General features: G+C 40.4%; 88 protein-coding genes (2 of these 88 running past the window's edge). 37 read left to right on the top strand and 51 right to left on the bottom strand.

Going from position 1 to position 115,343, the window contains the following annotated elements; translation table 11 throughout:
- The 3 genes from BVC89_RS15280 to BVC89_RS15270 form a co-directional block, all read right to left on the bottom strand.
- Positions 1-171: the start of a phospholipase A gene (locus tag BVC89_RS15280; protein ID WP_216824985.1), read on the bottom strand. 939 nt of this gene lie to the left of the window's left edge; 171 of the gene's 1,110 nt are visible here — the first part of the coding sequence; it begins with the start codon at positions 169-171; its stop codon lies off the left edge, out of view.
- Positions 172-318: 147 nt separating this feature from the next.
- Positions 319-780: a MarR family winged helix-turn-helix transcriptional regulator gene (locus tag BVC89_RS15275; RefSeq protein ID WP_086932025.1), complete on the bottom strand. Its 462-nt coding sequence runs from the start codon at positions 778-780 to the stop codon at positions 319-321.
- A 241-nt stretch (positions 781-1,021) separates the two neighbouring features.
- Positions 1,022-1,984: an MBL fold metallo-hydrolase gene (locus BVC89_RS15270; RefSeq protein ID WP_086932024.1), complete on the bottom strand. Its 963-nt coding sequence runs from the start codon at positions 1,982-1,984 to the stop codon at positions 1,022-1,024.
- A 207-nt stretch (positions 1,985-2,191) separates the two neighbouring features.
- On the opposite strand from BVC89_RS15270, the gene BVC89_RS15265 reads away from it, so the two are divergent.
- Genes BVC89_RS15265 through fahA form a run of 4 tightly spaced genes read left to right on the top strand, consistent with a single transcriptional unit; the run spans position 2,192 to position 6,776 of the window.
- On the top strand, positions 2,192-3,889 hold the full coding sequence (locus BVC89_RS15265) for an FAD-dependent oxidoreductase (RefSeq protein ID WP_086932023.1): 1,698 nt from the start codon (positions 2,192-2,194) through the stop codon (positions 3,887-3,889).
- Positions 3,886-4,077 carry a DUF2783 domain-containing protein gene (locus BVC89_RS15260; protein WP_086932022.1) on the top strand — a complete coding sequence of 64 codons (192 nt, stop codon included), beginning with the start codon at positions 3,886-3,888 and terminating at the stop codon, positions 4,075-4,077. Before BVC89_RS15265 ends, BVC89_RS15260 begins: the two co-directional genes overlap by 4 nt.
- A 39-nt stretch (positions 4,078-4,116) precedes the next feature.
- The gene (gene hmgA, locus BVC89_RS15255) at positions 4,117-5,415 is read left to right on the top strand and encodes a homogentisate 1,2-dioxygenase (RefSeq protein ID WP_086932021.1); all 1,299 of its coding nucleotides are present in this window, start codon (positions 4,117-4,119) and stop codon (positions 5,413-5,415) included.
- Positions 5,416-5,444: 29 nt separating this feature from the next.
- Complete coding sequence (fahA, locus tag BVC89_RS15250) at positions 5,445-6,776, top strand: fumarylacetoacetase (RefSeq protein WP_086932020.1); 1,332 nt, start codon at positions 5,445-5,447, stop codon at positions 6,774-6,776.
- A gap of 8 nt (positions 6,777-6,784) precedes the next feature.
- On the opposite strand, the gene BVC89_RS15245 is transcribed toward fahA, so the two are convergent.
- Genes BVC89_RS15245 through BVC89_RS15230 form a run of 4 tightly spaced genes read right to left on the bottom strand, consistent with a single transcriptional unit; the run spans position 6,785 to position 10,340 of the window.
- Positions 6,785-7,036, bottom strand: coding sequence for an HP1242/YdcH family protein (locus BVC89_RS15245; RefSeq protein ID WP_086932019.1), 252 nt, complete (start codon positions 7,034-7,036; stop codon positions 6,785-6,787).
- Between the two features lie 47 nt (positions 7,037-7,083).
- On the bottom strand, positions 7,084-8,937 hold the full coding sequence (locus tag BVC89_RS15240; RefSeq protein ID WP_086932018.1) for a monovalent cation:proton antiporter-2 (CPA2) family protein: 1,854 nt from the start codon (positions 8,935-8,937) through the stop codon (positions 7,084-7,086).
- Position 8,938: 1 nt separating this feature from the next.
- Entirely contained in the window at positions 8,939-9,547 is a 609-nt protein-coding gene (locus BVC89_RS15235; protein WP_086932017.1) for an NAD(P)H-dependent oxidoreductase, read from the bottom strand.
- Positions 9,548-9,560: 13 nt separating this feature from the next.
- Positions 9,561-10,340, bottom strand: a complete 780-nt coding sequence (locus tag BVC89_RS15230) for a CmcJ/NvfI family oxidoreductase (RefSeq protein WP_086932016.1) — start codon at positions 10,338-10,340, stop codon at positions 9,561-9,563.
- A gap of 154 nt (positions 10,341-10,494) precedes the next feature.
- Here BVC89_RS15230 and BVC89_RS15225 point away from each other — a divergent pair, with 154 nt between their 5' ends.
- Positions 10,495-11,394 carry a LysR substrate-binding domain-containing protein gene (locus BVC89_RS15225; RefSeq protein ID WP_086932015.1) on the top strand — a complete coding sequence of 300 codons (900 nt, stop codon included), beginning with the start codon at positions 10,495-10,497 and terminating at the stop codon, positions 11,392-11,394.
- A gap of 79 nt (positions 11,395-11,473) precedes the next feature.
- On the opposite strand, the gene BVC89_RS15220 is transcribed toward BVC89_RS15225, so the two are convergent.
- The 5 genes from BVC89_RS15220 to BVC89_RS15200 all read right to left on the bottom strand — a co-directional run bounded on the left by BVC89_RS15220 (position 11,474) and on the right by BVC89_RS15200 (position 22,760).
- Positions 11,474-12,466: an AraC-like ligand-binding domain-containing protein gene (locus BVC89_RS15220; protein WP_086932014.1), complete on the bottom strand. Its 993-nt coding sequence runs from the start codon at positions 12,464-12,466 to the stop codon at positions 11,474-11,476.
- 53 nt (positions 12,467-12,519) lie between these two features.
- Positions 12,520-13,530, bottom strand: a complete 1,011-nt coding sequence (locus BVC89_RS15215) for a phenylacetaldoxime dehydratase family protein (RefSeq protein WP_086932013.1) — start codon at positions 13,528-13,530, stop codon at positions 12,520-12,522.
- A 31-nt stretch (positions 13,531-13,561) separates the two neighbouring features.
- On the bottom strand, positions 13,562-14,563 hold the full coding sequence (locus tag BVC89_RS15210) for a carbon-nitrogen hydrolase family protein (RefSeq protein WP_086932012.1): 1,002 nt from the start codon (positions 14,561-14,563) through the stop codon (positions 13,562-13,564).
- 91 nt (positions 14,564-14,654) lie between these two features.
- Complete coding sequence (locus BVC89_RS15205) at positions 14,655-17,069, bottom strand: TonB-dependent receptor (RefSeq protein ID WP_086932011.1); 2,415 nt, start codon at positions 17,067-17,069, stop codon at positions 14,655-14,657.
- Between the two features lie 321 nt (positions 17,070-17,390).
- Positions 17,391-22,760 (bottom strand): hypothetical protein, encoded by a 5,370-nt coding sequence (locus BVC89_RS15200; RefSeq protein WP_086932010.1) that lies wholly within the window; start codon positions 22,758-22,760, stop codon positions 17,391-17,393.
- Between the two features lie 487 nt (positions 22,761-23,247).
- Between BVC89_RS15200 and BVC89_RS15195 the strand changes: the two genes are divergently transcribed.
- A complete protein-coding gene (locus BVC89_RS15195) occupies positions 23,248-25,137 on the top strand; it encodes a hypothetical protein (RefSeq protein WP_086932009.1) in 1,890 nt (629 codons plus the stop codon).
- Between the two features lie 522 nt (positions 25,138-25,659).
- On the opposite strand, the gene BVC89_RS15190 is transcribed toward BVC89_RS15195, so the two are convergent.
- The 8 genes from BVC89_RS15190 to BVC89_RS15155 all read right to left on the bottom strand — a co-directional run bounded on the left by BVC89_RS15190 (position 25,660) and on the right by BVC89_RS15155 (position 34,693).
- Positions 25,660-26,151 carry a 3'-5' exonuclease family protein gene (locus tag BVC89_RS15190; protein ID WP_245929093.1) on the bottom strand — a complete coding sequence of 164 codons (492 nt, stop codon included), beginning with the start codon at positions 26,149-26,151 and terminating at the stop codon, positions 25,660-25,662.
- A 36-nt stretch (positions 26,152-26,187) separates the two neighbouring features.
- Positions 26,188-26,505, bottom strand: coding sequence for a hypothetical protein (locus BVC89_RS15185; protein WP_086932008.1), 318 nt, complete (start codon positions 26,503-26,505; stop codon positions 26,188-26,190).
- Between the two features lie 84 nt (positions 26,506-26,589).
- On the bottom strand, positions 26,590-27,132 hold the full coding sequence (locus tag BVC89_RS15180) for an imm11 family protein (RefSeq protein ID WP_086932007.1): 543 nt from the start codon (positions 27,130-27,132) through the stop codon (positions 26,590-26,592).
- Entirely contained in the window at positions 27,132-27,770 is a 639-nt protein-coding gene (locus BVC89_RS15175; protein WP_086932006.1) for an AHH domain-containing protein, read from the bottom strand. Before BVC89_RS15175 ends, BVC89_RS15180 begins: the two co-directional genes overlap by 1 nt.
- A 55-nt stretch (positions 27,771-27,825) precedes the next feature.
- Positions 27,826-29,367, bottom strand: coding sequence for a restriction endonuclease subunit S (locus BVC89_RS15170; RefSeq protein WP_086932005.1), 1,542 nt, complete (start codon positions 29,365-29,367; stop codon positions 27,826-27,828).
- Positions 29,364-30,914, bottom strand: coding sequence for a class I SAM-dependent DNA methyltransferase (locus tag BVC89_RS15165; protein ID WP_086932004.1), 1,551 nt, complete (start codon positions 30,912-30,914; stop codon positions 29,364-29,366). Before BVC89_RS15165 ends, BVC89_RS15170 begins: the two co-directional genes overlap by 4 nt.
- Positions 30,915-30,982: 68 nt before the next feature.
- Positions 30,983-34,408: a type I restriction-modification system endonuclease gene (gene hsdR, locus BVC89_RS15160; protein ID WP_216824984.1), complete on the bottom strand. Its 3,426-nt coding sequence runs from the start codon at positions 34,406-34,408 to the stop codon at positions 30,983-30,985.
- Between the two features lie 78 nt (positions 34,409-34,486).
- Positions 34,487-34,693, bottom strand: a complete 207-nt coding sequence (locus tag BVC89_RS15155; RefSeq protein ID WP_086932002.1) for a helix-turn-helix domain-containing protein — start codon at positions 34,691-34,693, stop codon at positions 34,487-34,489.
- A 253-nt stretch (positions 34,694-34,946) separates the two neighbouring features.
- On the opposite strand from BVC89_RS15155, the gene BVC89_RS15150 reads away from it, so the two are divergent.
- The 5 genes from BVC89_RS15150 to BVC89_RS15130 all read left to right on the top strand — a co-directional run bounded on the left by BVC89_RS15150 (position 34,947) and on the right by BVC89_RS15130 (position 46,613).
- Positions 34,947-35,258, top strand: coding sequence for a hypothetical protein (locus BVC89_RS15150; protein ID WP_158657967.1), 312 nt, complete (start codon positions 34,947-34,949; stop codon positions 35,256-35,258).
- A 22-nt stretch (positions 35,259-35,280) separates the two neighbouring features.
- Positions 35,281-37,557, top strand: coding sequence for a hypothetical protein (locus BVC89_RS15145; protein ID WP_086932000.1), 2,277 nt, complete (start codon positions 35,281-35,283; stop codon positions 37,555-37,557).
- 476 nt (positions 37,558-38,033) lie between these two features.
- Positions 38,034-41,918 (top strand): hypothetical protein, encoded by a 3,885-nt coding sequence (locus BVC89_RS15140; RefSeq protein WP_086931999.1) that lies wholly within the window; start codon positions 38,034-38,036, stop codon positions 41,916-41,918.
- 577 nt (positions 41,919-42,495) lie between these two features.
- Positions 42,496-44,052, top strand: coding sequence for a sigma 54-interacting transcriptional regulator (locus BVC89_RS15135; RefSeq protein WP_086931998.1), 1,557 nt, complete (start codon positions 42,496-42,498; stop codon positions 44,050-44,052).
- 20 nt (positions 44,053-44,072) lie between these two features.
- Positions 44,073-46,613, top strand: a complete 2,541-nt coding sequence (locus BVC89_RS15130; protein ID WP_086931997.1) for a serine/threonine-protein kinase — start codon at positions 44,073-44,075, stop codon at positions 46,611-46,613.
- An 83-nt stretch (positions 46,614-46,696) separates the two neighbouring features.
- On the opposite strand, the gene BVC89_RS15125 is transcribed toward BVC89_RS15130, so the two are convergent.
- The 4 genes from BVC89_RS15125 to BVC89_RS15110 all read right to left on the bottom strand — a co-directional run bounded on the left by BVC89_RS15125 (position 46,697) and on the right by BVC89_RS15110 (position 52,545).
- Complete coding sequence (locus BVC89_RS15125; protein ID WP_086931996.1) at positions 46,697-47,272, bottom strand: hypothetical protein; 576 nt, start codon at positions 47,270-47,272, stop codon at positions 46,697-46,699.
- A gap of 23 nt (positions 47,273-47,295) precedes the next feature.
- A complete protein-coding gene (locus BVC89_RS15120; protein WP_086931995.1) occupies positions 47,296-47,985 on the bottom strand; it encodes a hypothetical protein in 690 nt (229 codons plus the stop codon).
- Positions 47,986-48,032: 47 nt separating this feature from the next.
- Positions 48,033-48,515 carry a hypothetical protein gene (locus BVC89_RS15115; protein WP_086931994.1) on the bottom strand — a complete coding sequence of 161 codons (483 nt, stop codon included), beginning with the start codon at positions 48,513-48,515 and terminating at the stop codon, positions 48,033-48,035.
- Positions 48,516-49,260: 745 nt separating this feature from the next.
- Positions 49,261-52,545 carry a WD40/YVTN/BNR-like repeat-containing protein gene (locus tag BVC89_RS15110; RefSeq protein ID WP_086931993.1) on the bottom strand — a complete coding sequence of 1,095 codons (3,285 nt, stop codon included), beginning with the start codon at positions 52,543-52,545 and terminating at the stop codon, positions 49,261-49,263.
- Positions 52,546-52,920: 375 nt separating this feature from the next.
- On the opposite strand from BVC89_RS15110, the gene BVC89_RS15105 reads away from it, so the two are divergent.
- Genes BVC89_RS15105 through BVC89_RS15095 form a run of 3 tightly spaced genes read left to right on the top strand, consistent with a single transcriptional unit; the run spans position 52,921 to position 54,624 of the window.
- The gene (locus tag BVC89_RS15105; protein ID WP_086931992.1) at positions 52,921-53,391 is read left to right on the top strand and encodes an arsenate reductase ArsC; all 471 of its coding nucleotides are present in this window, start codon (positions 52,921-52,923) and stop codon (positions 53,389-53,391) included.
- Between the two features lie 51 nt (positions 53,392-53,442).
- Entirely contained in the window at positions 53,443-53,628 is a 186-nt protein-coding gene (locus BVC89_RS15100; RefSeq protein ID WP_086931991.1) for a hypothetical protein, read from the top strand.
- 36 nt (positions 53,629-53,664) lie between these two features.
- Positions 53,665-54,624 (top strand): site-specific integrase, encoded by a 960-nt coding sequence (locus tag BVC89_RS15095; protein ID WP_103654271.1) that lies wholly within the window; start codon positions 53,665-53,667, stop codon positions 54,622-54,624.
- A 221-nt stretch (positions 54,625-54,845) separates the two neighbouring features.
- On the opposite strand, the gene BVC89_RS15090 is transcribed toward BVC89_RS15095, so the two are convergent.
- On the bottom strand, positions 54,846-55,859 hold the full coding sequence (locus BVC89_RS15090; protein WP_086931989.1) for a zinc-binding alcohol dehydrogenase family protein: 1,014 nt from the start codon (positions 55,857-55,859) through the stop codon (positions 54,846-54,848).
- Between the two features lie 152 nt (positions 55,860-56,011).
- Between BVC89_RS15090 and BVC89_RS15085 the strand changes: the two genes are divergently transcribed.
- Positions 56,012-56,917 (top strand): LysR family transcriptional regulator, encoded by a 906-nt coding sequence (locus BVC89_RS15085; protein ID WP_086931988.1) that lies wholly within the window; start codon positions 56,012-56,014, stop codon positions 56,915-56,917.
- Positions 56,918-56,923: 6 nt separating this feature from the next.
- On the opposite strand, the gene BVC89_RS15080 is transcribed toward BVC89_RS15085, so the two are convergent.
- The 3 genes from BVC89_RS15080 to BVC89_RS15070 all read right to left on the bottom strand — a co-directional run bounded on the left by BVC89_RS15080 (position 56,924) and on the right by BVC89_RS15070 (position 60,074).
- Positions 56,924-57,871 carry a bifunctional helix-turn-helix transcriptional regulator/GNAT family N-acetyltransferase gene (locus tag BVC89_RS15080; RefSeq protein ID WP_086934630.1) on the bottom strand — a complete coding sequence of 316 codons (948 nt, stop codon included), beginning with the start codon at positions 57,869-57,871 and terminating at the stop codon, positions 56,924-56,926.
- Between the two features lie 971 nt (positions 57,872-58,842).
- Positions 58,843-59,535, bottom strand: a complete 693-nt coding sequence (locus BVC89_RS15075) for a cytochrome b/b6 domain-containing protein (RefSeq protein WP_158657966.1) — start codon at positions 59,533-59,535, stop codon at positions 58,843-58,845.
- 50 nt (positions 59,536-59,585) lie between these two features.
- The gene (locus tag BVC89_RS15070) at positions 59,586-60,074 is read right to left on the bottom strand and encodes a c-type cytochrome (RefSeq protein ID WP_086931986.1); all 489 of its coding nucleotides are present in this window, start codon (positions 60,072-60,074) and stop codon (positions 59,586-59,588) included.
- Positions 60,075-60,599: 525 nt separating this feature from the next.
- Between BVC89_RS15070 and BVC89_RS15065 the strand changes: the two genes are divergently transcribed.
- The 3 genes from BVC89_RS15065 to BVC89_RS15055 all read left to right on the top strand — a co-directional run bounded on the left by BVC89_RS15065 (position 60,600) and on the right by BVC89_RS15055 (position 64,772).
- A complete protein-coding gene (locus tag BVC89_RS15065; protein ID WP_086931985.1) occupies positions 60,600-61,469 on the top strand; it encodes a hypothetical protein in 870 nt (289 codons plus the stop codon).
- A 566-nt stretch (positions 61,470-62,035) separates the two neighbouring features.
- Complete coding sequence (locus BVC89_RS15060) at positions 62,036-62,848, top strand: formate/nitrite transporter family protein (RefSeq protein ID WP_086931984.1); 813 nt, start codon at positions 62,036-62,038, stop codon at positions 62,846-62,848.
- Between the two features lie 991 nt (positions 62,849-63,839).
- The gene (locus BVC89_RS15055; RefSeq protein ID WP_086931983.1) at positions 63,840-64,772 is read left to right on the top strand and encodes a LysR family transcriptional regulator; all 933 of its coding nucleotides are present in this window, start codon (positions 63,840-63,842) and stop codon (positions 64,770-64,772) included.
- Here the strand turns inward: BVC89_RS15055 and BVC89_RS15050 are convergent.
- From BVC89_RS15050 to BVC89_RS15000, 11 genes are all read right to left on the bottom strand, one after another.
- Entirely contained in the window at positions 64,760-65,893 is a 1,134-nt protein-coding gene (locus BVC89_RS15050) for an NAD(P)/FAD-dependent oxidoreductase (protein ID WP_086931982.1), read from the bottom strand. The genes BVC89_RS15055 and BVC89_RS15050 overlap by 13 nt on opposite strands.
- Positions 65,893-66,372, bottom strand: coding sequence for a flavodoxin domain-containing protein (locus BVC89_RS15045; protein WP_086931981.1), 480 nt, complete (start codon positions 66,370-66,372; stop codon positions 65,893-65,895). The genes BVC89_RS15050 and BVC89_RS15045 overlap by 1 nt, the downstream gene beginning before the upstream one ends.
- A 17-nt stretch (positions 66,373-66,389) precedes the next feature.
- Positions 66,390-67,424: a sigma 54-interacting transcriptional regulator gene (locus BVC89_RS15040; RefSeq protein ID WP_086931980.1), complete on the bottom strand. Its 1,035-nt coding sequence runs from the start codon at positions 67,422-67,424 to the stop codon at positions 66,390-66,392.
- 159 nt (positions 67,425-67,583) lie between these two features.
- Entirely contained in the window at positions 67,584-68,042 is a 459-nt protein-coding gene (locus tag BVC89_RS15035; RefSeq protein WP_086931979.1) for a carboxymuconolactone decarboxylase family protein, read from the bottom strand.
- 446 nt (positions 68,043-68,488) lie between these two features.
- Entirely contained in the window at positions 68,489-69,658 is a 1,170-nt protein-coding gene (locus BVC89_RS15030; protein ID WP_086931978.1) for an iron-containing redox enzyme family protein, read from the bottom strand.
- Between the two features lie 26 nt (positions 69,659-69,684).
- Positions 69,685-71,328, bottom strand: coding sequence for an NAD(P)/FAD-dependent oxidoreductase (locus tag BVC89_RS15025; protein ID WP_086931977.1), 1,644 nt, complete (start codon positions 71,326-71,328; stop codon positions 69,685-69,687).
- On the bottom strand, positions 71,325-74,846 hold the full coding sequence (locus tag BVC89_RS15020) for an AMP-binding protein (protein WP_086931976.1): 3,522 nt from the start codon (positions 74,844-74,846) through the stop codon (positions 71,325-71,327). Before BVC89_RS15020 ends, BVC89_RS15025 begins: the two co-directional genes overlap by 4 nt.
- A 3-nt stretch (positions 74,847-74,849) precedes the next feature.
- Positions 74,850-75,425 carry a nitroreductase family protein gene (locus BVC89_RS15015; protein WP_158657965.1) on the bottom strand — a complete coding sequence of 192 codons (576 nt, stop codon included), beginning with the start codon at positions 75,423-75,425 and terminating at the stop codon, positions 74,850-74,852.
- A 4-nt stretch (positions 75,426-75,429) separates the two neighbouring features.
- Complete coding sequence (locus tag BVC89_RS15010) at positions 75,430-75,978, bottom strand: nitroreductase family protein (RefSeq protein ID WP_086931974.1); 549 nt, start codon at positions 75,976-75,978, stop codon at positions 75,430-75,432.
- A 2-nt stretch (positions 75,979-75,980) separates the two neighbouring features.
- A complete protein-coding gene (locus tag BVC89_RS15005) occupies positions 75,981-76,430 on the bottom strand; it encodes a GNAT family N-acetyltransferase (protein ID WP_086931973.1) in 450 nt (149 codons plus the stop codon).
- Complete coding sequence (locus BVC89_RS15000) at positions 76,430-77,272, bottom strand: SGNH/GDSL hydrolase family protein (protein ID WP_086931972.1); 843 nt, start codon at positions 77,270-77,272, stop codon at positions 76,430-76,432. The genes BVC89_RS15005 and BVC89_RS15000 overlap by 1 nt, the downstream gene beginning before the upstream one ends.
- A gap of 454 nt (positions 77,273-77,726) precedes the next feature.
- Between BVC89_RS15000 and BVC89_RS14995 the strand changes: the two genes are divergently transcribed.
- The 6 genes from BVC89_RS14995 (at position 77,727) to BVC89_RS14970 (ending at position 86,062) form a co-directional block, all read left to right on the top strand.
- Entirely contained in the window at positions 77,727-78,182 is a 456-nt protein-coding gene (locus BVC89_RS14995; protein WP_086931971.1) for a carboxymuconolactone decarboxylase family protein, read from the top strand.
- A 3-nt stretch (positions 78,183-78,185) separates the two neighbouring features.
- Positions 78,186-79,568: an aspartate kinase gene (locus BVC89_RS14990; protein ID WP_086931970.1), complete on the top strand. Its 1,383-nt coding sequence runs from the start codon at positions 78,186-78,188 to the stop codon at positions 79,566-79,568.
- 455 nt (positions 79,569-80,023) lie between these two features.
- Positions 80,024-81,313 carry a 3-dehydroquinate synthase II domain-containing protein gene (locus BVC89_RS14985; RefSeq protein ID WP_086931969.1) on the top strand — a complete coding sequence of 430 codons (1,290 nt, stop codon included), beginning with the start codon at positions 80,024-80,026 and terminating at the stop codon, positions 81,311-81,313.
- A 26-nt stretch (positions 81,314-81,339) separates the two neighbouring features.
- Positions 81,340-82,212, top strand: a complete 873-nt coding sequence (locus tag BVC89_RS14980) for a class I fructose-bisphosphate aldolase (RefSeq protein ID WP_158657964.1) — start codon at positions 81,340-81,342, stop codon at positions 82,210-82,212.
- Entirely contained in the window at positions 82,209-83,864 is a 1,656-nt protein-coding gene (locus tag BVC89_RS14975) for a class I adenylate-forming enzyme family protein (RefSeq protein WP_086931967.1), read from the top strand. Before BVC89_RS14980 ends, BVC89_RS14975 begins: the two co-directional genes overlap by 4 nt.
- Positions 83,865-84,655: 791 nt before the next feature.
- Positions 84,656-86,062 carry a carbohydrate-binding protein gene (locus BVC89_RS14970; protein WP_086931966.1) on the top strand — a complete coding sequence of 469 codons (1,407 nt, stop codon included), beginning with the start codon at positions 84,656-84,658 and terminating at the stop codon, positions 86,060-86,062.
- Positions 86,063-86,128: 66 nt separating this feature from the next.
- Here the strand turns inward: BVC89_RS14970 and BVC89_RS14965 are convergent, their stop codons facing one another.
- The 3 genes from BVC89_RS14965 to sodC all read right to left on the bottom strand — a co-directional run bounded on the left by BVC89_RS14965 (position 86,129) and on the right by sodC (position 88,510).
- The gene (locus tag BVC89_RS14965; RefSeq protein WP_086931965.1) at positions 86,129-86,338 is read right to left on the bottom strand and encodes a hypothetical protein; all 210 of its coding nucleotides are present in this window, start codon (positions 86,336-86,338) and stop codon (positions 86,129-86,131) included.
- A gap of 21 nt (positions 86,339-86,359) precedes the next feature.
- On the bottom strand, positions 86,360-87,757 hold the full coding sequence (gene asnS, locus BVC89_RS14960) for an asparagine--tRNA ligase (RefSeq protein WP_086931964.1): 1,398 nt from the start codon (positions 87,755-87,757) through the stop codon (positions 86,360-86,362).
- Between the two features lie 237 nt (positions 87,758-87,994).
- Positions 87,995-88,510, bottom strand: a complete 516-nt coding sequence (gene sodC, locus BVC89_RS14955; RefSeq protein WP_086931963.1) for a superoxide dismutase family protein — start codon at positions 88,508-88,510, stop codon at positions 87,995-87,997.
- Positions 88,511-89,004: 494 nt separating this feature from the next.
- On the opposite strand from sodC, the gene BVC89_RS14950 reads away from it, so the two are divergent.
- From BVC89_RS14950 to BVC89_RS14940, 3 genes are read left to right on the top strand one after another with little or no spacing between them, the layout of a single operon-like run.
- Complete coding sequence (locus BVC89_RS14950; protein ID WP_086931962.1) at positions 89,005-90,027, top strand: Fe(3+) ABC transporter substrate-binding protein; 1,023 nt, start codon at positions 89,005-89,007, stop codon at positions 90,025-90,027.
- A complete protein-coding gene (locus BVC89_RS14945) occupies positions 90,018-91,694 on the top strand; it encodes an ABC transporter permease (RefSeq protein ID WP_216824983.1) in 1,677 nt (558 codons plus the stop codon). Before BVC89_RS14950 ends, BVC89_RS14945 begins: the two co-directional genes overlap by 10 nt.
- Positions 91,691-92,785, top strand: coding sequence for an ABC transporter ATP-binding protein (locus tag BVC89_RS14940; RefSeq protein ID WP_086931961.1), 1,095 nt, complete (start codon positions 91,691-91,693; stop codon positions 92,783-92,785). The genes BVC89_RS14945 and BVC89_RS14940 overlap by 4 nt, the downstream gene beginning before the upstream one ends.
- Positions 92,786-92,809: 24 nt before the next feature.
- On the opposite strand, the gene BVC89_RS14935 is transcribed toward BVC89_RS14940, so the two are convergent.
- Complete coding sequence (locus tag BVC89_RS14935; protein WP_103654270.1) at positions 92,810-93,460, bottom strand: hypothetical protein; 651 nt, start codon at positions 93,458-93,460, stop codon at positions 92,810-92,812.
- A gap of 1,122 nt (positions 93,461-94,582) precedes the next feature.
- On the opposite strand from BVC89_RS14935, the gene BVC89_RS14930 reads away from it, so the two are divergent.
- A complete protein-coding gene (locus BVC89_RS14930; RefSeq protein ID WP_086931959.1) occupies positions 94,583-95,089 on the top strand; it encodes a hypothetical protein in 507 nt (168 codons plus the stop codon).
- Between the two features lie 723 nt (positions 95,090-95,812).
- Complete coding sequence (locus BVC89_RS14925) at positions 95,813-96,424, top strand: hypothetical protein (protein WP_086931958.1); 612 nt, start codon at positions 95,813-95,815, stop codon at positions 96,422-96,424.
- 42 nt (positions 96,425-96,466) lie between these two features.
- Here the strand turns inward: BVC89_RS14925 and BVC89_RS14920 are convergent, their stop codons facing one another.
- The gene (locus BVC89_RS14920) at positions 96,467-96,976 is read right to left on the bottom strand and encodes a Spy/CpxP family protein refolding chaperone (protein WP_158657963.1); all 510 of its coding nucleotides are present in this window, start codon (positions 96,974-96,976) and stop codon (positions 96,467-96,469) included.
- 341 nt (positions 96,977-97,317) lie between these two features.
- Between BVC89_RS14920 and BVC89_RS14915 the strand changes: the two genes are divergently transcribed.
- From BVC89_RS14915 to BVC89_RS14895, 5 genes are all read left to right on the top strand, one after another.
- A complete protein-coding gene (locus BVC89_RS14915) occupies positions 97,318-98,052 on the top strand; it encodes a response regulator transcription factor (RefSeq protein ID WP_086931956.1) in 735 nt (244 codons plus the stop codon).
- Positions 98,039-99,373 carry a sensor histidine kinase gene (locus tag BVC89_RS14910; protein WP_086931955.1) on the top strand — a complete coding sequence of 445 codons (1,335 nt, stop codon included), beginning with the start codon at positions 98,039-98,041 and terminating at the stop codon, positions 99,371-99,373. The genes BVC89_RS14915 and BVC89_RS14910 overlap by 14 nt, the downstream gene beginning before the upstream one ends.
- Positions 99,374-99,770: 397 nt before the next feature.
- Positions 99,771-100,598: a cupin domain-containing protein gene (locus tag BVC89_RS14905; RefSeq protein ID WP_086931954.1), complete on the top strand. Its 828-nt coding sequence runs from the start codon at positions 99,771-99,773 to the stop codon at positions 100,596-100,598.
- 9 nt (positions 100,599-100,607) lie between these two features.
- Positions 100,608-101,717 carry a cupin domain-containing protein gene (locus BVC89_RS14900; protein WP_086931953.1) on the top strand — a complete coding sequence of 370 codons (1,110 nt, stop codon included), beginning with the start codon at positions 100,608-100,610 and terminating at the stop codon, positions 101,715-101,717.
- 257 nt (positions 101,718-101,974) lie between these two features.
- Positions 101,975-102,571 carry a lipid-binding SYLF domain-containing protein gene (locus tag BVC89_RS14895; RefSeq protein WP_173780733.1) on the top strand — a complete coding sequence of 199 codons (597 nt, stop codon included), beginning with the start codon at positions 101,975-101,977 and terminating at the stop codon, positions 102,569-102,571.
- 104 nt (positions 102,572-102,675) lie between these two features.
- Here the strand turns inward: BVC89_RS14895 and BVC89_RS14890 are convergent, their stop codons facing one another.
- Complete coding sequence (locus BVC89_RS14890; protein ID WP_086931951.1) at positions 102,676-103,764, bottom strand: efflux RND transporter periplasmic adaptor subunit; 1,089 nt, start codon at positions 103,762-103,764, stop codon at positions 102,676-102,678.
- Positions 103,765-104,758: 994 nt separating this feature from the next.
- Between BVC89_RS14890 and BVC89_RS14885 the strand changes: the two genes are divergently transcribed.
- Positions 104,759-105,550, top strand: coding sequence for a phytanoyl-CoA dioxygenase family protein (locus BVC89_RS14885; RefSeq protein ID WP_158657962.1), 792 nt, complete (start codon positions 104,759-104,761; stop codon positions 105,548-105,550).
- 143 nt (positions 105,551-105,693) lie between these two features.
- Here BVC89_RS14885 and BVC89_RS14880 read toward each other — a convergent pair whose 3' ends face one another.
- The 5 genes from BVC89_RS14880 to BVC89_RS14860 all read right to left on the bottom strand — a co-directional run bounded on the left by BVC89_RS14880 (position 105,694) and on the right by BVC89_RS14860 (position 112,269).
- The gene (locus BVC89_RS14880; protein WP_086931949.1) at positions 105,694-106,008 is read right to left on the bottom strand and encodes a DUF3301 domain-containing protein; all 315 of its coding nucleotides are present in this window, start codon (positions 106,006-106,008) and stop codon (positions 105,694-105,696) included.
- Positions 106,009-106,155: 147 nt separating this feature from the next.
- A complete protein-coding gene (locus BVC89_RS14875) occupies positions 106,156-107,022 on the bottom strand; it encodes a sterol desaturase family protein (protein WP_086931948.1) in 867 nt (288 codons plus the stop codon).
- 25 nt (positions 107,023-107,047) lie between these two features.
- Positions 107,048-109,267, bottom strand: coding sequence for a TonB-dependent receptor family protein (locus BVC89_RS14870; protein WP_086931947.1), 2,220 nt, complete (start codon positions 109,265-109,267; stop codon positions 107,048-107,050).
- 89 nt (positions 109,268-109,356) lie between these two features.
- A complete protein-coding gene (locus BVC89_RS14865) occupies positions 109,357-110,589 on the bottom strand; it encodes an imelysin family protein (protein WP_158657961.1) in 1,233 nt (410 codons plus the stop codon).
- Between the two features lie 96 nt (positions 110,590-110,685).
- A complete protein-coding gene (locus tag BVC89_RS14860) occupies positions 110,686-112,269 on the bottom strand; it encodes a DUF4856 domain-containing protein (protein WP_158657960.1) in 1,584 nt (527 codons plus the stop codon).
- 767 nt (positions 112,270-113,036) lie between these two features.
- Here BVC89_RS14860 and BVC89_RS14850 point away from each other — a divergent pair.
- Positions 113,037-113,849: a helix-turn-helix transcriptional regulator gene (locus tag BVC89_RS14850; RefSeq protein ID WP_086931944.1), complete on the top strand. Its 813-nt coding sequence runs from the start codon at positions 113,037-113,039 to the stop codon at positions 113,847-113,849.
- 31 nt (positions 113,850-113,880) lie between these two features.
- Here BVC89_RS14850 and BVC89_RS14845 read toward each other — a convergent pair whose 3' ends face one another.
- Entirely contained in the window at positions 113,881-115,131 is a 1,251-nt protein-coding gene (locus tag BVC89_RS14845; RefSeq protein ID WP_158657959.1) for a PQQ-dependent sugar dehydrogenase, read from the bottom strand.
- A gap of 175 nt (positions 115,132-115,306) precedes the next feature.
- On the opposite strand from BVC89_RS14845, the gene BVC89_RS14840 reads away from it, so the two are divergent.
- Positions 115,307-115,343, top strand: partial view of an amidohydrolase gene (locus BVC89_RS14840; protein ID WP_086931942.1) — the 5' end (the start) only. 1,280 nt of this gene lie beyond the right edge of the window; the window shows 37 of its 1,317 coding nt (coding positions 1-37); the start codon lies at positions 115,307-115,309; its stop codon lies off the right edge, out of view.

Genomic DNA, 115,343 nt, shown 5'->3' with positions numbered 1-115,343 from the left:
GCAATGTTTGCGTAATTGTTCAATTGTTGCGCTGGAATCTGCCGTTTCAATTCTTTCTAATAGGCACTTCTGTGCCGCCACTGTTAATTTTTGAGCAGACGATGTCGTCGAATAAAAACTTAGAATCAATAATGCAATGGTAATATTAAGGGTCGTCCACGTACTTAACATAGGGTCAATGAACCTTTAAATAATTAAGGGAAGCAAGAGTGGCGGCAGTGTAACACTTAGTCATGTTAACGAAAGTGATATTAGAAAGGTTTTACTAAGATTATGCTTAATTTATCAAAAGTTTTTTAAGGCTAGATTAGAATCCCCCTATTCCTTGCTCATGATTGCCACTTGGCTATCCAGTTTCTCAATAATTCTCATCAAATCTCGGTATTCACTGCTATCTAAGACGCTAATCAATTGCTTTTCCCAGTCTAACGCTCGCGGGGCTATTTTTTGGTATATTGCCCTTCCCTCCTCAGTCAACGAGAGATAACTGGCGCGATTATCTTTGTCATCTTTTTCTTTTAAAAGAAAGCCTTTATCCTCGAGTAACTTTACAGCTCGCGATACTTTAGATTTATCCATAAATGTCACCGAGCCGATATTTTTAGCATTGAGCCGCTCGTGTTCAGCTAGGCGAGCAAGTATGCGCCATTCTGGGATAGTGATATCAAAATCGTCTTTATAAATTTTGGAGCAAGCATTACTTATAGTGCTCGCTAAGTTTACCATTCGATAAGGCACGAACAAGTTAAGCATTACCTCGCGAGGGCTGTGTTCAGTCATCTTTTCTCATCGCCTTTACTGTTCTCAATGTATTCCCAAGTGACTCCCAATATACTCCAACAGTCCAACTGTTATCTATCTGAATAAACTATTATTGCTCATATTAGCTAATTCACATTACTTACTGGACGTTGGTTATTCCACACATTTACACCACTTAAACAAGTAATGTAAGTGTGTCAGAAGCATTATAAGTGCCCTTAAGTCATCATGTCTTGCGTTAGGCGATATGAATGGGCAGTTAGTCCTGCAACTTATCCCACACAGATTGATCTCGTTCGTCGGTCCAAATTCGCGGCCAATCGATACCATCAAACTCATCCCATAAACGCTGGACGTCAAAAGGCAGACAGTGTTCAAAAATAGGCCATTGACCAAACTTGGGTGCTAACAACGCATGGGTTTGTGCAAAAGCTTCTTTTAGCGTGCCGCCGCTACGATGGACTTCACCTACCTTTTCGATCATGCCATTTAAAAAACCTCGGGTCTGTTCAATTGCTGCATCTACCTCTTGTTTTCCACGGGCAACCGCTCCACGACCGCCGACTAAGGTTTCAGCGCCATAGGATTTTACTTTATCCAACGTTTCTGAAGCCCAGTCGAAATGAAATGCATCACCGGTATAAAGTGCTGCAGCCGCTTCTACAAGGTCGCCACTGAACAGAATTTTTTGCTTCGGTAACCATGCGACAATGTCACCGGCGGTATGACCGCGACCACAGTATTCCAGTACTAAGCTACCGCGCTCCCCACCCAAGGGTATTTCCAGCCTATCGTTAAAAACAATATCTGGATGAGTTAAACCTGGAATACCATCCGGCTCTCTAAAGAGTCGTGGCATTCTGCCATATTCGCTAGCCCAGTCTTGCATACCTCTCTCGTCGATGAGCACTTTAGTCTTCTCATGAGCAATAACTGCATCAGCTTGGTAGGCCGAGGCGCCCAATACCCTCACAGCATGATAGTGAGATAACACCAGATATTTTACAGGCTTATCCGTATGTTGACGCAATAAATCAAGCCAGTCTTGAGCGGCTTTAGGAGTGGCTCGTGCTTCGAAAGCGATAATAAAGTCTTCAGCTTCAATAGCACCAACATTAGGATCGCCTTCTGCTGTTAAGGCATAAACACCGTCGGCAAGGATTTCTAAAGTCTCTGTTTTATCTCCAAGGTCAGCGGAGGATGCAAAAGGTTTTTTAGGCATGGGAACTTATCTCACTGTTATTAGCAAATATCGTTATTAGTTGACAGAATCGACCTCGATAATACCCTATTAAAATTCTTATGTGAAACCATTTTTTTACGTAAAAACGGTTGTATTTCGAATAAATGCTTGATTTATGCCGTTTAAATTGCTTATATTGATCTCAAATAAGAATATATTCCAATCTTTGGAGGTATCAAAAATACCATGCAAAATACCTATACCAACCCGGTTTATCCTTATGTTACGAGTGATGATTTTTATGCACAGTCTCCTACGCATCACTCGGTAGTTATTGTCGGTGCTGGGCCTGCTGGTATGGTGTTGGCCATCGACCTGGCGATTCAAGGAATACCTACTGTCGTGCTGGATGACAACAACACCGTCAGCGTCGGCTCGCGCGCGATATGTTTTGCTAAACGCACATTAGAAATTATGCAACGCTTAGGTTGTGGTCAGCGCATGGTGGATAAGGGTGTGACGTGGAGTCATGGTAAGGTATTTTTCAAAGACAAATTGATCTACGATTTCAATCTCCTTGCTGAAGCAGATCACCAACTTCCAGCATTCATTAATTTACAACAGTATTACTTTGAAGAGTTTCTGGTAGATCGCGCAATGGAGTTTGACATCATTGATTTGCGCTGGAAAAGTAAAGTTATCTCAGTAAATTCCACCACACATGGCAATGAAATAGAAGTTCAAACTCCCGATGGCAATTATCATTTAAGCTGTGATTATTTGATTGCGGCTGATGGAGCCAACAGTCAAGTAAGACGTATGCTCGGTTTACAAAGTAAAGGACAGGTATTCCAAGACCGCTTCCTCATTGCTGACGTGCTCATGAAAGCAGACTTTCCAACAGAACGTTGGTTTTGGTTCGATCCCCCCTTCCACGCAAATCAATCTGCCCTGCTTCACCGACAACCGGATAATGTTTGGCGAATAGACTTACAACTTGGCTGGGACGCTGATCCAGAATACGAAAAACAAGAACATGTTATCAGACCCAGAATTCAGGCGATGTTGGGCAAAGATGCAGAGTTTGATCTTGAGTGGGCGAGCGTCTATACCTTTCAATGCCGAAAAATGGATAATTTTATTCACAATAGAGTAATATTTGTTGGTGATTGTGCCCATCAAGTATCGCCGTTTGGTGCACGCGGAGCCAATGGCGCGCTCCAATCTGCAGAAAATCTCGTATGGAAGCTGGCAAGAGTAATTAAAGGGCGAGCGCCTACCACTCTATTAGACACATATAATATTGAACGCCAGCACGGAGCGCGGGAAAATATCCTTAACTCCACCAGAGCCACTGATTTTATTACTCCGAAAAATCATATCAGTCGTGTCTTTCGTGACGAAACGCTGCGTTTAGCAGAGCATCTCCCCTTTGCTCGTACCCTCGTTAATAGTGGACGTTTATCCCTACCCTGCCGTTACTCTGATTCACCACTTAATAGTGATGAAAATTATAGCCAAGGGAATCCAGTATTTAATACGACTTTAAGTGTTGGCACTGTGGCTAAAGACGCGCCGATACAACAGACCGGTAGTGACGATTGGTTAATTAACTATTTGGGAAATCAATTTACATTAATGATAAAAGTGAGTGAAGTCATAACCAATGACCTTTTACTTCAATTAAAGCCTTTATCGGCAATAGAAGATTTATCCATTTTAGTGATCAGTGATATCGCTCTGCCCGAATCCATTAATGCCCTTGCGACTGTGGTTCACGATCCCAAGAATCTAGTGACCAAGCGCTACGACTTACAACATGAAAGTGCTTATTTATTTAGGCCAGATCAAATTATTACTGCACGCTGGCGGCAAGTGTCCTCGGAAAAAATACATACAGCAATAAAAAAAGCACTTGGTTGTGAATTGGAGACTGCATCATGAAACTCAACACTGAACCTAATTTCACTGATCCCGATACATTTTATGCCACACTTACAGATTTGCATCGAGAATTAGAAAGTGAGCAAAGCACACGCGTTAATGCACGATTAATACTGCTACTGGCCAACCATATTGGGGATTTGGAAGTACTTAAAGAAGCGCTGGCGCTTGCAGGAGAAGTTGAATAATTCTTAATGAGCCCCGGGATTAAATACAAGAGAGTAAACATGTTTGACGTCAATACATTGAAATACTTGCACGGTTTTAACAATGAGCATGAATCGCAAGCCCTAGCAGGCGCTTTGCCGATAGGCCAATTTAATCCGCAGCGATGCCCCTACAATTTATACGCAGAGCAATTTAGCTCCACTGCATTTACCGCAGCAAGACATGCCAACAGACGCACTTGGATGTATCGTATCCGGCCATCTATTGCGATGGGCGATTTTCATCCGCTAGATAAAGGGTTAATTCGTACCGCCCCTATTACTGAAGTTCCTTGTCCTCCCAACGTTATGCGCTGGAATGCTCAGCCAATCGCTAACACTGATTTTATCGACGGACTGATCACTATCGCAGCCAACGGTGATGCTAAAACCCAAACAGGTATCGGTATTCATATATACACGGCAAATAAGAGTATGGAACAAAGATATTTTTATTGCGCTGATGGCGAGATGTTGTTTGTACCCCAGATGGGAGAATTGTTAGCGTATACCGAGCTTGGCATATTACATGTCAAGCCCGGAGAAATTATGGTTATTCCAAGAGGCATAAAATTTAAGATCGAACCTCTCGATGGGCCTATTCGCGGTTATATTTGTGAAAACTATGGTGCTCCCTATTGTTTACCTGAGCGTGGCCCTGTGGGTGCCAACGGTTATGCCAATCAACGGGATTTCCAATATCCTACTGCTTGGTACGAAGATAATGATCAAACATCTACTATTGTCGCAAAATTCTGCGGCGAACTTTACTATGCACAACAAGATCATTCACCTTTGGATGTTGTTGCCTGGGTGGGCAATAGCGCACCATATAAATATGAATTAAGCCGTTTTAACGTGATTAACACGGTAAGTTTTGATCATCCAGACCCATCTATTTTTACTGTCTTAAGCTCACCTTCAGATACTCCCGGAGTCGCTAATATAGATTTTGTTATTTTCCCACCTCGTTGGATGGTGGCAGAAAATACCTTTCGTCCTCCTTGGTATCACCGCAATATCATGAGCGAATTTATGGGCTTGATCCATGGTGTTTATGATGCTAAAGAAAAAGGTTTCGAGCCTGGTGGTATGAGTTTGCACAACTGTATGACACCTCATGGTCCCGAAGCTGAAGTATTTGAAAAAGCAACTCAAGCAAAGCTTGCGCCACATAAATACGAAGATACCCTAGCGTTTATGTTTGAATCGCGGTATGTCATCGCACCCACTGAATTAGCACTCAATACCCCTACCAGGCAAAAAGACTATCTTAATTGTTGGGGACAATTAAAAAAATATTTTGTAGCTCCGAATTAATTTGTCTCTATTAAAAAGGCTAATATGCTATGTTAGAAATCAATGAAACCCATGATATCAATTTAAACAGTTGGGTAAGTTCGGCCAACGAGCACAAAGATTTTCCTATTCAGAATCTTCCTTTTGCTATATTTAGAAGAAAAAATACAGAACAAGGGTGGCGAGGTGGTGTTGCGATTGGCGATAAAATTTTAGATCTGGCATTAATTAGTGCTGCCAACATATTCACCGGTGAAGCACAGCAGGCGGCAATGGCGGCAGCTCAGCCGACATTAAATGATTTGATGGATTTAGGTAAACAATCGAATTCTGCTCTGCGCCGTGCTTTATCCAAAGCTTTAACAAATGGCTCAGCATTAGCATCACACTTACACTCTATGTTGGTTGATCAAAAAGATGCTGAATATAATGTTCCTTGCACTGTGGGTGATTTCACAGATTTTTATACCTCTATTTATCATGCCACTGCGGTAGGAAAATTATTTAGACCGGATAATCCTCTGTTGCCTAATTATAAATGGATACCTATCGGTTATCATGGCCGTTCCTCGAGTATCGGCGTATCTGGTCAAAAATTTCCACGTCCTACAGGACAAATTAAAAGCCCTAATCGTACTATTCCTGAATTTTCTCCTTGCAAACGTCTTGATTACGAATTGGAAATGGGTTTATTTATTGGTAAAGGCACGAAACTAGGTGAAGTAATACATATAGATAATGCGGAAGATCATTTATTTGGTATTTGCTTATTGAACGATTGGTCCGCAAGAGATTTGCAAGCATGGGAATACCAACCACTCGGGCCTTTTCTTGCGAAAAATTTTGCCACAACAATCTCACCCTGGATTGTTACCACAGAGGCTCTGGCGCCCTTTCGTCACGCTTTTGCTCATCCCGAAGGAGATCCCGAACCTTTACCCTACTTAAATTCAACAAAAAATAGTGCCAGTGGTGGCTTTAACATTACCTTGGATTGTTTTCTAGAAACACAAAAAATGCGTGAAGAAAAAACTCCCATGGCAGCACTATCGCGATCCAATTTTAAGCATTCATATTGGACCGCAGCACAAATGATAAGCCATCACAGCAGCAATGGCTGCGCCATGCAAGCCGGCGATTTATTGGGTACAGGTACCCAGTCGGGCCCCGAGGAGCAGGAAGCGGGGTCGTTACTTGAATTAAGTAAAGGTGGTAAGGCGGCAATCACGCTACCCAATGGCGAAACACGCACATTTTTAGAAGACGGCGATACCGTAATTATGCGTGCATCCTGTGCAAAAAAAGGCGCGAAAACCATCGGCTTCGGTGAGGTCTCCGGTACGATTTTACCGTCTTTACCACAACCTACTTCTTCACAATAAAACGTACGTTAGCTATTATTTTTAGCCGCCATTAATCTTTTATAAAGCGAGTCTTTTAACACACTTCTATCGTGTTTTAAGGCATGCATCGCGTCGTCCTGGATAGGAGAATCCTGTAGTTCTAATTCGCGGATTTCTTTGTCTAAAGCATTGTAGCGCTTATTGTCTTCAAAAAATGTTGTGTCGGATTGATTGAGACGAGTAAGTGTCTCTTTCAATTCCGGGAAATCAATAACAATGGAATGGTCTTCACCTAACATACGTTTTCTCCTAATGGGCATATTTATTAACAATAAGCGCCCTATGCTTATTTATCTGGGTTCTTAGCGCTCCAAGCTTTATCTAGCTCATCGGTATGACTATTCATATCGGCGGCCATTAAATCTTCCAAGTCTGAATTGTGTTGCTGATACATAGAAATATAATTTTCTTCTTGCATACGTTCTTTATGAAGTTCTGGCATGAGTTCTTCATCTTTCTTCCTAAAGATACGCATTTGACGATGAGCATCGTAAGGGTCTATGCCCAGTTGCTTCATGGCATCTTGCCCTAATGCTAAGGCGCTGCCAAAAGTTTCTCTACGGATAGCTTCTATGTCTAAATCCATAAGCTCAAAGGCAGCCAATCTATCACTTGCATTTGCCACGATTTTTAAGTGAGGAAAATGTTTTTTTACGAGGGTAATCAGTTCACATGATTTTTCTACATCACTAAGTGTGATAACCAACACCTTTGCAATGTCGGCGCCCGCTGCTTTTAATAAATCCAGTCGAGTAATATCACCAAAATATACTTCATAACCCAATTTGCGCAGAACTTTTACATTCAATGGGTCATGATCAATAATAACAGGCTTAATACCAGAAGAAATTAGAAAACGCCCAAGGTCTGTGCCTAAACGACCAAATCCCGCTAAAATGATACTGTGGTCATCTCGGTGGATATCATCTGCCGAGCCTTGAGTCTGTTCGTTCTGCTCCTCATTTTTTACCAATTTGTCATAGACGATAAACACTAACGGTGTGAGAAACATGGAAATTGCCACAGCTGACACTAATGGCTCAATAGTTTCTGCGGGTAAAACCCCATGGCTTCTCGAAAATTGAAAAAGAACAAAAGCGAATTCTCCGCCTTGGGCGAGACCTAAAGAGAAAAATAAACGATCTTTTTTCTCCATTTTAAAGAAAAACCCAATGGCGAATAAAATGAGTGCTTTGCCTGCCATTAGCCCGACGACAATTCCAGTAATCGCCCCTATTTCACTCGTTATTAATGTGAAATTTAGGCTTGCGCCGATAGAAATAAAGAAAATACCTAAGAGTAAACCTTTAAAAGGTTCAATATCACTTTCAAGTTCATGCCGATATTCACTATCTGCTAGTACGACACCTGCCAAAAATGCGCCTAAGGCGGGAGACAGTCCCACCGTCATCATCAACAAAGAAATACCGACCACCAGCGAAAGTGCGGCAGCGACGAATATTTCTCGTACCTGGGTCGATGCTATTGTTCTAAAAATAGGTTTGCAGGCGAACTTACCCAAGAAAAATACAAATAAAATTGCAAGCAAGGTTGCACTAATTTGCATATATTTGGGCAAGGTGCTGAGGTCAAATAATACAGAGTCATGATGTCCTCCAGTTTCTATTGCCACTGTAGCCAATAGAGGCAGAGCTGCCAGCATAGGAATCACGGCGAGATCTTGAAAAAGTAAAACAGAAAAAATTGAGCGACCGGAAGCAGTGTTCATCACACCTTTTTCGCGCAATGTCTGCAAAACAATGGCAGTAGACGAGAGTGACAATATTAAACCGCAGGCAAGTGCCTGTTGCCAAGGGAGAAATATTGCTGCTACAACGCCAATAAGAATACTACAAAAAACAACCTGTGCTCCGCCGATACCCAATATTGGCATGCGCAATTGCCAAAGTAATGAGGGTTTAAGTTCTAGCCCTACTAAAAATAGCATCATTACCACACCAAATTCGGTAAAGTGCATAACCTCTTCGACATCGTGAATTAAGGAGATACCAAACGGGCCGATGACCATGCCAGCAATAAGATATCCCAGCACAGAACCGAGTCCTAATTTTTTCGCAACTGGTACTGCTATTGCAGCTGAAACCAAAAAGATAAATAACTGTAGAAGAAAGTTTTCCACTCTATTGTTCCTTAATCACAGAGTTTAGGTCACTATTGATAAATTCATGCTGTTGTACGAGGCTTAAATCACATGTGCCATCCCGTAAAGCAAGAATTAGACGACGATAGTTTGCAGAGTGAACCCTAAGCTGATCTTCAGGTAATCCCCGGTGAATACCTAAAATGGTAAAAGGAGGCAGCCAAGTGAGATTGCATAGTTTTGCTGTGGCGCGCATGGGAGAAGTAAGTTCTGCAATTGTGAACTCATTAAACCCTTCTTTATTGTAGGTACTGGCATCACCACCACCAGAAATAGCCAGCATAAAATGTTTACCCATTAAGGCTTTGCCTTGAGAGCCGTAGGCCCAGCCATGTTCCAACACCAGATCCATCCATTCCTTTACTATCGACGGAGAGGAATACCAGTAAAACGGAAATTGGAAAATAATAATATCGTGATCTTCACATAGCTTTTGCTCTCTTTTTACATCGATTAAAAAATCGGGATAATGTGAATAGAGATCATTGATTGTGACATTTTCGAGAGCATCAATCTGTTTTCGAAGCGTAGTATTTATTTTGGAGCGGGATCGCGCTGGATGCGCAAAATTAATCAGAATTTTTTTCACGGTATTGCCTAATTTAATAGCGAACCAAAGTTCGACTTTCCAGACTGGTTCTAATATCCTTACAGGCCTCTTCACCGGCTAAGTTAAGCGCACTATGAGCAATGGAAGAAAGCCCTTGATTATCGTAAATATTAAACACTGCCACTTCTTCTGGTGTCATTTCTGAAAGGTAAAACCATTGGTGTGATTGATTGGCAACCAACCCCATAATTTGGCCCACACGATCAGGATAAATAAGATCCAGTAGCAACCAGTCCTCTTGTTTAACACTGCTTGGCCGTACAAAACCAAGGGGTGCCGTATAAATAGGTTTGTTTAAGGGCCGCCATATATTGATAAAAGCATAATGACCTTGTTGCCACTGTTTGGCAGCCGCTTGGCCAACGAGGTCGATAAGTCGTTTGTGTGCGCCTTCTTTGCTGTAATCACTATGCACATTACGTGCAGGTTTGCGCCCTGAATTCGGGTCATCAATTCGTATTGTGTGATCAAAGATAATAACTTCTTGTACGCTAAGTTGCTGTTTTAAAAGTAATTGCAGTTCTTGATCATAGTCCTTTTGCCAAGTATTTGATGCATCAAATTCAACCACCTTGGTGGGACTATTAACAAACATCACACTATCTTCGATAAAGTTTACCGAGACAGCTTCATCTCTCACATCTTGAACTGCGACCTCTGTCGGCACCAAAATAGGGCTGCGCATTGCACCTTTTTCACCATTAACATCAATATGGTAGGCCTGTCTTTCAGGGCTGGTGACGTGATAATTAACGGTAGCATTCGTATGCACAAATATTTCCTCTAAGGCTTAGACAGTGCTGTTGTTAGGCGAACATACGCCCAGTATATATAGCGCATCTATATATTTCTGCCATCATAACAACTAAGAAAAAAAATAATAATATCGGTTGTTCAGAATTCATAATTCATATATTTTTGATAATATGGACATTCTATCCCTTAAACTGTTTTTACGCGTTGCTGAACTTGGTGTGCTATCAGGTGCGGCAAAAGATCTATCTCTTTCTGCTGCCAGTGCTAGTGCGCGCCTAGCGAAATTGGAAGAAGAAACGGGATTTAGATTATTCAATAGAACAACTCGTGCGATATCGTTGACCACCGACGGCGCCGCATTTTTACCTTATGCTCAACAGGCAATTGAAACTTTGGAAACTGGACTTAACACATCCAGTGGCGAACTCGCACAGCCCAAAGGATTGCTGCGGATTGCAATGTCAGGTTCTTTTGGTCGTATGCACATCATCCCTCATCTGGCAAAATTTCAAGAGCGCTATCCTTTTGTATCCCTTGATTTAAGATTATCTGATGAAATCGTCGATGTTATCGAGGGCGCATACGATTTAATAGTTCGCAATACGCCTTTAATCGACAGTAGTTTGGTTGCACGTAAATTAGCGGTAGATAAGCGTATACTAGTAGCAGCACCTAGCTATCTTAAAGCACATGGCATTCCCACCAAACCTGAGGATTTATTACAGCATAAATGTATTTGTTTAAGTGGTGATAATCGTTGGAAGTTTACTAATGAACAAATCGTTACAGTTGAGCGCACCTTCTCAGTGAATGATGGCGAAGCCATGCGCAGCATGCTTACAGCAGGCATGGCGATAGGCCCCAAATCCATATGGAATGCTTATAAATATTTAAAATCAGGGGAATTAGTTGAAGTACTTGCTGATTTTCCAATTCTTACCGAATCTTCCATATGGGCGTTATATCCCAGTAATCGTGTGGTTGCAACTAAAGTGCGGGTCATGATTGATTTCTTATTGGAATTGTTTCAACCCTCTCCTCCTTGGGAGTCGCTACCCTATAAAACTTAATTTAAGATTATTGAGATTAGCTTTTTATCTGCGTTGGTTTTCTATTAAAGCTAAGGGTTTACCTAAATTGGCTAGGCCTTTATCTAAATTGACTGGGGCTTTGTCCGAAGCGTTTTTTAAAGCAACGAGAAAAATGAGCGCCACTTGAAAACCCTACATTATAAGCAATTTTTTCAATGCTATAACCTTTGTAAGCGGGATCTTGCAGCAGTTTTAAACTTCGGCACAAACGCTTTTCCAGCACCAAAGAGTGCACACTATCGCTTTGTTCTTCGAATAATTTATTAAGATAACGGGGAGAAATACCTTGGGAATCGGCAATTAATTGATTGTTAAGCTCAGGGTTACACAAATTAACTTCAATATATTTATGTACTCTATTTTTAATGGACTCTTTAACAACAGAGTTTTTACCCACCTGTTCAAGCATAACCGAAGAACTAAATGCCATAGCAATCATATTCATTAGACTATTGGATAGTTCTTCATGAGTTTGCTTTATATTTCCCAATTCTTGGGCTAAAGATAAAATAAAATTTGTCAGAACAGCGCCAATTCCAGAAGCCCCAGACATTTGAATTGCCGTATACTGTTCTGGATTCATTAAATGCCGATTCAACACATCTTTCGGCATTTGAATAATTAGCTGATGGAATTTTTCTTTAAAAGATAAGGTATAAGGTTGTGTACTATCGTACATGGCAAAAGTGCCAGGGTTTAAAATAGCTTCACGGCCATTTTGTCGAATAATGGACTGCCTTGACAGTTGGAAGCTAATGAGGAAATCTGCTTCCGTGGCTTCGCCAATTTGCCGCTTAGAACGAGTAACAAAGTGAGGATCAGCAATCACTTCAGCAAATTTAAGGCCCGATATACTGGCACCACCGCGTAGCTCTGCCTGAAAATTCCTTGCTGAGCTTTTTGCTGAGGCTACCGAGGAGTTATTGAATTGTTCGCAATCCAGTTTTACAAACTCATCGCAAACAATATCATTCCAATATTCAAAATGTCGGCGTTGATCGCCCACATCTTCAACTTTTTTACAATAACCCTCGGAGATAAAAAAAGCCATAGCATAAAACCACAAGGTTTGAACCTTCGACATTCGCTGTTTACGTTACACTGCTATTGACTGTAATTCAATAACCCCGTGTTGTTATGGCAAGCAATATACTCAAACTCACATCCCTCTTTTGGCAACACGGTTACTTCATGCCACAGCTTTAACTTTAAGTTTTCACCAAAAGTACCCACCATACGCATAAAATTTTCTAAGATTGCAATGTGCGTAGGATGACTTTTTGCCCATTCCTCAAAAGCGTGAATATCGGATGCATATCCCAAGCCAAATGTTTGTGAGGTGTTATTCCATTTATTGGTATTATCGCTTTCTTTTAGGTCAACAAATCTAAGACAGTAACAACCACTATCCACAGGATTATCGCGCAGAAATTGCATGCCCTTTTTTAACACAGGGTGCACTTCCTCTAAATAGAATTTTTTTTGCTCGCCCTCACAATAAGACCAATTTTGCCCAGAGCGAATAACGCAAGTATTTTCAGGAGGTGTCACCACCACACGTTTACCTTTATCAGATACCACGGCTGGCATTTTTCGGTTCATATCGCGGCTATTTTTTAGATCATGATGATCAGAAAGTGCAATCCTATCACGCATTCCGCCGGGATAACCGTGCTCCTCAATGGGCCCAGTCAAGGTCTTCGCAACTGCACTGACACCATGAGGCTCAGTGCTTGAGTTTAATGTCTCAAAACGATCCAGAGGCATAGTAATAACTTCTCGCCAATAACCGACACCATCGTTACATCGCTGTGGATCAGACCACCACGTACAATGTTTTGGATTGGCCCACCAAGCGAGATATTCAGATTGTTGCCAATAACAAATATATAAATAATTTTTAACATCGGCTTGATCGGTGTACGCACCTTTTTCGATTCTGGCGGGAGGATTTTGACGGTATAACGCAGTTTCTGCCCAAGCATCTAATTTATCTGGAGAATCTGCTTGTATGGCAAAATAAGCGACCACCAAAGGATCGCTATTTTTATCCCATTGGGCACACCACGCAGGTGCTGGCGGCTGCCAATTGGGAGGCATATTATTTCTAGGCATATATTATCTCCTCAGCAAAATGCCAGCTAACTTATTGCTCATTCTGATGATCTTCAGCGACGTCTTCTGACTCTTCGAATTCTGTTGCAAAGAAATCTTCCACGGGTGATTGTGCCTCTCGGTTTAGCATAAGACGCACAACATCAGGTCTGGAATAATGGCCAACCGGGTCGGCAAATGATTTGGCAATAGCGATCGCACCTAAATCAATATCTGCGAATAAAATTCCTTCTTCATCATGAGCAAGGCGGTCACACATAGGGCTACCATCGGGAGCAAATATTTGTGCATAACCGCCACCGACACTAATTAATTCTGCTTGAGCCTCATTTTCCACAAGTACATCATACATTTCCTGGGATACGGTAGCGCAAGGTGCTAGAACATAGCACTGCCCTTCTAAAGCATATACTTGAGAGGCCGCTAAATTCGCTTCTGGGCCCAGAGAATATGCTTGCGGATAGGTGCTAAAAGATGGCCATGCTGCAATATGCACTTGTTCGTGCATACTAAACATCGCGTACTTGCTTAACGGTTGTATATGTTCCCAGCAGCATAGTTGCCCTACTCGCCCAAGGTCAGTATCGAATACACCGAAGTCACTGCCGTCGCCATCGCCATACACTGTTCTTTCCATATGTGTCGGCTTGAGCTTACGTCTATTCTGAATGAGCTCTCCTTGGTCGCTAAATAAAAACTGCGCCAGATACAAAGAACCATGGTCGCGCTCGCTAGCACCAAAAGATAAATAAATATTATTATCCTTCGCTGCTTGCGCCAAGCGATGAAATTGCTCGCTTCCTTTTACCAAACTATTTTCATGATACTGTTGGAAGAAGCGGACATTATGAGCCGTAGGTGACAACCAAATCCACCAGGGATATCCAGGAAACCAAGCTTCAGAAAAGGCTACTATGCGTGCTCCTTGTCGTGCCGCTTGTTCGATAAGACCTATGGCTTTTTCCACGCAGCCATCCAAATTCATAAATACTGGAGCAGCTTGAATAACCGCAGCTTTATATTGAATACTCATTTATTATCTCCAATTGAAACACCACTCATTTAATAACGGATTGACTACGATGCTTGATGATTTAATTCATCGCAGCCTAAGAATCTCTGTACTATTGGTTAAAGTAACGGAAAGTTAAATACCATTCTCGGGGACGAGAATAGGTGCCGTCGATAACACCCGCTCCCACTTGACGAAAGCCTGATACGATATAACGTTCGTCGGTTATATTTTTCGCCCCAAGTGCCACTTCCCAATTTTCATTACTCGGTCTGAATGTTAATGAGCCATTGAATGTACTTTGGCTATCAGCGATAAGCTCTGGGGTATTCTCGGCATCATTCGCCTGTTCACTGGTGTAAGCATAATCCACATGCCATTGCCATGAGCTTCCCGATTGCATAGACATAACATAATCAACAGAAAGGCTGGCTGATTCTTCTGGCGTGTTATTAAAAAGAAAGTCTTCCTGAACCTGAGCACCGGCTTCAAGCTCAGTATAACGAGCATCAATTAGGCCAATGGCACCACTTAGCGTCAATGCATCGGTTGCAACCCATATAAAATCGGCCTCTAGCCCTTCGATTTTAGACTTTCCTGCATTTTCGATAAATGGAGACAAGCCCCGCTGAACGGTGATTTGAAGATCATCATAGTCGGTCGAGAACAGGGCCATATTTAGGCGTAGCGTGTTATCAAACCACTGAGATTTTAAACCTACTTCGTAGGTGTCTGCTGTCTCTTCTTCAAATTCAGGCGCTTCGGTGATAGCCACCGTGGCCCTTGTTGTCCAGCCACCACTTTTAAAACCTTGGGAGAAAGATACGTAAGATAAAATATCTGGCGTAAACCTATACTCAAAGCCTAATTTTGCAGAAACGTTATCAAACGTTCGGTTATTTTCATCAGTGGGGAAATACAAGGTTAAATCGCTCGGATCTGGATGATCCTCTGGTGCCACTGCACCAGACTGGGACGCAAAGGCATTGAGATCTCTCTGCCCTCCGGTAAAGACCTTATCTTCATAGGTATAGCGCACACCGACAGTAGAACTAAATTTATCGGTGAAGCTGTAATTCAGTTGGCCAAATAATGCATAGGCATCATTGGTGAAATCATTAGGCCCAACAATCTGTACCAAACCCTCACCAAACACTACATTATCGGTAGAGTCCCCTTGCTCATGGAAGTAATAAAAACCGCCGACCCATTCCATTTTGCCATCAAATGATAAGCCGGTAAGTTGCAATTCTTGTGACCACTGCTGCTGCCTTATGGCAAAGGAAGTATCGTTGATAACAAGTGGCGAACCATCCACATCAGAACCAAAGCTACTGTCCAGTTCGCGATAAGCTGTGATTGATTTGAAATCCACATCATTAGATAAAGACCAATCTAATGTCGCCGATGTGCCCCACGAAGAGAGCTTGGAATAATTTGCTCCTCGCCCGTAAGTAGTATCAATATCATCAGTAATAAATTGATCATTATAGAGAAGTCTATCGTTGGTGTTGGTGCCATCGAGATTAACCCCACCTAATGCCGTGCCAACAACCGCGCGGTTGCTATCACAAAAGGGTGCTACAGCACCTGCTGGTGCAGAAATACAAGCATTATACAAAAAACCCAATAAACCATTATTAGGATCTGGCGCATCGGGGAATGTGCCGATTAACGTGTTAGGTGCAGAGGCTTCATCAGTATTGGAGCTATCAACGGAAAACAACACGCTGATGTCGCCGCCGTTGTCCCATAGCAGCTTACCGCGTAAGGTGTGATTATTTTCTCCGCCTTGGGTATCGTTAAAGGTTTCCTCTCCAGTACCGATAAAACGGCCTACGTCAGTAGTGAAGGTACCAGGGAAAGGAATACGACGATGATAGCCATCACGATTTTTCGAAGAAAAAGATAATTGTGAAAACAGGGAATCGCTTAGGGGAATATCAACCACGCCACGGAGGTCTTTTCTATTGTATTCACCAATGGTGATTTCACCCATATGTTGGAACGTATCCGATGGCTTGCGTGTGGTGATATTGAGCGCTCCACCAATAGTATTGCGGCCAAACAAAGTGCCTTGAGGCCCTTTCAATACCTCAATATTGTCAACATCAAGTAGGTCGACAACAGATCCTATCGCACGTGCATAAAACACTCCATCGATATAAACACCCACACCAGGCTCTAAGTTAAAAGCAAAGTCCGCCTGCCCAATACCGCGAATAAAAGCCCCAAGCACTTGCGTTGAACCACTAAAAGCAGAGGTATAATCCAGTTCCACATTGGGCAGTGAGGGGGCCAAATCAGTCACACTTGAAATACCTTTGCTCTGCAAGGATTCATTATTGAACGATTGAATGGCAATCGGCACATCCTGCAGGTTTTGCGCCCGCTTTTGTGCAGTGACGATCATCACCTCAAGCCCGGGTTTGTCTCCATCAGCGTTTTCTTGCCCATTCACGAGATGGCTCATTGTCATCGCTACCATTAAGGCTGATAGCTTGAAATTGATTCTTTTATTGTGCACCTTTCGTCCCCTACTTTTAGTTATATATTGGGGTCTATTGGCGATAAGTTGACCATTTACGACTATTGCTTGGTCGCTCTGATCACCTTAGTCTCAATAGACACTAGTTTCATTTGAGACTAGTTGGGAATAATTTAAACAAGGTGCCACTCAAGTGCCATGACTAAAAAGGCACTATTTCTTGCAAAAAAAGGAACTCAAAGGTAATCTCAGATAAGAATTTATAAAGATATCGCTCGCAAAACCGCCAAAATACGGCAGTTTTTTGAGCTAATCTCTTTCGACATCCCTTCTTTCTTTCTCACTCTTTGGAAACAAAGTTTATGAAGATCTAAAGTTTTCTAAAATAATGGCAAGGCGTTTTCGTTGCTCTTCTTTTGGCAGGGTTTCGCGCTGGGCTTTTATACTATTGATAAAATTCTTGGGAAATTGAGCAATCGCTGCAATAGGATTAAAACTCTTTTCTTCCCATTGATTAGCCGCTGCATTCAATACCGGGTAGAAAGTATCGAGTAGCTTCATTTGCAATATCATGAGGTTTTTATCTATCTCACCAATATTATTGAAAGTAGTAAATATATTTTTCTCCGCGGGTTTTACCTTGTCATAAATATTTTTATCTAAATTTCTTTTGTTACTGATATAACGTCCCAGCTCAGAAGGTGCATAAAAGTTATAGGTGGAAGACACGTCTTTTAAAAGCGTAAAATATCTTTGTTTTTCAGCATCACTAATACCTTCTTTAGAAACCGCATCATTCATTTTTTTCATTAACTGAGGATCACTTAAAACATCGACCATTTGTGTAAAACGTATCGTTTGCTCAGGGATAGAAGTATATGCTTGTTGACTTTGACCTTGGAAACAGCCTATTTTAATCATTGCAAGAGCAGACTCATAATGCTTTTCTGGCGCAAGATCTTTTTGTTTACAAAGATTAAGAAATTCAGTTGCCAGTTTATAGATTTCTCTATCCTCTCCCATGTAAGTGCCCCATGCACTCTCAATATACTTGTCTAGCGGTACGTCCCTTTCCACCATAACCGCTGCCATATTATGTATTAGCTGATCACTATAAGGAAGGCCCGGTAAATAATGATCGACCGCTTCATTTGGATTTGCTTTATCAAGCAACGATTTAATAAGTGTTTTATTGCCATTAATCCACTGTTGTAAATTACCGTCGCGGTGGCCACCGTAAGCATTAATTATTTTGAATAATGCATGGGGTGATTTCGCACCGTGCAAGATATTGACAGGAGAGTGACCATGCACAACATTAATCGCGGTGTCTTGTGCTTCATCGTCACTGAACAGACCTTCCAAAAGTCTGCTACGCAATTCATTTTGCATAATATTATTGACAGCCTGAGGCAGTAAATTTTTCTTTTCATTGGCTTTAAGCACCATAGAACTCATATATAAAGGAATAGTTTTCATAAGTTCTTCAAGAGATTCATTAGAATCTCGGGTAATACGCTTAAAAGCTGTAGCGACTAACATGTTAGCTTTTTGCACAAGCTTATCTTGATTGCCTGCTCGTGTTTTATCATTAACAAGTGAAACAGCGATACGCGCTGCTGATTCTAGTTCTTCGCGTGTACTTGCTTTTGCATTCACCGTCTGCTTAAAATTGGTTACGTCAATATTTTCTATAAAGGTATCCGGTGTTTTTTCTGCTATCGCCAATAATCCTGATAAGCCTGTCTTGTTGTGCGCTAAAAAATGTTGGGTAGCTTTGAGCACCGAATCATGTAGTTGACCATCGCTTTTCTCTATGACGGGCAATAACAATTGGGCACCTTGTTTTTTATCTGTCATCAACTGTAAAGCCTTACTTGCTGTATCTAATACCGCTTTATCATTGAGGCTCAGCTGTGCCTGTACTACGTGCTTCAGTGCTTTATCTATCAAAGCTTTTTCAGAACTAGAGCTACCCGCGATCCGAAGTTGCCGCTCAAGTTCACTCTGGTCGACTTTTATAAGCTGACCCATTACGCTCATGACCACGTTGGATTCATAGTCCTTAGTATCAAGATACCCTCCTACCAACGATATAATCTCGGCGAGATTCTCAACCGGTCTATTGGCGCTTGTATGGCACATCAGCACTTTATCTAGAAGGAACATCTGTGCTCTTAAGGCCTCATTGGAGGCGTGTTTGTCGCGCAACCCTAGTTGGGCCAGCAGTGCCGGCGCACTTTCCTGCTGTTGTGTGGGTGAGAGCGTATCCCAGACCTTATTCGCCTGCGGCCATTGTTGATCGACGCTAAATACCTGCAACTGCTGTTGACGAAGTTTGCCCAGCATAGACGGGTCTGCCGCTGTCACGGTGTTCTTTATTTGCGTGCCTGTCTTGTTAACGCCGGTCTTGTTAACGCCTCTCTGGGTAACGGAGGGATGGGTAAGCGTATTGATGGCATTGGCCAGGGCTTGGCTGTAGCCAAAACGCACACCCGTATCCATAGTGCTAAGCTCATGATGGCTCAACCATGTATCGCCCTGACGCTCGGCTTCTAATAACAGACGAGCAGCCACAAGGGGAGCATTGGCATCATGGCTGTGTTTGGGCTGTGCCATCAGCGCTGATCGATTTTCCCACACAGCTTCGGCTACGGCTTGGGTATTTGCCTGGGCGAATGTGCTCGATGGCTTACTGAGAAGATGTTTGGCAATAAATGCTACATCTTGTGCTGCAATAGCGCCTTGGGTCTGTGCCTTAATGCGGTGTTGCTCGGCGTTCTCCCTTTCTTGCGCTGGCTTGGATAAGCGTTTTCTGAGTAAGCCATAATCACGTTTTGATAAACGTGACATCCTATCTCCAGTGCTATCATTGGAGCCGCTAGAGTCAGAGCTGTCTAACATCGTGCGCTCATGGCTGTCTAACATCTTGAAAAACGCGTGAAGATCATCGGCGCCCATGCGCTTGCCAGGCACAAGCGCTGGTCGATCCATCATAATCGAGGCCAGTAGTTTAGCGGCACTGGGGGAACGCGTGATATCTGCCAGCAAGCGGCTATCATAGGCCAAATCCTCGCCGATCTGATGGGTGTTCTTATCGCTTAGGCGTCCGTACTCAGCCAACACTCCCGGCCAATGCTTGTGATTGGCCATAAAGCTCATACGCTGGCGACGTAACACATCCTGGCGCGGCACGTCATGGCTGTTATCGATCATGTCCTGCAAATGGCTACTTAAGGTCTTTTCCATTTTCTGTGACAGCTTAGGATAGAGTCCTTCTAATTCTCGGTGACGCCACATCTCATCTAATTGCGCAGGCGGCAACGCAGACAATCCCTGGGTGATCAGCTTCAATGCGCCATTGAGACGACCTTGGCGGCTTTTACCATAAGCACTGAAATCTTGTTCACCTAGCCGGTTCATCCCCTGCGCAAGTAAGGCATGGCTGGCCTGCTTATCTCGGGTAATACTCAATTTCCCTAAGGCCTGGCCCGCACTTTTCCAGTCCTCCTTCGCCACAGCCGCGTCTAATTGGCGCAGGCCAAGCTGCGAGCGGTAGCTGCGAACCAAGCTTGCCACGGCTGAATGGGGCTCGCACTTAAGTTCGGATAACACATGCTCCAACGCCCCATGATCCACGTCTTCGGGTAACTGTCGCGGCAGTCGATGAGCCAATTGTTGTAGGGCCGCATCCTCGGGATGCTTCGCGGCGGCTATTACGATCGGCAACAACGAGGACGGTGCTTTTGGCTCCACAGCATGGGCCAAGGCTTTCCAGTCAGTGGCCGCGATGGCATCCACGGGTTGGCTTAGTAAGCGCGCAAGCGCGCCCTGCTGTTGGGCTTCATCCGCGTCGGCGCCTCCGAGAAAGTGTTGCACTGCATGCAACATAAACAGACTCATATCCTCATCGATTGTGCGCCCTTCGCGCTTATCTTCAGCACTGTAATGACGCAACAAGGGCACCAATTGCAACACCATGATCATGCGTTCGTCGGATGCCACGTCCAGGTGCCCAAGTTCAGGCATCGACTCGGGACTCATCAAGTATGTCGCCATTTTAAAGACATCATCATGAGACAAGTGAGGCTTGTCTAAGCGGCAGAAAAATTCCTGAATCTCGGGAGATAAATCGATCGCCTCCAAAACACTGAGAATCCTTGGGTGATTGTCTTCTTTATCTAGAAAATCCCCGTTATAGACGTTGCCGAGTAGCCGTGCCACATCTCCCTTATCGTTAAGGGGCGTTTGATAAATAGAGGTCACGTACGGCAATACTTCTTTATTGAGCCGTGTTCGGATAGTGTCCAGTGCCGTGTCTGCCTGGGTTTGTAATGCCGCGACGCTGAGCCCCTGCTGCTCAAGCCCATGGGCTAAATACTTAAAATGACGCTGCACCGCCGGCACTTGGCTATCTTGCATATCGGTGAGAGCTTGCATCCCGCCCACGATAGATTTCACCACATCAAACTTGGTCGGGTTGTTATTGACCAAAAAGCCCGCAACAGGATGGGTGGATTGAATGGCTTTGCCCGCCTTTACATTGCGTTTGTTACGGCGCTGGAGATTATCTTCTTTAAAAAAGTCGACATTAAAATAATCCAGTACTTTTTTCGCTTCTGGGCTGAGGTAGTCCACCTGGCGAATCTTGCCATCGGCAGTATTGAAATGCAGGGAGGTAGAATGGGCAGTGCAATCAAAGGACACTTCTACATTTTGTGGGCGAACAATGGCGATATCGATAGGTTTGCTATGCTCAGAGTCTTGTTGATTGAGGGCGAATTTAAATAAACCTTCACCAAACTTGGTACTGTGGGTACACAAGTCAAAGACCTTGTCATAGCCAATCAGGGTCAAAGGCTCTTTAATCAAGTCATCTGGAGAGATGGACTCCACCAACCACTGGCCGACAAGGGTTTTCAAACGATGAATATTCTCAGGACTATCAAAAGGTACAAAACCTGCCTCGACGAAGCCTTTAAGAATAATCTTCAAGTCCAGATCATTGGCACGCTCATAATCTTTCGTCAGAGCGTAACCACCGGTACCGTGCAGCTCGGCTTGGGCGGCTTTGGGAAAGCCTGCCACCAGTGTCTCAATATTAGGGGCGCGACTATGATCATAGAGCTGACCTAAAAAGAATTGTGCATAAGCCGTCGCCTCCCGAGTCACGCCTCTTTTGGTCAGGGTTTTGTCCCCTGCAATCTGCTGGATGATTTCCTTATGCAAGGGAGTTTCTTTCAATCGTTCGAGCACTTGTTCGTCATCCAGCATCTTTGCCAAATTATGAGCGCCAATAGAAACCCGAAAAGGCAAGTCAGTGAAAACATCTTTTTTAACTTGCTGATCCAGGTGATCAGATAAAGGGGTCTTGGTCGCCGTGGACACCACCTCTAATAATGCTGCCCGCCCTCCGGCGACACGGTCGAGCATGGCACGCCCTTGACTGTGCTGCTCATCGGACAAGCGTGCTTTGGGCAGTGTCAGCTGATGAGGTGATGGCGGCGGCATATCGGCGCTGCGATGCGTTGGAACTGGCGATGATTTTGAGGACGGCTTGGGCGCATGGGGATAAGATGCCACAAGCGACTCTGCCATCGTCTGACTCAATACCGGCCTCATAGAATGACTGCGCCGCAAAGACACCTTCCCTTGCGGCTGCGCAGTAAGATCACCAATATCCACCATCGGCAAAGAATGAAACTTGCCCAGACTCGCTTCGCTTTTCATTTATCTGCAACTACCCCATCAAGATCATCAGTGATTGCCTTATGGCTAACACAACCTAAGTGGCAGATAAATCCAATTAGTTTTATCGATGACACACAAATAATCTAAAAAGCAGGTATAGACACTGGCCCATGGCTTAAATTTTTCGCCTCTTAGTTTCGCGACTACATCAAGACCTACTGACTTTTTATCTGAGAGTTTTTCCATGGTAAGAAAACTTCTTTACCAGACTAAGTGAGGATTAATAACAACAAAAATCTCATATTAGAATTAGAAACGGTTGAAATTAAGCATTGGGCGAAAGTGGCCATAGATGGACTTATTCTAATAATAATGAGCTAAACACAAGTGCCTCATCCCCCTATTTTTTCTACAAGATGTCCTCATTTTTTAGCTTTTCATGTATCCAGCCAAGGTATGTAGATTTCATATTATTTTGCGTTGTATTTAATACAGCACACTAAAATCGACTTTGGAGTAAAAGTTTATGTATAAGAATTTTAATAAATGGATCTTGAATGGAATTCTCTATATGGGAGTTCTTTCTGGAGCCGCAGTGTCGGCGAATGAAAGACAAACTTTTAATATAATAGAATTATCAAATAAGGCTAAAGCGCTAAAAAAAGCCGAAAATTTCGATGGCGCACAGTATTTTAATGATGTCGTAGCGCCTATCTTCAGACATGAAGCCTGCTCAAGCTGCCATGCCATGGACAGTGCGTCTAAAGTCGTAGAACGACACAATGGACTCATAACGGCTAATGATGTTGACCTAACCGTCTCAACACACTTTGCACCTGGAGAAAACTTCACTTGCGGCAGTGGTTGCCACAGCGAGCAATTAGTAGAACACGACGGCTTCACTGTTACTGATGGTGAATGGATGACACCAGCTACAAGTCAGGGCATTAATTGGCAGGAAATGACGGATCTGGAAATCTGCCAAAAAGTACAATCACACTTGCCAAATGCAGATCAATTTATCCATCACATGGAACACGATGGGCGCGTCCATTGGGCCGCAGTAAGCCGCCTATTTCCCCTCGGCTTTGGTGAGGGCGAGACAGTCATGGATGCGAACGGAGGAGGTAATCTTCACGACTTCATGGCACTGGTATTACCTTGGGCGCAAAATGGTAATGTCCAATACAAATGTCCTGAGCCTGTACTTGCTGAGGATCGTATGAATATTGTAGGTGTGAGTATCTATAGCGGAGGCACGTACTATTACTACAAAGATGGACACAGGGAATATAAATCAGGTCTTCCCTACGAACATGATCTTGAACCTGCCGCAGAAGGTGAACCAACAGGCGGCGCTGCTTACTCACTGCAATATGCTCAAGATCCGTCGGATATAATGGCAACATCACGAGTAAACCTCGGTGAAACGCGGATGTATACCTGGTATAACGATGGCAACTACAGTGTTGGTACACCCACAATACTGGGAGGTTTGGAACATGGGACTTATGAGATTGAGGGCGGCGAGTATCATTACCGTTTTGATCAAGTGGTTGACATCGCACAAACAGGCTTTGGCAACTTATTGCTTTGGTTAAGCGATAATAAGATTGCCACAGGTGGGCCAAGTCACTTTACAGTAATCGACGGTCTCACTTACAGCCTTCCTCCAGGTCAACAAACTAGCCAAATTGTCGGTATCAATATTGACCCAAATACTTATCGCACTATTACCGTCTTTAGGGATGGGGCTGTCGCTGAAGGCACCCCTACAGATTTGGATTTCTATGGTTACACACCGGGTGATGTGGTGGATATCGCTATGAGCCAAGGTAAAACATCTATTTGGTACACTACAGGCTATAGAAAAGACCTATATGGCCACCCTGCTCTAACGCTTTTCAATAGTATTATTCTGCCTAGCTCCGGTTATTATCGATTGCCTAATAATCATAGCTACTCTGATATTGCGAGCATCGGTATGCGCCATATAAACGGTCAACTTAGAGATGTGCAAATGTGGTTTAAAAATGGTACACGGTCACAAGCTGACAAGCTTGGACATTTCGTTGCACCATTTAATACCGTCAATTGGCCTGCAAACTATGATGGTAACCACAGCAAAGGCATGGCGATGGCTAGCAACGGTGATATTTACTCGTGGTTCGCAACAGCTGGCAATGACAGCTTAAGAGCAAAAGGCACCCTTACTCAGCCCGATAGCGCTTATGGTATTAATAATTTTGGCGTACCCCGTGGCCAAACAGCTGATGATATCGTCGGTATAGCTATTGATAGCGGTGGTGGCAACCATGTTTGGACCCTTTATAACGATGGTTCTGTTTCAAAAGGCAGTACTCGGAATATAAGCGCATTCACCTATTGGCCAAGTAACTTTAGCCTTCTGCAATAAATTAGAAAGACCAGTGTAATCACCAAAAAGGAGGCAATTGCCTCCTTTCTCCCCACTGCATTTTGTGGTTTTTTCCAGCTATATCCTGCTGATCGATCATATTTACATGGCCGACCTCTCCATTAGCGTTGATAAATTGAAGCTCACACAACGGTAGAGTGCTTGTTTAATTTGTTGCAAAAAACATACTGGAAGTCGGCAACTCGCAGCTAACTGACATGAGTTTATAACGTTCTCCTTTTATTTCGTACTGTTTTACGTATTACATAATTTACATATAAAAATCAGTTAAAATATATAATTTAAGAGCAAAATATAGATCAAAATAATCCCTCATTAACTTATGCCAGAGTGTTTTTTGATCATTAAATAGCTTTAATTTGTACACCCATTGAGCCTAGTGAACAACCTTCAGTAATCCAGAGCTGTTCTGATCGTGTAGTCACTTAACCCATATGAACCATAAGATGTCAATTTAACTAAATTTTGTTCAGAGCGGACTTGGAAATGAGTGTTTCGGAGTTAGAGGATTTTGGTTGCGTGAAGGAAGGCTTCGTTGATCATGAGGACATCGTCTGCGGCTCTATGGTGTTGGAAGCGTCCTGATTCAGCTAATAGAGCCTTTTGTGAATCAAAAGCCTGCTTCTTATCATCGTCGATCAAATCATAGATCGAGTCGATGTAAAAACGTCGTTCCATTTTAGCTGCAAAGTATAAAGTATCTATCCAATCCTCATCCCAGCGGTGGGCATCGCTATAGAGTACAGTGTCTGATTCTGACAAAAAATCATTGAGTTGTTGAGTGACCTCTAACACGGGTAATCCCTCCTCTTCGAGAAGAGATCGTTTTATCCCGTGTAGGCTTTCTGCCGTTTCACACCAGTATTGCCATTTGGGCTCTGGTTTTATGAGCCAGGATTTACATTCACCTCGCACTAATACCGCTACTTCAATGGGGTATGAGTCAAAGTGTAAGCCACTGGCTTCAATGTCAATGATGGCAATTTCTTTCATAGGAAAAACATAAACAATTTTATTTAAAAAAACGGACTATTCTTGTCTATCGCAAACCTCTTCCCATTGTTCAATATAGCCAATGTTATCTAAATGCCCATGTATAATATTGAACATTTTTTCGACCCAAAATTGAATGTTTTCCTCTCCTGCGATGATGACTTTATTTTCCGTATCTTTTGCTGCTCGATCCACCATCTCCCAGAAAAATTCACATAGAGCTGTCGCCTCATCTTTACTTTTTATATCTGCTTCGCCTGCAACCATCGCTTTTACGTCTTCACTTGCGAATTGACCAGCATAATGCATGGCGACTTCTTTTGCTTTTACTGTTCTGTCTCTATATTTCAACATATTCTGCTCCTCTAATCGAAACCGATATCCCTTGCGAGATTTAGTCGAAATGAAATAAATTGTAACTTTTCAACTAATTTTGATTTAAGGATTTAAGTACTCTCGAATCAAAGCACCAGTCAGTTGATTTTTTTCAATAATATTTTTAGTTTCCTCATTTATAAAAATATATGGGTGAAAGTCTTTTACGATAAAAATATTGGACTTGGACTTTGATGGTTCGTTTAAAAAAGCATGGGTAATAAACCCTACTTTTCCACTTTTATATATTTTGTGTCGGGACTTTTCTTTATCTACGATGTCTAAGACGTTAATAACATTAAGGATATACCAGAGTTCTCCATCAAGATTTGCGGGTAAAAACTCAACAAAATGCCCGATAGTAGGCTCTAACAGAGTTTTAGCTTTTTCAGATAAGGCAAACGACCCGCCCTTAAAACTGGTAATATCTGCAAATGCATTATTTTCTTTGCTAGACTCATCTTCTAATATCGCTAGATTTAAGTTATTCCAATTATTTATACGGCTTTCACCTGTCCAGCGAAAGAGATAAATATCTTCGTCTTTTCTTGATTTTATATCGAACTCTTTAAAGCCATGTGGGTTAATTGATAACAAGTAATTCATTACATCCCCTCCGCACCAGGTATATACGAATAAATAGGATACACTCCGAGTTGCAGATCTTCAGCGATTTCTTGCAGTATTTCTTTCATATCATCCTTCGTAGCGTTATTCTCATAAGCTTGAATAATTTGAAAATTTACATTTGAATAATAGATATTCGTGTGGATGGTGTTGTGTACATAAGCACTTTTTAAGTTCCCATGTTTTTTGGAAATGTCATTACTCGGTAAAAATACACCATTATCCGGGTCATCAATATCAATTCCTAATGCCTTGAGTATCTTAGCTGCGCGATTTGCTCTAGCTTCATTTTTAGCGACAATATGATGGGCATCATAAGCATAACTCGCATCTGGTCGCCTCTTAGCCACAATAAGTGCCTTTCTGAGTTTAGCGGTGAAATTTGGCCTTGCGTCAGCGCGTATACCAATTCTTTGAGCGATCAGCTTGTTTACCGTCGAAAAGGCACCGCCTTTGGCAAGTACACTCTCAGCATATACAAGGTCTTGTTCCAACCCTGTCATATAGTATTTGATCGCTTCGTCAATAATTTTCTGGTCACTTATAATTTGTCTAAGAGAAAATTGCAACTCCAGATAGTCATCATCCATATCCATGTATAAATCGTCATAGGCCATGATTTTCTCCTATTTATTTTTGCCATAGTATTCAACTTATATTTACTTGATCTATCTACATATTAAAATCTTCGAATAGTTCGAATTCATGATGGCTGTCTTGTTTGCACCTTTTTCTTGCTGGCTTCGCTTTTTTCTGTTCGCGTTCTGCTTGAATACGCTTTAACAATTCTGAGGCAGGCTCGTCATTGGGGTCTTGCGGAACCAGTTCACCGCGAAATGCTTTGGCGAGTATGGACTGGGTTAAGCGGTCTATACGTTGTTTGGCTTGGTGATATTGTTTTTCGATTGTATCGGCCATGGCGAATAGTGATTCTACTCGGCGGACTATTTCTTTTTGTTCCTCTATCGGTGGAATCGGATAACGAATAGAAGACAAAATCTTTTGATTTAGAAATAGCCTTGTACTTCCTTTACATAATTCATTTACTTGCTTAAGTACAACGCGTGACCCTAAGAACAAAAACCTAAAATACATAGAGTTTATAGATCCAGGAAAGAAGGATAGGCGCATAATATTTGTTGAAAACCGAGCATTCCCAATATTTTCAGGAACAACACATGTTTCACCTACAGTCCCAGACCTGGAGATTAAGATATCTCCAGGTTTCAAATCATATCCGTCCAGCTCGTTTGCTTTCGATAAAGAAATGTGAATTTTGCTTCCATGTCTAAACCCTGTTTTAGCTATGTTTTCAATGCCTATTACGGGAATCCCAGCGGCTTGGTGATCCGACTTCTTTAATAAAGATCCAAATGGTCCAGTTTTCAATCCAGCTCTTTCGACATCTAAAAAAGGAGTGATATCGCTGTAAGCCCACTGTTCTGGAATATCTTCGTAATCTATGTTGGGTGCGGGAAGAGGCTCCTTTGGTTTTTTTATTGAAAGCATAGATTTCTTCTCTTTTAGAGATTTGATTTCTTTCATAGCAAAGTCGACTACATCTCTTTCCCTCCATTCTCGCGTTAACTCACCCGAAGTTGCAGCGGCGAGGACTGATTGGCGGAAGCGTTTTAGGAGTGTGGGGATGCGTTCCAGGCGTGCTTGGGCGGCATCGACTTTGGCGAGTAGGCTATCGAGTTTATTGGCGATTCGGGTTTGTTCGTTTAGGGGGGGGAGTGGTATTTCGATTCCTCTAAATTGATCATTTCTCAAGTGAACTTGCGTAACACCAACTTTTTCTGCTTTTACCAACTCTCTATAAAAAGGGCTATTGGAGAAATGAATTAAATAATCTCCTGAGCATTCTGTTGATATATTTAGTTTGTACATACCCTGAGTAATTATTGCCTTCTCATTATTCTTGTATCTAGCAATCAGACCTAAAAAATCTGCTTTCTGAGATAAATCCCTCAGGGTGACGACAATGTCATTGTAATCAATAAGCTTGTTTATATGGTTTTCTACGTATTCCTGCGGCAGCATTTTGGGGTTAGTTTTAATCGATAGTTTTCCTCTGGACTTAATATCCCCTTTGTTTAGAGCCAATACACCATTGTTTGAATAGTCTTCTCTTTTTGGACTAGCTCCTCCAATCATTGACTGAATGAATGCATCTACTGTGGTACTTGCCCACCCCTCCGGAAGCTCGCTCATTCCTGAACCTCCTGCTCTTCCGCCGATCCCAACTCAACCAAAATAGCCTGCAATTCTGTCATAGCCCCTGCCATTTCCTCCAGGGCCTCATTAATCAACACATCCGGCTCGGGCAGGTTTGCACTGTCTTCCATACTGTCATCACGAATCCAGGATAAATCCAGTGAATCATCTTTAGCAGCAATTTCTTCACGGGTAAAACAGCGCAGGCGACAGACGGTCGCTCCTGGCGTCGTGCCTCCCGCGACATTAGTACTTCCCTGTACGTCATCTCCAACATCACTACCATCGGCATGTTTTTCAATAAACTTAAGGCGAGCGGCTTTTTTCACTTTAGTTAAGTCTTTCCCGACGGCTTCGTAAAATTCTTTAAAGTGGCTTTCGTTAAAAGTGGTACGTTTACCAAACTGCGGCATATTGGATCGCAGGTCGTACACCCACACCTCTTTGGTATTGCCTTTGTCTTTTTTAATATCTTTAGGTTTGTTAAAAAACAGGACATTGGTTTTTACCCCGGCGGCGTAAAAAATACCGGTGGGCAAACGCAATATTGTATGGAGGTTACATTTTTCCATAAGATCTTGGCGAATGGTTCTGCCGGTGCTGCCTTCGAATAACACATTGTCTGGTAGTACAACTGCTGCGCGGCCACCGGGTTGTAGCATGCGGTGATACATCAAGTGTAAAAACGCCAGCTGTTTGTTGCTGGTGTAGTGCACCAGATCATCTCGATTGGGAATGCCGCCGCCTTGCTTGGTGCCAAAGGGCGGGTTGGCGAGGATTAGACTGGCTTGGGGCAGTTGTTTACCTTCGTTACTCAGGGTATCGCCAAACAAAATACCCGTATTTTTTTCATCGATCGCGAGGTCATGCAGCATAAGGTTCATCAGCGCCAGGCGGTGGGTGTCGGGCACCAGCTCCATACCGTAAAAAGTCTTGTGCTGGTACTTGTCGTAGGCTTTTTCATTTAGCGATTCAACATCATTGTGCTCATCAATATAGTGGTGGGCGCTAATTAAAAAGCCACCAGTGCCTGCGGTGGGGTCGACGATTACGTCGTCCAGGTTGGGCTTCATAAGCTCGACCATCGCGTTAATGAGTACACGTGGAGTAAAGTATTGGCCTGCACCGGACTTTTTCTCGGAGGCGTTTATTTCTAACAGGCCCTCGTACATATCGCCAAGGCCTTCGGTCTTGGCACTGTACCAGTCGAGCTTGTCGATTTCGGTAATCAGTTTATTAAGGGTGGCCGGTTTACGAATAACGGTGCTGGCGTTGTTGTAAATGGCTTGCGTAATAAGCGAGCCATGGGAACCCAAGTGAATCAATAGTTTTTTGTATTCGTCTAAGCGGCTGGCGGCGTTGTAGGCTTCTAAATCTGGCCAGCGGTAGCCTTTTGGAATGTGTTGTTGCTGGCCGGTTTCTTCTACCATTTTGAGGAAGACTAAAAAGGTTAACTCGTTGATGTATTCATGGTAGGTAACGCCGTCGTCTCTTAAGAGGTTACACAGGTTCCATAGTTTATTGACTAGATCTTGGGTACTCATTAATTCACTTTCTCTATTTTATTCAGTCTATTTGTGACTGATGCTTTTAATACTTGTTTATTATTGCTTTATTTATTGGTATTAGCCCAGAGTGCTCGCGTAAATTGTTGCAGCACTTGGGTAATGGGTTGCTCAAAGAGCTTGTTAGCTCGCTTGCTGCCGCCTTTGGTCAGGAATATACCTTGGTCTAAGGCGGCTTCATCGACAATGGTGGTGGCTTTCATTTGTTTGGCGATCAATTCTAACCATTGTTTTTGCGGCGTTTTCCAAGGTTGGCTGGCCAGTATGGTATTAAGTGCTTGGTCTACCCGTTCATCCCACGGCATTAAGGCCTCGCCAATGGCGGCTTGGCGAATAAATCCAATAATGCGGGCAGCAATATCTTCGTTTTTGACTTCCTGCCAGGCGGTTTGTAAATCTTTCTCGCGGAAGCTGTTTTGCTCTAGCTCTACCGCCAGTTGTTTTAAACTTTGACGGCTAAGATCCCAAGGCTTGTTTACCACGGTTTGTATGGCAACCATACGATTGCTATTGGCGTTAACAAAATCTTTAAAGGCATTCAGGTAGTCTTCGGGTTTTTGGCCTTCGCCATAGCCGGTCGTGATGTCGACGACTTCATCTTCGCCATCATAAATTACCACGGGAGGTTTGAAATAGCCCTTGCCTCGGGTTTTATTATCGAGCAACTCCCCTAAGCCGGGATGGTTAACAAACCATTGGGCAATGTCTTCGAGGGACATGGTTTTGAGTTCTTGGGCGAATTCTTTTGGCGTTTTGCCGACAATTGTTTCAAAAGTTTCGTGTTGCTCTTCAGTTAAGTAATTCTTTTTAACCTGTAATTTAGCGATAAACTGGTTTTTGGCTAGCGATTGTAAATCGGGCGCATGACTTTGTTTTATTTCTTGTTCAAGTTCACTGAAGCTAATATCCACTTTGGTGATTACTGGCTTCATGGTGTTTACTTTTTCCAACTGCTTGTAGATATCAACGGCGTCGTAAATACGGAAAGGGCCTTTGCCAATTTCAGGGCAGAGGCGCGTGGCGCGACCGAGCATTTGTTCAAATAAAATGCGGCTGTTAACTCGGCGTAAAAATACTAAGTTGCAGATACTTCGAACATCAATGCCTGTGGTGAGTAAATCGACAGTGACAGCGATATTGGGCAGTCGATCATTTTTGTAGCTGCGAATTTTATCTAAGGGTTTATCACTGGCGCCGGTAATTTTTTGAATGGCGTCGTCTTCAATTTCGCCGTGGTAGTTTTCAGCGGCTTCTTTTAAGGCTTCAACCACTTCGTCTGCATGCTTGTCTGTTACGCAAAATATCAAGGTTTTTGCTGGGGAATATGGGTCTATGGAATCGCTTTCAATCAACCACTTGGTGACTACTTTGGTAAACTCTGGAGCGATAACGCGACGGTTAAAGTCTGCAACATCGAAATCCAGTTCGTCGGGTGTGTTAAACATCTCGATGGTGTTATTTTCGGCATCGTAGACTTTGACTTCATCGTTAACGGCGTATTTTATGCCGTCTTCAGCCAGTTTTGTATGAATGCGAATGGGAGGCAGATGATCATTTAAATACCCATCTAATACAGCTTCGGTATAGCTGTAAGTAAACACCGGTGCACCAAAAATGTCGGTGGTATGCAGTGCGGGTGTTGCCGTTAAGCCTATTTTAAAGGCATCAAAATATTCGATAACGCTGCGGTATTTAGACTGGTAGTCTTTTTGATCTCGAAAGAGTATTTCGGTATCGCTCAGTTCTCGATCGAGTAAGTAGCCTCGGTGACACTCGTCCACGACAATACAGTCGTATTGCCCGACGCCCGGTTTGTTGTCGTTATCTCCCGGGTATAGGATACGCTTGACTAGCCCCTGCACAGTGGCAACATGAACCTTGGTGTCGTCATCGGGTGTTGGCTTTACAGGTTTATTTTGTTTCATGCCCATTACTTCGAAGGTATCGGCAAATTTGTCGAGTTTTTCAAAGCGAACCTCACAAAAATCGTCGGTCGCCTGCACTCCTAAGGCGGAACGATCCACTAAAAATAATATACGCCGGTAACGTTCTGCTTTGAGTAAGCGGTAGACCATAGCGATGGCGGTTTTTGTTTTACCCGTGCCCGTGGCCATAGCAATTAATGCACTATCTTTGCCTTCTTTTATAGCTTTTTCAACTGCGCGAATGGCTGTGATTTGGTAGTCGCGAAGTGTGAGCTTGTAATCAAAATCCATTTGATCCAATTCTGCTTCGGCTTGCTGTGGTGTTTGGCGTAGATAAGTTTTAATTTCTTGGGGGCTATACCAGCCTTTCAATGCCTTGCGACGGTTGCTGCTATCTCGGACATCTAAACACCAAATGCCGCTTTCATGTTCTAATTGTTTTAAGTAGGGACGCCCATTGGTGGCAAAGGTGAGTGGCACTTTAAACTCAGCGTAATGTGTTTCAACAGTGAAAGCAGCGCGCTCTTGGAGTCCTTTTGCGTAACGTTTGGCTTGATCAATATCGCTATAGGTGTTCTTTGCGCTTTTTTTCGCTTCCACGACAGCAACTGGAGTTAAGCCCATAAATAACACGTAGTCGGCAGGGCCTGAGTCCGTAGGCCATTCGGCAATTGCACGGTTTTCGTTAGGAATAGGACGAGCGCCCTTGGCGTACCTAAGGTTAGCGGTATCGGCTTGCCATCCGGCTTCGATTAATTGTTGATCGATAAGGACACGGGTTTCAGCTTCGTTCAGTTCCAGTCGAGATTTTTCTACTTGTCTTATTGTTTCTGCTTGTTGCTGTGAACCTTGCTGTTGGAATGTAAGGTTGTAAATGACATTGGCTTCATCCATTTTGGTGCGGTATTCAGCCAGTTTTGCTTCGTGCTCTGTGGCAATCTCTTCCCATACCTGACTTTCTGAAGCCATTTGTTCTGCGCGTTGCTTTTCTGCTTCTGCTTTCTCGGCTTCGATCTGTTTTAATTGTTCTGCGTGTGCGAGCCGGTCTTCTACTGATCGACTTTTCTTTTCAGCTTCTAATAGTGCTTCTTCCAAAGCGCGTACTTTTGCCGAAGGATCTTGCGGCTTTTTAAATGGTGGAAGTGTGAAGCCTTTAGCTTTGTCCCCTCCAAAGGTGATATGGAACCAACCACCAAGGGCGTGACCGACTTGAAGTGCTTTTAGGGCATCGCGGTGGGTGGATGATGTAATGTCGTGGGCCGCTGGGTTACCCAGTTTACGAATAGTATGGAAGGCGTCTTTAATTTGCCTATCAAGTCGCAGCGTGTAGTCTAGTTCTTTTAGCAAATCTACTTGTTTTACTTCAGCCCCGCTATTAACACCAACGCGAGAGGCAATGGTTTTGGCCAATTCCTCACCAAGTTGTCGCATTTTGATGAGGGTGGTGTTTGGGTCTGGTACAAAGCAGGCTTCGGCTGTTTGGGCTAAACGTAATAGGAGTTCATCGTGGTGTTTTAGAAAGTCAAAGTTGCTTTTATCGCTCATCATTACTTATCCCTGTTTTTTTGCGTGATTATTAAGCTTCTTAATTAAGGAAGTCCGCAGAAAAGTCATTCGTGAAACCCGCTAATGCTTTATGCTGTTTTGTTGCTCCGCAGAGTAGCCAGCCTTAACCCAATTATCGACATCTTCTTTTTTAAACTTCCACAACCTACCCATTCGATGAGCTGACATAAGCTGTTTGTCAATCCATTTGTACACGGTGTCACTGCTAACACCAAGGTGCTCACAAATTTCGGAGATGGATAGCCAACGATCACTCATATTGGTCATTTATTGCACCCTCATTGCAATGGTTTTGCGCATATTAGGTAATTATTTCACAAGATTTACTAGGGTTTCAGCCTTTTCTGGATATTAGCTAACGAAATGACATACCTGTGGTCGATTTAAGCTGATACGATCCGATTAAAGATGATTTTAGTGTCATGCCGATGATTTTGATGAGTGAGACTTATATGGCTTGGACAATGTAGATTTATTAGATTTCGCGCGTGGGTATGGCGTGAGCAACACAGGGATCAATGTGATTGAAAAGGTTTGGAGCTCTGAGCCCACTCGCCGAGTGAAGGCAAGCAACCGTGGGAAGAATCGCGCTGTACGCTACCCCAGTAAGAAAATGGGGGTTGTTATTCAAGCGGAAAGCTTTTCTCTAGAGTTTTCTGGCATTCAGTTGAAAGAGTTCGATGCGGATGTTTTCCGCTATTACTATCAACTGCCATCATTGGACCTTTATAAAAGTGGCAATAGCAGTAATCTCCCCGCTTTTCTCCTATGTTTCTCCGAATTTAGCTCTAAGCAAGTCTATAGACTACTCAGCTATAGCACGTCCATATAAAGATAAAGACAGGAGACTTTAAGTGCCAAAAGAGATTAGTACAGGTCGAAAAGAACATATTAAGCTTTTAATAGAAGAGCAAACTTATTCACCCGAATGGCAAGATGGTTTTCTTAGTACGTTTAAGAAGAATAATTACAATACCCAAGAAATCGTCGAACTGTTTGAGAAAAATAAGCCAGCGGATATAGACGATATTGATACCAATTTGGTACAGCTACAAAAAGAAGTAGAGGTGGTCGAAGGTGAGCTGAAAAAAATTAAAGGCCTCTTAGACAAGAAAAAAATTACGAATTTTAACTTTTCGGAAGAAATTGCCCCGCTTTTCGATCATCTTACCCTGCGCGAAAAGCCTTACAATATTCTCAATTTATGTAAAACCAATGAGTTACGCTTTAACATCATCAAGCTAATAAAGAAGGATGAAAAATTTGCGGCTGATAATGAACTGGAAGAGTTTAATTATGGCGCATTAAAAAAAGGGCCATATGAAAAGATAGATTTTCTTGAAAAGAAAATAGCGACATTCAAATTATTTATTAAAACCTATGGTCAATTAGGTAATGCTAACGCACAGAATAGTGATGGAAGCGGACAACACCTCCCACAAGTTAATGAAGATAAAGATAACCAAGCCAAAAATAGTGAAGATAAAAGAACCGCCTTTAAAGAAATACAAAAACTTAGAAATGAAATTATTAACCTACTTCCTCCCATTCAGAAGAAAGTTCGAAAACTCATCACTGAAACGCTATCGGAACAATGGGGAACTACAGAAGACGAGACTGCGACTGCCCCAAAAAAACAAACCAGATACAAAAAAGTCAGGAAATCCGACAGGAAAAACAAGGTTACCACTAAAGTAGAAACTACCCACCTACTATGTAAAACTCAGAATGTTATCAATAATATTTACAACGAATACTATGGTTTAGTGGACTCCCTGATAAATAAATCTGATACTCAATTCTCCAATATCCGTACCTTTGGTAACATTATTTTTGATGTATATTTACAAAGCGCTGAAGGGACAAGTAGCAGCGAAGAAGATATTACGCCGGAAGCCCTAGATGCCCTAGCTAAAGAGTTCAAAGAGAGCATCATCGAAAATAAACATGAGCTGAACAAACTTAAAAAAGAGATTATACAAAAAGAGGAATCTACCACGAAATCTAATGCTCACATGAAAGGGGAAAATATACGTCCAATCCTAGAAGGTCTGCAACACTTTTTAGAGAGGTTGTGGGTACAGATTCAGTCCATTAATGATTACTACGGCGTAGATTTCGTTGTCCAAGAAACTCAAAAAGAGAGAAATAGTAAGAAAGGGGGAAACAGTAAACCTCACTTTGATGAATTTACACAAGGTAATGGGCCTTTCTGGCAAATCTATAAAAAGAAATTACAAACCTTGGCCAACAGTATTAGCACTGATGTCAGCAGCACTATAAATCAGCTCCAACCTCATTGGCAACGATCGGCTATTGCCGAGGTAAATATACAAGCAAGAAACTTTACTGACGTCGTTGGTAGTTATATGCACATCCTATTGCGCACGCCCAGGTTAATTATTGAAACAAAGAAGGCTAAATTTGAACTGGTGCGTATTGTAAATCGTATTGAACTGGGGCTTGAACATGAAATGGACACCTCTATTCAGAAAACACAAGCCGTTTTTTCTCTTATTAAAGGTATTGCGAATACCGCCGGTGAAGCTGCGAATTTAGCCGCAGCGGCAAGTGGTGTAATGGTCACTGGTGGTATGAGCCATGGGTCAGCGAGCGGATTTACCAAAACTGAAACAAGTGCCAGCGGCGACATTAGCACAACGCAATCCAAAACCTATCCCGGTAGCACTCAATCTTATGTTCCTTTAGGTCGTATCGATATGAAAACAGATGGTATTCTGCAAGGCGTAGAGAACCTCTGTACTCTAGGCGCCCGACAGGCGCTAAAAGAAATACAGATTATTATTAAGCAAACTCATAGTTCACTGGAAAACGATTTGGCCATTTTAGAAGAAATGCAACAATGTGCGCAAAACGCACAAAAAGCAATTCTTGGCAAAGAAGAACGCTGGTTGCCTCAAATTGATATTGTTCGGTTCGAAACTGAGGGGGATAGATATTTGGATTTTCTGGCAGGATTATGGGCGGCCAATGGTATTCTCAATGATCATGACAGTTCTTCAACACCCGGTAAGTTAGAGCGAGAAAATTTGCGCGCCAAAACCAATGAGTATAATGCAATAACGAAGCTAGCCAAAGAGAACAAACTACAGCTAACTGTCAGCCAATAAATAGTTAGGGCCTGTTGACACTAATTAAATTACACCTGTCGTCCCTAAAACACGCCAGTTTAGGCGCGAGAAGCGCGGTTTGGTGAACCAAATAAGCGACGAGCAACGACAAATGGCGTGTTTTAGGGACGACCCAAAGGGCTGGGCGTATTTTTTCCATATTCTGCGTTGCTGCTCGTTCATTTGGAATAACCAAATAACACTCGCAGCGCCTAAAATATGAAAAAAATACACTCCAGCAGGTGGGATTCTATTAGTGTCAACAGGCCCTAGTTTAACCTAAGAAGAAAAGGCTCCATCCTAACGGCATAGAGAAAACCTTCCCTTAGCTTTTCTCTGCGACAAGAAGTATCTAGGAGCGAGCCAAAACTTTTTTGATTTTAACGCTGTTTTTTCTTAGCTTGGCCGCTATGATCTAGAGAACCAATATCGTTGCATAGTGCTAAAAAAAACATGTCTCTAGGGAGAGTATACCTATGTCGAATCAAAGTATTAAAACTATCGATACGGAAGTAAAGCAACAGACATCTCAACAACCCATTGACGTTCCACTAAAAAATATCACCACGATGAAGGTCGTCGACACCGAAAATTCGACGACACAAAACGGTCAGGCCATTCAAGCCAATACCAATATTTTTGGTAAACCGAATATGCGTCTTGAAGGGGCGCTTTTAGATAATGGCGAGAAGATTCTCAGTATTCCTTTTGCAAAAGATAACTTTACACTTGATCAGCTTTTTACTGACTTTTCCATACCCAATATCGATCTGTTTGTTTTCTCCGATGTTGATATTCATATTGAAACTAATCCACAGGCCGAAAAACCGACTACCATTAATTTTTCTGGAAAACTCGATATCAACCAAGCGCCACTAACATCTATCGCGCCTCTGCTTAATATAAATGAGGCGCCGTTGATGACGGCGACAATAGAATCGGGTGACACCGACCTCTCGGATAAGGTAAACCCCCAAGCCGTTACACTGAGCACCGAGACCACACTTGAAGTAGCGGTTATCCCCAATGTTTTCTTAACCAAAGGCGCTTTTGAAATCCAAGTTGAAAAAGCTGATAAGGACCAATGGCAGATACTGCCGAGTGCGAAAGGCATACTCGAAATAAACCAACTGGGTGAAAGTGCTGGTGAGCTAGAAGCGAATATAGAGTATAAAGACAAGCAGCTCGAACTCAGCGCCAGCTCTGTCGAGATTAACAATGCATTTGATATTCAAGGCTTAACCTTAAGTGATTTGGCAGTAGACGCCACAATCGGCACTAGCAAAGTATTGAACATTAGCGCCCTCCTCGCCACCGATCAGCAAAATTACAAGCTCAGCGGCACTATTGCGGATGATCGTGCCGGTGTTTACGCCAGCATCTCTTCATTCTCCATGGATGATATAGACGCAATCTTTTCTGCATTAACAAAAGAAAATATTTCACTTCCCAACTTCGCTTTCGAATTAAAAAATGTTGTACTCGGATTTGCTACCGCAGATGGTGTATACGGTACAGAGCACTTATCTGAAGGTGCCATAATCCAAGCCGAGATTGCCATCTTTGACTACAACTGCACGGCAAAAACACATATCAGTAAGAATGGTCTTGAATTTATCGGTAGCCTTGGAAGCCTATCAGTGGGACCTGTTGATATTCACCAAGCCAAGCTAGAATTAAACCTCTATAGCCAAACTTCAGGTCGCGATAGCAGCTTTGCTATTGTCGGTGAAGCTGAAATAGAGGGTATCGAGCTTGAATGTAAACTGGTTTTCCAGGAAAACAATGGTAAGTGGGAACAGATTCTGTACGCGGGTCTAAACGCTGATGCATTTTCAATGTCGACGGTGTTTCCTCCGGCAAAAAACAGTTTCATTGACACCTTTAGCTTTAGCAAAATTGCATTTATTTATTCTTCATTCGAGGGTAACAGCCAAGACAGTGACTTCAGCTTTAATGTAAAGCAAGGTTTACAGCTTTTGGGTACCATGAATCAAATACCTGCACTCTCTGATCTCACCGGCAAAGACGACCTCGCGCTCGAACTGGGTGCTTATTTCGGCACAGAAAAAGAAATTACGATTTCACTTCCTGACACTCGCTTAGATCTCGGCAGCTCAGTGACCACATCGCCTTTTAGTATAGGTATTGCGTTCGCTCCACAACCTTCCCTGGATTTAGTATTCGTCTTAGACGTCGATGTTCCTAAACAAAATGATCCATTGCACTTTGATCTAAGCCTTTCCGTTGGCGCTATTCAGGCAAGTGGCGCGGGCACAATGAAAAATTATTGGGAAAACCCATTTGGCTTAAACGGTTTAAAAGTGGGGCCTAACCTGGCGCTAGAAGTAGGTATTATTTATCAACAATTTCTCGCCACCGGTACCCCCTCCTCCTTTGGATTTGTAGGAGGCCTTGTATTAGGTAATGTTGTTGCCCAGATGGCCATGAAGATCTCTGCGATTCCAAGCGAACAGATCTTAATGGGTAAATTAGAACAACTTTCGCCAGAAAACTTAATTGCTTTTGTCAATCAGGCGGCGAAAGCAAATATCCCAACCGATGCCCTGCCGGACATTATTGATATACGTGATTTAGAGCTTTATATTGCCCCGGCAGGTGGCAGCATTGGCACCGTCACCTTTGAACAAGGTTTTAGCTTTGATGCGGATTTAGTTCTTTTTGGCAAAGAAATTTCTCTGCACGCAAGACTCGGCGACGACGGTATTTCTGCAGATGGTAGCATTGATCGAATCGCCATTGGCCCTCTTACTATTCAAGGCAAGGATGGTGATGATGCTGAATTTGATTTTGACTTAACCACGTCAAAACAAGGCTTTTTAATTGACGGAGAACTGGATTTTCTCGGCACGGGCGTAGGTATATATGTTGATATCTCAAACCAAGGCATAGAGTTCAACTTCGAACAATCCTTCTTAGGCTTACTGACTTATTCTGTTGAAGGAAAAAGCAGTGGCAATCTGGATAAGCCTGAAACATTAGATTTTGCACTTGCTGCCGAGTTCGACAATGATCTCACTGCCTATTTGAAAAATGATTTATCGAAGAAAATCAATCAAGCTGCTGACGCCGTGAATGAAAGTATTGAGCATGCACAAGAGAAGGTTGATGAAGCTGAAAAACAATATAAGAAGGAATTCGACAAAGCCAATAAAAAACTGCAAGAGGCCAAGAAAAAAGCCGACGCACTTAGTGAACAATTGAATGCCGAACTCGCTTCTGAAAAACGCAAGTATAAACAAGACATCAAAGCCGCAAAAGCTGAAATTGAACGGGCTGAAAAGACATACAACAACGCCTTAAAAGACGCACAGGACACGGTAAACCAAGCGCAAGCAAAGTACAATAAAGCGATGAAGGATGCTCAAGCGGCTGTAGATAAAGCCCAACGCACCTACAATAATGGAGTAAAAGCTGCACAAGATAAAGTCAATACAGCCGAGCGCGATTACAACAACTCGATTAAATCTGCTAAGCGAAGTTTTGATTCTGCCATTCGCAAGGTCAACAGCTTGAACAGCAGCATTAACAGCGCCAAGAAAAAACTAAAAAAAGAAAAGAAAAAAACCTTCCCCAATCCATTAAAGCTAACCAAATATGCCGCCGAAATTGCCGGGCTAGAAACTGCAAAAGCAACGGCGAATACGGCATTAAAAGCGGCTAAAGCTACCATGAGTGGCACCACAAAAGGCGCCCAGTACGTTGCCTTCGAAACAGCAAAGGGCACATTAAAAGCCGCCAAAGAAGGCGCTAACTATGTTGCCTTTAATAATGCAAAAAAAGCGCTGGAAGCCACAAGAAAAGGCGTACAGTACACCGCCTTCGAAACCGCAAAAGGCGCCTTAACAGCAGTTCGTAAAGGGGCTGAATTTACCGCTTGGAAAGCAGCTGAAGAAGGTCTAAACGCCGCTGAAATCGCAGGCCAAGCGGCAATAAGTGCAGCGCAAGATGCGGTCAATAATATTGGCAAAACAGGCATTTACATCGCATTCAAAACTGCGCAAGCAGCCCTCGAAGCCGTTAAACACGGCACTTCTGCTGTCGCATTTGAAAGTGCCAAAGCTGCATTGGAAGGTGCAAAACAAAGTGCCGGAGCAACACTCGACCTAGCCGAGTATGTCGCCAAACACTCTGGCGATATTATTGACCTACGATACGTACGCTTGTCTGGTCATTTAAAAGGTATTTTAAAAGGCGACTTTTTTACAGCCAAAATAGACCTGAGTGTTTTTGGAAAAGAGTATAAAACCACTATAGATTTCGATGTTCAGGATGTGGATGGTTTTATTGAGGCGCTGTTTAAAGATACTTTGAAGTTTTTTAATAAAACCTTCGCGTAAATAAAGAATACAATATAGTAGCTAAGATAAAATAGTCTTGAGTTGATGTAACAGCTACCCGTTTTTAGCAAGGAAGCTGTTACATCAAGCCTAGTTCACAACTATCGCGAAAGACACTCAGGTAGATAGGTATGAGCAATATCACTACGCTCTATAGCCCCTTACTGATGGGGCAGAAATAAAGAATACACATCAACACCAGACACGCTGTGAATACCTCCTTGTACGCTCTACTTCGGCTTACCGTCAAGCGGCACCTAGGCCCTGCCTCAGAAGGTCTGGTGCTGTATTGTTCCAGAGCGATAAGATCTGGAATACTTGAGCTGTAGTGGCTTAAACTTTTCCTGCTAGACTTTTTCCATTGATATGTGTCTCTATTAGAATCCTGCATTTACCCTAAAGTATAAACCGCTGGCTTCAATACCAATTTCTTTTATAGGAAAAGCGACTATATAAGTGCCATACATCAAACTATCTAGCTTCCCATGAATTCATGGCTCATATACCATGTATAAGTCTATCCATAATTAGCGTACATCTTCGTTCCTTTGCACTTAAATCCTATTAGGCCAGTTAAATGACTGTTAAGAATGAGACAACTCTCGCTATACAGGTGTCCCCTCAAGAAAATTTACCGAGGGATCACGGCTACTTTTTAAGCATCGTATTTCACCCAGAATTTGGACGTATTGGCGAGCGTGCGAATATCTCATCGCAACTGCAATCCCACGGCCTTTGCTTGAATCGAAATGAACCCTTATTTTTTAATCCCAAAGCACCCAATATAGGAAATCCACTTTTAGACCCGCACATATCGCGTACACCTTTACATATAAAATTTGGCACCTTAAACGACATTGCTATCGTAAGTCAGGATAAACATGAGTTAGTCATAAACGGTGCGAAAACCAGGGAAGCAAAGATAAAAATAGCAGATTTAAAGGGCGGAATAGTTATCGAAATTGCTCGACGCATTGTTCTGCTGTTACATAGGGATGTGGAAGTTAAAACTTCTCCAGATAGTATGAATATAATAGGAGCAAGTGCTGCTATCGAAGAAGTTCGTAATACGATTAAAAAAATATCCGGCGTTGATATACCCGTGCTTATTCGAGGTGAATCAGGAACAGGCAAGGAGCTAGTCGCTAAAGCCATACACACGTTAAGCTCCCGAAAAAATGCTAACTTCATTAGCGTGAACATGGCAGCTCTACCAGAATCTCTCGCTAGTTCGACTTTATTTGGCTCCAAGAAAGGCGCCTTTACTGGAGCGCAACAGGAGCAAAAGGGTTATTTTCGCCAGGCAGATAAAGGCACCTTATTCCTTGATGAAATAGGAGACACCCCTATTTCCATTCAGACTCTCCTGTTGCGAACATTAGAAAACAATGAAATCCAACCCGTTGGCGCCTCCCAGCCCGAATATGTTAATACTCGAATTATCAGCGCAACCGATGCAAATCTTGAAGATAAGTTACAAGACGCAACATTTCGTACGCCTCTATTACAACGCTTAGCGAGTTACGAAATATACTTAAGTCCGTTGAGAGAACGTCGTGAAGATATAGGCCCAATTGCTGCACATTTCTTAAAACAGTTTATTTTAGAATTTAATGATGAAATTGATATTGAGAATATAGCCTCCGAGCATTGGAAAACACTCTTTTCACGCTTATGTCGCTACGATTGGCCAGGGAATATTAGACAGTTAAAACATATCTTACAACAGATTGTTCTATATAACCGAGGTGAAAATTACTTTCGCCTGCCAGAACATATAGATAATCTATTACCGCAAGAAACATTATGTAAAAACACCTCGAATAAACATCCAACTCTCGACAAAAAACAAAAACCTAAAGATATCAGTGACAGGGATCTAGAACTCGCTTTACAGGATAACCTCTGGGATCTAAAGGCTACGGCTGATGCTCTTAACCTATCTCGTAGCTCACTTTACAATCGACTTGACCAGCACCCCAACTTGAAGCGCGCGAAAGATATATCAAATGAAGATATTGCTACAGCATATAAAGAATCGAATGGAGACTTATATACTATGTCGCAAACCTTAAAAATATCAGTACATGCTCTTCGTCGCCGTGTTTCTGAATTATCGTTAACGATTAAATAGTAAAATAAGACAGGCATTTAATGGACAAAGGCAGCTACCTTCAGCATTATAGAATTGAAAAGCCACTTGGTTCAGGGGGCATGGGTACCGTCTATCTGGCAACCGACACTAAACTAGAACGACTGGTTGCTATCAAAACACTGAATGAAGAAAAACAATCGTCTCACTATCAGGAAAGACTGCGACAGGAATCTAAAATACTCGCTCAACTTAACCACCCAAACATCGTACAAATATACGATTTTATCGAACATGAAAACAAAGTTATGTTGGTAATGGAATATATTGACGGCGAAACGCTAGAGCAATGGTGCAAGCGAGATATTAGGGATACAACACGTGTACTTCCACTTGTTATCGAAATTGCAAAGGGCCTCCAAGCTGCGCATCAACATGGAATAATTCATCGGGACTTAAAACTTGATAATATTATAATTACCCCATCAGGGAATATTAAAATTGCGGATTTTGGAATAGCCAAGGCTATTAGCAGTGATAATTCGCTTAAAACTCAGGACGGACTTGTTCTCGGTAGCTACTGTTCTATGTCACCAGAGCAAATCTACGGACAAAAACTAGATGGCAAAAATGATTTATTCTCTCTTGGACTCATTACATTTTATCTGCTTTGTGGTCATCACGCTTTCAGTGACGCAAAGGATAGCGAATCTTATATTCAAGGAGTCCTCAATAATTCGCCAAGATTGCATCTATTAGATAAAGAGATACCACAAGAATTAATCAGCCTAATTTATAATTTATTAAAAAAGCAGCCAGACCTCCGTCCAGAATCGGCGCTCGCTGTCGAAAAAGAGCTGCTAAACATATCACAGCGCCAAGAATCGAAAATTCCAAACGCAAACACAACGATATATACCAATAAATTGATCTTCGAAAAGAAGCATGGATTTATCGAAAAAATTAACGAAAACCTATTTAATAGAAAAACGGGGATAATTACACTCTCACTATGTTTAGTGGTATTTGGCTTATTCAAATTACTTGACTTAGGTGTCAAACCTAAACAGTTGTCTTATATAGCGACTTTTCCACCCGAAAATCTGGGCGCGTTTGAAGAAGATAATGCTCTTCTTTCTCGAACAGTCCACCAAGCTATAATGACAGGAATTATGAGCCTTGAAGATACTGCACTGATCAATATCGACGAACTTAACAGCTATTCGGGAACTAGCCTTCATAAAGCAAGGGCTTCAGGAGCAAATAAACTGGTAACATCTACACTCCGATGTAGCGATAGCTTATGTGAATTAGAAATAATCTTAACAAGAATTAAAGACTCTTCGGTTATTCGTCATGTAAGCAGCACGGTTAAAATAGATGAATATACTTCATTACATCACTCAATCGTCGGAAAAACACAAAACCTTTTAAACAATTTTAAAATCCGAAAGAACGTGGTTAACCTTAGAATTTCAGAAAAAGGATACTTTCGATATCTATCGGCGATAGCAGATACAAGAGAAAACACAAAAGATAATTTGTTTATCGATGAATTACTCGATATCCAAAGCCAATGGCCTGAATACATTCCAATATATTACACACTAACCAGCCATTACTTAGATAGATATTGGGACTCTCACGACGGTGAATACCTTAAAAAAGCTCATATTTTATTAGAGAATGCCTTAAGACGTTTACCTGACAATCCTGATATCCTATACAACTTGGCTCTTGTATTACTAAAAGAAAAAAAGTACGAACAAATTCCGATTCTGGTTTCACATTTAAGAAGATCAGAATTAAATGAGCCTTTAATCACACGCTTGGAAGCTGAATATTGGCAAAAAACAGGCAATTATGAGCAGGCTCTAGCGGTTCTTAACCAGTCGCTCGCCCTAAGAAAGTCAACCAAAACTCTATATAGAAAGGCGCTTATTTTATGGATACTAGGAAAAACCGATGCTTCTGAAGCCATCCTCCAAGATATCTTAAACAAGAATACTGATTATCTGCCCGCCATGGGTCTAATTGCAGATATAGCCTTAATCAAGGGAGATGCTAAAAACGCAATAGACAGATACAAAGCCCTTCTCAAACACCAAAATACCAGTTTAAATAATGGCAATCTCGGCTTAGCTTACCTATTAAATCAAAATTTTCTACAAGCAGAAAAGCAATTCTTAATCGCTCACTCGGCCGAACCTGAGCGAACTACATGGTTATTAAACTTGGCGGATAGTCAATTACTCCAAGCTAAGCAAACGGAGGCAACAGCCAACTATAAAAGTGTTATTAAATCGCTTTCCAAAAAAACAGCAGAAAGCCATGAATACTACTCTTTAAAGTCACAGGCTCTTGCACGCCTAGGACAATTTGAAAATGCCGTCATCGCCCTTAAAAAAGGCATGGCGCTTGGTGCAGATAGCCTAGAGATACTATATGCAGCCTCGATTGTTTATTCACTTAGTGGCGACGACGTATCTGCAGGGCTTCACACCAAACTCGCGCTTGAAAAAGGCCTATCTCCCGGCTGGCTTGAACTACCCTGGCCAAGTGATAACAATATTATCGGTAACATAAGTAGCGAGAAGCGTTAACTTCTGTCCACTACTTAATGTTATATTTTTAATATCAGTTTTTTACAATTATTCTTAGATTCAACTTTCTATGTACACCTTATCTATGTACACCTTACCGTAAAAGAAGGGTCCTTGGAAATAAAACCCTTATAAATGGGCTTGTCGGATGATGCATCACTAGCTTTTGATTTATAAGCTACAAACGAAAACGATACATATTCTGAGTTTTTATGAGAAAATACCATTTTTAAACTTAAACCGTTATCGCAAACCTCCACAGGAGGCATATCTCCCTCACGGTGAATAATGTATATTCCTGGACAGTCTTCTGATGTAACTTTGTCAGTCATACTTTCTGGTGTTCGTATTTGGTATTTTTCTAAGTCAATTTTACACATATCGTCATCACCATATGACGACCATTTACTTTTATTATTACTCTTTTTCTGTAAATCGGTTTTGGGATCCATAAACACCCAATCGCTTTTATCTAGATTAACAACTACTGTTACATCCTGCCCACCTTTTGCAAAATCCACCTCAATTCCACAGATGACAACTGAATCATCTTCAGCTTTAAGCATCCAGTCTTCAGGCGTATCGTTTGGTGACGGTTTAAGTATAAAATTTTGTGTTAACTTTTTGTCCGGATCTGCCTTTATTAATCTAATATACATGGTTAATTTTCCTATGGTAACAGTTAATACAAATCGTTCATTTTATGAGGGTAGTCATACCCTTCTCTCATAAAGAAACCTACTACAGAAACCTCACCATTTTCACTAACATCATACTCAGAATAGGATTTTGAACCCCAACCCATTTTATGATTTATAGTTTCCATGGCTGCGGTAAATTGTCCTTCAGAATTAAGTTTGTAATCAATCTTGCATAGTGAACTTAGACATTCAAGTGAGTGGAGTGTCATCCCTTCGGTGCTATCCATTGCAATAGAAACTGCCTCCATCAAAGACGTTTCAGCAGTATAAGCCCATGATTCATCCACCACCTCATCTATATAAACGCTATCAAATACATCCATTACAGAGTGTGACAAATCAGCAGTGCGGCTATCCTCTGTTTTCTCATCATTACGAACACTCTCCGCTTTTTTACTATTGTTATCAATACTGGTATTAGTTGAGTTTTTACTCTGGCTTTCTAATTGCTCTGCAATAACACTTTCCATCTTTTTTATAAGGTTTTTATTTTGAGATATTTGATGGGCTAACTCTCTAAGTGGTTTGTCATCAAAAACATGTGGAGCGCTTTCGCCCATATGCTCATGCTCTTTTACCGTCGGTGCAAAAGCATATAAAAATACAAAATAAGCGACAACGCCAGATATTAATATATTTACTACTAAAGTAAGGATTAAGTACTGTTTCATATTAACTCCTGATAACGGGGGAGCTGAGCTCCCCCATAATCTCTGCACTAGTCGTTTTCGGTTATCTTATAAGCGCCTAACCAAGATTTTCCATTATCTGTTTTTGTTGGCAAGTCGCAACGAAAATAATAGTGTGAATTATCCCTTGAACTCATACTTCCATAGTCCAACCTTTGCCAATCACTATTAATGCCAGATGTTTTTTTCGTATCGGCCCAAGACCCCATTCCAGTAGTTCCAATCTTGTTGTAGCGTGAATGTAAAGTACAACTTACATCCTGAGTAGCGCTAAGATCCTTTACCTCTACCCAGGCACTTTTAATGCCATGAGCGCTATGGTCATTGATTCCCAGACATTTAACCTGAAGTAAGTCATTTCTAGAGTTATTAAAAATATTACCCCTATCAATTGTTGCGCTTCCTAAAACACTGACGCAAGAAGCTGAGTTATACACCTTGCCATCAGACGCCAGCGCGTTTACAGATACAAACATTCCTAAAGCAAGAGATAAAAATGCAATTTTTTTCATATGATTTTCTCCTAATTAAAAAAATTGAATGAAAAACAAGTTTTTAATGGATTCAATTCACACGTTTTTATGTACTCAAGACAAAATTTTTTACGTGCTCAAAACGCACGTTGCAAATGAAGTACCAAGTATAAAATGAACGTTAATAGCTTAAATTCATCTTTTTTTTCATATTCAATGGCACATAAATCTTAATATTGCACAAATTTCTCGATCTAAATTCTGATTAAAACGGCGTTTGACATGTCAGCCTCTCTTTTTGACATGTCAAAGATATGCGGAAGTTGAAATCTAGCCTACAAGAAGAAAGTGAAATGGAAAAACAATTTTATCTAGTCGACTTGACTAACATGAGGAATAAGTGCTGACCATGAAAAAGCGACTCACCTCCAGCCAAGACACGGAATTTGCTAAGCCGATCCATACCCTAAAATTTTTAATTAAATTGTATTTACCCACACTGACGCTGGAATTCCTTGTTACTGATCGATGTGACTAACAGGTTTGGGAAACCATAGGTATTTGGTTGAGGTATCGAGACATTTGAAAAAATAATTGTAAACGAATAATTGGAAAATATTTGAGGCGTAGATGAATTAACCAATAGAAATAAATCTATCTTGCGCAAAGTCATCTATTTTTCTTATAAAAAAATAAATACTTTTAGTGTATTACAATGTGTAATTATATAAAGAAGCCTGTAAACAGGCTTCTTCAGAAAGCATCCAAAGTGAGGGATGCAAAATCAATCTGCAATCACAGGCGCACCCAAAGTCCATGGGCCACCAGCGTCAATCACAGCTTGTTGTAAGCTAGGCAGGCTTTTTCCTTGTAGTGCTTTCATACGCTTAGCGACAGAGTCCAAATCTTTATTGGCAAAGTCGAGCTGCTCAATGTGTTGAGCCGTTGGACCGTAGGTCGACCAGGAGGCTGACATGGCGTACCAGAGACGGCTGGCGATATTCGCAGGTTTAATTCCCATCTTGTCGCGAGACTCGAGGCCATTTAATTGGAATTTAATGGCGTTAATCTCGCGTTGGATGTTTGCATATTGCTCTTCTAGATCTTTAATATCACCGGGAGTAAGATCTATCGCAGAACGTAAACCTTCCATTGATTTATCCATTCCCTCAAGCAAGGCATTAGTCGAGGAAACGCGTCTTTCGGCCGCTAGAATCTTTTTACTAAAATCGAGTACCGCATCAGCGGATGAAGCTTCAAGTGTTGGCTTGTAAATAGGTTTTAATTCAAATTCTACCGCATCCGCCAGTTGCGTCACCTTACTGCCAACACGCTTATACAAAGTAGCTTTGTAGGTGCCAGGCATGGCCATTACGTTAAGCTCTTGAAACGGATTTTCCTCTTCTTCTTTTCCTGTAATAGCTGTGGATTTAGCGTAAGTCATATCCCAGGTGACACGGTGCAAGCCTTTTTTTACTTCTCCGGCAACACGATTCACAAACGCGCCAGCAGCGTCCCTCACTTCAACATACACCGCAGGCTCGGGCTCTTGGTTTTCTCTTTCGATGGCTTCCCAACTCGGGTATTTTGGATATCTTTTATCTTTTACCATCTGCTTTTCAGCTTTCTGACGCTTTTCTTTTGCTGTTTTCAAACCTTCTTTTAAAAAGTACGTTAAGGTGGCGCCATGTTCGGGATTTTGCGCGATATAGCGATCATCGCCATCAGAATCCGTGTGATTTGTATCGAGCATAAACCACTTCACTGGACGGCTGGGAGCAAATAACAAGGCGTCCTCTTGTTGCATGGTTGTTTCGCTCAGTTGACGCAGTGGGCTATAGTCATCAAGAATATAAATACCGCGCCCGAAGGTTCCTACCACCAAGTCATTTTCACGGCGCTGAATAACCACGTCTCGCGTTGAAATCGTGGGAATACCGCCATCGAGTTCAAGCCATTTTTTACCGCCATCCACAGTAAAGAACACGCCAAACTCTGTACCAATAAAGAGTAACTCTTTATTGACGTGGTCTTGTACAATACGCCAAACCAAATGTTTTTCAGGTAAGTCAGCAGCTAAGGATGTCCAACTTCCACCCAAGTTGGTGGACTTGATTAGGTAAGGTTTGAAGTCACCGTATTTGTGATTATCCAAAGCTACATATACAGTATTGGGATCAAATAAATCCGCTCGGATATCATTCACATAGGCAGTTGCAGGAACACCGCGCACATTTTTCAGATCAATTTTTTTCCATTTCTTACCACCGTCAGTGGTTACTTGAATATGTCCATCATCCGTGCCCACCCAGAGGATATTTTCATTCACCGGGCTTTCGGCGAAATTGGCAATTGTGTGATACTCAGACATAGCATAAATATCCCAGCCTGCTTCTACAGACCACGTGCGTCCCATCATAGGGATATGCATGCGATTACCGTTTTTAGTCAAATCTCCAGAAATGGGTGTCCAGCTATCACCGCGATTGTCCGATCGCCAAACCCGTTGAGAAGCAAAATAGAGACGTTTAGGATCGTGCGCCGAAACATTAATAGGAGCATCCCAATTATATCGCTCCGCCGGTTCACCTGGACGCGGCTGCGGCTTGATATAAACATTCTCTCCAGTAACACGGTCATGGCGATTTAAGTTACCTTGTTGCCACTGGGAATACATAATATTTGGATTGCCCGGCTCAATCGCTGGCTGGTGACCATCACCACCGAGGGTTAAAAACCAATCTTTGTTCTTAATCCCCTCTTCTTTATCTGTGCGCGAAGGTCCGCCTTGAGTTGAATTATCTTGGGTGCCTCCGTACACAGTGTAAAAAGGTTCGCTGTCATCAGCGGCAACTTTATAAAACTGCGTCAGAGGTAGGTTGGCCATAAAACGCCAGTTTTCCATGCGGTCGTAAGACATGTACAAACCGCCATCTGAGCCCATTAAGACAAAATCCGGGTCTGCAGGATGAAATGCCATCGCGTGGTCATCCACGTGTTTACGTTCGGTGCTGATGGGTGTCCAGGTCTTACCACCATCGTTTGAAACTTTACTGTAGTTACTGGCAATATAAACACGGTCGAATTGGTGCTGATCGGCATAAATTTCTTGATAGTAATGAGGGCCAGTGCCGCCGCCCACTTCGTCAGACATTTTAGTCCAGCTCGCCCCACGATTTGCCGAGCGATAAACGCCGCCTTTGCGATTATCAATCTCAATTGCCGCATAAAGTACATCTGGATTCATCGGCGAAATCGCCAAACCAATTTTGCCCATATTCCCTTCTGGTAAGCCTTCTTCTAACTCCGTCCATGTCTCACCACCGTCATCAGAGGTATGAATACCGGACCCAGGTCCTGTCCCCACATAAGCGGCAACCGTTCTTTGACGTGACCAAGTGGCAGCGTAAAGCTTATCGGGGTTGCGTGGATCAATCGCTAATGAGGTAACTCCAGTCCATTCATCCTCCGGCGTTAACACGAGCTTCCAGCTTTCGCCACCATCGGTAGTTTTGTACAAACCGCGTTCACCACCACCGCTCCACAGCGGACCTTGAACGGAAACCCATACGGTATCTGAATCTTCAGGGTGAATCACAATATCTGAAATACGCTCGGAATTTTCCAAGCCCATATTTTTCCACGTTTTCCCTCCATCTAGGGATTTATAGACGCCATCGCCGAAGCTGATATGCCGCCCCCCGTGATTTTCACCAGTGCCCACCCAAATAATATTGGAATTGCTAGGGTCAATTGTCACATCGCCAGTAGAGTACACCGCTTCTTTATCGAAAATGGGTGTCCAAGTCGTACCTGCGTTTACTGTTTTCCAAATACCGCCAGAGCCGACGGCGACATACCAAGTAGACGGCTTATTTTGATCAACCGCAATATCGGCGATACGACCAGACATATAGGCCGGGCCAATACTGCGAAGGCTCATCGCCTCAAAAGTTTTGCTACTAAAAATAGGTTTATCTTCGGAGTCTTCTGAGTCCTTTTGCGCGAAACTTGTCGCACTAGAAATTATGAGGGATACAGCGAAAGCTGCTTTAGTTATGATATTCATATATTCGCCAATTTAAGTCATTAAGATTGTTTTTCAGGCCGAACATGCAAGCAAACCTATTCGTCAGCACAGCAAAGGCCTAACCACCTTGTTGTTTTGGCATCAATAGATTTGATCACTCACATTACCCAACGAATAGATCCTACTAAGGCTCAATATAAAGAAGTCTGATGTTCGACGATTCTTTCTCGGTGCCCACACGCAACATTTAAGTAGTACAAGCACTTGACATTAGCGACTAGATTTCTGCCTAATTAAACCTTCATTACACCATGTATAAATGATGATCGAGCCTGTTCAGTTTTTTAAATACCTGTCTGACAATACCCGGCTGCACGCCACTATGCTTATTTATTTAGAAGAAGAACTTAGCTAATGAAAGTACTTTATATCTGCACTCATAATCGCTGCCGCAGTATTCTCAGTGAAGCCATTACCAATCATATGGCCAATGGTAAGCTTAATGCCGCCAGTGCTGGCAGCCAGCCAGCCGGCGAAGTGCATCCACTGACCTTGAAATACTTGCAAGAAAAAAATATTGCCACTGCAAATCTTGTTAGTCAGTCTTGGGACCAATACCAAACAATACAGCCCGATATTGTCATGACGGTATGCAATAGTGCTGCCGGTGAAACTTGCCCCGTATGGTTTGGCAATACCATAAAAGTACATTGGCCCCTACCCGATCCATCTAAGGTTGTGGGCAATGAGAAAGTTATCAGAGATAGCTTTTTTGCTGTTATGGAAACCATCGAGCAAAGGGTTCAGGCTTTATTGGCTTTAGAACTGAATAAGTTGTCAAAGCAAGAGTGCCATCAGGCATTACATAACCTTATCGGAGGCTAACATTTATGGGCTTATTTGAACGTTTCCTTATGTATATGGAGGGTTGTGTAAATGGGTGTGTGGGTAGGCTTGAGGATCGTCACAGGCGTTTTGCTTGGCAATAGTGTGCCTGGCATAGTTCATTCATCCGCTAGTTTAGATGCTGCATATGTTAACATTCTAGTGATGTTATTCTTAGTGGCTTTTGCTAATGGCACGCAAGGCTGGTGTAATACAGCATACAACCTTCGGGATTAAATACAATAAAAGTACAGACATTGCTGGGAAATAATATTGAGCAATATTGATAAATATATTCAAGCTGCCACGCGTGAAAATACACGCAAAAGCTACCGCTCTGCAATTGAACATTACGAATCCGTATGGGGGGGTTACCTTCCGGCAACGGCTGACAATATTGCCCATTACATTGCCGATTATGCACCTACACTTGCAGTAAGTACCCTTAAGCAGCGCTTGGCAGCCATTGCAACGTGGCATATTGACCAAGGTTTTCCCGACCCCACCAAGGCACCTCACGTTAAGAAAGTTCTCAAGGGCATTGCCCAGTTGCATCCTTATAGTCAAAAGCGTGCCAAACCTCTTCAATTGGAGCAGTTAAAAACCATTATCCGTTTTATTGAAAATACTCTGCTCAGCTGCGATGACAAGGAATCAAAAAATAGTAGCGCCCAAAAACTCCGTTTACTGCGAGATAGAGCACTTATTCTCATCGGGTTCTGGCGTGCCTTTCGCAGTGATGAATTGACCCGCATTAAGATTGAAAATATTCAGATATTTCCCAGCAAAGGTATGGAGATTTTTATTCCTAGAAGTAAAACAGATAGAAGTGCTCAAGGAAAGTTTTATAAGGCCCCGGCTTTGCGCCAACTTTGCCCGTTATCAGCTTATCAAGAATGGGTGGATGTTGCCCAATTAGGTTCCGGGCCCCTCTTCCCAGCAATAAATCAATGGGGGCATATTGGTGAGAGAGCCCTGCACCCTGCCAGTATTATTAGTATCATCAAAAAATATTGTGAGCAGGCTGATATTGCGGACGCGCAGTCATTTAGTAGCCACTCATTGCGCCGGGGGTTTGCTAGTTGGGCCAATGCCAATCAATGGGATACTAAAACACTAATGGAATATGTTGGCTGGAAAGATGTACAATCCGCCATGCGCTATATAGAAATTGATGATGCGTTCTCTCAACATAAAATAGAAAAAGCACTAGGCACTATTGGCTCAGACTAGAGCCTTTTGCCACTAACTAAAGCAGAGCACATTATTTATCACTTTGTCCTTTCACTCATATTAAAATCTGATACCGTACCTTATTGTTGTGATTGTTTGTTGTTACTGCAGTGAGACAATCATTGCTTATTTTTGATTTTTAGCTCATGTAAAGCGGCTTATTACTTTTAATATACAATGAATAATAAGCCGCGCTGCCCATGCAGAAATACGCGTATATCTTACTGGCTATAACCTTCAAGAACATTTTTACCACATGAGCGGCCACTTTCTTGCAGCACATGGGCTTCTTTCAGTGTTTCTACACTTATTTTACCCATATTACGGGTCACAGTGGATATCAATTTACCTTCATCGATTAGAGAAGCTACACGATTGAGTAAATGATGTTGTTCAATCATATCTTCCGTTTTAAACATAGAACGAGTAAACATAAATTCCCAACTGAAACTAAGGGCTTTGGTTTTCATCGCATTAATATTCAAAGGTTGTGGATCATCTATAAGTACTACATGCCCACGGGGTTTGATCAGCTCAATAATAGCGTCGAAATGACTATCGGATGCGGTTAATGAGGCGACATACTCAGGCTCAATACCCAACTCTTGCATCTGCTGAGGTAACGGTTCGCGATGATCAATGACATGATCAGCGCCCATTTTTTTCACCCACTCACGGGTCTCCTCACGAGAAGCTGTGGCAACAACGGTTAAATCGGTCAGCGCTTTTGCCAATTGAATAAGTATTGAACCAACACCACCAGCTGCACCTATAATTAATAGGCTTTTTCCCTTACCCTCTCCTTCCTTAAGCGCAAAAGAATCAAATAACATTTCCCAAGCGGTAATGGATGTCAGTGGAAGGCCTGCAGCATTGGCAAAGCTTTGAGAGCTAGGTTTTTTACCCACAATTCGTTCATCAACAACGTGTAGTTCTGAATTGGTGCCAGCGCGAGTGAGATCGCCGGCATAAAAAACTTCGTCACCCACATTAAATAGGCTCACCTTACTGCCAACGTGTTTAACAACACCGGCGGCATCATAACCAATAATTTTCGTCTCACCTTCTGTCGGCGCCATCTTTTCGCGCACTTTGGTATCCACAGGATTCACCGAGATACCGCGCACTTCTACTAATAAATCATTATCACCAATCGTTGGTTCAGGAGCGTCAAACTCAACTAATGCATCTACTGCGTCAATAGGACCTGCTTTTGTATAACCTATAGCCTTCATCGTTTTAATACCTTGTGTGAATTCAAAACCGTTGCAATGATTTTGCTGAGAAACTGTATATTAATCGGCTTTGTTTATTGATATTTGCTTATCTATGAGTAATTATGGCGAACATTAATTGATAAGTGAAACTAGAAATTTAAATAGTACCTATGAGCAATTCAAATAGATCTTCCTTCCAATTGGATACGGATCTTATCAGTTTAAGATCTTTTATCGCTGTCGTAGAGGAAGGCGGTTTTTCAGCTGCTGCCAAACGCGTCAACCGTTCCCAATCGGCCATTAGTTTGCAAGTAGCAAAACTCGAAGAGCGCCTTAACAGTAAGCTGCTCAATAGAACTAGCCGAGTAATGACGCTTACTTCTGCCGGAGAAAAGTTTATTGACTATGCCCGTCGTATTATAGAATTATCAGATGAAGCAATATTAGCCGTCAGCGCAACAGATACACCAACAGTCTTGCGCGTGGGCTTTGCCGAATACTTAGTGCCCCAGCACCTCCATAACCTGTTGGCCAGGTTCAGGCGTGTGCACCCCAAGTGCGATTTAAGTATTGTATTAGGTTCTGGTAGCAGTATTCTGCAGTCATTGGAGCGCGGCGAACTAGATGTTGTGCTGGCCGGTCCTGAAGGAAAAAACGGTCATGTATTATGGCAAGAAGCGCTGGTATGGACTGGCTTTTTAAACATAGAAAATAACCACGATGAACCATTGGAACTCGTGCTTATGCATGCACCTTGTAGCTATCGGCAAATTGCCTTTGATGCCTTAGCAACCAATAAAATGTCGTGGAAAGTGTCAATTGATGCCAATTCTGTTCACGCAGTACAGTCAGCTATTTATGCAGGCTTAGGATTATCGGTACTGCCCCGCTCAGCAGTTTTGGACGGCATGCCAGTGATCAGTGAGGGCATGCCGAGCCTACCAAAAACCTCAGTGTCTAGTTATATTCCTGACAATGCCAACCACCCGCTGGCAGAACGTTTTATTGAGTATTTAAAAAGCGGTTTAGCGCAAAGTGCAGATTTAGAAATTCATGAACAACAAATACCTGCGTAATATTTTTTAATCTATTATTCTCTCCATTTGGATATCGCATCGCTGATAGGGAGACGCTTGTTTATCGACAGCCACAAAGCCTAGTTTTTTGTATAAGCTGATGGCCGGAGTTAATGTTGAGTTACTCTCTAAATAGACTCGCTTAGCCCCCATTAATTTAGCTCTTTGAAGTGTCGCAAGGCCGATTTTTTCACCGATACGTTTACCTCGAAGATCTGCTGCAACCGCCATTTTGGCTAATTCAAAGCATTCATTATCCATTTTAATTAACGCACAACTGGCAATGGGCTTTCCTTGATACAAGCCAATAAGAATGGCCCCGCCTTTTTGTAAAATATTTTGTTCAGGATTTTCTAATGACTTGTAATCTGAAAGCTCCATCTCCCAATGTTGGGTGATCCATGCTTCGTTCAGAGACTTAAACGCATGATGGTATTGCGGCGCGTAGTCTACTATTTGAATCTCTTCCGCTTTGCGGCCTTGAATAAGGTCTTCCACTCTATCGCTTAATCTACGGTATTTAATATGCCTTCCAGTAGTTTTTATAGCTTGCCATAAATCTATCCCCGTCTCATTAAACAGGTCACTTAACACTTTATCTATTGCCTCGCACTGACGGCACAGAGAAGGCACCATAGACTTTCCCTTCGCCGATAAACTTAGCATGCTTACACGTGAGTCCTTGTCTGATTTAATGGTATTAATAAGGCCAGCGGTTTTCATCTCTTTCACGATTTTACTTACTGATGCATGGGAATGGCCAATTTCTTTGGCAATATTCACAATCGACTCGCTGTCACTGCTGGCTAGTACATAAAAAACCGGAAACCATTTTGGATCAATATCCACATTAAACGACCGATAAATTGCTGAGACATCTTGGGTAATAGTATCGGCTAAAATTCTTAACCCACTCCCCAAAGCAATTTGCCCAAGTTCAGAATAGCTTTTCATAAGACTTTCCCAAAATTTAGTGGCTTCAATATGAAGCAACCTCTTATCGCCAAACTTACAATCTAGCTAACCAGAAAACAACGAATAGTCTCTTTGTAAGTAAATAGAAACGTTCATTGGCAGATAAGGTTAAAGTCATAATATCCGTAACTGGTTACGGATATTATGACTTTAATCGCATGATTTGTAAACAGGTTGTGGGGGATTTTCCAACATCTCTTCTAAGTGTTTGAATTTTAAAAGTTTTTCTGTGGCGCACTCATGTAACTCAAAATTAATATGCTTGGATAAGTTGCTATTATTGTTGTGAGTACAAGCCGTAGCTGGAGTCGAACCCGATTATTAAAGATTAAATGAAACTTTAGCTATAGGTATTGATGTAGAAAAATATATCCGGCCAGTAACCATATTCTTCTATCACACTATACGATAGTTTTCATCGTATATAGTCAGAGTAACATATTAACCCCAAGGGATATTTATAAATATGCTTAATTTTCCATTACATTTAATTCAGGTGATTAGTCTCGACTACAACGTTCTTATTGTAGAAATGAAGTAACTACCTTCTTCCTTATAAGTATATGAGAATTTTTTTAAAAAATTATAACTGAAAAGTGACTAGGTAAATTATAAATATACCCATAATATAGTGTTTTTAAGATATTAACATGAAACATTTTTTATTTGAATCTACGAACCCGCATAAGAGACGAGACAGTTAAGATTAAAGCAACAGCATTTAGCGAAAAAATAAACTTCTAGATTGTTCTTTGGTTTTTAAATCCAAATTAATTTAATAACAAAAATTTTATTTGGAATAGAGATATCAGCGGTAAATTTTAGTAGAACTAATACTCACATAGGATTTAATAACAGTAATGTGAACAAAACAACTTTAAGCCCAAGACTTCCACTGGGTCAAAGAAGAAGTCTTATCAGCTAACTATCATTTCATTACCGACAGCATGTCACCACCACGATAATAAAAAACCTATAGCAAGAATGCTACTTGCGGCAAGAACAAAACCTAGCCACCAAGTTCTAAAAAGCACTTTCGGTATCGGTACGGACGCGGGCCAATGCATCCATCCTGTCATCATAGGTGTTATCAAATTGTGCGAGAGATGTATCATATAAAACAACACCATTAACACATGAATAACAACGGCTATTTGAATAATCGTTGCAAACAAATAGTGTAGTTGTAATAGTTCACGAGAGAGTTCGCTTGACAACATGCTGTAAAAGCGCCCCTCCAACATTTCATCGCGGTCTGCGATAAATAAGCCACTAAATGCTTGAAAACCGACGACTCCCAAAATAATAAGTACGGCTATTCCTCCTGCCACATTATGTCCTCGGTCTGGATATACTTGCCCTTTAGCTAGTGCTTTTAGGTGGACAGATACTTTTAATGGATTTACTAATAAAGGAAATAAAAGTGCATTGCTGCTCCCCACCAACCCCCAAAGTAAGCGAAATAACAACAATGCCAATACAATTTCACCGACAAGACTATGCCATTCGTAGAATCGCCAGCCGGTTACACCACTAACAAGAAGAAATAAAACACTCATTGCAAACGACCAATGGAACAAACGAATCCAGATATCCCACACTTTGATTCGCGAGTTGCTTTTTGTAGAATCATACGTTTCCATTTTAGTGAAAACTCCCCTCATCACATATAAGGTCGATAAACTAAGTAATCTTAATCGTCTTTTTTACGATAGTCATCATGGCAACCCTTGCAGCCACTATTCACCTTTCTCATAGCCGCTTTCAACTGTTCACGCCCTTGACCTGCCACTTTTTGAATTTCACTCACGCTATCGAGCATACGTTTATCCGCCTTGGCTACATCTTCTGGCGAAGCCTTCCAAAATGCAGGTAGTGTTGTATTTTTGCGATTAGCGGGGTTTTCACTGTGAGAGCCTTCTGGCCACATATGCGTTTGATCAAGACGTACAGAAGCTAGCAGACTTTCCGCTGCAATAGAGGCAATTTCAGCATCATATTTTATCTTACCTTTTGACATCTGGTTTAGCGTAAACCAATAATATTTGTACACCTGCATTAAAGATTGGCGTGCCTCAATCGCATCGTCATACGAGCCTTCATCCTTTGCCGCATTAGCCGTGATACTTAAAGTACCTAAAAAAGTCGCCACTAATCCTGCAAATAACCATAATTTCTTCATGTGAACCCCATACACCTAATTAACAATTCCGTGCAGCAACCACTAGCAATACAATTACATCGGAAACAATTGCTTCTTACACATATTTTTGTGACCCGGAAAATGCTAACAGTTGATAAAGTGAACAACAATAAGCCATATAGCAAATGACTTTTGCTATATGGCAACAATAGATAAGACTTTATCTAGTATATGGAGTTACCATAATTGAATACCGAGTAATACAAATTAAAACATCAAGAGGTACCGAAAAGTATGCTAAGCCGTAAGAGACTTTTTAAAGCCCCATCGACACCACTATAACCCGGCAAACCATCAGATAAACGAACAACTATTAAACCTATTTTCGACGACCATTACTCATTTAAATTTTAAGTAACAAATTTGCAGAGAATTTTTCTATTTTCAAAATCGCTCTATGGCTCACCTCAAATAGTCACATGAAAACCCATACTGGCATTAAAAATTCTCAGCTCGCTCTATAATTTTTAGACACGCTTAAAAGTACATATAAATAGGTAAACTATGATTATTAATAATTTAATGCCAGGGCTTATTCCCAATAACCTTACCACCATGGCCAATAGCTACAATGCATTGGCCGATTGGAGTTTTTATGATGTTGGAGCATTAACAGCGACAGAGTTTGAATTTTTAATTCAACAAAAAACTTTAGAAGGATCTATTCTTGTGGTTCATCCCTCAGGCACAAGGGATATGGGTGTCAGTAAACATTCTGACTTTAATAATCTAAGTGCCTCGAAAGGAAAAATGCTACAGCGTTATACAATAGCAGGCGTAGGTAGTTCAGATGTAGGTGCTGCTGCATTAGCAAGAAACTTCGCTGATCACTACCAAGAGCCTGTAGGGGCGATTGTTGCTGGTTACGGAGTAGCAGATTTGATGGGTGAAGCCCTAGGTGGATGGTTTGCACTTGGCGGTAGCAATCGCGAATTGGCTAAAGACCAAAGTTTAGATAATGAAAGCAGTCGTAAAGATAAAGCACAAGCGAAAGAAACCTTAGAAAAAAGTCCAGATTCTAGCACTTTATACAAGCTCCTCACTGACTCTAAGCGGCAAATAAAGTCTATTGGCGGCCACTCCAAAGGCTGTCTTAGTATCGCTCTTGCCTTACAAGTACTTACAGGTGAAAATAATAATGATCTTATTAAAAAAGCCCAATCAATAGAATACCTTACTTTGGGGACGGTCGTGGAGTTTCCTGATGGCTTTGAAAAAGTACTACAATTTATTGGTTCAATTGACTGGTTTGGAGGTATAAATTCTCGTCATAGAGCTGAGCGAATCATTGTTAACAATGCATGGCATCACCTTAATACCACTATGCCTATGCATCTAGATGTAAAGAAAGTTTTGGCGGAAAACAAAGTATAGAGAAAGTAATAGTCAAGAGTTAGCAAGCCCTTAAAAATCGAAAACTCAGCATACCATTGTAGATTTTTAAGGGCATTATACAGCGGCTGAATAATGTGTAAAAAGGCCTTTAGGTATAAATTTATAAAAATAACTAATCAAAAATTTCACATGCGATACAATTTTCAGTTGTACTTATGAGATAATTAACATGGAAGATATTATTGAGCCAAAAAATGGCATTAAAAATAGATGGTTGGGCAAATATTAAAAAAAACTCCGTACACTGGCACCTAAATGTATCGAATTCTCAACTGGCGCACCAAACAAACGCATCGTCGTACATTAAATCAACATATAATTACGCTAATATCGAGTTTAATATATTCCCGCTTAACCTCCGAAAAAGCCTAATTTTTAGCTACTTTTTACCTAAAACAAGTTAACCCTCCTCGGCCAAACAGCAATTAATGTATCTCTATATAGTTATGGCACATGCATTGCTCTAGAAAATAAAAAACTATCGCACCTTTGGTCGGGAGTTACACTTTTATACCTCACCATATCTACTACAGAGAGAATGCCTTATGTCTTATTTAGCTCCATCAGAATTCGTGACCAAAATGGTCGACGCGGGAGAAGCCAAAGTGTTCATGGCCACCCGTGATACCTTAATTCGTGCATATATGGCCGGAGCGACACTAGCCATCGCCGCAGTTTTTGCAGTGACAGTTGCTGTTCAAACCGGTTACCCCATCATCGGGGCAATATTATTTCCTGTAGGTTTCTCCATACTCTATTTAATGGGCTTCGACTTATTAACAGGTGTTTTTGTACTCGCACCGTTAGCGCTATTTGATAAGCGGCCTGGCGTTACCATCGGTGGTGTATTGCGAAATTGGGGGCTAGTATTTGTTGGTAATTTTGCAGGAGCACTGACGGTTGCATTAATGACGGCAATCATATTCACCTTTGGTTTTTCAGTTGAACCCAGTGGTGTAGGTATAAAGATTGCCGGTATAGGAGAAGCGCGGACATTGGGCTATAAAGAATATGGAGCAGCTGGAATGCTCACTATTTTTGTTAGAGGAATTTTATGTAATTGGATGGTATCTCTCGGCGTTGTAGGTGCGATGATTTCTACTTCTGTAAGCGGTAAAGTTATTGCTATGTGGATGCCTATTATGCTTTTCTTTGCCATGGCTTTTGAGCATTCTGTAGTTAATATGTATTTGTTCCCTTCAGCACTCATATTAGGCGGCGACTTTTCGATAATGGATTACTTGATTTGGAATGAATTACCCGTAGTCCTCGGTAACCTCGTGGGTGGTTTGACAATGACAGGACTAACCCTCTACTCCACACATATACGTACAGCACCAAAGCGCTCATTAGCTTAAGCTTTACCTATTCGGAGTGCGTGTTATGTATTTAAAATACGCACTCTATTTTTAACCTAGTAGCTTAAAACAGAATGACAATATAACGTTATTTAACACAATTTAAGATCATTATTTGCAACCGACAAGATTTAAAATATACCGCTAAAATAGAATTGCGCTTACAAAATAGCCTGCCGCCGCCAGGAAGATTAAAAATAAAGCAATAACAAGATCAATATCAGCATATTACTGGTCGTCTGAATAAACCAGAATGTCACATGAAAGAACCTCCCCTTCCTTTCGCCGAATCATCTGTTAAAAATTGGCTATATAATAGACCTAAAGATAATGGCACAATATAAAACATACTCACCTATCAATAGGAACATATAGTTAGACACCTGATTGATATCAAACAAAAGCATCGATATTTATTAGACGATATCTGACTATTCATTTTTACTCACTAGTTTAGTTACCAGCTAAATACATGCAACCCTATATTATTAATATGAACAATTTAAGACAATATTTACTGTGTATACATTGTATAACAAAACCAAACCTGGACAGTGTGGATTCGGTAAGCTAGGATAATTTGACTTCACCGAAAATCTATTTTTGGCCTAAAAAATTGTATTTAATGATCAATTCATTTTCAAATTACGAAATAAAAATGCCGAAAAAATACATAAAATGACAACACTGAAGTAATAGAATTTAAAAGCTATATGACACACTTTTATACAGATAAATAAAATTCTTCAAAATAAGGGCAAACATAGCCCCTCACTTTTAAAAAATTAAATATTTGGCACCCAGTATATGATATTTATATGATAATTAATTTATCAAGGGAACTATAAGACTAAGAAATATTCGAAAAAATATACATTAATATAAATAAAATTAGTAAAAATATTACCGTAGAAATTGGTTTTGTAAAAATATGTAAATACTTATTCTTACTAAAACTTTTATTAAGCTTCAATATATTTTGAGAAAAATAATGTTTAGGCAAATGCAGATCTTTATCCAAGTTGTAGAATCCGGAAGTTATACAAAAGCCAGTGATATTTTAGGTGTCGCGTCTTCTTCCATATCAAGACAAATATCTCGCTTAGAATCTGAATTGAATACGCAATTGTTAAAAAGAAATTCACGAACCCTTCAATTAACGGAAGCTGGAGAAGAATACTATAAAGAAAGTTGCCTCATCCTACAAAACGTACTGCAACTAAACGAGTCTATAAAAAGATCGAGTGACGAAATTGAAGGTCGATTAAACATTTCTGTATTAGACTCTTACGGCAGGATGTATGTTTTACCTAACATTTCTGAATTTTTATCGTTACATCCAAAATTAAAGGTTGAGATTGAGCTGAATAATCAAGTAGTTGACCTTTATAGCGATCGCTATGATATCGGTATTCGCCTAGGTAGGCCTGTGGATTCAAGGCTTGTCGCTCGTCCACTAATGCTCAATACTATGGCACTAGTGGTCGCGCCTTCATATATTAAAAAAAATGGTGAAGCAAAACATCCGAGTGATCTTAAACATCATAATTGCCTAAGCGTTAGTCGCAGTCGACAAGTCATTACATGGAAGTTTGATAAAAATGACGAGCATATCAAAGTTAATATCAGCGGAAACCTGAGTGCAACTGGTGGTTATCCACTTTTGGAAGCAGCGAAACAAGGTGTAGGTTATTTGATGATTCCCCAATGGATGGTGAAATCGGATTTACGAAAAGGAACATTATGTGAGGTTTTTACAGAATGGGATGCCAATATTCTAGGGTTAACCGAGTCAACATTGTATGCAACTCATCTAAAAGAACATCCCAGGAAAAAAAATATAAGGGCTTTTATCGATTTTTTGATGGAGAAAGTAGAATATCAACCCGTTATTCAACCGGCAGCTAAAAATCAAACAATCTGAGATAAAAGCTTACGTGAATGCAGCATCTCTTTGCCTGATAGTGAAAATGCAACTAATTCATTACTCATTGTTGTACACTTTGCATAGAAATTAGGTGCGGTTCCACTAATATTCCATTCTCCTCCTTCCTGAACTTTTGGTAAAAAACATAAAGGAAATGTAGGTGTTTTCAAAATCACGGGTATTGGAGGAACTTTCACTTCAGTAGGGTTACCAGTCAAGGTCTTAGCTAATGCACGAGCAGAAATATTAATCGCATCTATATACATGTGTAGCTTTCCATTTTGTTCGGCACAATCCCCCAGCGCATAGATACCTGGTTTACTGGTTTGCATATAGTTATTGCAAACAATACCTATATTAGTTCGCAAACCAATTTTACTCGCAAGTGCCACCCTTGGACTTAAGCCTGTAGCTGCAACAAAAACATCACTCACTGGTAACTCAGAACTGTTTGTGACAATACAGTTACCGTTAACTCCCTCGATTTCTTGATCCAAAAACCACTGGACACCGATAGCGTTCAAACTATCCAATAATGCTTGAGAGAGCGCCTTAGGTAAATAACGCTGTAGCGGTCGTGTATCACTCGATATTACCGCCACCTTGTGACCTGATAATGCTAAATCATTGGCTAACTCACAGCCTATTAGCCCTGCACCTAAAATAGTAACTTGACTAGGTTTTTTTAAAGAGCGAGTCAGTTCGACATAATCATCTAAAGTGTTAAGTCCACGCCACGTAACCCCGGGTGTGACACTATCCAAAGTCTCAGGATAACGAGTAATTGCTCCAACACAAAAAATTAGATTTCGATATAAAAATTTCTTTTCAACTGTAGTAAGTATACGATTATCACAATCAATATCCACAACTGAACACTGCAAGAAAACATCAACCTTACTTTTCTGAGACCAATCACTTAATTTTTGCTGAACTAGCTTTTTACGATCAAGCTTTTTATTAAATGCATTGGAAAGCATAGGTTTGGCGTAAACTTCATCGTCATCTGCAGTTATGATGGCAATAGATGCACTTTTAGATTGCAAACGAATTTGTTTTGCCAAAGTAAGTCCAGCGTGCCCAGAACCTATAATAACCATGTCATATAAATCGGACATCAAAGTGAACCTTCAGCGATTAGTTCATCTGCTAGTATACTAGAAATTTTTTCGGCCCAAGGCGCCGCGGCCTCCATTGGGTCAAACACTTCACAGGCATCGATCATAGTGAGATCTTTAATACGTGTTGCATTTAGTTCCCCAAGAAGTGCATCTAAACGTTTTCCTGCCATACAAAAAGTATTACCGTAACTACTGTCTCCAAGAGCCAACACAGAATATGATATTTTTTTCAACAGACCCGCTTCACTTTTTGAGTAATGCTGATAAAATTTTTCTATATTTTCAGGAAGATCCCCAGCTCCAGTAGTTGAAGTAATAATTGCAACAAATGCAGCTTCACCTTCTATTAAATGCCAATTACTTTCATCGAGAATACTTGCCGCAAGCCCATTATTTTCAAAAATACTAAGTGTTTCTGTGGCAACCATCTCCGCTGTTCCATAAACACTTCCAAAAATTAAATACACTGGTAACATTGTGAATACCTGATAGTTTAAGAATATAGCTCTTCATGTTTGTGCTCATCTGTTAAACCGTATTTTCGTCGTTTTATATAAAAATTATTACGGCTGAGCTTCATTCCCTGATAGACATCAGTGAGATTATAACTATCTCGAATTGCATTTCGCAAAATAAAACTTTCAATTCTTTCTAATGCATCATTTAATGGCATACTCAAACATATTGCACTAGTAACAATATCAATTATCTCATTATAAGGTTTGTCGATTTTAGCACTACTCTCTTTAGGTGCAAACATGCTCTTATAAGATGGAAAGAAATCGACATCTAAATTTCCGTCACATAGTGCAACCCATGCAGTTAGCACATGAAATAATTGGCGTATATTACCTTGCCAATAATAACTCTCACAAATACCTACTAAGCGTTTGTACTCTTGTTCATCAAGGTGTAAATTATTTTTAGAGAAAAATATATCAATTAACCTGGCAATATCTTCTTTACGATTTCGCAGAGGCTTAATTTCAATTTCAATGCCAAGCAAGCGCGATCGTAAATCAATCAAGAAGCGATTATTTTCGATTTCTTCATCTAAGTCTTTAGTAGTTGCACAAATTACCTGAAACTCTGAGTATAAAGTTTTTGTTCCACCCAACTTAGTGTAACTGCCATCATTCAGTACTCGTAACATTCGCTGCTGCGTTTCGAATGATAACGCTTGGATTTCATCTAAAAATAAAATTCCACCATTAGCTTTGCCAATTAAACCCTCCGTGGTTGTTCCAGCGCCAGAAAATGAACCTTTGACATGTCCAAACAACAGTGATGATGCTAGATTGTTGTCTATATTGGCGCAATTTATAGAAACAAAGGGTGTTCGACCAAAATTTATTTCACGACGTTTGTGTACTAGCTTTGCAAACTCTTCTTTTCCTGTGCCTGTTTCACCATATATCACACATGGAAGTTTAGGATTTTTTGCAATGATTGTCGCTTTTTGGTTATGTTCATCGCAAATAACTAAATTTTCTAAACCAACATCTTTGGATAAGCTATTAAGTTTCATATAGGCCTCATTATATAGAAAAAGAACTAAATCATTTGTGATAACGCAAGGAGTAGTTTGCTAAGATGGTGTTTTAAAAATAAGATATACGTGGCGACATAAATTGCTCGCCACTATTTAATTGCCGCTACTTAGTAATAGCAATTCATTTTAAAGCACTTATTTTGAAACTTCATAATTTCCCGCTTCAAATCCAAAAGCGATCATAAGTCGGTTCCAGCTATTTATCGCTGATATAGCTAAGGTGAGGTTGGCAATTTCTTTTTTTGAAAGGAATGATTCTAATTCTTTATAGTCTTCGCTAATACCTACATTACTATTATCTTTGACTTCCGTAATAGCTTCAGCCCAAGCTAGTATTGCTCGTTCTTGATCACTATAGTACGGTGCCTCCCGCCAGCATGTGAGAGAGTATAAACGTTGATGCTCCTCCCCTGCTGCTATAGCTTCCTTATAATGCATGTCGACACAATAAGCACAACCATTTATCTGAGATACACGCACGCGCATTAGCTCAAGTGTTTTAAAATCAATATCGGAAGACTTTAAATATTCTTCTGTTTGCATCATGGCATCAAAAACACCACTTGGAACTTCGGTATAACCAATTCGTTGCATCAAATTTCTCCACTATTTATTTTTAAAATTATATCTAATACTAACCGTTTTAAACAAAATTAAAATAGTCATAGAAGCAAAGTTATGTTGTCGACAATGCAAATTGTCGTAATGAAAAACATAGGCATTTATATTGTCTTTGCTTAAATTTTGTTCGCAAGAATAAAGCTTGTACGAGCCAATACGGAATAAGATATTAGCCGCGTAAATGATAGTACCCTCTGTCAATGTTTTTTATTAAAGTTTTTGTCACGTATATGATTAATAGTACACAGTATAAAAATGAGCATCGGCATATGATGAAAAGTCATTGTGATTTAAAAGTGTACGAATTATTTATCAATAATTGACGACAGCAGGGACTCGGATAATAAAGAAGTAAAACATGAGTTTTTTATATGGAAGAACAGCCTCATCCAAGCCTATCGAGAAAGAGGCCGTATTGTTTACATATTTTTATTCTTTCTATAGCTGTTATTTGTGTTTTTAGGGAAGTGGTTCGTTAATCCGAAATCAGTAATCGCAAAGATACAGAGAGCCTCTTCACCGATATTTTCGCTGTAGTGGCTCACCCATCTAGGAACGTATACAATGTCTCCTTTTTTAGCCTCGATTGATTTATCTCCAATATGAATATTTCCTTGGCCTGACACAATATAGAATATAGATTCATGGGCGTGACGATGCACCTCATTACGTGAGCCCACCGCAATTTCTAACAGTCTAGGATCCATTACTTCACATCCTAAATCAAACCTAGATACATGAAACTTTATCCCTTCATCTTGTTGATCACTACTATAAAGTTTGACGCCTTCAGCTTGTGTTAAAGAAGCGTGATGATTAAGTGTTGCTGGCAACTCAATATCTAACTTTGGCTGCTTTATACTTTTGACTAAACCACTTAACTTCATAGTATTTAAATCATTATAAATAGCGAGAAAATAGCTATCTCGTAAACTAAGTGCTTTATCAATAGCTTGCTCAATCTTGTCAGCATGGTACTCAAGTTTGGGTCCACACTGATCAAGTGCAATGTTTTCAATAATTTCCGCATGTTCATCATCACACTCCATATGAAGGCTGAGATACGTTAACTCTTCTTCTGGAACACCTAGATTTACTAAACCATCGAAGAAAATACTATACAGTCTCTCTACAATACCTTCGGTTCCCCAACCCATAAATGAAGCACTCGAAATTGCATCATTACTGATCAAATACTTCAGGCAATTATCAAAGTAATTCGTCGTATAATCGTTAAATTTTGTTTCATCAGGATTATCAATCCCGAATACCCTCGACAGCATTTTCCTAAGGAGATTTGAATGGCGGTTTTCTAGATCTTCCTCCCCTGCTTCTTCCCATAAATTGTGGGAAAGTTCAGCTCTATATTTATCATTATCACAACTTACCATGAGCGCCGACAGCAACCGAGTAAAACCTCTAGAATAATAAAAATGTTGAGATATTATAAAACCATAATCGCTAAGAGCTAGTTCGTTCTCCATACACGCAATTAATAACGGATTTTTCCATATTCTATGTTGTGAAACGAAATCAGCAAAGCGATCACCCACTCGGCTTTCTTGGACTTTAGTTGACTCAAGACTCATAAAATTTTCCTCAAAAAATACTAAAATCAATTAACACTATTGCTATAAAATAATAATTCTTTCAATTCGCCAAATATTTCAGACTGATGTTGATAACCATCAACGAGTATCGCAATCTCAGTTTCCTCAACATTTTTCTCTTCGACTAAACTAAATAAATCAACTGCCAAGGTCGACATAACATTTCGGTTATGAGCGATCTGCTTAACCAATGACTCGTCGTCATACTGTTTAGTCAAATTGTTCTGTAAACGTTGGGTAAAATTATCTATTCGATCAACTATAATACTATCCGATACACTTCTATCACTAATAGTTTTACTCCAGCGACGGAAAACCTGCTGCATGGTAGTGTGTAATTGAGACATTACAAATAAATCTTCACCTATTTTCTCAATAACATTGTCATTGGTAAAATGATCACTACAAAAAACTAAACCTACGCCCGACCATGCAGTTGTAGCATCCCATAAGACTTTACAAGACATAGCCAAATTATGTTTGAAAATTCCATATTGATTCTCGACGGTCGATAATAAAAGGTCGAACCCAGAAAAGAACATCTGCTCATAGTTTTTAGCGTTAGAACTGATGTCTTTTCCTTCAAAATCTTCAATTATCAATTTATTAATTAGGGTATTAGATATAGCGATAAAATCTGTTCCAGGTGAATAGAAAGGATCTGTAAACGTGCCGGCAATCCCTGTTAATGCCCAGCGGTCGGAAGAAAACACTTGCTTAGCGCTATAAGTAAATTTATCCATACGCTTAAAATCCATAACCTTTTCAGAAAAGCTCCTCAAATATCTGGAAAATTGAGGTTCTTGTTCATCCAACCAAGCGAAAGCCTTTGGTAGTGTATTCATACTATTCATACTGTGGTATTCGCAATCAGCCACAATACCAATGCTTGTGCAACCTCCTGACAAGGGAATAATCCAAATCCAATAGCCTTCTCCTAATAAGTGGTTTGTACATAATTTTCTTGCAATCTCAGGCACTTTCTCAAGCCAATCAGGATCATTAGACAGCGCGTTAATTTCAACTTCATCGTTGACTCTAAACCACACCGAAAAATGATTAGAATTTACGTTTTTTGTTAAATCAAGCTGCTTTTTAAGAATTTGCGCTTGTCCACTAGCATCAATCAGCCAACGAGACTTAACCTTCCTATCTTCTTGACCTTCTCGTCGTAAAGTAAATTCATGAAAACCACTTTGTTGGCCGATAGATATATCTGATATTTTTGCAGAATCAATAAACGAAACATTTTCTTCCAGGAGAAGGTTGCGCATATGATTTTCAAAATGACCACGGTCTATTTGGTAACTTTTTGATTCGGGTCTTTTTAAGTTTCCTATTTCGACACGTTTAGTGATATCTGTATTATTAACCGCCGGCAAGAAAAACCGCAGACCATATTTTGGTAATTGCTCTTTTTCAAGATAATTTTTTAAACCAAGCATATCCTTTAAGTAATGCCCAGCCATGTCAACTGTGGACTCCCCTACTTTAAATTTTGCTAATGGTAAAGGGTAGCTATTTGCTTCAACAACGAGAATTTTTCGATCTTCTTGATCCAAACGAATCTGGTGAGCTAGCGTGGAACCGGCCAAGCCTCCACCTACAATCGTGACATCATATTCAGATAATATATCAAGATTTTTCATTGATTCTCCACAAATGGTTGCCGTGAATCCTTATTATTTAGACTCACTATATTACGGTTTAATTTATTTAAATACTGTTTAACCTTATCATTAGAGGCATAAGGAAGTTTTAAATTTTCGCTTTTAATTACGGATAAAACGTTACTTTGGTCCAACAAAATTGGAGTAAAATAATCAAACCAAGGAGGAAAGTTGTTACTTGTGTCAGTAAACAATGACAAGCCATTTATAAAATTCAATTTTTTATCCAAGGTAATTTGATGGATATCGAGAAACCATTGTTTCTCTGTTTTGTTTTTTGATTTGGTAATATAAAGCGTATTAAGAAACTGACTCAGTGGAATAGGTTTTGGTGAAGACAGATTGTAAATATTAAGAGCGTTACTATTTTTTTTATCTTTACAAATAAATTTACAAGCCCAATCCACCGGCAAAATATCCAATACGAGGCCATCTATGCTATCGTTTGCTGGGTAATATTCAAGTTCGCTAAAAAGAGCCAACATGTTATGTACAATATCATCCACTCGTCCAATACCCGAATCTTCATCTACAGATAGTTCGCCAAGGCGATAAATCTGTACATTGATACCATATTGACTACTATATTTTTCAAGAATTTGTTCTCCTGACCATTTACATTGACCATAACCTGAACTTACAGCACTACCCTCTCTATGCAAATCTTCAGAAGGCCAAAATCCATCTTTCTTTCGATTGGCAGCAATGGAGGATATAAAATGAAACTCCTTAATTTTCGATAGATTCATTATATTAGTGAGATTACTCCACATAGCTAAATGATTTTGACGTAATGAGCTATAGCTATAAATATGATTAACTTCCGAGGCGCAATGAAATATCTCATTTATAGATTTGGCGAGACTCTCAAATTCGTCTTCCTGCAGACCTAAATTGGGGAAATCTAAATAGGCCGAAAAAACTTTAACTCTAGATGACTCACTAATCTCATCTAGGCCATATCTTGATAAGTTTTTTTTAAATCTACTCCTAGCGGATAAATCAGAGTTGGCCCGCACTGGACAATAAATAAAACAATCTCTTGTTTCTAATAAATGACGAAGGAGAAAGCACCCTAAGAATCCTGTGGCACCGGTTAATAATATGTGTTTTCCCGAAGGTATATGATCGTTAGCCGCAATCAAACTACAAATAGATTTAATATCGTCTTCTAGTAAACTAATAGTTTCTTGTTTTCTATTCGCGCTAAAACTGGCCTCTTTATGCTCTATAAAATCTACTATAGCTTCAATAGAATTTCTCTCAGCAAGGTCAGGAAGTTGCCAGTTTAATTTAAACTGTTTATTTATCTCTTTTAAAAAACTAGCCATTAAAAGAGAATTTATACCGAGATCAGTAATATTTTCTTTTATATTTTTATCTAATCGCAGTGGAAGTTCAGTTAAATCACAGATGATATCAAGTATTCTTTCTGATATTGAATCCGAAGTGTTAATACTTCTCTTTTTTAATAAAGCAATTAGTGACTGCTTATCGAGTTTACCATTTTTTAATAATGGGAACTTCTCAATATAATAAAAATATGTTGGGCAAAAATGCTCAGGCAAAGATTTGTTTACTAATTTTTTGAGCATCCGCCCTTCTTTACTAGGATCAGTATAAAAAGCAATGAGTTGTTTTTCTCCTCGTTTTGTTGTTTGTACCGATAAAGAGAGTTCCTCTAATCCTAGTATTTTTTTTAATAATGACTCTGTATTTTTCAAATCGACACGCATCCCTCGTATCTTAACTAGATTATCTCGTCTACCTAAAGGAATCACCACACCTGAAGGTTCGTAATAAACCACATCACCAGTATCCATAGTGTCATGATTTTTTCGATAAATAGGCTCTAAGTTACCCCTTTCATCGAGGTATCCCAGTGCCATCGTGGGACCGCCTACATGCAAAATACCTGGTTGAAAAGGGAGTACTGGTTGAGATTTTTCATTTAAGATAGATATCCGTGCCGCACTACTCGGTAAACCCAAAGGTAAACGTTGTGCGCGAGTGTGACTCAACTGATGGAAAAACAAACAATTCGCTTCGGTCGATCCAAAGTCATTATAAAACTTAGTATTTGGTAATCTTTCAATCAGACTATTTAGTACATCTACACTCATAGCTTCGCCGGCGATCGAACAAAGCTGCAAGTGCTGGCAGTATTCATCTATGTTTTCGTGGTTAACTAGTTGTTTTACGAGTGAAGGCACTAAAGACAACCTAGTAATACCATTGTCTCTAATTGCAGTAAGTAACAATGTAGAATCTGAAATCGTATCATCTGTTAAAACGATAGTTTTCACACCTTTGAGGAGTGCCCCCAAAAACTCCCAAATATGCGGGCCGAAGCCTATTGTAGTTCGCTGTGCAACCACATCATGAGTATTAAAAGGAACTGTATCCCACAACCAGTAAAAACGGCAAAGAAAGGAAAGTTGATTGTGAACAACAGCTTTTGCACGACCTGTGGATCCGGAGGTAAAAAGAACTGCAAAAGGTAGCAATAGATCTCTTTTTGTTCTATTAACATATCCCTCTCTTTTTGTGATATCTTTTATATTAGAGAAATAATTTTCGATAACAAGGCTTCTTTTGCCTTCAATAATAACTCGTTCATCCGATTGTGATTGTATAATAATAACGGGCTTAGTTAATTCCACAACATGTAGCAAGTGAGGCATAGGATATTTGTTATCCATCGGTACATAAACCGCGCCACAGTAAGCTATTGCTAACATTGCTATTAATGAATAACTGCTTCGGGGTAATAGAACGGCAACATGATCGCCTTCGCTAATATTCTTCTGCAGCTGAGATGCTAGATGCATGACACAATTATTTAGCTGCCTGTAACTTAGCTCACCGTTATCATCGATAATTGCTATCTTTTCTGGTGTTAATTCAACTTGATTAAGAAAAATATCTATAATTGATGTGGATATAGAGTTTTCCGGATCCGGGTAAACTTGCCGTTGTATAGCATCCGCATAATTCTGTCGCTGAGACTTATAAGTGTTTTCTATTTCAGAGAAAAAAAGATCTATTCCTTTTTTATTAAAGTGATGCTCAATATACTTGATAACTACTTTATTATCATCGAAGAATATATTAACAAACTGACCATCGATAGTGCTAACATCGCCTATTATTAATGGGTAACGACTATCTTTTGTATCATAATTTTCTATATCAAAACTTTTCACATCATAATTGCTTGCATTTTTTAGAGCAGTTTCGACAGCAGTGACCGTATCTTCAAGATAATTAGCTTCTTCTATGTCTATGTCTATAGCAAGAATTTCGTCTAATACATTAGTTGTTGATTTTAATAGTATATCAATTTTTCTTTGACCGCTAAATCTAGCAAGTTGTAAAGCTACTGAAGCGATTAGTCTAATATCACACGCTTTATCCACAGGAAAACTTAGTTGATTCCATTTTTTTTTGCTGTTTTTTTGTGTTGGCAAAGAAAAATATAGATCTTGCATACTCATTATTTACTTATCCGGAAAATTATTCAGATAAACTATTTTATTAAACTCTCTCTTTGATCCTCGTGGCAACGGAGCTTTACATCGCTTCCCTAGTGCTACAAAATTTGTCAGGATCACATGCTCTGGTTTATTCAAGAGTTTTCCAACCTCGTCAAATGAGAAACCTATCATAGGGCAAGTGTCATATCCCATACTTGCTGCGGAAACCATGATGCCTTGGGAAAACATAGCACTGTAAAACATTGCCTTATCCCTTAACAACTGACTATCAGCTTCCAGATCTAACTTTAGGCCGGATGCTAAAATTCTTAAATCAACACACATTGCAAGTAAAATACTTGCATCGGTATGTTGTGGTTGATCAAACCCAACATTGCGAATTTTTTTTCTTAGCTCAGTATTCTTCTCGATTCTACAAATACGAAAAGGAGTGCAATCATCTGGCGTAGGTATATTTAAGGCTGTTGTAATAATTGTTATTAGATCTTTTTCTGGAATGCTAAATGAAGGCTCAAAATATTTAATAGCTCTACGTGACTCTACAGCTTTATCTAGGCGTTTTTGTGTTATATTCATCATTGTATCACCAGCTATCATTTATTAGCATGTCATCTATATTCTTGGTTTCGAACTGAGTGTTTTTGCCCATGTTTTTATCTAATGCAAAGATATCGACAAGCACTTTATCTGTTGGCAAATTTATTTCTCTTCTAATTAAATCGTGATCTATATTTTGTATAAACATATGATTAAACCCTTGTTGCTCAGCTTTCCATAAAAAATTTGTTATACCCAAACCACAACTTCTAAAAACTTCATCCCTTTGTGTTGTAGGGTGCTCAGAGTAGACAATCGACGATTTTTTTCTTGCATTTTCTAATTGTTCTTGATCCAAATGTTTAGAACAATTGTCTACATCCCTCCAGGAATAAAGATCTCCACAAACTACTACTAGATATTTTGGCGTAAAATCATCAGGTGATAATTTTGTATCTTCTAATAAAAGCTTGATGGTGGTTTTATTTTCAATCAATACAAATAACCAATGTTGAAGGTTAAATGAAGAAGGTGCTAGTAGCGCGGCTTCAAATAGTGGGATAACATCCTCGGGAAACTCCACAGTCGATTGCATTTTTAATTCGCCTTAACAAAGTAGTTGAAATGTTGAAACCTATTGTCAGGTTCAAAACCTAATTTTTTGTATAACTTTAGCGCGGGAGAGTTTTTTAACTCAGTAGAAATTCTTATCATTCCGACATCAGTGGAGCGAGCCTCATCAATTATTTTTGTTAATAATTTTGACGCGACTCCTAATCCCCGAGCTCCTTCGTCAATATATAAATCATTAATCAGCCAAACTTCGCCTACATTTATAGATGATAATGTAGGGTATACTTGTATAAAACCAATAGGCTCTTTATCTATTAACGATATAAAAATAATTGAGTCATGTTTTAAAAGTCTCTCACGAATAAATTCTCTTGATACTTCCAGACCATCATTTTTTTTATAAAAGGCTCGATAGTCTTTAAACAGATGAGATAGCCTTTCTTCGTAATACGCAGATGCTTTTATTATCTCCATTATTTTTCACCATCTGCATTAACCATCACTGAAAAGTTCTCAATTACATTTCTCGCTACTCGTTTTTGAAAGCTAAGCGACCAATGCAACCCGTCCTCTATAAAAACCTCTTCCCTATCATCTGGCAAAATTTTCCTGAGATCTATTTTCGATTCGACACGAGACATAATTAGATCTGATATTTTCAATATATGTCTATCGTCCCAAATAGCTCCCATTCGGGTTAACAACCAGTCTTCTCTAATTCGCCTTTCATCCACACCAACAGGTGTCATCCAGATAAATTTCTTAGTTGCCACAGACTTACCAAGAGATTCTATAGCGTCAAAGTTATTAGACACCTCGTCAATACTAGTACAGTGCTTCTTCAATGACCCATGAATTCTTCCATCATTAGTACCAATTAAGCAAAATAAGTAATCAGGTTTAATTGATTCTAATCTACTTAATGTAGAAAACAGTTGCATGCTAGTGTCACCAGAAAGAGCTGTGTTATGCCACTGAAGCTGTAACTCTGGTCTTAATATTTGAAATGTTTTCTTTAATATTTCAAACCAAGATTGATAGTCGTCTGTTAGACTGTCACCGATAACAGCAATACTATCGCCTGTTTTAAGTTTAATTGTAGAAATTGCTTCTGAAACAATTGGTTCTTCTATTAGCTGTTTAGCACAATTTTCAACATTTTCTCTAAACTCACCTTTTATGTCTAAGTACTCTTGTTCACTCAAACCAAAAAAATTAGCGAGGGCGTTCACATTTTCACTTCCCGGTAAAAAATCTAATCGCTTTTCAGGATGAAAAAACCTAATAAGCCTAATGGATTCTTTTTTTTCTTCCATTTTTAACACCTATCTTGATTAAATTGTCATAGATAAATGCAAAGTGTATACCATGAGAATATTGCATTTGATAAATATGAATTTGCATCTATGCTGTAGTCATAGCCTATATATTCTAACTATCTAGGTATAGTTACTAGAGTTTAAACGTAAGAAAATATTTTTTTAGAAAGTTACATTTGGTGATGTTTCGAATCTAGTACATAAGGTTTTTTTTTTAAAACATTTTATAGATTTTTATATAAATTCTTGAGCACAGGAATAAATGCGCTCTAAAAATCAAACTAGCTTACCGAGATTGTATCTTACACCGCTACTAGCGATTTCTCGCAAGATATACCTGATGTTTTTCATACAACATGCCAATTAAACAACCAACCTAAGGCAATGGCATAGCTATTGCTCTTATCAAGTATTAAAACTACGCTAATTTAATTTTCGTTGAAATAATATTATGACTCCTAGAATGACCTATAAAGATATGCCAGCTGAAATATATGCCGGCCTATTAAAGCTTGAAAAAACAGTTTCAGATATTGGATTGGATAAACGTGTGTTACATCTGATTAAGATTTTGGCTTCGAATATAAATGGTTGTGCCTTTTGCTTAGATATGCATGCTAAAGAAGCCTTTAAGGACGGTATGGATGCCAAGGATATATATATGCTCCCTGTATGGCGCGAAGCACCTAATTATTCAAAAAAAGAAAAAGCCATTTTGCATTGGGTTGAGACGCTTACTTTGGTTTCAGAAAAACAAGTTCCTAATGCCATTTTTGAAGAAATGGCGTCGTATTTTGATAAATCTACTATAGGAAAAATTACCCTATCAGTATTAACAATTAATAGCTGGAATAGAATGATTTTAGCTATAGGTACCGTACCTGGAACCTATCAAGTTAAGGATTAAGCGATGAGAGAGGTTACAATAGCGAAATTTGGAGGGACAAGTGTTGGTTCATTATCAATGATTTTAAAGTGCGCAAATATCGTACAAAACAATACTTCTATTACTTGTGTGGTAGTTAGTGCACAATCCCAGATCACGGACTTTTTAGCAGACTTATGTGCTACTGATTTTAGTATAGAAAGGTTACATATATTAGACAAGATTCATAGAAGAATGAAAAAACTGTTGGAACCAATGTATGGTTTGACAATAGAGAAAGAGTGCCAACATATGCTCGATTCATGGATGGATGATTTGACTAAAATGTCAAATACGCAAAATCATATGCCAGAACATATTCACCATCTTATTCTAGCGATGGGAGAAAAGATATCATCACAATTAGTGTCTTCTATATTTCGCGCATGTGGTATTGAGAATCAAATAATTAATGCTCGTGATTTAATAAAGGTAAATGACTTAGGGTGTACGGGCATCGAACCTGATACTGAAAGCATAAAGCGTCACTGTCTTGAACTCTTTGCACAGCAACCACTAGGTAGTGTCGTTATTACGCAGGGATTCACGGCAGAGGATGCAACAAGCGGAAATGTTATCACAATGGGACGTGGAGGTAGTGATTTATCTGCAGCGTTGCTTGCTGAAGCTCTCAGTGCGAAAGAACTACAGTTATGGACAGATGTGGAAGGTATATTTACTGTTGATCCAAGAGAAATTAAAGAAGCAAAACCTCTTTCTGAAATAACCTTTGATATAGCTGCTAAAATGGCTCGCTTTGGAGCAAAAGTGGTTCATCCTGAAACCATTGCTCCAGTAATGCGATCCAATATACCTGTCTTAATAGGTGCGACCAATAACCCTAAAGGTAACTGCACTTGGATCAAAACCACAGCATCCAATAATAATATAGGCCCAGTATCTATAACACGAAGAAAGTCACAAACGCTCATAACTGCTAGGGTTCATACAAAAGCAGAAAAAATTGACCCTGAAATATTATTCTCTCGATTAGCAAAGAGTAAATTACACTCAGACTGGACAGCATATACAGATAATACACTGAGCATCCTAGTTGATACTCCCACCGTACAAGACAACGATGAGCTATTGGATAATATTAGTGAAAACTTAGCATCAATCGCAGAAGTTCATATAGAAGAAAATTTCCATCTTATATCCATTGTCGGCAATGGTTTTCTATCAGATGAAAATTTAAAAAATAGCATTTTGTCCTATCTCTCGGCCTACCCTATTAGATGCCTAATGTTAGGTAGTAGCGATCACTTGATAAACTGGTTAATTCCTGAAAGATATTCCAAGACTATTCTATCAGAAATACATCAACTAATATTCAAGGAGCAACTAGAGCTAGATATGGTGATATGAAGGTGTATTGAACATATATCATCTTCAAGCGTATCTATTTAGTACCGTCATCCTGCTTAATATCATCAAGTACATCTTGAATAAAAGGTTATATAGTTGTAGGAAAATTAACATGTGGTTAATTTAAAAAATATAGCACTCAACCAAACGACGGCAACATCACATGACAGAAACTAAAATAAAAAAGTTATCTTCATGTAATATAATTAAGACTTAAATGTACTAAAAATTTAACACCTTAAACTTTAATGAATGCATTTTCATTCAAGTTTAAGGTGTTAACGCTAATAGCTACTTATATGATCAAAGATTTTATACATTTATTTTATCCAAAATTAACAACACAACCAGAAGATAACAAACCACTGTAACAATGGCTTATATATTGCTAACATTTTTTATATTATTGTTATCAAACAAAAACTAATACTCATAGAATAATTAAGGCGGTAGAAATGTCAGAGGCAAACGAGGCTCTATTAGAAGAAAACGAAAAATTTGTGACGGAGAAAAATGTCAGCCGACGCAAAGCTGTCCAACTACAGAATATTGAGAAATCAGAGACTTCAAAGCGTGAGAATTTATCAGGGCCCGTTATTTGGTACGATACGGCAAATCTGGAAAAAAGCACACCTGATGACTCAGTTTTTAATCGTATAATAAACCTTAGTTATACTGGCATCATTGTGTATCCTAATAATATCGATGCTTTATTAAAAGCTATCCCTTCTCGGATGCTTGTTATACTTCGTTTAAAAACAGCCAATGAATTAAAGACGTTTAAGTCCGGAAAACTGTACGCTAAGTTTAAAGATGACAAAACCAAGAGAATGGTCGTTAGCTTTTCTGACATAGATGAACTAGTCAGCTTAAAGGAGGATGGCTTAAATGTATGTTATCACTGTTTCGTCGATGATAATGATAGCTTACATAGTTCTATCTATGATGGTATGAAAGCGGACTACCTCGCGATTCTATTTAAAGATCCAACGAACATTCCCCTGGAGTTGGTCATAGCATCATTACAAAAAACGCAGACAATTCTGATGAAACAAATCAGCACCCCTGAGGATGTGGATGATGCCATTGTAACCTTGGGCGTCATGGAATTCGGTGCAGAGGGAGTAATATTTTCCCCTAAAAATCATGACATAATAGATGAGTTTGTAGCACGTATCACCGTAATGGAAAACGAATCAATAAACCTTCAGGTCGGCACTGTCATTGGCACTCGGCCGGTAGGAATGGGGTATCGAGCTTGTATTGATACTGCTACTTTATTTGATCCAGATGAAGGTATGCTGGTGGGCTCAACATCGCAAGGGGGTATTCTTTGCTGTCCAGAAGTTTACTTTTTACCATATATGGAGCTACGCCCTTTCCGTGTTAATGCAGGTGCAGTTCATAGCTATGTGTATAACACCAAAGACCGAACAGATTATATGTCTGAGTTAAAAGCAGGCTCCAGTGTCATGCTTGTCAATTCGAAAGGTCGAGTAAGAACGGCGCCGGTGGGCCGAATAAAAACCGAGCAACGCCCCTTACGCTTAATTGAGGTACGTTTTCCAGGCGGTGAAGAAGTCAATGTTATTATGCAGGACGACTGGCATGTACGTATATTTTCTCACGATGCTAAGCCGCTCAATATTTCTGAGTTAAAAGCTGGCGACAAAGTGCTTGGTTATGTTACAGAAACAGGACGTCATGTAGGTATTAAAATCGACGAAAATATTATGGAAAAGTAATTTAATGTTTAAGCGGGAGTATGGTAATGAGTTATATAGGCCGAAAATTACGTCAAAGACGACTACTATTCTCTAATGAAAGCTTTGGTATTATAGTACCGATAGATCATGGCTTAACTGCAGGGCCACTGACGGGAATAAGTTCTGCTAATGAGATTGCTCAGTGGATTGGCAATCCAAATATTAGCAGCATTATTACCCACCGTGGAATGCTCGAACAGTTAATCATGAAAAATGCCATTCTTAAAAGTACCGGTGTTATTGTTCATTTAAATGGGATGTCTAATCTCAATGAAGAAAATGATACCAAGTATATGGTAACTCAAGTAGATACAGCAGCAAGCTTAGGAGCCGACGCTGTCTCTGTTCAAGTTAACTTTACTGAAAATAATTATGCGCACAATCTCACTTTACTTAGTGCAGTAACTGAGCAGGCACATAACGCGGGTCTTCCTGTACTGGCAATGCTCTACGATAAAGTGATGGTAGAAAATGAAGAACTAGCGATTAATAGAATGCAGATTATTATGCGTCTAGCAATTGAATTAGGTTGTGACGCTATAAAAATTAGTTTTCCCAAAAGCATTTCTTTTATTTCTAATTTATTGAGCGACGTGAGCGATAGTACTCAAGTATTTTTTGCAGGTGGAGAATTAACGGATGAAGATACTTTTTTAAAAAACACCTCAGTGGCAGTTGCTCATGGTGCATCAGGCCTTTGTGCTGGACGAAATATCTTTCAACATCAGCATAAAGAGTTAATGTTGGAAAGAATTCGTTTATGTATGATAAATGATGAAAGAAGAAACTATGATGTTTTACTTTCAGAAAAAAGCTCTGCTTATAAAAGTAAGCCACACGCAGTAAAGACCGCAACGCACTCCAAGGAGACAATATGAGCAGATTGCCCGCAAATAAAATCTCTTTACTAGCGCTAGATGAAGACCTCGGTGCAGGGAATTTTTTACATCAGGCGCTTGCAAGCAATCCACAAAAAGATTCAGACTATATGTTTTTACAAGAGCCTGTTATGGGTTTTCATGGAAAACCATATAAGAGCTTTTCATTACAGTCCATGGCTGATCTCGCAAGAGAGTGGTCTGCGTTTTATCATAGTATGGGAGTAGAGCCAAAAGATGTTGTAGGTATTTTCCTAGATGATACCGTGGATTACTTTATTCAGTATGTTGCTATTACAAGTATTGGTGCAGTTCCAGCACTTATAAACTCTAAGCTATCTTGTGATATTGCCGGGCGATACTTGGATCGTATTGAAGCAAAACTTGTCTTAGCAACCACTGAACGCTTGGAGAAAATAAAAGAAGTATTTTCCATTATTGGCTTCAAGCCGAAGGCGTATGATATTGCCGAGGTGTTACAAGACGAGCCGATGAGTCAACTACCTGAGGTGTTTCCCTACTGCCATCATGCTAAGGATCCGGTATTACTCACCCATACCTCAGGCACTACAGGCATCCCCAAAGCAGTAATTGCAGCGCACCAAGCTTACCTTCATGGTGTTAAGTTCCGTCTTGCAAACCCAATACCTCATATCGAACGTTATCTTAGTGCCCTTCCCCATTCGCATAACTCGGGTATTGCATATTTGATGGAAGCAACAATTAGAGGTTGTCCTGTGCAAATACAAAGTGATAAGTCTCCGGCGAGTATGGCTCAGTCAATTAATGAATTTCAAGCTGATTTTGTCGTAGCCTTCCCCAAAATATTTGTAGAAATGGTACGTGAAGAAGTCGATCCTTCGTTATTAAACTCTGTTTTTTATTGGCGCAGTACCGGTGATGCCGCTCATGAACGTCATGTCAAGGAGATTACCCGTTGGGGAAGTCATGAGGAAGATGGCGTCATTAAAAAAGGCTCAACTTATATCGATGGTTTAGGTTCATCTGAAATGGGGTCATCCTTGTTTACAGTGTTTCATGACAGTAAGAAGAGAAATTATGACCGCTGCGTAGGTAAGCCTCAAGGGTGGGTCGATGCTGCTGTATTGGACACTTATGGCAATGTGCTTGGCGCTAACACCGTTGGACGCTTAGGTATAAAATCACCATCGTTAACGCCAGGTTACTGGAATAACACAAATATTACGGAAAAATTCACATGTCAGGGTTATTGGATTACAGGTGATTTAGTATATCGAGACACACAAGGGTTTTTTTATCACATTGATAGAATTACCGATGCAATACAAACAACGGAAGGAAACATATATAGCTTACTTACCGAGGAGCTAATTATGAAGAGGTTTGATAGCATCTTTGATTGCACCGTATATCAAGATAATAAACAAGATGGAAAAGTATGCGCTTCAATCCGTGTCGATCTTGTCGCCAAGCAACATGATGAAGAACAATTAAAAAGCATGTTGCAGGATATCAATATTTGGCTGAAAGATAACGGTAAACCTCAATTGCATGCAATTTCAGTAACCAAACCCCAAACAAGTTATGCGCCTGAAGGGATAACAGGTAAAGTGCTAAAAAGAGAACTACGGATCGATGATGAAGCCGATCTAAAAGTTTCCCACATTTAACCGCTGTTAAAATATTTTAATTCATATAGACACAACGGAGGCGACAAGGACGTGTGCTTCTTCTAGTCTGAATCAATTTAGATATTGTTACCTTTCATTCCTCCAACTATCAATGGCATTCGTAACTTTCAATGGACCGACACTATCTAGATAGTGTCAATGACTCTTATCATTCAATTTTCAAGTGTGAACCAACTATTCTTGAAAACTTTGTAACTCCCCGCTTGAGCTTTATGCCGCCACTTAAAAGTCTCTACCTATTTATATTTAAAGTACATTACAAATTTTAACAAAAAATTAAAAACCATTTATTCCACAACAAAAAAAGACAATTAAAATGACAAACCATAAAAAAATCTAATTTAAAAACTATTAAAACGATTGGAGGACACTTATGAAATTTACTTTTGACGACTTTTTTAAAGTGTTTTAACAGACACAAAAAATACGTCACTTGACTTCAAAAAATAAAAAACCTTAAATCCCTCCTTATAAAAAAGAGAAGTTGAACAAAATAGAAAAAGAGAAAGGTTTTTAATTTTTCTAATTTAAAAATACAGTTTATTAATTTTAAAAACAAAAAATTTACACAGCAACTTATCAGCCACCACTGAATACACTATAAAATAAAATAATATAAATACAAATATAGATAAGAAAAAAGAAATATTTTACTTAACCAAATAATAATTCTTTTTCAATCGGATGAAATGCAATAGCAATATCTGGACGCGACACTAATACAAGCATCAAAAACACTACTTTAAATATGCAAAAAGGTTTGATAACACATGAAAAAACTAACAAAACTTGCATTTATGGCTGTATCCATAGCGGGTTCAGCTTCAGTATTTGCACAAGATCAATGTAATACTACTGCTGAATGTCGAGCAACTTATGGCGACAGAGCAACAGATTGTAGAGACAGCCAAAGTTCACAAAGTGTCTGCATGTGTTCTTCAGAACGCTGTGATGCCAGTTCTGGTGGAAATGGCGTTTTAATTCCAGGCGTTATTCAGGCCGAAGATTATTCAAATTTTTTCGATACCACACCCGGAAACACTGGTGGTCAACATCGCACAGATGATGTTGATATTCAGGTAACCACAGATGCCAATGGCGGCTTTAACGTAGGTTGGATCGCCGGTAATGAATGGTTAGAATTTCCAATTAATGTTTCAGATGCTGGCCGTTATAAAGCTGAAGCACGAGTTGCATCAGCGCCAGGTAACGGTATGTTTACGATTGAAGTAAACGGTGTATCACGCAGCACATTTACGGTAAATAGTACCGGAGGTTGGCAATCTTGGAACACGATAACTGAAACTATCGGTCAACTAAACCGCGGCCAAAATACGCTTCGAGTGCAGGTACAAGCGGGTAATTTCAACTTAAATTGGATTCGCGTAAGTAAAGAAGGCTCGGCGCCTTCCGGGATGCTGGGACGTTTTGATATCGCTAAAGATATGTTATTAGCTAATTTTGATGGCAAACCCGACGCCGATGATATTCATTCAGTTGCTGGTCTAGGTACAATGCTGTTAGATCCACGTTTTAATAATGTCAAAGTACATGCTGTTGCGGGTGCGTATGGTAAGCAAGGTGGGCAATTCATCCCGGCAGGACGTTTGTTTAATATGGCCTTTGGCAGTAGTCGATGGTCGGATGCTCATAACAATTACAATAATGCATTAAATCAAACGGCAGCAAAAGTTATTGATACACTTAGAAATGGTGGCGATGTGTGGGTACAAGAAGCTGGGCAATCTGATTTTACAGCGGATATTGTACGCCGAGTCAAACAACAATTACCGAATGTTAATACAAGAACACGTATTCATGTTGTACAACATAGCCAGTGGAATGAGGATCAAACAAGAACGGCCGCATTGAATTACGTTAAACAAAATACGCAATACAATAAAATCGACGATGGTAATGGCGGAGGCAATTCAACACCAGGCTTTCACACCCATAATGGTTCACAGTGGAACCGCGCCGTGTCAGATCCGGAGGCTGGTGCGCTGTGGCGCGAGGCGAGAAAAGTTGCGAATGATAGTTTGGGTAAAACTGGCTACGATAATCCAGCAATTAAGGCCGGCGGCTTTGATTTTTCTGATGTAGTAGAAGATACTTGGATTTTCGGTTTTAACGGAATCCGCAACGGCATTAACGGCTTTTTCGACGAGTTTTTATAAACGCTGTTATAAAGATACAACCGGTTTAAAATAAAAAATCCTCGGTAGAATAACTAACGGGGATTTTTATTTGAGTTGAGAGGCATTTACACCCAGTAAATGTTGAAGAATATTTTGAAACTCCTCAGTTCCCATATCAACATGTTCCACCACTCGTCCGTATAGCATCAAAGACGGCACATTACGCCCATTTCTTTCCTTTTGCAGTTGTTGCAAACAAAAGAGCACCACACGCTGCTTTTGGGTTAGCCCATCTTTGATACTTGGTAATTGCATTGGCGATATTATAAATAAACTTTAAAATGCAGATGAACCGGGGGTTCTCGGGAATGGAATAACATCGCGAATATTTTCCATACCGCTGACATAATTTATCAAGCGTTCAAACCCTAAACCAAAGCCTGCATGGGGAACAGTACCATAGCGACGTAAATCTCGATACCACCAAAGATGTTCAGCTGTTTCTTTATCTGGGAAGCGTGTATCCAAAACATCGATACGCTCTTCGCGTTGGCTGCCGCCGATAATTTCACCGATGCCTGGCACCAACACATCCATCGCAGCAACGGTTTTTTCGTCATCGTTTAAACGCATATAAAAGGCTTTAATTTCTTTCGGGTAATTCTTCAGAATTACCGGGCCTTTAATATGCTGCTCGGATAAAAAGCGCTCATGCTCGGAAGCTAAATCAATGCCCCACTCTACTGGGTACTCAAATTTCTGGCCACTCTTTAAAAGGATATCGATGGCGTCGGTATAATCCATATGCACAAACTCAGAATTCAGTACGCCATCTAAACGAGTCAGTATATCTTTATCTATACGCTGCTGGAAAAACGCCATGTCATCAGCGCGCTGCTCTAGCACAGATCTAATACAATGTTTTAAAAAGTCTTCTGCTAGTTTTGCGTCATCGTTTAAATCGGCAAAAGCAATTTCTGGTTCAACCATCCAGAACTCAGCTAAATGACGACTGGTATGAGAGTTTTCTGCTCGGAAAGTAGGGCCAAAAGTATAAACTTTAGACATCGCTAAACAATAAGCTTCAACATTGAGCTGACCTGACACCGTTAGAAAGCTTTCAGCACCAAAAAAATCTTTCTCAAAATCTATCTTGCCTTTGTCACCATGAGGTAAGTTGGCCATATCCAGGGTCGATACACGAAACATTTCCCCCGCGCCCTCACAATCACTGGCAGTGATAATAGGCGTATTAATCCAATGGTAGCCATTGCTGTGAAAGTAATTATGGATGGCGTTAGCAAGAGTACTGCGCAAACGTGTTACCGCGCCAATAGCATTGGTTCGAGGGCGCAAATGGGCTTGGGTGCGCAAGTATTCAAAAGTATGACGTTTTTTAGCAATAGGATAGGTTTCAGGATCATCGACCCAGCCAACGACCTCAACACTACTGGCTTGAATTTCAACCGTTTGACCTTGCCCCTCTGAAGCAACAAGCTTGCCTTTGCCGATAATGGCACAGCCAGCCCCTAGACGGGCTACTTCGCTCTCATAATTATCAAGTTCTTGCGGCACCACCAATTGAATGGGGTCAAAGCAGGAGCCATCATGTAAAGCGACAAAAGATATACCCGCTTTGGATGTTCGGCGGCTTCTCACCCAACCTTTGACAGTCACATCACTATCAATTGCAACTTCACCTCGAAAAATATCGGCGACTGTATATTTGTTCATGCAAAAATCTCTTTACTGATATCATTAATGTTGATTTGCGTTGTGAGGATAAAGGAATAGCGCCTTGTCGTCCTCATTTATTGTAAGTTTTATTGACATAGCGCGAATAAATCAGCGTTAGTAATCTCCTTACAAACGGCTACATCAATAACGACTAAGACAATCCTCTCATCAAATAAAGCTCATCAAGTACAGAAGAGATTTCATCACTGATTAATACTTGTTACTGTTTAGCTGTTACTTTGAAGTCACACCGCAGACAATGCGGCTACCGCCACCACCTAGTGGCTGAGGGTGATCGGAATGGTTATCGCCTCCAGCATGAATCATTAGCGCACGGCCTTTCAAATCAGAGAGCTTTAACCTGGGAGCTAATACCGGTTGACGCGCGTTGCCATTTTGATCCACATATAATGCTGGTAAATCGCCCAAGTGGCCTTTGCCCCAGGGTACTCCGTGTTGTTTGGTATTATGGGGATCGAAATGACCACCGGCTGCAAATGCAGCAACAATTTTTCCTTGTTTTTCCTTTGGCATACAGCTTGGATTTTGATGAACATGAAAACCATGTAAGCCGGCAGGTAAGCCTTTGAGGTTAGGTGTAAATACCACACCGAAATCCGATGCCGCAGCGATGACACTGCCTGCAGACTTACCCACTCCATCTACATCCACAAAGTTCATTGGAATTGTGATGCTGGCTACAGCAGGCAAAGATAATACGCTAACAAGGGCAATAACTAATCTTTTCATGTTTTATGTACCTTATAATTTATTTACAACCAAAAGCTCATTGTTAAATATGATGAATATTCTATTTGGTATTTTTTGAACAATACCTACCACCGCTTCTGTTATCAGTATAACGACAGCTCGCTATTTCTTATTTCTATATTGATAGTCATTGTTATACGAGTATTTTTTATCCACTGATGTTTGCACAATGAACTTACGTTATCACTTTGTTGTTGTCACAGAATCGATTGCTACTTAGGCCCAGATATTCACCCCATACTATTGCGATAAGGTATAAAAAACATGCAGTTATCTTCTATGGGAAGGATTAATAGAATTTATCAAGAATCTGGTTATCTATAGTTTTATAATAATTTAATCTTTTGCACGTCAAATTTAGTGTATCATTAGCATGCAAGCGAAAAAATGAGAATAATTCTTATTTGTGGTTACATTGTCACCTTAACTAATGATAATATTTATTCTACAGACTCTAAAAATTTGAATTTATCATGCAAAAATTTATTTTTTACCTACTATCATCCGCCCTTTTTATCCTTTCTTGCGATAGCTATTCAGCCCCACAAGAAGTCAATGTTTATTCAGCACGCAAAGAAGCACTAATAAAGCCTCTACTCGATCGTTTTACCAAACAAACGAATATCAAAGTAAACCTGGTAACAGGTAAAGGCGACGCATTGCTAACACGGCTAAAAGCCGAAGGCCCGAGATCTCCTGCCGACGTTTTGATTACCTCAGATGTGGGCCGCTTATTCCGAGCCAAGCAAGCAAAAGTCCTTCAACCCGTGGCAATTCCCGCACTCGACAGCATAGTAAAACCGCAATACCGTGACTCGGATAACTACTGGTACGGTCTTTCTCTTCGCTCGCGAGTTATGGTCTATGCAAAAGACCGGGTAAAAGCCAGCGAGTTATCTAACTATGAAGTCTTGGCAGATGACAAGTGGCGCGCTCGTATCTGCGTACGCTCTTCGGACAATATCTATAATCAATCTCTAGTCGCCAGCTTTATCGCTCATCAAGGACTGCCTGAAACAGAAACTTGGATCAAGAAATTCGTCGCTAACTTGGGCCGCCCTCCTCGCGGTGGTGACCGCGATCAAGTGAAGGCAATTGTGGCAGGTCAATGTGATGTTGCGATTATTAACTCCTATTATCTAGGTGCTATGCTCAATTCAGAGAATTTTGCGGAGAAAAAAATTGCACAACAGGTCGCTTTGTTTTGGCCAAATCAAACTAATCGCGGTTCCCATATGAATGTCAGTGGTATCGGTATTACTCAAGCGGCTTCGAATAAAGCCAATGCGATCAAATTAATTGAGTTTTTGCTTACTGAAGAAAGTCAATCGTGGTATGCCAGTATCAACCACGAATTTCCAGTACGAGAAGGTGTCAAAGTGAGTGATACACTTAATAGCTGGGGCGAGTTTAAAGCCGACGATATCCCGCTGGAAAAATTGGGCGAACTAAATGCGCAAGCGGTTAAAGCCATGGATCGCAACGGTTGGAAATAACAGCCTCAAAAACACTTTATTTTTCTCATTGGCGCCAGCGAAGTAATCGCTGGTTTGTCATGACATTCATGATTACCGTGCTAGTGGCAATGCCTCTGTCGGTAATCATTGCTAATCTTGCGCAGCCATACTCTGATACCTGGCAGCACCTCGTTGATACAGTTTTAGCAGATTATGTGAAAAACTCTCTAACACTTATGTTGGGAGTTGCTGTTGGCACATTTATATTAGGTACAAGCACTGCTTGGTTAACGAGTATGTGCCGTTTTCCTGGCCGTCGACTATTTGAATGGGCGCTGCTATTACCTATGGCCATGCCTGCCTATATTATTGCTTATACATACACTGGAATGCTGGAGTTTGCCGGGCCAATACAAAGTGCTCTGCGAGCCACCTTCAACTGGCGCTATAACGACTATTGGTTCCCAGAAGTGCGCTCCATGGGTGGTGCAATTTGCATGCTCTCTCTGGTGCTCTATCCTTATGTCTACCTAATTGTACGAGCATCTTTTTTACAACAGTCGCACGCGCTTCTAGAAGTGAGTCGATCGCTGGGTAATGGGCCTTGGCAGACATTTTGGCGTGCGGCATTACCTTGTGCTCGTCCCGCCATTGTCGCAGGTATGACCCTGGCGCTAATGGAAACCTTAGCCGACTATGGCACTGTTCAGTACTTTGGTATCAACACTTTTACTACCGGAATTTTTCGCACTTGGTTCGGGATGGGCGACCTAACTGCTGCTGCGCAATTATCCTCCATGCTATTAATTTTCATCGCTACTCTTATCCTTGTAGAACGATACTCTCGTAAACGCATGCGTTTTCACAATGCCACAGCCGTGCAAAAACGTTTACCACGTTTGCCAATATCGGGCCTCTTAGCACTGTCATGCACACTTTGGTGTGCACTTCCCCTTTGTTTGGGCTTTGTTGTACCCGCTGGGCAACTGCTGATTTGGGCCACCACAACATGGCAGGCTAATATCGATGACGGCTTTGTAGCACTGGTGATAAATAGCTTCGGCCTTGCCGCCGTGTCGTCTTTACTCTGTCTAATAATTGCCGTGATCTTGTGCTTTTCTCTACGGTTGTCAAACAATGGCCGCTTTACATCATTTATGACGCGCACAGCAAGTATGGGTTATGCGGTGCCTGGCACAGTGATCGCTGTTGGTGTACTAATCGCATTGGCTTATATTGATGGACAATTGGATACTTGGCTACAAGCAAGCTTTAATGTGTCGAGCGGCCTATTATTTAGCGGCACATTGTTCGCTGTCATTTTTGCCTACCTGGTACGCTTTTTATCAGTAGCGATTCAGACATTAGATTCAGGCTACAGTAAAATAAGGCACAGTATCGATGACTCGGCCAGAACACTTGGGCACCAGCCTTTTATGGTGCTCAATAAAATACACTTGCCCATGCTAAAAAGCAGTATTATCGCCGCCCTACTTTTAGTATTTGTTGACGTACTAAAAGAACTGCCGACAACATTGATATTACGACCTTTTAATTTCAATACCCTTGCCGTGCGCGCATACGAGCTGGCTTCTGATGAACGTCTTATTGATGCTGCCACACCTTCCCTTGCGATTGTTATAGTAGGCTTAATTCCCGTATTGTTACTGTCGCGAACGATTAGCCAACAGCAAGATAATTTATGACACCTACAGAATCCTCTCACCAATTTTCCAATCAATGTTCAGATCAATGGCAACTATTCTTAAAAAATGTCGCCGTCCATTATGGCAAGCACATTGCCGTCAACAATATTAACTTAGCCCTTGAGAAAGGTGATATTGGATGTTTATTAGGGCCGTCAGGTTGCGGGAAAACGAGCCTACAAAGAGCTATTGCCGGCTTTGAACCTTTGATCAATGGCCATATTGAGCTGGCTGGAAAGTTGGTCAGTCGCCCTGGATTTTCACTCAGCCCGGAAAAACGTCGAGTCGGCATGGTGTTCCAAGACTTTGCCCTCTTCCCTCATTTATCTATTGCGAAAAATATCAGCTTCGGTTTGCGACATCTCACTGCAGATGAGCGTCAACAAAGGGTGATGGAATTACTGGCCATGGTAGAGCTAGTTGAGGTCGCCGACCGCTACCCCCATGAGCTTTCTGGAGGACAACAACAACGTATTGCACTGGCTAGAGCTATTGCGCCCAAACCCGATATTTTACTGCTCGACGAACCCTTCTCAAGCTTAGATGCAACCCTTAGAGAAATCATTGCAAAAGAAGTACGTAAGGTACTTAAAGCCCATAAAATTACCGCTATTTTAGTGACGCATGACCAACATGAAGCGTTTGCAATCGCCGATAAAATAGGAGTAATGAACAGCGGTCAATTGATACAATGGGATACACCTTATCAACTCTACCACCAGCCCCAAACGCCCTTCGTTGCCAACTTCATCGGTGAAGGAAAAGTCATACAAGTATGTGCCAATGCAAAAGGTCAGCTGGAAAATAGTTTGGGCGTAATCGCTAATAATAAGCAGTGGCAAGCCGGTAAAAATTATGGCGTGTTAGTCAGGCCAGATGACCTGGTTTACGATGCCAAGAGCGATAAGGCCTTTGTTATTGTGGATAAGCTATTCCGCGGCGCGGAGTATATGTACCTGCTCTCGCTACCCGATAAACAGCAGGTACTGTGTGTGACCCCTAGCCATATTGATCTGGCCATAGGGGATTATTTACCTGTAACAACAGACCTACAGCACTTGGTTGTATTTGACGGTGGCGATACACTGTAGTGCCTTTTTTATCGATACCTGTTTTCACCAGTAAAGAACCAAGGGAATTTCGGGTCTTAAGTCTTTGCATAAACCACGGCTGTGATCGTCAAACACAATTTCCATAAGATGCTGCTCGTCATTAATAATAGAAAGGCCTTCAACAGTATTGGCAATATTTAACGCTTCTGACATAACTTGCACAGGTGTATAAATACAAACATTGCGTACGTACTTAAAGTTTCCTTGCTCGACAATCGTATTTGATGTTTTCTCTGAAGGCTCGATAAAAGGCGCATAAATACATAAAGGTTCGAGTATATCACTGGCATTATCACCGATATGAAAAGCTTTAGGCGCTGGGAAATAATCTGGTTGATACTCCCAGCCGGGAAAAGGCATCGTTACATCGGAGCCATCCTTCCTATGCAAGACAACACCAAACGGCGATGCCTGCGGATACTTGACTCGCTGGGGCAGAAATAGATTACCCACCTTACCCCTGTTGGCTTGTTGCCAATCTCGAATCCATAGAAACTCCAATAAAACATTGGAAAACCGAAAGCAGCGATTTGCAGTGCCTTGTCCTTCGTGAATACGACTCACACTTTCCTTCATCCCTATAGACACTAACTCATCAGCAATCTTTGCTTCTGGCTCTACCAGAATAAAGAAATGATCAAGTTCTAAGTTCATCAGGTATTTCTCAAAGTGCAGTGAATAACTATATATTAAAGCATACATCTTTGAAAATGTAATAACGTAGAGTAAAATTTGACACTTTGAGTCAAGTTAAAAAACACCTGGTTATAAGTAGGGTTGTTTAGTAAATGAAACATATTGGACTTACCTGTCGGCCAACTATTGACTCTGTACTCCAGTTATAGCAACGAAATATTTTGCCTTTTTTATCATAGTTTTACTGTAGTATATCCCCCTATTTTTAGATCTATAATACTTATATAAAATATCATCACACAAACCCCCTTCGTATATTTTTAGCTTTCACCCATTGCAGAGACATGGTTTATAATTACACTAAATTTGCAGAATCAAAACTAGAACAGCGATAGATTTTGCCGTGTCATTTTAAGCCCACTCAAAATAATTCACACTACCAATGCTATAACTTTTATAAATGGATAGTATTATTTATGAAGCAGCTATTTCTCTATTAAGTAATAACTGACTGTTGAATAATAACGGCAATGTAACTTTAAAGAATAATTTTTAGTGACTTATATCTACCCACCAACTGGTCTTCCATTAATCTATTTTTTATCAACCTATTTTTCGTTAAACTATTTATTACAAATACATGCCTTGCTAATAGAGGACCAATAAAGGCCGAGTTAAATAGCAATATTCCGTAATCAATAGTGTCGATTACAAGCAATAATGTTCAGTATATTATTAATTACATTTAATACGTATCAATAAACGAGTAAAATTCATACCACAGAAGATCAAATATTATGCCATAAGACATAAGCGGCTTCTAAATTAAAACTCTCATTACAGACATTACTTAATTTGTTAAATATTAAATAAAAGCCGTTAATTTACTTCAAAATTTTTATTGTTATCCGCACAACAGTGTATATTAAATTTAACAACAGAAAAAATTTTTATAAATATTTTCAAGCTAGAAAATATTATGTCTTAGTATTTTAAAAAATAAATTAAAAATAGACAGGTTTAATAATTTACACACACCCAAAAAATAAAAATATTCGAACAATTTAATTACTTATCCCCACTTAGCGGTGAGATTCGATATAGTCGATTCGATTTTATTTATAGAAAAAGGTAAATATTATGTGTCCACACCCTACCACCAACTCTCATCAACATCGCACTCATCATACTCATCAGCATAGCGCTACTAGAACTTCAACTACACGTAACGGAGGTACGCACCAAGCAAGATCAGCTCGAAGCGCTAATGCCACTATGTCAACGCCTACCGTTGGAGATCTTCATATTACTGTAAGAGAAGCATTTAAAAGACGTGGCTGGGGAGCCTCAACTTTAGCTAATATAGCAAAAGACTACCCATCACTTATGAATAAACCTGCAACTAAAGAAAATATGGCTCGTTTAGTCGCGATAGAAAATCAAAGGGCAAAAAATGGAAAGAAAAAAACTCGTGGTGATCATTTAGCACGTGCTGCAAATCCCGTAAGAGGACCGGTCGTACATTGGGTTGGGGCTAACGCGGCGGCAGGGGCAAATGGACATGTGCGCGGTGCGTTTGGTAATGGTGGCCGTGGCTACGGAGAAGAGTTACGGGAAAGACTGAGAGATATGCATAGTAATCATTAAAAAACTGCTGCATGTTAAAGTTATTTGTAGTTAATGGAATTGGTTTTTTTATCACTTTATACAATTTAGCTATTTGTAAGTAATTCTTTATTTGTAGCACCAAATATCACTATCAATAGCCCTCTTTACCTTTAATTATAGAGGGCTTATTTTACTATCACACTATCTACAAAATTTAATTATTTAGTATCGGCGAAAAAACATGTATATTTTAATTTTATGAAAGTTGGCATTACTAAGAAATATTTTCATTGGGAAAAACTCCATATTTATCTTATTGATATAGCCCTTGTTAATATCCCCATATTAGTTGGGATCGTTTGATACATCTTTAGGTGAAAGATATGATATTTCAGATTGAAACAATAATTTCAAAAAATTATTTAACTCTAAATATACAAATCAAGGGGCAATCATATACATGTTAATCTATTAAAAGTCGAAAAAACTTACAACTCAAAACCTTTCAGCTAGTAAACTATTTTTTTTTAGCAATCCTGCATAGAAAGACATTAGTTATTAAAAAAAACGAAGCTTTTGTGCTCAGCAAACATCTCTTTTTAGTAGTTAACATATAAATACAGCTACACGGCATGCATCATGCATAGCGTCAAACGAGGCAATAAGCGCTTTTCCTTGTGACACATAAAGCAACAAAAAAATAGCAAGGTTGTCTTTCGCGCCAAAATACATTTGCATTAACAAAAAAATAATGGAGATACTATGGAAATAATTGATGCTAACAGTGGTGCTACTCAAGCATTTTTAGATAGACGATATAACGATCAATGTATAAGCAAAAGAGAGTTTGGCAAAACATTAAGTTGCCCCTGGGTTAAGGTAGGCAATTTGTATCTGTCAGTTACCTATACAGGGGAAGAGTCGTGGACACCGTTGGTAGAGCATTTACAAAAGCAAAAGGATTCAAAGTTCACGATACTAGGGGGACGACATGGCCAACATGAAGGGGCACGAGTAGACCCTAAAACAGGAAAAATTATTCCCAAAGGTTGTTTTGACCCTGAATTACATACACAAGATTGTAGCAAAGCCAAAGTGCTGGTAAACAAGCACAACTACTTTGATAACGATAACCCAAGAGTCATCGACGTGGGCAAACCACCTTACGACAAAACACACAAAATAAAGGAAAAAATATTATCTGAATTAAGGTTGGGACGTATCGTGGTATTAGCTTGGTGTTATTCAATATTCGCCATGGAAGAGATTGAAAACTGGACACCAAAGCAAGTACAGTTGTCTCACGCAATTCTTAATACCAATAAAACCATTGCTGCTATTGTTAAAGAATCTTTTGGTTGGGTACCCAGATAGAGCAAGATCTAGTTGTGGGCCTTTTTATAGGCCCACAATATTTTATGAGGCGCAGCACCTGCAAATAGCATCGCCGGTATCATGACAGGAAAGTTTACGGCGTAGCTTCATTTCGATTCTAGCTTTACGCTTAGCCATTTTTCGCACTTTTCTCCTTTCTTGCTTAAGCGCGGTAAATTTTTCTTGTTGCTCTGGTGTCAGCAACTGATAAATTTCTCGTTCAGCATTTGCTTTAGCAAGCATTTTAGTTTTCATACGCTCGGCTTTTTCATCGGCCAATAATGACACCTGCGCAGAATAATCTGAGTCACTGGGATCTAAGGCAAACAGGTTTTTATGCCGCGCCCTACTTCTTAACTCTTGCCGGGTATTTTTAAGCTCAGATCGAATACGTTTTATTTCAGATTTTTGCTGGTCTGTAAGCGCCAATGCTTTTGCTATATGCTGCTCACCCGTAAAGGCGAAATAATGTTGACTATCAGCATTGGCATAAGCAGACAGAGCCAGCACAAAAACTGATATAGAACCGATAAGCCAAATAACTCTTTTCATAACGATATACCTCTCCTCAAAATGCATGAAAATCACACATTAAGTGTGAGGCAAGTAAAATTTAAGTTGGGTTGAACAAATGTATAGTTAAGTAAAGTTTCACCTATAGAAAGGACAACATAGTTTATATTTGAGAGTTGGACTGACTCATATTACCTTAAAGGTCGTATAATTTACTCTATATACCACTATCTTAAGAGATCGATAGCACATGCCGTACAAAAGAATCACAAGAATATAGTTTCAAGACCAGCTATTCTCATAGCCTGTGTAAGCAAATTAGCAAGAGCTAAATATATAATATAAAAGTTTCCCCATTATTACATTGGATAAAGTTAAGTATGAATACCGATCCCGATACAGTGTTTTTTGTCGATGACGATACTGTTCTGTGTGAATTGCTAGGCGAATTTTTAAGCAACGAAGGCTTCGATGTTAAATTTTCACATAGTGGGCAGGATGCTCTGAATCAGCTAGATGCCGTGGGCTACGCCTATGATGTCATGATTCTCGACATAATGATGCCGGAAATGTCAGGTTTTGACGTATTACAAAGAGTTAGGCGAAGCAGCCAGATTCCTATTATCATGCTTACAGGGCGCGGAGATGATGTCGATAAAATTGTCGGGCTAGAAATGGGAGCTGATGACTATCTCGGTAAGCCATGCAACCCACGAGAGCTATCGGCGCGCTTAAAAGCCTTATTACGCAGAACCAAGCATAATCCCGAACAAGTCGCAGCTACAGCCCCCCTTGCAAACGAAATCAGCTTACATAACATCACGTTAAATAAAGGCACACTAGAAGTATCCCTAAATGGCCAAAAATTATCGCTGACAAGTGCCGAGTTCAATTTACTTCAACTGCTTATGCAATCGGCCGGTCAAATGCTAACGAAAAGTGAACTTACCGAGCGTGTTTTGCAACGTAAGCTTAGCGCTTATGATCGCAGTATTGACGTACATATCAGCCGAATAAGACAGAAGTTAATTGCTAGCGGCGGTGCAGGTGAGATTATAAAATCCATCCGTGGTGTAGGCTATCAGATGCTGGCAGAGTCTCATGAACATAATTAAGATAAAGGGCTTATTCTGGAAGATTTTCTTCGCTTTCTGGATTACTTGTGTCGCTATGATATTAGCGACCACCTATTTCGTTATATATTCTGTTGAAGATCTTGATTTTAATGAAAGGCGCAAACAAAATGCAGAAACTGTAGCCCAAAAAATTATTAAAATATATGAAATCAACCCTAAAAAAATTAACACATTAGAGAAATCGATAAAGCGTAAAAACGCTAATTTCTTGTCATTAAAACGCCAACTCGGCCTTGAGCGCCCGATAAAAATAACCAACGACGACGAACTAATATTTCAATTTCGACCTAAGGGCTTACAAAAAGGTAATAACACTTCATTTGAGGTAGTGAGTGATAATGGCAACACATATACAGTCACAATATTACTTAAAGCCACTCCCCGTTTTTTTCTAACCGCTATTGAGCGTCTGAAAACTGTACAGTTTATTCTTATGCTAATTGCTTCAGCCTTAGTTAGCTTGATTCTTAGTTGGAGTATCATAAGACCTCTTAAAAAGCTTGGAAAAATAAGCCGTAACTACGCTAATAGCGATATGAGTTTAAGTATTGGAGAAGACTTATTATTTCGCGGTGACGAAATTGGAGATTTGTCCCGCGACTTTAACTTTATGATTAAAGAAGTAGAGAAAAATATTCAATCTCAAACTCGTCTAATGCACGATGTATCTCACGAATTGAGAGCACCTCTGGCACGCATACAGGCTGCTGTCGGCTTGATCGACCAGAAAAACACTAATGAAGTGAGACTAGTAGGACAAATGAATAGAGAGTGCGAGCGTATAGACCAGTTAATTCAAAGCATACTAGAGTTCTCTCGTATTGATAAAAAGGATTATAAGCTAAGCCGTATCGATATGTCAGAAACAATAAGGAATCAGTTAGAAAACCTCAAACTAGAATTTCCCAATAAAAAAACCGAGTATTTCGAAACTGAAAATATGCCTATATTTATAGATGGCTACGAGGAGCTAGTGGAATCTGCAATAGAGAATATCTTACGCAATGCATGTAAATACACACCTGAAAATACGCCTATTGACATACATCTGCATCAACGAAAAGATTCTATTGAAATATCCATAAGAGACTACGGCCCTGGAGTATTAAGCTATGAAAAAGAGAAATTACTACAACCCTTTTTTCGATCGGGCAACAAAATGCACACGGATGGTTTTGGCCTGGGCTTAAGCATAGTACAAAAAGCGATGGCACAACACCGAGGTGAACTCACTCTTAATAATCACCCCAAAGGCGGGCTAATTGTAGTGCTTCGTTTCAACAAGGGGGCCGATAAATAAAACAAATCAGCCCCCCTAAATTGTTAACAATATTCTATCGATGCATAGTCGACTATTAACAAAAACACTATTAGAATAATGTGACAAAAAACAAAAAATATAAAATATCTAAGTTATAAACATCCTCATTTTTCTTAGCGTTAATAGTTAACCCAAGATCTGTCTCGATATTTATCATTTCTTTAAACTTTAGTGATTATTTACAAAATTTGAAACTATAGTATCAATCAAAAGCGGTCTTACAGGTTGTTCCCGGTTTGTTTGCAAAAGACAGGCAAGACAAAACATAGACACCGCAACCTGCATAGAAAAACCTATCCTCAAAAACTATTAATCAATAATAACAATAATTATTGATTCATAGCTTTATGTACTTAAACAACATGAGTAAGAAATCATGCTAGAAAAAGCAGAAATATGTAACACACATATAAATAACATGTTAAGCAATATCAACATCATAGATAGAGATGATATGCATGGACTGTCATCGATGTATCTAGAAGGCGAAGATAGAAACTTAGGTATTGTTAAAAATTTTAAAGATAATCAAGAACTTGCTAAGTATATACCAAAGGATTTATCAATAAGTTGGACGCATTTAAATTCACAAGAAACTCTAGATACTCACAGACACCCTATTGCGAGCTTGGTTATTGCAGTTGAGGGAAATGGTCGATCTAAAGGCGACAGTGAAATAAAATTCAAAGGTGGGGATGCTATTGTTATTCCTGCATGGAATGAACACGGATTTACAGGTGCAGCTCCTGATGGATTTTGGGCTCTCTCAATACAGTTTCACCACATTGCAATATTCGAAAATGCCATTGATCCCCTCACCGTTTTTAATGATGATGAAACGATACTACCTTCTCTGTCTGAACGGCAGCTTCAATGCATAAGCGCTACGGAAATATCGGATAAAAAAAACCACGCAAAAGCTACATTTAAGTCGAATAAAACCTTACAAGATATACTGCCAGATAATACTGATTTTTGTTGGCATGAAGTTGATAGCATAAAAAACTTAAAAGCCCCCAAAAAAGATTCAAAGCGTTTAATTATGGTGTGTTCTGGTCAAGGCAGTATTAATTTTAGTACAACATCATTAGCGACTGATATAAATATTAAATCTGGTTATGCATTCTGGCAACACCACGATATGGTTTTTTCCAATAACCAACACACTCCTCTAACAATATTAACACTTGAAGTTAAAAACTAAGGTAAGAATATGAATACTATTACCCCCTCTCTAGTAAGTAATGCCGATGATCACCATAATATTAATCTGGCTATGACTATCGTCAAACGAAGTGATATTCCATCAATTACATCAGTAACCGTTGATGGAGAAGAACATAATCTAGGTATTGTTAAAGACTTTAGAAAAGATCCTGTCCTCGCTAGTTTTTTACCTGAAATTCCTCAGCGCACATCTTTCAGCTGGGTCAGGCTACTTAAAGGTGAAACCCTTGCTGTGCATTCTCATCCGACCAGTAGCTTGATTATCGTATGCGATGGCGAAGGCTACTGTACTGGCGATATAAGTGGCAGCCTTGAAGCAGGAGCGATTGTTGTCGTACCTCCCAATTGCTTACATGGCTTTTGTGGTGCGGGAAATAATGGTTTTTGGGCACTTTCGATCCAAACTGAAAGTCTTGGGCTATATGAAAATATCGCTTCTCCTCGCGTAAGTTTTGATAGTGAACAACATAAAGATCTTAATCACATCGACCTATTGATGAAAGCTCATGAGTTTTTCATGCAAGATTATCAAAAAAATGATTTTTTCTTACTACTGAAAAGTGATGAGATAAAAAACAACATAGTACTTGAAAGGTTTCTCGACCATCTACAATATTTTTCAAGCCGTTTTCAAGATATCCTTCGATGCCGGGTAGCTAATGCAAAACAAGAAATAGAGATCAAACTCGCTCTCGATCATCTTGAGGAAGAAAAAGATCATGACACCAACTTTGCAAAATTACGAGGTAACCCTGAACTAAAAAATATCAGCCAAGAGCTTATAGAGACGGCTAATTGGTTTGAAGAATCAATGAAAGTGTTATCTGAAAGTGAAAAGATAGTACTGATGCACTTTGTCTTAGAAGGCAGTGGCCAACTTGCGCATGCCAAAGTAAGTAAGGTCGTACAAGATATGCCCGTCAGTGCACATTTCGCACTACACGAAGAAGAAGATGAGGAACATTTTTTTATGGGTGTGGAGGCACTTAAGACTATACCAGATTTAAATATTGAGAAACTGTTAACGATATTAATCACAGGGTGGTCCAAGTTAAACCAACTATGCACTGCTATGGCCAAGGGCGCTTACACATAGAGGTAAATATAGATTGACGCTATATTCATGAGGAAAATACAAACGACTATATATTGTATTTTCCCTCTCTCACACCATTATTGAACCTCTACTTTCCTCTGTGTTTGTGCAATTAAAATACACAATAGTGTGAAGCTCCTCACATAAAAATAAGAACCTTAACATCAACATAGAAATCTAATAAGCATTATTCAGTATTTGTACACAAAAGAGTTTTTACTATCGGTGCAATGTCATCTATGGCGAGGAGATACACTATGTTAAAGCACATCATGACTAAAGCTCTCATTTCATTGTTTCTTTTCCTTGGTTACGTGCAAGTATTACACGCAGGTACCAATGCCTACAGCGATACCATTAATAACTTTAAAAAGACCACTATCGGTGAAAAATTTTTCCAGTCTGCTTACGCTTATGCAGTGTTTCCAACAATAGGTAAAGGTGGTCTTATTGTTGGTGCAGCCTACGGTCAAGGCCAACTATACAAAGACGGCCAGGTAACCGGCAAAGTTTCCATGAAACAACTATCGGTGGGTCTTCAGTTGGGAGGCCAGGCCTATTCTCAAATAGTTTTTATCCAAGATAAACGTGCTTATGAAGAGTTTATATCAGGCAATTTTGAGTTCGGAGCTGATGCCTCTGCCATTGCAGTTAGCGCAAGAGCAAGTGCTTCTGTCGGCACCACAGGAAGCAACGCAAGCAAAAGCTTACATCCCTCTGATTCGTCTCAATCCTCATCAACGTCTTACTTTAAAGGCATGGCGGTATTAACTGTCGGAAAAGGCGGTTTAATGTATGAGGCAAGCATTAATGGCCAAAAATATAGTTACAAAAAACAGGCTGTGCAAGGTTAATAGGCTCAACTCTGAGCCTTTACTTCTTGAACCTCAGAAGAAAAACGCCGTTTTTATATGTTCTATAAAAATATTAAAGTGTTTTTTAATCAATAGGTGATGCTTTATTTTTCTTCTCTAACTTGCATACCTTCTGCAAGATAAGAAGCATGGGAACCGACAATAACTTCCCCCATACTAAGACCTTTAGTGATGGTGAGCGACTTCTCAATACTTGGCTGCAATGAAACCACGCGTTTGCTAATTGTCGTTGTTTCAGTATCAATTACCCAAACGAATGCTTGAGTACCATCGCTGGATACAGCATCCAACGGCAGCGTCACCCTTAATGGTTCAGTGGTGTCGATATAACTTAAGTGCAATATCGCTTTTGTTTGTGGAAAGACGATAAAGTCCTCGGGCGGCTTAAATGTAAAGCCTGAGTTTTGCCCTGAGCTTTGCATAGAAGAGAAATTATCCATTGAAGGTTGGACCTGACTCAGAGGTATATCAATCACATGGTTTTGTTGAGATGCTATAACGATAGACGCCTGCTTTAGGTCTATAAACCGCTTTTGATCCTTAGCAAAAAACGCAGAGAACTCATCTGCCGAGTCAAACTTTGCACTCATAAGATCATCACTCATCACCTCTACCAATACTTGTCCCGCGCTAACTGTCTGCAATGGTGTGGCCATAACTCTAATAACCACACCATCATAAGGTGCGTATAAGCTTATCTTATCAAGCTGTTGCTGCGCTTTTTCGAGATCTGACTTTGCTTGCCACCACTCTAACTCCAGAGATGCATACTCATCTGTTTTTGACGAATCAGTCTCTTCATTGAAATCAATTACATCGCGATATTGTTTATCTAGTTGCTCAAAATAAGCTTCAGCATTCCTTAAGGTAGTTGGTAAACCCTTTTGATCAAGTTGTGCTATTAGGTCACCACGATTAATCACTTGCCCCTCTTTAACAGTGAGTTTTTCTAACACCCCATCAGAATCAATGCCTAAGTTTAGAGTTTTAACAGCGTCAATAGTGACCGAGAAGTCTTTTGTTTTTGTTTGTCCTGTATCACTGATTCGAATAAACTTAACCGTCTGCACTTCAGTTTTCAGTACTTGTGGAACCTCTTGATTATCACAGGATGGCAGTATTGCCACTAATAGCGCAAGAATACTTAAGCTTAGAAAGCTATTTATGAACATGTAAAAGTTATCCTCAATAACAAACAAAAGGCCCTAGATTTTATACCAATATTTATTTGGCGGCATTATATGCCATTTCATCATTTCTAAGATACTTAAAAAGGAACATAAGGTTAATTTAACAAATGAAATATTCAGACTCCCCCCGATGAGTATGGGGTATGAGGCAACGCCTCAATATCGTCTCAAATACTGAATGAAAGGTAAGGTAGGAAAGGCACTCAAGATTGAATCAAGGATATTTTTATTAATGAATATATTCACTACTTCAAAACCAATATTTTATTTAACCAAAGCATCATTATTATGAATATAGCCTTATAAAGGCCAAAATATTCATAAACCTCAGGTTGAGGCGCAATAACAAGATGTCATTGTATCTTTTGTTGTAATACATCTTGTGGTAAAGACATGGCCACTATTCATAAACTACACTATTTGTATTTAGTATGCGTTATGATTAGTGCAAGCTCGTTAACTTGACTTAATGCCAAAAAACAAATGCTAACTATATATTTCTTTTCGCATGTATATTCTACAATTCTACCATGGAATATATAGATGTTTATTTATAGAACGCCAAAATTGTCTTGTCATTAAACGCTGGTTTATTTAGTTAAGAAGCATCCAATGAAAGTTTAAGATTAGTTATAAGTACTTTAAACTGCGAACCCATTGAAAACGTACAATTGAATCTGATGTGCTTATCACTAAATCGAGCATTCTAATTCCTGAGGCTCTAGATAAACTCTATCGATAAATCGCATAAGTATTTAACTGAGTGGGTATATAGTCTTACAAGTTTAAACGCTATATAAATAAGCATTTAGAGGATATACTGCAAGCTTTTTACAGGCTTGCTCTAATCTCTAGGTTTTAGGCTTATTATTATGCACAAAGACATGATTCTAAGCATCCCTTCCCTTAAGCGATTAATACTCAGGCTCCGTAATATTTTTTGAATATTGGCTATAGTGTTTTAGTTGTATATATTGTGAGAAAAAATAATATCGAATTTTCGCCTCAGCAAATAGAAGCATTTTTACGTGACGGTTATATTGTCATAGGAGGTTTAGCAGCAGGACTGCTTACAGATGAAGCTCTTGACCAGATGCAAAGCTTGGCGCGATTGCAGCTTAGAGAAGCCGAGCAACCACTAGAACTTGAAGCACAGTTAGGCTATCCAGGAGCCCCTGAAAGCCTTAGCAATCAAGGAGGCAATACTGTTCGGCGTTTACTTAAAGCTTGTCAGCGCCACGAGCTCTGGCGTAAATGGGCAACAAATGCACATCTCAGTTACCTGTTAAGACAGTTATTCACTGAGCAAAACATAGTTTTAAGCCAATCTCATCATAACTGTTTGATGACAAAATCACCAAACTATAGCAGTGATACTGGTTGGCACCAAGACATACGTTACTGGTCTTTTCAGGCACCAGAATTAATTAGCGTATGGCTGGCATTAGGTGCTGAACACAGTGACAATGGAGGCCTAGTTGTTATACCGGGCAGTCATCTTGAAAACTTTTCTAGCGACCAGTTTGATGAGGATACCTTCTTTCGGGCAGATATTGATAGCAATCGCCCATTTATTGAACGCGCCAAACATCTTCAGTTAAACCCTGGGGATGTGCTCTTTTTTCATTGTCGCCTGCTTCACCGCGCCAGTAGAAATTATAGTCAAGACACAAAATACTCTCTGGTATTTACCTATCGTAAAGATTCTAATATGGCGATCAAAGGGTCAAGATCTGACAACCCTCTAGATTTACCTCTTCCGCATTAACGATTTTTATGCCTTTGGGGTATTTATGCCCTCCGAGTATTTATGCCCTCCGGGTATTTATGCCCTCCGGGTATTTATGCCCTCCGGGTATTTATGCCCTCCGGGTATTGAAGTCTTCGTCCATGTGCTGCCAGATAATATATCTACAGCACTTTGTAAGGAGCTAATTCAATATCTTCGATTCTATTTCCTAACAAAGTGATATAGCCTTTGTAGCGAAAGTCTCCCACTGTCGAAAATTCAAAGATATATTGGCGCTTAAAAGCGAATAGAGAGGCTTTTGAGCGAGCGATGGAAATACGTTTTAAAATAACGTTCTGATCAAGCAGCTGAACGCCTACTTGCTGGCAGTGTTTTTTGGCAGCTAATCTTGCCGCATTACTCATATTAGCGTGCACCCAAAGGGCATATATCAACGCAAAAAAAATTGTGGCTAAAAAAACATCATAAATGGTCATTTGACAATACTAGGGCCGTGTATGATTTTAGAGGTAGTACATTATAACGAGGTATAAAAGAAAACCCAGAGGCTAAGTCTTAAGACTTTAAGCATTAATAAGTCGTAATTTCCCACAGGACGTTAGCCCGCAATACCCCACAGAGCGCTAGCCCGCAATACCAAACCTCAGACGTTTAGGTGTACCTGATTTCAGCCAAGAACCGTTAATCTTATCCCAGAAAGCTAAGCAAGTACCAAAATTTTTATCGTGATGGCAAACATCACTACTATGATGGATCTGATGTTGAGCTGGACTAATTAACCATCGTTCAAACACGCCAAAACTTAACCAAATATGGGAATGACGCAAATTTGCACCGGCAACATTAAACAAAAACCCTAGCGCATCAACACCTAGAATATCCAAAGCACTGAGTTTGCGTCCCGCCAGATAAATAAAAACACCGCTAACCACACTAAAAACTATCGTGCCCCTTAAATAATATAAGGTCATTTCAACAGGGTGTACACGGTGCAATGTCAGAGGCGTCAGGGTAGTAGCGCTGTGATGAACTTTATGAAACCGCCATAGAAAAGGCACTTTATGCATAATACGATGCAAATAGAAGCGACTAAAATCTTCAACCACAAAGAAAACTAAGGTATAACTGGTGGCAATTAACCACCAAGGTAAAACAAGATCTGGCCCGTCACCAAACAGGCCTTGCAAACTGCGTCCCACCCACAACGTTGCCACTAAATGAGAGCCAAACAAAGGAATCAAAAGCGATGAGCGAATAGCCGTATTAATAAAGGTATAGCTAACATCTGTCAGAGTGGAATAGGTCAACCAATATTTTTTGGCAAAAAAGGTAGCGCGAACACGGCGCCAGGTAATACGTTTGCCTAACCACAGCCATTGCAACACAACTAATATCACAGCTGAAACGATAAAGCCCCAAAACAAACGTCGACTTGGATCGATCACTGTTTGCAGACTTAAGCTCAGCCAAGATATCAGGTCAATATTCATATTGTGTCGCTAGAATCTGCCATCACTAGAATTTATAGGTAACCCCAGCTTTGACAATACGCGGCTGGTTAGGTCTCGCACCAAAAGGTCTGCGCGCCACAATGACTTGTTTATCTCCGATATTTTCAGCAATCAGTTGAACATTAAAACGCTCTGTTAATTGCCAATCAGCGGCGAGATCATAAGTGGTATACGATGGGGTAAATTGACCTTCTACCAAAGCCCCCTGCCCCGGTACTTCCAACAACTCATCGATATATTTCGCCACAGCAGTGACCGACCAGTTAGCTGATTCAATCCCTACCTGCAAGCGCAGTTGATTTTCCGGCAAATAAGGCAAACGATCGCCTTTGTTAACAACACCCCACTGGGAAAAACTCGATTGAAAACTACTTTGAAAAGCAGACTCCGTATAGGTGTATGTCAGATCGATAGGCAATGACAGGGTTTGGCCAAGAGATATTGCGTAGTGGGATGTAACTTCGACACCAGATACCTCTACCTCTCCACCATTAAATTCATCGCCATCGTTACAACCACTATCCGAAGCACGACAACGCCCAATCAAATTACTGTAATCACTAAAGAAACCGATAACGTCTGCAGTAAAAGTACCGTTGTCATAGCGCAAGCCATATTCGTAGTTAACCGCCTCTTCGGGATCAACACTATCATCAGAGCTTGGACCGGCAGGAGAAAAACCTTTATAAATTCCCGCTAATAAACCTAAGTTATCGCTCAACTGATAATGCACACCAATACCTGGTGTGACTACATCCTGAGAACGCTCTCGCTGCACATTATTCAAACTATCGTCAAACTCTCCTTCGATATTTTCATAACGTACACCAATATTTACTTTAAGGTCAGCAATGGAAAACTCATCGTTAATAAACAGAGCGAGAGCATCGGTTCTTGCTTCATTTAAATCTTTTGGCTGACGATCTTCTACACCATCAAATACTAAAACACCATCTTCAACAAAGTAGCCTCGGAAGGTATGGTTACGTTCGATATAGTCATGATGAAAGCGCACGCCAAATTCTAAAATATGATCGATGCCTGCAATATCACCATCGTATTGCGCGTTGAACGATATCCCCCGGGAACCATAATCACGGTCATTATTGGTTACGTCCACAACTAAGCTGCGGTTACCGTTAGAGCTAATATCGCCGCGCAATAAAGAAATTAAACCTGGAAAGGCATCTGCTCTTGATAAAACATCAATCGCTGCGATGGGTGCCTGACCTGGCCCTGAAGACACAAAACCATCAAACCTGTTCCAGGCCCTGGAAAAACGCTGGACATACGCCCGTGTAAATAAAGACCAATCATTATTAAAATCAACAGAGTGCAAGACATGCAGCTGCTCATGATCAGAATCAAAACCATCCAACTGACTGGCGGCATAACGCCTATTAGGCGTAAGGGCAAAATCACTGTCTGTTAAACCTAAATAAGTCTCATCAGAATCTTCATCAGCATAGCCAATTTTAACCACAAGCTGTTGCTGAATCTCGGCATCTGGCTTACTGCGCCAACGAATTTTTGCATTAAAATCATTGCGTTCAAAACCCGTATCAGCGCCATTATCTAACTCTTTAAAGCCATCAGCACCGTAATGTAGTGCATCTACCCAATATCCCCATTGTTCACCACTATCACCATAGAAAGCGCGGTACTTCTGAAAATTATCTGAGCCATAGGTGATACCAAACTCCCCTTGCCGCTCATCTTTTACTGGCCTTGTCACAAGATTAACAGCACCACCAATTGTATGAGGGCCGTGTTTTATTGCCGATGGCCCTTTTACCACCTCAACGGCTTCCATACGATTAACATTAGGAAAATAATACGCTGCAGGTGCTGAATATGGTGTCGGCGTAATTAAGATGCCGTCTTCCATAATCGTCAATTTCTGACTGCGGTCAGAGGTGGCACCGCGAATGCCAATATTAGGGCGCAAGCCATAGCCATCTTCAAAGCGAATGTAAACGCCCGGCACTTGGGAAATTAAATCATTAATATCCGTCGAATCAAATTGCGCAATCGTTTCTCCATCGAGAAAACTTCCAGAGCCTGCCAATGTCCGCAGCCGCTCTTGACCTCCGGTAATGAAAACTTCTTCCAGGGCGTTAATTTGCCCGCTCTCTTGTTGCGTGTCTGTTTGCGCGTAAGCACAATAGCTAGAGCCCAAGCTTATGGCATAACATATTTTGAGTAATTGATTTTTTTTGTACATAAATTTCTACATTTTACAACGCGACTTGATTAAACAAAGCCCGATAGAATTAACAGCTTTTTTATATTAACTCGCTAAAGAAATAATTTTTAATCGTTATCCGATTGACTGCGATCCGGTAGATCTATGTCGACGATAGTAACAAAGTCGATGCGCAAGCTATCGGTAATACGTTTAACTAACCCCTGCAAACTACAAATAGGAATCGTCTGGTCATTTTCAGGATTAGCTGCGCTGTTGTTACATTGGGTACGATTGCCACTGGCTAATAGTGCTTGAGATTGATCGAGCAAGGACTCTTCAGTATTGGCAATTAACGCTAACGATGCATCTATATTGGTATTAAAGTTTTCTACCACCTGAGGAAAGCCTGAACGAATAATAATATCATCAAATCCAAGCCCCTCTGCTCCCATTAACGCATCGCGAAAACCCAATAGATTTTCTCGAATGTTATCTAGTGTGGTTTCACTAAAAGGCGATTCTGTAGCTTCAGGACAAGCGACGCGACTGCATCCGGCTTGAATGCCTGTAGGCAAACCTAATTTTAGGTCTTTGGTTTCTTCCTCAATATAAAATAGTGCATCGGATAGCGCATTGAGACTTTCTTCAGCATTGGAAGGGTTTACAAAGCGAGTGCGATAATTGCCCCCAGTTATTGACCAACTATCGACTAAGTTCTGACCGGCAACCCGAAGATCTTCTGCCACCGCTTGTGCATAGTCACAACGTTGTTGTTTTCGGACTGTCTCACTTAGGCTATTCCAGTTTTGCGTCTCAACAATCTGCACAGGACAAGTATGGTTGAGGTTATCGTTAAATAATAAATACTCGAGAGCATCCAAACCTCGAGAATTAAATGAGCGTCCAGAGATGTCGAAACTATTGGCTTGTGCAAGCACGACGGACTGATCAACCGCACACGTATTAGGGGGAGAAGTAGAAGCAAAAGAGTAAATAGCATTGCGTCCAGCGTTACCATTTTCAGCAGCGGGGCCAACAATAAATATTTCGGCTTGTTGCCAGGTATTCATCATCACTCGCCACTGCATTTGTGCGCTAGCCCTCTGCTCTGCTTCGGATACACTGCCAATAGCGTTGCAATAGCTCATTATTTCTCCAGCAGCTGCCTGCGCTTGTTGAGTGAACGCGGTATAGCGAGGCACAATAAGATTGTCTGCATAATTGGCCATCATACCGACAAAATCAAAACTCTCCGCAACAGAACTTTCAGCCTCACCGTCGCTGCTATCGCCAACACAAGCCGACAACAAACCTGTTAACGATATAACTACGGCAATATTTTTAACTATGTGTCTCAAACTGATAAACCCTTCTTCTCTTTTATATACTAAAACGGCAAGACTGTGCAGTCTTGCCGTTTTTTTAATCTTCAATACTTCTCATAAATAAATGCACTACCAATTTTCTACATTGGTGGCATCAAAGCTATAAGCACTTTGTAACATGTTACGCGCGGTCAATAAATTATCACGATAAGTTGCAATACCGCCACTAAAAGCTTGTCCCGCTTGCGTGCCATCAGGAAAAACAGGAGCATCTCCCATTAGAGTTAAGATTTGACGCAAATTTGCTAAAGTCGTATCACTCTCTCTAAAAGGTGAAGCAGGACTAAATTGCAAACCTAGAGCAAAGCCCTTCATCTCACCCCAATGTTTTGCCAGATCTTTAAAATTACCCAAACTCGAAAACGTATTAGTCGTCGAGTCAAAGTCGTCCATGTTACCCAGCACATCGTTAATATAGTGAACAACGGTTGCGGCAACACATTTCTCCCAAGTAGTGGAAGCCACTTCAATATGCATATTTAACTCAGCCTGTGCAGCAGCAGTGAGTTCATTGGCAACAGCAGCATCTCTCAATATTTGACGGCCGGCTAAAAATGCGTCAAAAGCATCTTTGGTAAAGTTTGTAGGATTAGGGTTAGACGTAGTGGCACGATCACGTTTGGCACAATTAGTGGAGTTACCAAAGTTAAATTCGCTGCGGATATCCACTAGTCCATCACCGTTGGCATCGTTGTAGCCATTTTCATATTCAGCACGACCACCTTTGCCGGCAATCTCGTCATCCATGTAATCATTGAAATTACGAGCGGCACCAAAATAACCAAAAGCTTCATCCCAATCGTGCTCACCTGCGGTGTAAGGATTATTGCCTTCAGGCATTAAGTTGCTAGCACTGGCAAATTCCGTTTGGAAATAATCGTTAGTGCCTTGCGAGAAAGTCACAGCACCTAGTAAAAACTTTTGGATTAATTGACGATAATCAAGACCATAACGGCTAACAGTTACAGTATCTAAAGGCACTGTCGTGGCACCAACAGGAATCATTGGCGTAGCGTTATCCGTGGCTTCTGCCTGCAGCTGGGCAAAAAAGTAGTCCACTAGATCTACAGGCAACGCATTGGCATTAAGGCCGGTTTGCCAACCGAAGAATTCATTATTAATGAGGCGTGTAGTTTCACCACCACCTTGACCATCACCACCGGCAATTTTACCTACAAGGTCTTTGCCGCTGGAGATAGATCCATAAGTTAAATTGCTACCATCATTGGGCAATAAGTTCTCACCAGTTAAGGAAAAGGTTGAAGTGATTGTGTCAGAGGTTGAACCATCAAAGCGAAAGAAAAAATTAAGTGCATCGGCAACATTAGCATTAGGAGTTCCCCCTGTCGGCACGCCCCCTTCAACCAAGCCTTGCATGGTTCTTACCATATCATCTATGAAAATATGTCGTTTAGTTTGACCAGTATAAGATACGGTATCTGCGCCTGCGCCATCAGCAAAGGTGTAGGTTGTTGGTGGTGTTGATCCGCCAGGAGTTGGGGTTGCTGTGGGTGTCGGGGTCGGCGTAGGAGTAGGTGTCGCCGTTGGTGTTGCTGTAGGTGCAGGAGAATCGTTACTACTGCCACCACACCCCACAAGAGCCAAAGTTGCCGCTAAGGACACACTGATAGCCAGTTTATTTCTAATATTCATAGGTTTAACCCCAAGTTCACTCTTAACTGTTTGTTTTTTGTCAGATTTGGCGCGCATTCTACTATATAATGATAATAATTATCAATTGTATAGAGTTTTTCATTAACTAAAGACTAGATTTTGTTTGGTATAACGCAAGAAATTGAAAATAAAGGACTTCCTTGTATGAGAGGGCCTCTTTGAGACCTAACTAAAAGAAATTTATGGATTACGCAATTTAAGGAAGGGAAAAATGAAAGAAAAAAGAAAGTAGAGAAACAAAGGCATATATGTCCATCAGCAACTATCTAACAGAATCTAAGTTGCACCTGTAACTTTATGATTTACAACACAAAGTTACAAAATATTCCTATACTTTTTTAGTTTTAGACAATTACAATAAATAGATTTAGCGCCGGGCTTTTGAACAAAGCTAATAAACAACATTAAGTAGCATCAAAAGATACAAATAAGTTATTGATTTTTAATATATTTCTCAAAGGAAAATAAGTTTAAAATAAATTTCTCGTGTTGTTGTGTGGCCGCGACGGTACCCTATTGCGCCACCACAGGATAACGAGAGCCGCCTCATAAATTCATGTATTTAAGTGTGGGTGGTACTGTGAAATTCGGACGTTAAAACGAAATAATTTTGGAATCGAAAGACCATTTTTTTTTAAAAGAATATAGTTTTTTCACAGAAGCTTTGATAACTTAACGTTTCTTTGCGTTGTTAATTATTATGATCGTTCATTCCCTAGAATGCATTCAGTCTAACGGAAAACAATATGCATCGTATTATTCAAGGTTGCGAAATAAAAAGCGTTTCTGCTAACCCCTCTTACTACGTATCCTCTAATAGCTATACTCTTGAAGACTTTATCGAACTAGTTACCAGAGCTTCGGACTTTAAAACACTTAACAAAGTCTGCTCACTTATCCGCACCCAATATCAGTTTGATTTTTATGCGATTTTTGCACGTGTTAACCGAGTTAATGAAGCTCCCATATGCTATTTCATTCGCGAACACGACAATGAATGGACTCGGCACTATGAAGCAGAACAATATATGTTCACAGATCCAGGGGTTCGTATCGCGACTCACCATATGACCCCATTCAATTGGTCCAGCAACCGCTTTGCAAATCTGAAAACCCAACTTAGTCCAAAAGAGCTGCAAATGAGCCACGACGCACTAGACTATGGTTTAAGTCACGTGTTCAACGCTCCTTTTGTGAATAAAAATGGTGATTGTGGCCTTGTGCGTTTTATTAACCTCGATGGAAAATCTTCATTGGACGAAGATTCGAGGCAACAACAAAGTAAGACCCCTGAGCTGTATTATTTAGCAAGTTATGTATATGAATCGCTGTCGCGGTTACTAAAAGCTCAGAAAACCCACAATATTTTAAGTGAACGGGAAAAAGACATTCTTCTATGGACAGCAATAGGCAAAAATCCAGCGCATATTGCAGGCAACTTTAATATATCCGAAAATACCGTGTGCAAACACCTATGCAATATCCGCAGGAAGTTTGAAGTTAGAAATACCACTCATGCAGTTGCTAAAGCTATATCCATGCAAATTATCAGTCTATAAGAAGCCTTAGCCCTGCGCCTTTGTGCAACGTCTAAGTTGCACAGTTCTGAGTTTTATCGGTGTAGGTATGCACACGATATATCGCATCTCCCCTATTACCTTCGATGTTCAGAACATAGACTTCACCGTCATTGCCCTGGGCAAGAGAAGGAATATAAAAAGACATATCGGCAATTTCTTCCATTTGCCATGTATTGTTTTTAGCATAACTTCGCCACACCACACCTGAACACCAATCGGCAAAAATATAGTTGCCATTGAGGGAACTTGACTCACCACGATGCACATAGCCGCCCGTGACAGAGCAATGTCTGCCAGCATGAGCATATTCCATTACCGGTTGTGCTAGGCCTTGCTTGTCACAACTGGCAGATTGAAAACAAGCAAAGCCTTCCATAATTGGCCAACCTAGATTATCACCCGCCTTAATTACATTGATTTCTTCCAATTTATTTTGGCCCACGTCCGCTGCCCACAAGTCTCCTGTTTTTTGATCGAAGCTAAACCGCCAGGGATTACGTAGGCCATAAGCGTAAATTTCTGGTAAAAACTCTTTCTTGTTAACAAAAGGATTATCTTTAGGAATACCGTATTTTTTCGGGGCCTGTGGATTATCTACATCAATTCTTAGAATTGTACCCAACAGGCTGGTGGTACGTTGGCCATGGCCAAACTTGTCGTTGGCAGCGCCGCCATCACCCAGGGCAATATATAAGTATCCATCTGGCCCAAACTTTATATCGCCACCGTTATGGTTTTGCGCTGGCTGGCTGTGGGTTAGCAAGCGTTTTTGGGTTGCCAAATCTATTGGCGCTCCGCCAAGTGACGTGAATTCAGAAATGGTCGAATCCCCTTTCTCATCCAGGTCGTTGTATGATACGTACACTTTACCGTTTTGTGCATAATCGGGATGGAAAGCAAAACCTAACATCCCCATTTCTGACCTTGTTTTAACATTATCGATCTTGAGAAAAGTCTCGACGTTAGAGGCCTGTTCATCGTTGTCAAAACGAACAATACTGCCGTCGCGCAGTAGCGCATACCAGCGGTCATTTTTTCCAGGTTCTTGATACAAACCCAGCAGACCCGTTAATTCTGGTAGTTGAGTGAAAGTGGCACGCAAATTATAACTCTCTGCCGTACAACTGGCAGCAACCGCAGGATCATCACCGGCCATAGCAACTTTCTGGCCGGGCGACTGCCGAGCACCATTACAAGCACTTAGCAAGGTAATCAAAGGCAAGCTGGTCATCAACAATTTACTGAAGGGAAGTATTTTCATTTTTCTGCTCGACATCGTCAAAGATGGAAGTTGGGGTCTGTTAACATCAGATCATAGGACAAAAATATATTTATTATTGTTCCTTATCTATTCTTTTGTCACTTATTATACCCAGAGTATACGGTGAGGACATGCGTCACTCAAACGTCCCTATAAAAAATAGGAAATCGCTATCATGAAACATTTTGCATCCGCTTTACTTTTAACTCTTG

The organism is Agarilytica rhodophyticola, assembly GCF_002157225.2.
GTDB classification, from domain to species: Bacteria; Pseudomonadota; Gammaproteobacteria; order Pseudomonadales; family Cellvibrionaceae; genus Agarilytica; species Agarilytica rhodophyticola.
Note: the sequence above shows the minus strand (reverse complement) of the source record. Positions and strands in the feature narration are given on the sequence as shown.

Bases quoted from the DNA above. Each gene is read 5' to 3' on its own strand.
- BVC89_RS15185 (WP_086932008.1), bottom strand. From the start codon at position 26,505: ATGTTGAAATATAGAGACAGAACAGTAAAAGCAAAAGAAGTCGCCATG.
- BVC89_RS15105 (WP_086931992.1), top strand. From the start codon at position 52,921: ATGAAAGTACTTTATATCTGCACTCATAATCGCTGCCGCAGTATTCTC.
- BVC89_RS15085 (WP_086931988.1), top strand. From the start codon at position 56,012: ATGAGCAATTCAAATAGATCTTCCTTCCAATTGGATACGGATCTTATC.
- BVC89_RS14925 (WP_086931958.1), top strand. From the start codon at position 95,813: ATGGAAATAATTGATGCTAACAGTGGTGCTACTCAAGCATTTTTAGAT.
- BVC89_RS14905 (WP_086931954.1), top strand. From the start codon at position 99,771: ATGCTAGAAAAAGCAGAAATATGTAACACACATATAAATAACATGTTA.
- BVC89_RS14965 (WP_086931965.1), bottom strand. From the start codon at position 86,338: ATGCAATTACCAAGTATCAAAGATGGGCTAACCCAAAAGCAGCGTGTG.
- BVC89_RS14890 (WP_086931951.1), bottom strand. From the start codon at position 103,764: ATGTTCATAAATAGCTTTCTAAGCTTAAGTATTCTTGCGCTATTAGTG.
- BVC89_RS15265 (WP_086932023.1), top strand. From the start codon at position 2,192: ATGCAAAATACCTATACCAACCCGGTTTATCCTTATGTTACGAGTGAT.
- BVC89_RS15050 (WP_086931982.1), bottom strand. From the start codon at position 65,893: ATGTCCGATTTATATGACATGGTTATTATAGGTTCTGGGCACGCTGGA.
- BVC89_RS15215 (WP_086932013.1), bottom strand. From the start codon at position 13,530: ATGCCTAGAAATAATATGCCTCCCAATTGGCAGCCGCCAGCACCTGCG.
- BVC89_RS15005 (WP_086931973.1), bottom strand. From the start codon at position 76,430: ATGGAGATAATAAAAGCATCTGCGTATTACGAAGAAAGGCTATCTCAT.
- BVC89_RS14860 (WP_158657960.1), bottom strand. From the start codon at position 112,269: ATGAATATTAGAAATAAACTGGCTATCAGTGTGTCCTTAGCGGCAACT.
- BVC89_RS15165 (WP_086932004.1), bottom strand. From the start codon at position 30,914: ATGAGTACCCAAGATCTAGTCAATAAACTATGGAACCTGTGTAACCTC.
- BVC89_RS15195 (WP_086932009.1), top strand. From the start codon at position 23,248: ATGTATAAGAATTTTAATAAATGGATCTTGAATGGAATTCTCTATATG.
- BVC89_RS14900 (WP_086931953.1), top strand. From the start codon at position 100,608: ATGAATACTATTACCCCCTCTCTAGTAAGTAATGCCGATGATCACCAT.
- BVC89_RS15090 (WP_086931989.1), bottom strand. From the start codon at position 55,859: ATGAAGGCTATAGGTTATACAAAAGCAGGTCCTATTGACGCAGTAGAT.
- BVC89_RS15070 (WP_086931986.1), bottom strand. From the start codon at position 60,074: ATGAAGAAATTATGGTTATTTGCAGGATTAGTGGCGACTTTTTTAGGT.
- BVC89_RS15245 (WP_086932019.1), bottom strand. From the start codon at position 7,036: ATGTTAGGTGAAGACCATTCCATTGTTATTGATTTCCCGGAATTGAAA.
- BVC89_RS14875 (WP_086931948.1), bottom strand. From the start codon at position 107,022: ATGAATATTGACCTGATATCTTGGCTGAGCTTAAGTCTGCAAACAGTG.
- BVC89_RS15040 (WP_086931980.1), bottom strand. From the start codon at position 67,424: ATGAAACTTAATAGCTTATCCAAAGATGTTGGTTTAGAAAATTTAGTT.
- BVC89_RS14995 (WP_086931971.1), top strand. From the start codon at position 77,727: ATGACTCCTAGAATGACCTATAAAGATATGCCAGCTGAAATATATGCC.
- BVC89_RS15025 (WP_086931977.1), bottom strand. From the start codon at position 71,328: ATGAAAAATCTTGATATATTATCTGAATATGATGTCACGATTGTAGGT.
- asnS (WP_086931964.1), bottom strand. From the start codon at position 87,757: ATGAACAAATATACAGTCGCCGATATTTTTCGAGGTGAAGTTGCAATT.
- BVC89_RS15190 (WP_245929093.1), bottom strand. From the start codon at position 26,151: ATGAAAGAAATTGCCATCATTGACATTGAAGCCAGTGGCTTACACTTT.
- BVC89_RS15020 (WP_086931976.1), bottom strand. From the start codon at position 74,846: ATGAGTATGCAAGATCTATATTTTTCTTTGCCAACACAAAAAAACAGC.
- BVC89_RS15175 (WP_086932006.1), bottom strand. From the start codon at position 27,770: ATGGCCTATGACGATTTATACATGGATATGGATGATGACTATCTGGAG.
- BVC89_RS14970 (WP_086931966.1), top strand. From the start codon at position 84,656: ATGAAAAAACTAACAAAACTTGCATTTATGGCTGTATCCATAGCGGGT.
- BVC89_RS15140 (WP_086931999.1), top strand. From the start codon at position 38,034: ATGTCGAATCAAAGTATTAAAACTATCGATACGGAAGTAAAGCAACAG.
- BVC89_RS15275 (WP_086932025.1), bottom strand. From the start codon at position 780: ATGACTGAACACAGCCCTCGCGAGGTAATGCTTAACTTGTTCGTGCCT.
- BVC89_RS14935 (WP_103654270.1), bottom strand. From the start codon at position 93,460: ATGAACTTAGAACTTGATCATTTCTTTATTCTGGTAGAGCCAGAAGCA.
- BVC89_RS15125 (WP_086931996.1), bottom strand. From the start codon at position 47,272: ATGTATATTAGATTAATAAAGGCAGATCCGGACAAAAAGTTAACACAA.
- BVC89_RS15155 (WP_086932002.1), bottom strand. From the start codon at position 34,693: ATGACCAATATGAGTGATCGTTGGCTATCCATCTCCGAAATTTGTGAG.
- BVC89_RS15270 (WP_086932024.1), bottom strand. From the start codon at position 1,984: ATGCCTAAAAAACCTTTTGCATCCTCCGCTGACCTTGGAGATAAAACA.
- sodC (WP_086931963.1), bottom strand. From the start codon at position 88,510: ATGAAAAGATTAGTTATTGCCCTTGTTAGCGTATTATCTTTGCCTGCT.
- BVC89_RS14940 (WP_086931961.1), top strand. From the start codon at position 91,691: ATGACACCTACAGAATCCTCTCACCAATTTTCCAATCAATGTTCAGAT.
- BVC89_RS15210 (WP_086932012.1), bottom strand. From the start codon at position 14,563: ATGAGTATTCAATATAAAGCTGCGGTTATTCAAGCTGCTCCAGTATTT.
- hsdR (WP_216824984.1), bottom strand. From the start codon at position 34,408: ATGATGAGCGATAAAAGCAACTTTGACTTTCTAAAACACCACGATGAA.
- BVC89_RS15030 (WP_086931978.1), bottom strand. From the start codon at position 69,658: ATGAGTCTTGAGTCAACTAAAGTCCAAGAAAGCCGAGTGGGTGATCGC.
- BVC89_RS15135 (WP_086931998.1), top strand. From the start codon at position 42,496: ATGACTGTTAAGAATGAGACAACTCTCGCTATACAGGTGTCCCCTCAA.
- BVC89_RS15220 (WP_086932014.1), bottom strand. From the start codon at position 12,466: ATGGCTTTTTTTATCTCCGAGGGTTATTGTAAAAAAGTTGAAGATGTG.
- BVC89_RS14870 (WP_086931947.1), bottom strand. From the start codon at position 109,267: ATGTACAAAAAAAATCAATTACTCAAAATATGTTATGCCATAAGCTTG.
- BVC89_RS15100 (WP_086931991.1), top strand. From the start codon at position 53,443: ATGGGTGTGTGGGTAGGCTTGAGGATCGTCACAGGCGTTTTGCTTGGC.
- BVC89_RS14985 (WP_086931969.1), top strand. From the start codon at position 80,024: ATGTCAGAGGCAAACGAGGCTCTATTAGAAGAAAACGAAAAATTTGTG.
- BVC89_RS14845 (WP_158657959.1), bottom strand. From the start codon at position 115,131: ATGAAAATACTTCCCTTCAGTAAATTGTTGATGACCAGCTTGCCTTTG.
- BVC89_RS14895 (WP_173780733.1), top strand. From the start codon at position 101,975: ATGTTAAAGCACATCATGACTAAAGCTCTCATTTCATTGTTTCTTTTC.
- BVC89_RS14850 (WP_086931944.1), top strand. From the start codon at position 113,037: ATGCATCGTATTATTCAAGGTTGCGAAATAAAAAGCGTTTCTGCTAAC.
- BVC89_RS14920 (WP_158657963.1), bottom strand. From the start codon at position 96,976: ATGAAAAGAGTTATTTGGCTTATCGGTTCTATATCAGTTTTTGTGCTG.
- BVC89_RS14975 (WP_086931967.1), top strand. From the start codon at position 82,209: ATGAGCAGATTGCCCGCAAATAAAATCTCTTTACTAGCGCTAGATGAA.
- BVC89_RS15075 (WP_158657966.1), bottom strand. From the start codon at position 59,535: ATGGAAACGTATGATTCTACAAAAAGCAACTCGCGAATCAAAGTGTGG.
- BVC89_RS15010 (WP_086931974.1), bottom strand. From the start codon at position 75,978: ATGCAATCGACTGTGGAGTTTCCCGAGGATGTTATCCCACTATTTGAA.
- BVC89_RS14980 (WP_158657964.1), top strand. From the start codon at position 81,340: ATGAGTTATATAGGCCGAAAATTACGTCAAAGACGACTACTATTCTCT.
- BVC89_RS15180 (WP_086932007.1), bottom strand. From the start codon at position 27,132: ATGAATTACTTGTTATCAATTAACCCACATGGCTTTAAAGAGTTCGAT.
- BVC89_RS15200 (WP_086932010.1), bottom strand. From the start codon at position 22,760: ATGAAAAGCGAAGCGAGTCTGGGCAAGTTTCATTCTTTGCCGATGGTG.
- BVC89_RS15015 (WP_158657965.1), bottom strand. From the start codon at position 75,425: ATGATGAATATAACACAAAAACGCCTAGATAAAGCTGTAGAGTCACGT.
- BVC89_RS15065 (WP_086931985.1), top strand. From the start codon at position 60,600: ATGATTATTAATAATTTAATGCCAGGGCTTATTCCCAATAACCTTACC.
- BVC89_RS14880 (WP_086931949.1), bottom strand. From the start codon at position 106,008: ATGACCATTTATGATGTTTTTTTAGCCACAATTTTTTTTGCGTTGATA.
- BVC89_RS14990 (WP_086931970.1), top strand. From the start codon at position 78,186: ATGAGAGAGGTTACAATAGCGAAATTTGGAGGGACAAGTGTTGGTTCA.
- BVC89_RS15260 (WP_086932022.1), top strand. From the start codon at position 3,886: ATGAAACTCAACACTGAACCTAATTTCACTGATCCCGATACATTTTAT.
- fahA (WP_086932020.1), top strand. From the start codon at position 5,445: ATGTTAGAAATCAATGAAACCCATGATATCAATTTAAACAGTTGGGTA.
- BVC89_RS15080 (WP_086934630.1), bottom strand. From the start codon at position 57,871: ATGAAAAGCTATTCTGAACTTGGGCAAATTGCTTTGGGGAGTGGGTTA.
- BVC89_RS15115 (WP_086931994.1), bottom strand. From the start codon at position 48,515: ATGAAAAAAATTGCATTTTTATCTCTTGCTTTAGGAATGTTTGTATCT.
- BVC89_RS14915 (WP_086931956.1), top strand. From the start codon at position 97,318: ATGAATACCGATCCCGATACAGTGTTTTTTGTCGATGACGATACTGTT.
- BVC89_RS14910 (WP_086931955.1), top strand. From the start codon at position 98,039: ATGAACATAATTAAGATAAAGGGCTTATTCTGGAAGATTTTCTTCGCT.
- BVC89_RS15055 (WP_086931983.1), top strand. From the start codon at position 63,840: ATGTTTAGGCAAATGCAGATCTTTATCCAAGTTGTAGAATCCGGAAGT.
- hmgA (WP_086932021.1), top strand. From the start codon at position 4,117: ATGTTTGACGTCAATACATTGAAATACTTGCACGGTTTTAACAATGAG.
- BVC89_RS15000 (WP_086931972.1), bottom strand. From the start codon at position 77,272: ATGGAAGAAAAAAAAGAATCCATTAGGCTTATTAGGTTTTTTCATCCT.
- BVC89_RS15170 (WP_086932005.1), bottom strand. From the start codon at position 29,367: ATGAGCGAGCTTCCGGAGGGGTGGGCAAGTACCACAGTAGATGCATTC.
- BVC89_RS14950 (WP_086931962.1), top strand. From the start codon at position 89,005: ATGCAAAAATTTATTTTTTACCTACTATCATCCGCCCTTTTTATCCTT.
- BVC89_RS14930 (WP_086931959.1), top strand. From the start codon at position 94,583: ATGTGTCCACACCCTACCACCAACTCTCATCAACATCGCACTCATCAT.
- BVC89_RS15060 (WP_086931984.1), top strand. From the start codon at position 62,036: ATGTCTTATTTAGCTCCATCAGAATTCGTGACCAAAATGGTCGACGCG.
- BVC89_RS15225 (WP_086932015.1), top strand. From the start codon at position 10,495: ATGGACATTCTATCCCTTAAACTGTTTTTACGCGTTGCTGAACTTGGT.
- BVC89_RS15110 (WP_086931993.1), bottom strand. From the start codon at position 52,545: ATGAATATCATAACTAAAGCAGCTTTCGCTGTATCCCTCATAATTTCT.
- BVC89_RS15130 (WP_086931997.1), top strand. From the start codon at position 44,073: ATGGACAAAGGCAGCTACCTTCAGCATTATAGAATTGAAAAGCCACTT.
- BVC89_RS15120 (WP_086931995.1), bottom strand. From the start codon at position 47,985: ATGAAACAGTACTTAATCCTTACTTTAGTAGTAAATATATTAATATCT.
- BVC89_RS15035 (WP_086931979.1), bottom strand. From the start codon at position 68,042: ATGCAACGAATTGGTTATACCGAAGTTCCAAGTGGTGTTTTTGATGCC.
- BVC89_RS15045 (WP_086931981.1), bottom strand. From the start codon at position 66,372: ATGTTACCAGTGTATTTAATTTTTGGAAGTGTTTATGGAACAGCGGAG.